The sequence below is a fragment of the Pseudomonas sp. GV105 genome, from assembly GCF_003058185.1.
Lineage (GTDB): Bacteria > Pseudomonadota > Gammaproteobacteria > Pseudomonadales > Pseudomonadaceae > Aquipseudomonas > Aquipseudomonas veronii.
On record NZ_QBUF01000013.1, the window covers coordinates 1 to 115,343 of the forward strand.

Consider the following 115,343-nt stretch of genomic DNA (forward strand, 5'->3'; position numbering starts at 1 on the left):
GCGACCGCATTTCTCCCTGAAATACAAAACGCCCGATGCGGTGCACCGGGCGTTTTGAGACTGAAATAGGTGTAAACCTATTTCAGGACTAGACATGGCTATAAACCCAAGGCCTGCGCAGAACCAAATGTGGGAGGGGGCTTGCCCCCGATGGCGGACTGTCAGTCAATGAACCTGGTGACTGACACACCGCCATCGGGAGCAAGCTCCCTCCCACAGGGTTGACCGCATGGGCTTAGAAGAGGTCGATCGGTGCCGCCTCATCCGCCGGCAGCGGGCTGCCCGGCGCCAAGCCATTGCCCAATTCGTTGATCGACGGCGGCGTGTCCTCGCTCTTGAACAGCTCGAAGTACGCATTCGGCGTGCTCGGCGATGCTGCGCGGCCACTGACCGGGTCGATCCGCAGGCTGAGGATGCCTTCCGGTTCCGGTTGGGTATGCAGCGGCTTGTCCTTCAAGGCGGCGCCCATGTAGCTCATCCAGATCGGCAGCGCGACGGTACCGCCGAACTCGCGGCGGCCGAGGCTTTCCGGCTGGTCGTAGCCGGTCCATACGGTGGTCACGTAGTCGGCGTTGTAGCCGGAGAACCAGGCGTCCTTGGATTCGTTGGTGGTACCGGTCTTGCCCGCGATGTCCGCGCGGCCCAGGGCCAGTGCACGGCGGCCGGTGCCTTTCTTGATCACGTCTTCCAGGATGCTGTTGAGGATGTAGGTGGTGCGGCCATCCACCACGCGTTCGGCCACTGCCGGCGCTTGCGGTTCAGGCGCGGCGCTCGGGTTCGCCGCCGGCGTGACGCCTGGGGTCGGCTCGATGGTGATACCGCCGTTGCTCGGTGCGGCCAGGCCATCGCTGGCGGCCACGCCGTTGACCACATCACCCGGCACCCGTGGCGGGTTGGCGGTGAACAGGGTGTCGCCATTGCGGCTTTCGATCTTGTCGATCAGGTACGGCGTGATCTTGTAGCCGCCGTTGGCAAACGTGCTCCAGCCGGTGGCGATTTCCATCGGCGTGAGGGTCGCCGTCCCCAGGGCCAGGGACAGGTTCGGCGGCAGGTCCGCCTTGTTGAAACCAAAGCGGGTGATGTAGTCGATGGTCTTGCCCACGCCCATCGCCTGCAGCAAGCGGATCGACACCAGGTTGCGCGACTTGTACAGCGCCTCGCGGATGCGGATCGGGCCGAGGAAGGTGTTGGTGTCGTTCTTCGGACGCCAGACCTTGTCCAGGTACTCGTCGACAAACACGATCGGTGCATCGTTGACCAGGCTGGCGGCGGTGTAGCCGTTGTCCAGGGCGGCACTGTAGACGAACGGCTTGAAGCTCGAACCCGGCTGGCGCTTGGCCTGGGTGGCACGGTTGTAGTTGCTCTGCTCGAACGCGAAGCCGCCGACCAGGGCACGGATCGCGCCGTTCTGCGGGTCGAGGGAGACCAGAGCGCCTTGGGCGACCGGCACCTGGCTGAATTTCAGGCTGTCGTCCTTCTGGCGTTGCACGCGGATCAAATCACCCACCTGCGCCACGTCCGACGGCTGCTTGGGCATCGGCCCCATGCTGTTGGTGTTCAGGAATGGGCGCGCCCATTTCATGCTGTCCCACGCCACATGCGCTTCGCCGGTGCGGGTCAGTACCTGCACGCCGTCCTTCTTCACCTGGGTGACGATGGCCGGTTCCAGGCCGCTGATCGTGCGCTGTTTGCCGAGTTCGGTGGTCCAGGCGCTCAGGGTCTTGCCCGGCAGGCGCGATTCGGGGCCGCGGTAGCCATGGCGCTGGTCGTAGGTGATCAGGCCTTCATGCACCGCGTTGTTGGCGATTTCCTGCAAGTCGCTCGGAACGGTCGTGGTCACACGGAAGCCTTCGGTGTAGGCCTCGCTGCCATAACGGCCGACCATCTCAGCCCGTGCCATCTCCGCGATATAAGGGGCGTTCACTTCCGGGGTCGGTACGTGGTAGCTGGCGTTCAGCGGCTCGGCCACTGCGCTTTCATAGGCGCTCTGGCTGATTTTGCCCAGCTTGTACATGCGCCCCAGAATCCAGTCGCGCCGCTCTTTGCTGCGTGCCGGGTTGGCCAACGGGTTGAAGCGCGAGGGTGCCTTGGGCAGGCCGGCAATCATGGCCATCTGCGCCAGGCTGGCGTCGCGAATCGACTTGCCGTAGTAGACCTGGGACGCGGCTTCGATGCCGTAGGCGCGGTTGCCCAGGTAGATTTTATTGACGTACAGCTCAAGGATCTCGTCCTTGGTCAGCTGTCGCTCGATCTGCAGTGCCAGCAGGATCTCGGTGGCTTTGCGTGAAAAGCTGCGTTCGCTGGTGAGGAAGAAGTTCTTCGCCACCTGCATGGTGATCGTGCTGCCGCCGGATTGAATGTGTCCGCTTTTTACCAATTGCGTGGCGGCCCGCACCAGGCTGCTGGGGTCGACGCCGTAGTGGTTGGCGAAATTATCGTCCTCGGCCGACAGCAGGGCGTTGATGAAATTGGGTGGAATATCCGCGAAACGAATCGGGGTACGGCGCATTTCGCCGAACTCCGCGATCAGTTTTTCATCGCTGCTGTAGACCCGCAAAGGAATCTGCAACTGGATGCTTCTCAGGGCCTCTACGGAGGGCAAACCCGGACTAAGGTAGAGGTAGGCGCCGCTGAGGACGAGCAGCAGCCCGCAAACGATGGCGACAATGGAGTACCCGAAAAACTTCAGCAGACGAATCAAGGCTTTTGGATTTCCAGAGAAAAGAATGGGTTAGGCGCCGGGGCATGCATGGCAAACGATGAATCGACCCTGGCTGCAGATAAAAAGCGGGAAAAAACGCTGGGCATTAAAGCATTTTCGGCTTGGGGCGTCATTCGCGCCTCGCAAACAAGGCGACCGAATGCACGCTGCCACGCGCCAATCAGGCGGTATGACAGGGAAAGTTTTAGGGAGTTTTATGGAAAAGGGATTTTTCAGGCGAAAAGTCGATACCGTCCTGGGTGTCGACATCCAGGACACCGGCATCCGGTTGATCGAACTCGGCCACTCGCCCGCCGGTTACAGCGTGCAAAGCTACGCCACACAGGCGCTACCGCCCCAGGCGGTAGTCGACAGCAGCGTGCTCGACCTCGACGGCGTGGGGCAGACGTTGTCCCAGGCATTGGCCCGCTCGCGCACCTCGGCCCGCCAAGCGGCCGTGGCTGTGGCGGGAGCTTCGGTGATTACCCGGGTGATCGAGTTGGACGCGGGGCTCAGTGAGGAAGAAATGACCTGGATGATCCAGATGGAGGCCGACCAGTACATCCCTTATCCGCTGGATGAGATGGCCCTGGATTTCCAGGTTCGCGGGCCATCGGCCCAGAACCTGGCGCGGGTTGATGTATTGCTCGCGGCGTGCCATAAGGCCCAGGTAGAGGCTCGGGTCGCGGTTTTGACCCTGGCTGGGCTGGTGCCGAAGGTGGTGGATGTGGAAGCATTTGCATTCGCACGCGCTTGCAGTCAGGATTTCGCCAGCTTCACGCCGGGCCATCGAGTCGATGGCGCACAATGGGCCGCGGATGCCCGCGGGATGGGAATTGCTTGCGGGTTGGCCCTGAGGAGTTTCGCTTGAAGACACTAATCAACCTTTTGCCCTGGCGCCAGGCGCTGGCGGAACGGCGGCGCAAATTCTTTCTGGGGTTGCTGCTGGCGTTTGCCTGCGTGGCGTTCGCAACCGTGTGGTTGGCCGATCAGGTGATCGACCGGGCGATTGATCGACAGGTGACGCGCAATAGCCACCTGGACAAGGACGCTGCCGTCCTCGACTCGCGCATCAAGACCATCGATGACCTGCAGGAACAAAGCCAGCAATTGGCGGAGCGCATGAAGGTCGTGCAGGACTTGAACGAAGCCCGCTCGGCCGGTGCCCAGCTCTTGGATCAGTTGGCCCGCGCGGTGCCAGACGGCGTGCATTTGCACGAGGTCGTGGCGAAGGGTGATACGGTCAGCATCCGTGGCAGCGCCGATTCCAGCCAGGACATCGCCCAACTGATGCGTCGCCTGCAAGCCTCCGAAGGCGCCCATGCCACTCGGCTGCAACATGTGCGGATGGAAGATGGCCAGGGCAGCAACGAGTTTCAATTGATGGTGCGCCAGGGAGAGTCCGCCGAGGCTCAACCGTGAGCCTGCCCAGGCTCGACTTTTCCGCTCTCACCCACAACGCTGCGAAATGGCCCTTGCCCGCCAAGGTCGTGCTCGGCTGCGCGCTCGCCGGCCTGGTGCTGTGGGTGGGCGATGGGACGTACCTGAGCCCCTCGCGGCAACGGTTGCAGGCGGTCGAGGCGCAGGGCGTCGTCTTGCAGCGACAGGTGGCCCAGAAGGCTGGCCTTGCCGCCAGCCTGGAGGCGCGCAGCCAGCAGCTTCAGGCGATGCAGGCGCGTTTTGCCGGGCTGATGCAGCAGTTGCCCGGTGCGTTCGGGGTACCCGCATTGCTCGAAGATATCGCCCGGCTGGGGGCGGTCAATGGGGTGCTCGTCGACGCTATCGTGGTGTTGGATGAGCAGCCCCGGCCACTCTATATCGAGCAGCCGTTACGCCTGGGCGTCACCGGGGCTTATCACGACCTGGCGATGTTTGTGAGCGCTTTGGGCGGCTTACCGCGCATCGTCACGGTGCATGATGTGGCGCTTCGGGCTGATGCGGCCGGGTTGCGCCTGGAGTTGGTGGCCAAGACCTATCGCAATCCGTCGTCGGGCGGTCAGTCGACCCCGGCCGTCGAGCCGGGGCCGCGCTTTGTCTATGACGCGCTGGCCTTGCGTGATCCGTTCCAGCCGCGCGCCTTGCAGGTCGGTCACGTACCCGGCCGGCCCGCGCTCGCACCGGACCTCGGGCGTGCCCGCGGTGCCCTGGAAGGTATCGCCGTCGACCAGTTCGAAATGGTCGGCACGCTGTCCCGAGGCGCGCAGACCTTCGCTCTGCTGCGTGCCGCTGCCAGCGTCCACAGGCTGGCGGTCGGCGATTACCTGGGGCCGGACCACGGTCGGGTCACGGCTATTGATGAGGGCCATGTGGAATTGCTCGAATTGTTTCCCGATGAACAGGGCGCGTGGCTGGAACGCCCGCGGACCCTCGTGCTGAACGTCAACTCATAACGGAATCAAACAATGAAAAGGACTTTCTCGTCCTTCGGTGTGGCGCTATGGATAGCGTTCACGGCACCGATGGCTGCTGCTGTGCCCAATCGTGTGGATCTGATCCAGCTGCCGCCTCCCGGCGGTGCGGCATCAGGTACCTATACCGGTGACAAGCTGAACCTCAACTTCCAGAACATCGAGCTGCGCGCCGTGTTGCAGCAGATTGCCGATGTGGCGGGCCTGAATCTGGTCGCCAGCGACGATGTGCAAGGTTCGATCACCCTGCGGCTTAAGGACGTGCCTTGGGACCAGGCGCTGGACCTGGTGTTGCAAAGCAAGGGGCTGGACCAGCGGATAAAGGCCGGGGTGCTGTTGGTGGCGCCCGCCGACGAGTTGGCCGCGCGCGAGCTGCTGACGCTGGAGTCGCGCAAGCAGATGGCTGAACTGGCGCCATTGCGGCGCGAACTGTTGCAGGTCAATTACGCCAAGGCTGCGGACCTGGCCAAGTTGTTCCAATCGGTGACCGGCCTGGAAGGCGCCACCGACGAACGCGGCTCGGTGGCGGTGGATGACCGCACCAACAACATCATCGCCTACCAGACCGGCGAACGCCTGGAAGAGCTGCGACGCATCGTGGCGCAGCTGGATATTCCGGTGCGCCAGGTGATGATCGAGGCGCGGATTGTTGAGGCCAATGTCGACTACGACAAAAGCCTGGGCGTGCGCTGGGGAGGGCGGATCAATCGCGGCAACTGGGGCGCCGGCGGTGTCGAGAAACCTCCGGAGCCAGGCACCGAGCCTGTGGAAAACCCGTCCGGCTCGCCCTTTGTCGACTTGGGGGCGCTCACCAACACTTCTGGCCTGGGTGTCGCGTTTATCACCGACAACCTGCTGCTGGACCTGGAACTGACCGCGATGGAAAAAACCGGCAACGGCGAGATTGTCTCGCAGCCCAAGGTGGTCACGTCCGACAAGGAGCCCGCGCGCATCCTCAAGGGCACCGAGATTCCCTACCAGGAGTCCAGCTCCAGCGGCGCCACCTCGGTGTCGTTCAAGGAGGCTTCGCTGTCCCTGGAAGTCACCCCGCAAATCACCCCCGACGACCGCGTGATCATGGAGGTCAAAGTCACCAAGGATGAGCCGGATTACCTGAACAAGCTCAACGACGTACCGCCGATCAAGAAAAACGAGGTCAACGCCAAGGTGCTGGTCAGGGACGGCGAGACCATCGTCATCGGCGGAGTTTTCTCCAATACCCAAAGCAAAGTGCTAGATAAAGTGCCATTTTTGGGCGATGTGCCGTATCTTGGCCGCCTTTTCCGGCGCGATGTGCTGGCAGAAAAAAAATCCGAGCTGCTGGTATTCCTGACTCCGCGTATTATGAATAACCAGGCGATTGCTGTGAGTCGTTGATTCTGTGCGAAATTTGATTCTTGTAGGACCGATGGGGGCTGGAAAAAGCACCATCGGCCGTTTGCTGGCCAAAGAGCTGCGCCTGCCATTCAAAGACTCCGATAAGGAAATTGAAGTGCGCTCGGGTGCCAATATCCCGTGGATCTTCGATAAGGAAGGCGAACTGGGCTTTCGTGACCGTGAGCAGGCGATGATTGCCGAGCTGTGCGCTTGCGATGGCGTGGTCCTGGCGACCGGCGGCGGTGCTGTGATGCGCGAGGAGAACCGCCGGGCATTGCATGCCGGTGGTCGGGTGGTCTATCTGCATGCGTCGGTCGAGCAGCAGGTGGGGCGCACCGCGCGTGATCGCAATCGCCCACTGCTGCGCACCGCCGACCCGGCGAAGACCCTGCGGGATCTGCTGGCGCTGCGCGATCCGCTGTATCGGGAAATCGCCGATCTGGTGGTGGAAACCGATGAGCGGCCACCTCGGATGGTGGTGCTCGACATTCTCGAGCGCCTGCAACGGCTGCCACCCCGTTAAAGCCAGGCCCGAAATGCGCTATTCTCGGCGGCGCGTCATCACCCTGTGGGGTGTGGCGTAGAGCCATCAGGCGACGTCGGATCACGACGTTGCCGGTCGTTAATACATCTTCAACGCGGGGACACATGCAGACACTTAAGGTCGATCTAGGCGAGCGCAGCTACCCGATCCATATTGGCGAAGGTCTGCTCGACCAGCCCGAGTTGCTCGCACCGCATATTGCCGGGCGGCAAGTGGCGATCATCTCCAACGAAACGGTCGCGCCGCTGTATCTTGAGCGTCTGAGCCGCAGCCTGGCGGCGTACTCGGTGATCTCCGTGGTGCTGCCCGACGGCGAAGCCCACAAGAACTGGGAAACCCTGCAACTGATCTTCGATGGCCTGCTGACCGCACGCCATGACCGGCGCACCACCGTGGTCGCCCTCGGTGGCGGCGTGATTGGTGACATGGCCGGTTTTGCGGCCGCCTGTTACCAGCGCGGCGTGGATTTCATCCAGGTGCCGACCACCTTGCTGTCCCAGGTCGATTCGTCGGTGGGCGGCAAGACCGGCATCAACCATCCGCTGGGCAAAAACATGGTGGGCGCGTTCTACCAGCCCCAGGCTGTGCTGATCGACACCGCGACCCTCAACACCTTGCCCCCGCGCGAGCTGTCGGCGGGCCTGGCGGAAGTCATCAAGTACGGGCTGATCTGCGACGAGCCGTTCCTGACCTGGCTGGAAGAACATGTCGACGCCCTGCGCGCGCTGGACCAGGTGGCGCTGACCGAAGCGATCTCCCGTTCCTGTGCGGCCAAGGCGCTGGTGGTGAATGCCGACGAACGGGAGTCCGGTGTACGGGCCACCTTGAACCTGGGCCACACCTTCGGCCATGCGATCGAAACGCACATGGGCTATGGTGTGTGGTTGCATGGGGAAGCCGTAGCGGCTGGCACAGTGATGGCATTGGAGATGTCGCAACGCCTGGGCTGGATCAGCGCCCAGGAGCGGGATCGGGGCATCCGCCTGTTCCAGCGCGCCGGGTTGCCGGTGATCCCGCCCGAGGAGATGAGCGAGGCGGATTTCCTCGAACATATGGCGATAGACAAGAAAGTGATCGACGGTCGACTGCGACTGGTGCTGCTGCGCCGCATGGGCGAAGCGGTGGTGACCGACGATTATCCGAAAGAGATTCTACAGGCCACGCTGGGAGCGGATTACCGCGCCCTGGCCCAGCTTAAAGGTTAATAAGAGCCCGATGACTAGTTTGCATGCCGACGAGGCGTTCCTCGGCCATTACCAGTTAAGCCACGACCCCTTCGCTCCACGGGTGCCTGGTTTCAAATTCTTCCCTGCGCAGCGCAAGCCGGTGCTCGGGCAGTTGCATCACCTGGCGCGCTACAGCCAGTTGTTGCTGGTCGTCACCGGCCCGCTGGGCAGCGGCAAGACCTTGCTGCGCCAGGCGCTGGTCGCCAGCACCAACAAGCAATCGGTGCAAAGCGTAGTGGTGTCGGCGCGTGGCGCCGGCGATGCGGCGGGCGTGCTGCGTCAGGTGGCCCAGGCCCTGGACGTTGCCAGCGCCGAGCCGAATGCGATTCTCAAGCAAGTGGTGCAACTGGGCCTGACCGGCCAGGAAGTCTACCTGCTGGTGGACGACGCCGAGCAGCTTGACGAGTCGGCCCTCGAAGCGCTGCTGGCGCTGGCGGCGGGTACGCCGGAAGGTCGTCCGCATGTGTTCCTGTTCGGTGAATCGTCCCTGATCGCCGCTCTGGAGCAGATCAGCGGTGAGCAGGAGCTGTTCCACGTCATCGAATTGCAGCCGTATGAAGAGGAAGAAACCCGCGAATATCTGGCACAACGCCTCGAAGGCGCCGGGCAGGGCATCGAACTTTTCTCCGCTCAGCAGATCTCTGATATTCACGAAAGCTCCGACGGCTGGCCTGGCACCATCAACCAGGTTGCCCGCGATGCGATGATTGAAGCCATGATTGCCAGCCGCTCTGCGGTCAAGCGTCCAAAGATGGGGTTCACTATGCCTAAAAAGCACGTATTGGCTATTTCCGCCGTTGTCGTGGTCGCTGTCGCCGCCGCCTGGTTGATCCCAGGTCGCAGCAAGGCACCGACGCCTGCCGGCGCGCCAACCGAACAGGCGCAGTTACCACTGGGTAAACCCACGCCGAATGTCGAGTTCGCCAACTCCGGCCAACCGACCAACCTGCCGATGGTCGGCCAGCCCGTCATGCGCGGCCCGCTCGCCGAAGCGGCCGGCGGTATCTCCGAAGGCGACGACGGCGTGCCAGTGGAAGGCTCCAGCAGCACACCGCCGACCGTGACCACCACCGCGCCGCCAGTGGGCGTGCCTGCCGGTCAACCGGCGGCAAAACCAACGCCTGTGCCTGTACCTGCGCCTACGGTCGCGACCGCCAAACCGGCGCCTGTCGCCAAGCCGGTCGCGCCAGCGCCTGTCGCCAAGCCGGCTCCGGCCCCGGCCGCCAAACCGGCGGAAAAACCGGTGACTGTCGCCAAGGCCGGCGCCACCGGCAGCAGCTGGTACACCAGCCAGCCCAGCGGTAACTTCGTGGTGCAGATCCTCGGCACCAGCTCCGAAGCCAATGCTCAAGCCTTCGTCAAAGAGCAGGGCGGCGAGTACCGTTATTTCAAGAAGGTGCTCAACGGCAAGCCGCTTTACGTGATCACTTACGGCAGCTTCTCCAGCCGTGCCGCCGCCGATACCGCTATCAAAGCCTTGCCAGCGAAGGTTCAGGCTGGTAAACCTTGGCCTCGCACTGTTGCCAGCGTTCAACAAGAACTGGCAGCAACTCGCTGAAGATTCGGCGGCCTTACCCAGGCCGCCCTCCCGGCACCTCAAAAAAAACCGCAAGTGCGTGCAGCCCTCAAGGCCGCGCGCATTGTGGTGTCTGCGTCACAGTGGCTTTTGAGTCGTAGCGGTCAAAATTAAAAAAGTTTTGACTAGCACAGCATATCGCTTTAAACCTTTCATAAATGCGACATAGATTTGCGACATCTCGTCGCTAAATTTGTGAGCGTCTGTGTCGGTGTGTACAATGACCTCCCTTTTGCCCCTGCAAAGCCGGCGAACGTTCGGCGTGGAAGGTAACTGGTTGAATTGAAAAGAAATTTGCCTCGATATAAGAGGCAGCCTGGTGAGAAAGTGTCTATGAAAGCAGGTCTGTACCAACCCGATGAATTCAAGGATAACTGCGGTTTCGGCCTGATTGCCCATATGCAGGGCGAGCCCAGTCATACCCTTTTGCAAACGGCCATCGAGGCCCTGACCTGCATGACCCACCGCGGTGGGATCAACGCCGACGGCAAGACCGGTGACGGTTGTGGCTTGCTCATTCAAAAGCCCGACTTGTTCCTGCGCGCCATCGCCAAACAGCATTTCGCGGTCGAGCTGCCCAAGCAGTACGCCGTGGGCATGGTGTTTTTCAACCAGGACCCGGTCAAAGCCGAAGCCGCTCGCGAGAACATGAACCGCGAAATCCTCGCGGCCGGCCTGCAACTCGTCGGCTGGCGCAAAGTGCCGATCGACACCAGTGTGCTCGGCCGCCTGGCCCTGGAGCGCCTGCCGCAGATCGAACAGGTGTTCATCGCGGGCGACGGCCTGAGCGACCAGGACATGGCGATCAAGCTGTTCACCTCGCGTCGTCGCTCGTCCGTGTCGAATGCCGCCGACACCGACCACTACATCTGCAGCTTTTCGCACAAGACCATCATTTATAAAGGCCTGATGATGCCGGCGGACTTGACCGCCTTCTATCCGGACCTGAGCGATGAGCGCCTGCAAACCGCGATCTGCGTGTTCCACCAGCGCTTCTCCACCAACACCCTGCCGAAATGGCCGCTGGCCCAGCCATTCCGCTTCCTCGCCCACAACGGCGAGATCAACACCATCACCGGCAACCGCAACTGGGCCGTGGCCCGTCGCACCAAGTTCGCCAACGATTTGATGGACCTGGAAGAGCTCGGCCCGCTGGTCAACCGCGTCGGCTCCGACTCCTCCAGCATGGACAACATGCTCGAACTGATGGTCACCGGCGGCATCGACCTGTTCCGTGGCGTGCGGATGATCATTCCGCCTGCGTGGCAGAACGTCGAGACCATGGACCCCGATCTGCGGGCGTTCTATGAGTACAACTCGATGCACATGGAACCGTGGGACGGCCCGGCCGGCGTGGTCATGACCGACGGCCGCTACGCGGTGTGCCTGCTCGACCGTAACGGTCTGCGCCCGGCGCGTTGGGTGACCACCACCAACGGTTTCATCACCCTCGCGTCGGAAATCGGCGTGTGGAACTACCAGCCGGAAGATGTGATCGCCAAAGGCCGCGTCGGTCCTGGCCAGATCCTCGCCGTGGACACCGAAACCGGGCAGATCCTCGACACCGATGCGATCGACAACCGCTTGAAGTCCCGTCACCCATACAAGCAATGGCTGCGCAAGAATGCCCTGCGCATCCAGGCGACCATGGAAGACAACGACCACGGTTCGGCGTTCTACGACATCGACCAGCTCAAGCAGTACATGAAGATGTACCAGGTCACGTTCGAAGAGCGCGACCAGGTGCTGCGTCCGCTCGGCGAGCAAGGCTACGAGGCGGTCGGCTCGATGGGCGACGACACGCCGATGGCCGTGCTGTCCCAGCGCGTTCGCACGCCATACGACTATTTCCGCCAGCAGTTCGCCCAGGTGACCAACCCACCGATCGACCCGCTGCGTGAAGCCATCGTGATGTCCCTGGAAGTGTGTCTCGGCGCCGAGCGCAACATCTTCCAGGAATCGCCTGAGCACGCCTCCCGTGTGATCCTCAGCTCGCCGGTCATTTCCCCGGCCAAGTGGCGTTCGCTGATGACCCTGGAGCGTCCGGGCTTCGACCGCCAGATCATCGACCTGAACTACGACGAGAGCCTCGGCCTTGAAGCCGCGGTGCGCAATGTCGCGGACCAGGCCGAAGAAGCCGTGCGCGCCGGGCGTACCCAGATCGTGCTGACCGACCGTCACATCGCACCGGGCAAGCTGCCGATCCACGCCTCCCTGGCCACCGGCGCGGTCCATCACCGCCTGACCGAAAAAGGCCTGCGCTGCGACTCCAACATCCTCGTGGAAACCGCCACCGCCCGCGACCCGCATCACTTCGCGGTGCTGATCGGTTTCGGCGCCTCGGCGGTGTACCCGTTCCTCGCCTACGAAGTGCTCGGTGACCTGATCCGTACCGGTGAAGTGCTGGGCGACCTCTACGAGGTGTTCAAGAACTACCGCAAAGGCATCACCAAGGGCCTGCTGAAGATCCTGTCGAAGATGGGCATCTCCACCGTCACTTCCTACCGTGGCGCGCAGTTGTTCGAGGCTATTGGCCTGTCGGAAGAAGTCTGCGAGCTGAGCTTCCGTGGCGTACCGAGCCGCATCAAGGGTGCGCGTTTCGTCGACATCGAAGCCGAGCAGAAAGCCCTGGCGGCCGAAGCCTGGAGTGCGCGCAAGCCGATCCAGCAAGGCGGCCTGCTCAAGTTCGTACACGGTGGCGAGTATCACGCCTACAACCCGGACGTGGTCAGCACCCTGCAAGCCGCCGTGCAGCAGGGCGACTACGCCAAGTTCAAGGAATACACCGCGCTGGTGGATAACCGCCCGGTGTCGATGATCCGCGACCTGTTCAAGGTGAAAACCCTGGATACGCCGCTGGCCCTCAGCGAAATCGAACCGCTCGAATCGGTCCTCAAGCGCTTCGACTCCGCCGGTATTTCCCTGGGCGCCTTGTCGCCCGAGGCGCACGAAGCCCTGGCCGAAGCCATGAACCGCCTGGGTGCGCGTTCCAACTCCGGCGAAGGCGGCGAAGACCCGGCGCGCTATGGCACCATCAAGAGCTCGAAAATCAAGCAAGTGGCGACTGGCCGTTTCGGTGTAACCCCGGAATACCTGGTCAACGCCGAAGTGCTGCAGATCAAAGTCGCCCAGGGCGCCAAGCCCGGTGAAGGCGGCCAGCTGCCAGGCGGCAAGGTCAACGGTCTGATCGCCAAGCTGCGTTATGCGGTGCCGGGCGTGACCCTGATCTCGCCACCGCCGCACCACGACATCTACTCGATCGAAGACTTGTCGCAGCTGATTTTCGACCTCAAACAAGTCAACCCGCAGGCCCTGGTTTCGGTGAAACTGGTCGCCGAAGCCGGCGTGGGCACCATCGCCGCCGGTGTGGCCAAGGCCTATGCCGACCTGATCACCATCTCCGGCTACGACGGCGGCACCGGCGCTTCGCCGCTGACCTCGATCAAGTACGCCGGCGCTCCGTGGGAGCTGGGCCTGGCCGAGACGCACCAGACCCTGCGCGGCAACGACCTGCGCGGCAAAGTCCGGGTGCAAACCGACGGCGGCCTGAAAACCGGCCTCGACGTGATCAAGGCCGCAATCCTCGGCGCCGAAAGCTTCGGCTTCGGCACCGCGCCGATGATCGCCCTGGGCTGCAAATACCTGCGCATCTGCCACCTGAACAACTGCGCCACCGGCGTCGCCACTCAGAACGAGAAGCTGCGCAAGGATCACTACATCGGCACCGTCGACATGGTGGTGAATTTCTTCACCTACGTCGCCGAAGAAACCCGTGAGTGGCTGGCCAAGCTGGGCGTGCGCTCCCTCGAAGAGCTGATCGGCCGCACCGATCTGCTGGACATCCTCGAAGGCCAGACCGCCAAGCAACAACACCTGGACCTGACGCCGCTGTTGGGCAGCGATCACATCCCGGCCGACAAGCCGCAATTCTGCCAGGTGGACCGCAACCCACCGTTCGACAAGGGCCTGCTGGCCGAGAAGATGGTCGAGATGGCCGCTTCGTCGATCAACGACGCCAGCGGCGGCGAATTCAGCCTGGACATTTGCAACTGCGACCGTTCCATCGGCGCACGCATCTCCGGCGAAATCGCGCGCAAGCACGGCAACCAGGGCATGGCCAAGGCGCCGATCACCTTCCGCTTCACGGGCACCGCGGGCCAGAGCTTCGGCGTATGGAACGCCGGTGGCCTGCACATGTACCTGGAAGGTGACGCCAACGACTACGTGGGCAAGGGCATGACCGGCGGCAAGCTGGTGATCGTTCCGCCTAAAGGCAGCGTCTACAAGACCCAGGACAGTGCCATCATCGGCAACACCTGCTTGTACGGCGCCACCGGCGGCAAGCTGTTCGCCGCGGGGACCGCTGGTGAGCGTTTCGCCGTGCGTAACTCCGGTGCCCACACCGTGGTGGAAGGCACTGGCGATCACTGCTGCGAGTACATGACCGGGGGCTTTGTCGCGGTACTGGGCAAGACCGGTTACAACTTCGGTTCGGGCATGACCGGCGGTTTCGCCTACGTGCTCGACCAGGACAACACCTTCGTCGACCGGGTCAACCACGAGTTGGTCGAGATCCAGCGGATCAGCGGCGAAGCGATGGAATCCCACCGTAACCACTTGCAGCACGTGCTGGACGAGTACGTCGAGGAAACCGGCAGCGAATGGGGTCGTAACCTCGCCGAGAACCTTGATGATTTCCTGCGTCGTTTCTGGCTGGTCAAGCCCAAGGCTGCCAACCTGAAATCGTTGCTTTCCAGCATCCGTGCCAACCCGCAGTGATATGCGCCTGAAGAGTTTGATGAGGTTTTAACATGGCTGAACGTCTGAATAACGACTTCCAGTTCATCGATGTCGGGCGCAAAGATCCGAAGAAGAAACTGTTGCGTCAACGCAAGAAAGAGTTCGTGGAAATCTACGAACCCTTCAAACCCCAGCAGTCGGCCGACCAGGCCCACCGCTGCCTGGGGTGCGGTAACCCGTATTGCGAATGGAAGTGTCCGGTACACAACTTCATTCCCAACTGGCTGAAACTGGTGGCCGAGGGCAACATCCTCGCCGCCGCCGAGCTGTCGCACCAGACCAACACCCTGCCGGAAGTCTGCGGCCGGGTGTGCCCGCAGGACCGTCTGTGCGAGGGTGCCTGCACCCTCAACGACGGTTTTGGCGCGGTGACCATCGGTTCGGTGGAGAAGTACATCACTGACACCGCCTTCGCCATGGGCTGGCGCCCGGACATGTCCAAGGTCAAGCCGAACGGCAAGCGCGTCGCGATCATCGGCGCGGGCCCGGCGGGCCTGGGCTGTGCCGACGTGCTGGTGCGTGGCGGCGTGACCCCGGTGGTGTTCGACAAGAACCCGGAAATCGGCGGCCTGCTGACCTTCGGCATCCCCGAGTTCAAGCTGGAAAAAACCGTGCTGAGCAATCGTCGTGAAGTGTTCACTGGCATGGGCATCGAGTTCCGCCTGAACACCGAAGTCGGCAAAGACGTGACCATGGAACAACTGCTCGCCGAATACGATGCGGTGTTCATGGGCATGGGCACCTACACCTACATGAAGGGCGGCTTTGCCGGCGAGGACCTGCCGGGCGTGTACGACGCGCTCGACTTCCTGATCGCCAACGTCAACCGCAACCTGGGCTTTGAAAAGTCGCCGGAAGACTTCATCGACATGAAAGGCAAGAAGGTCGTGGTGCTGGGCGGTGGCGACACCGCGATGGACTGCAACCGCACCTCGATCCGCCAGGGCGCCAAGTCGGTGACCTGTGCGTATCGTCGTGACGAAGCGAACATGCCGGGCTCGCGCAAAGAGGTGAAGAACGCCAAGGAAGAAGGCGTGAAATTCCTCTACAACCGCCAGCCGATCGCGATTGTCGGTGAAGACCGCGTCGAAGGCGTGAAGGTGGTCGAGACCCGTCTCGGCGAACCGGACGCCCGTGGCCGTCGCAGCCCCGAGCCGATCCCGGGTTCCGAAGAGATCATCCCGGCCGACGCCGTGGTCATCGCCTTCGGCTTCCGCCCAAGCCCGGCGCCGTGGTTCGAGCAGTTCCAGATCCAGACCGACAGCCAGGGCCGCGTCGTCGCCCCGGAACAAGGCCAGTACAAGCACCAGACCAGCAACCCGAAGATCTTCGCCGGTGGCGACATGGTGCGCGGCTCTGACCTGGTAGTGACGGCGATCTTCGAAGGCCGCAACGCCGCCGAAGGTATCCTGGACTACCTGCAGGTCTGACCCCGATCCCGAGTTGAAATGGGATCAATATGTGGGAGGGGGCTTGCCCCCGATAGCGGTAGTCCAGTTAAAGATACTGAGACTGACACACTGCAATCGGGGGCAAGCCCCCTCCCACATTCGGTTTTGATGTGCCCAAGAGATTGTCGTAAATCAACCCGATAGATAAAAGGCACGGCTCATCCCGTGCCTTTTGCGTCGCGCTCTGAGAAAATGCCCGTACTTTTTTTGCGGATGCCGACATGACTGCCCTCAAGAACGACCGTTTCCTTCGTGCCCTGCTCAAGCAGCCCGTAGACGTCACCCCTGTGTGGATGATGCGTCAAGCCGGTCGCTACCTGCCGGAATACCGCGCCAGCCGCGCCCAGGCCGGCGACTTCATGAGCCTGTGCATGAACCCGGAGTTCGCCTGCGAAGTCACCCTGCAGCCGTTGGACCGCTACCCGGAGCTGGATGCGGCCATCCTCTTTTCCGATATCCTCACCATTCCTGACGCCATGGGCCAAGGCCTGTACTTCGAGACCGGCGAAGGCCCGCGTTTCAAGAAAGTCATCAGCACCCTGGCCGACATCGAAGCGCTGCCGATCCCGGACCCGCACAAAGACCTCGGTTACGTGATGGACGCCGTCAGCACCATCCGCCGCGAGCTCAATGGCCGCGTGCCGCTGATCGGCTTCTCCGGCAGCCCCTGGACCCTGGCCACCTACATGGTCGAAGGCGGTTCGTCGAAAGACTTCCGCAAGACCAAGGCCATGCTCTACGACAACCCGCAGGCCATGCACCTGCTGCTGGACAAGCTGGCGCAGTCGGTCACCTCGTACCTCAACGGCCAAATCATGGCCGGCGCGCAAGCGGTGCAGATCTTCGACACCTGGGGCGGCAACCTGTCGGCGGCGGCGTACCAGGAGTTCTCCCTGGCCTACATGCGCAAGATCGTCAGCGGCCTGATCCGCGAACACGAAGGCCGTAAAGTGCCGGTGATCCTGTTCACCAAGGGCGGCGGCCTGTGGCTGGAAAGCATCGCCGATGCCGGCGCGGATGCCCTGGGCCTGGACTGGACCTGCGACATCGGCGACGCCCGCCGTCGCGTCGGCAACCAGGTTGCCCTGCAAGGCAACATGGACCCGACGGTGCTGTACGCCAAGCCAGAAGCCATCTGCACCGAAGTCGGGCGCATCCTGGCCAGCTACGGCAAGGGCAGCGGGCATGTGTTCAACCTGGGTCACGGCATTACGCCGGAAGTGAACCCGGAACATGCCGGCGCGTTCTTGCGCGCGGTGCATGAGTTGTCGGCGCAGTATCACGAGTAACCAGCGTCCCCGCCTGAATCGAGCCCCCGTCTGCCCGGCAGGCGGGGGCTCGTTGCGCTTCAGCTCTTGTTAAGTCCTGCCTTGGTAGTCTGTGGTCTTTAGGACTTCTCCTACGGCTGCCGTTGTCCGCCCAAGAAAAAATCCTGCCCAACTTTTCCACTCGCCAGTGATTGGCGTCCGTTGTCAGGTGATCGCTGGATGAATACCGCTGACTATTCAACGTGCCAGAAACTGCTGCATTGGGTTTCGGCCGTCATCATCGTGTGGGCGCTATTGTCAGGTTCTGTCGTGGCGATATTCGCCGTGCCGGCCTCGGTCAAAGCGTGGGTGTTTTTTTTCAATGTGTCATTGACCACCCTGTACATCCCGGTGTTTGTCGTGCGGGTTTATTGCTCCTTTACCCACGGCCTGGATTTTTCCGTCAGGCGTTCACCGCGGGAATACCTGGCGCTATGGGTGCATAAGGCCATGTATGTGGTGTTGGCAATAGTGCTGGCAACAGGGGTACTGATGATGGATCGCCCGATCAACCTCTTTAACCTGGTCTCCTTCGCACCGTTTCACAGTGACCCGGCCAGCATCGTCTGGTACTCCCGCGTGCATGTGCTGTCCTGCGTGGCCTTGTTGCTGATGCTGGTGATGCACATCGGTGCCGTGGTTATGCACGAGCGCCGGGGCAAGCGGGTGATGGTGCGGATGTCGTTCTAGGGCGCTGCGCCTCAAGCCGAGGCCAGCGGCGGCAATTTCGCCAACTTCAACGCCACCAGCAACGCGCCGAGCAACAGCGCGACGATAAACCCGCCAATCCCGTTCCACCCGGCCAAATGCCAGAAGAACCCCCCCGTGGTGCCGGCGACGCTTGACCCCGCGTAGTAGCAGAACAGGTACAGCGACGACGCTTGCCCCTTGGCTTTCACCGCGCGACGGCCGATCCAGCTGCTGGCCACCGAGTGCGCGCCGAAGAAACCGAAGGTGAACACCAGCATGCCGGGTATCACCAGCCACAGCGGAGTGAACAGGGTCAGGCCGATGCCGCCAAGCATCGACACGATGGTGGCCCACAGCACACGGCGGCGGCCGAGGCGGTCGGCCAGCGCGCCGATTTTCGCCGAGCTGTAGATGCCCGAGAGGTACACCAGCGACAGCAGGCCGACCACGGCCTGGCTCAGGTCATACGGGTCGGCCAGCAGGCGATAGCCGATGTAGTTGAACATCGTTACGAACGCGCCCATCAGCAGGAAGGCTTCGAGGAACAACCACGGCAGGCCCGCGTCCTTGAAGTGCATGACGAAGCCGTCCACCAGGCTGCGCGGCTTGAGGCTGCTGGCGCGAAAGTTGCGCGATTCGGGGAGGATTTTCCAGAACACCGTCGCGGCGATCAGGGCCAGGGCGCCGATGATCAGCACGGCGGTGTGCCAGCTGACGAAGTCGATCAATACGCCGATGATCAGGCGCCCGCTCATGCCGCCGATGGCGTTACCGCCGATGTACAGGCCCATGGCCAGGCCGATGTGCTGCGGGTGGATCTCTTCGCTCAGGTAGGTCATCGCCACGGCGGCCAGGCCACTCAGGGACAGCCCCAGCAGCGCGCGCATCAGCAGAATCCCTTCCCAGCTCGGCATCAGGCCGCTGGCGATGGTGGACAGGGCGGCACAGAACAACGCGGCGACCATCACCGGCTTGCGCCCCAGGGTGTCGGAAATCGGCCCGGTGATCAGCAGGCCCAGGGCGAGCATCGCCGTGGACACCGACAGCACCAGGCTGCTTTGCGCCGCGTTGATGGAAAATTCGTGGGACAACGCCGGCATCATCGGCTGCACGCAATACAGCAGGGCAAACGTCGCGAAGCCGCCGCAGAACAGCGCCAGCACGGTCCGCATGAACATCGGTGTACCTTTTTCGATGTACGTGTCAGTGAGCTGCTCCACCCTCTTATCCAGGGCGGTCGGCGGGACTTCTTGAGCGAATGGAGCGACAGCAGATTTCACGGGGACCTCGGGGAGGAAAAGCCTGCCAGGACCGGCAATGCAAAAAAGAATATAGCTGCCTAATGATTCTTTCCAATATATTGTTCGACCTGTTTGATAGCTTTAACGACCTAATGAGGCTGCTATGGAATTACGTCACCTGCGGTACTTCATCGCCGTCGCCGAAGAGCTGCATTTTGGCCGGGCCGCGCAGGTGCTGGGCATCTCGCAACCGCCTCTGAGCCAGCAGATCCAGGCGCTGGAGCACGAGGTGGGGGCGCGTTTGTTCGAGCGGACCAACCGTCGGGTCGAACTGAGCGAAGCCGGGCGCTTGTTCCTGCACGAGGCGCGACTGGTGCTGGCGCAAGTCGATAAGGCCGCGGATGTGGCACGCCGGGCGCAGTTGGGTGAGCTGGGCGAACTGAAGATCGGCTTCACGTCGTCGGCGCCGTTCAATTCGAGCATCCCCCAGGCGATCTTTGCGTTTCGCCAGGCGTTCCCGGCGGTCCACCTGAGTTTGCAGGAAATGAGCAGCACCGAGGTAGCCGAGTCGCTGGTGGATGAGTCGATCCAGGTCGGCTTGATGCGGCCGCTGCCGTTGCCGGACTCGCTGAGTGTGGTGGAGTTGATGCGCGAACCTCTGGTGGCGGTGCTCAACGCCGATCATCCCTTGGTGCAAGGCAGCGAGCGGGGCTTGCACCTGGCGCAGTTGGCCGAGGAGCCGTTCGTGTTTTTCCCGCGCAGCTACGGCAGCGGTCTCTACGCGCAACTGCTCAACCTGGCCCGCGACGCCGGCTTCAGCCCGCGCTTTGCCCAGGAAGCCGGGGAGGCGATGACGATCATCGGGTTGGTCGCGGCGGGGTTGGGCGTGTCGGTGCTGCCGGCGTCCTACCAGCGCATCCGCATCGATGGCGTGGTCTATCGCACGCTGCTCGACCAGGAGGCGGTGACGGCGGTGTGGCTGGTGCAGCGCAAGGGCGCGCAAACGCCGATGGCGCAGGCGTTCGTGGAGTTGTTGACGCGTAAGGCGGCGGTTCGCAGCGCGCTTGGGGTGCGGTGAGTTCAGCTGTGTTTTGCCAGCGCTTGCAGAGCCAGGCAGGACGCGGCGATGACAAACCCACCGGTTTGTGAAGAGGGCGCGGAACGGCGCCCTTTGTCGTTTCCGGGGTTACTGCATCCCCGCTGAACGCAACCCCGCCATGATGTCCCGATCCAGCATGCTCACCCAACGGTTGTAGTTGCGATGGATCTTGCCGTCCTTGTAGCCCAGGTCGCGGCTGTCGCGGTAAGTGATGGCGTAGCTGTTGCGGGTGTAGCGGATGTCGATGGCTGCGTAGAACTGATTGCGCACGGTGATCTCAGCCTGCACCAGTTGCGGGCTCAGGCGTTGCACGGTCCATTCGCGTTTTTGCAGGGCGGTGACGATCACCTGTTTGACTTGTTCTTCGCTGACCTGGGCACCCGCCGGCAAGTCGTGCTGGGTGTTGAGCACCGGTTTGCTGGTGCAACCGGCGCCGGTCAGCAGGGCCAGGGTGATCAGGGTGGCGCGTAGCAAGGAAGACATTCCGTTTTCTCCAGTCGATGTAAAAAGTCAGGACCAGCGGCGGAAGATCAACGAGGTGTTGACGCCGCCGAAGGCAAAATTGTTGTTCATCACGTAGTCGTGGTGCATCTCGCGAAACTCACCTTGCAGGTAATCCAGCTCGCCGCACTGCGGGTCGACGGAATCCAGGTTGAAGGTGTGTACGTACTGGTCGCGGTTCATCATCTCGATGCTGAACCACGACTCCAGCGCCCCGCACGCGCCCAGGGTGTGGCCGAGGAAGCTCTTCTGCGAGCTGATGGGCATGCGGCTGCCGAACAGGCTGTTGGTGGCCAGGGTTTCGGCGATGTCGCCCTGGTCGGTGGCGGTGCCATGGCCGTTCACGTAGCCGATGACCGAGGGCTCGAGCCCGGCGTCTTCCAGGGCCAGCTCCATGGCGCGGCGCATGGTTTTCTGTTCCGGGCGCGTGGTGTGCTGGCCGTCGGCGTTGCTGCCGAAACCGACAATTTCGGCGTGGATATGCGCGCCACGGGCCAGGGCGTGTTCCAGTTCTTCGAGCACCAGCATGCCGCCGCCTTCGCCGATCACCAGGCCGTCGCGGCCGCTGTCGTAGGGGCGCGGGCTGGTCTGTGGCGCATCGTTCTTCAGGCTGGTGGCGTAGAGCGCGTCAAACACCATGGCTTCGGTGGGGCACAGCTCTTCGGCGCCGCCGGCGAGCATCAGCGGCAGGCGTCCGAACTTGATCGCCTCATAGGCATAACCGATGCCCTGGCTGCCGCTGGTGCAAGCGCTGGACGTGGGAATCAAGCGCCCGGTGAGGCCAAAGAAGATGCTGATATTCGCCGCCGTGGTGTGGGGCATCATGCGGACATAGGAGTTGGCGTTCAGCCCCTCGGCCACCGAGTTGAGCAGCATGTTGCCGAACGCCTTGATCTCGTCGGTGCTGCCGGTGGACGAGCCGCAGGCCACGCCCATGCGCCCGTCCTTGATCGACTCGTCACCGAGCAAGCCGGCGTCTTTCAGCGCCTGCTCCGCCGCCCACACCGCCAGGCGCGATACGCGGCCCATGCTGCGCAGTTGCTTGCGGGTCCAGTGCGCGGGCACGACGAAGTCGTCGATCGGCCCGGCCAGGCGCGTGTTCAATTCGCTGAAACGGTCCCACTCGTCCATGCGCCGGATGCCGCTGCGGTTGGCGCGAAAGTTGGCGGCGATGGTGTTCCAGTCGCTGCCCAGGGAGGTGATGCCGGCCATGCCGGTTACGACCACGCGCTTCATCAACACAGACCTCCGTTCACGGCCAAGACCTGGCGGGTGATATAGCCGGCTTCGGCCGACATCAGGAAATTCACCGCGCCGGCCACTTCTTCCGGCGTGCCCATGCGCTGCGCCGGGATCATTTTCATCAGCTCTTCGACCGGCACGTTTTCATCGAGCATCGCGGTGTCGATCAGGCCCGGTGCGACGCAGTTGACGGTGATCTTGCGCTTGCCCAGCTCGATGGCCAGGGCCTTGGCCGCGCCGATCAGGCCGGCCTTGGAGGCGCTGTAGTTGACCTGGCCGCGATTGCCGATCAGCCCGGACACCGAGGTGATGCACACGATACGCCCGGCGGCGCGACGGCGGATCATCGGCATCATCACCGGGTGCAGCACGTTGTAGAAACCGTCGAGGTTGGTACGCATCACCACGTCCCAGTCGTCTTCCGACAAGGCCGGGAACGCGCCGTCGCGGGTCAGGCCGGCGTTGAGCACCACGCCGTAATACGCGCCGTGTTGTTCCACGTCGGCTTCGAGGATTGCCTTGCACTCGGCCCGCTCGGAAACGTCGAATTGCAGCACCCGCGCCTTGCGGCCCAGGGCTTCGATCTCGACCTGCACCGCGTCGGCTTCTGCTCGACCGCTGCGGCAATGCAACACGATGTCGTGCCCGGCCTGCGCCAGGCGCAGGGCAATGGCGCGGCCGATGCCACGGCTGGAGCCGGTGACCAGTACGGATTCAGTCATGGCGTTTCGTCCTTCGATTCATCTAAATAGGTGGCCGCCTGGGGCGGTCGAAATACGTTCAAGCGGGCGCTGGCGTGGATACCGTCGCCGGTCAGGTGGCATTCGAACACACCCATGCCGTTGTCGTCTTCCAGGGAGCGCAGGCCGTGGATGGTCAACTCGGCACCGGCCGGGAAGTGCTCCACGTTGCACTCGAACTTACGCGTGCCCAACAGGAAGCCCAGCTCCACCGCCTGGCCGTTCTGGCGCGCGCGGCAACCGGCATAGGCGGCGACGCTTTGCGCCATCAGCTCGATGCCGACCCAGGCCGGCAGGCTGCCGTCGGGGCGGTTGAACAAGCCACCGGGCTTGACGGTGAGGCGGGTGTGAATCTGCTCTTCGTCGAACGACAGCACCTGGTCGATCAGGATCATGTCGCCCGCGTGGGGCAGCAGTGCGGCGAGTGGCCAATCGATCATGGGGCCTCTGCGATAATCAGGCTGACATTATTGCCGCCGAAGGCAAACGAGTTGCTCATCAGGCAGCGTTTTTTCAAGGTGTCACCTCGGCGTGCCCACTGCAAGGCGGGCAGCGCCGGGTCGGCCTGGCCGTCCCATACGTGGGGCGGCAGCCGGCCGTGGGCCAGGCTCAGCCAGCAGAACGCCGCTTCCAGCGCGCCGGCCGCGCCCAGGGTGTGGCCGCTCATCGGTTTGGTCGAAGAACAGGCCACGCCGTCGGGGAACAGGTTGGCGACGGCCAGGCTTTCCATGGCGTCGTTGTGTTGGGTGGCGGTGCCGTGCAGGTTCAGGTAGCCGATCTGCTCCGGCTTCAAGCGCGCGCTGGCCAGGGCCTTGCGCATCGCCAGCAACGCGCCTTTGCCAGTGGGCTCCGGCGCGGAAATATGGTGTGCATCGCAACTCGCGCCACTGCCTAGCAGCGCGATGGGGGCGGGCTCGCGAGTCATCAAAAACAACACCGCCGCTTCGCCGATGTTGATGCCGTTGCGGTTCACCGAAAACGGGTTGCAACGCTCGCTCGAGACCGCCTCCAGCGCGGTAAAGCCGTTAAGCGTCAGCTTGCACAGGCTGTCGACGCCGCCGCAGATCACCGCATCGCACAGGCCCAGCTCCAGCAGGCGCCGGGCACTCATCAACGCGCGGGCGCTGGAGGTGCAGGCGGTGGAAATCACATAGGCCGGGCCGCTCAGTTGCAGCCAGTCGGCGAGGAAGTTCGCCGGGGCGCTGAGTTCCTGTTGCTGGTAGTCGTAGTCGTCGGGGAACCGATGATCGCTCAGGTAACGGGCAATGCCGCGACTGGCTTCGTCGATGCCCGAGGTGCTGGTGCCGAGCACAATGCCGACCCGCGCCGCGCCGTAGCGTTGGATCGCCTGGCGGATCTCGCTGTCGATCTGCAACGCGGCTTCGAGCAGCAACTGGTTATTGCGGCTGCTTTGCTGGCCCAGCTCGGGCGGGATGGTCGCCAGTGCGCCCGGTACGCCGGCAACCGGCAACACGCACTCCGGCACCCAGTCGCTTTCGGCGCGCATGCCGGAGCAGTCGCCGGCAAACAGGCTGCGGCTGACGTCGGCCTGGCCGCGCCCGAGAGCGCAGATCACGCCGAGGGCATTCAGATACGCGGTCATCGCGCCATTCCCAGCGGAGTGATGCGATAGCTCAGCGGTTGCCCGCGCATGTTCACGCGGAACACCTCGGATGACTGATAGACGATTTGCCAATGGCCCGGCAGGGTGCGTGTCAGGTCCATCGCTTGGGCGTTCGGGTACAGCGCGCGGAGGTCATCCGCCGAAGTCAGTGCAAACAGCAACGCGGCGAACAGCTCGCGCGCCTGGGGATTGGGCGGCAGCAACCCGTCGGCCTGCCACTGGCCGTCGATCAGCTTCTGTCGGGCCTGAGGGATGCCCAGCGGGTCCATCATCGACCAGCGGATCGCGTTGCCTTCGCGCTGGATCACCAGCAACCAGTCCTGGCTCTGGCCGTCCGCCAGGCGCTGCACGTGCAGTTGCATCGGCAGGGCCAGGGCCGGGTTTTTTGCCGGCAAGGGCGGTTGGCTGGCGCAGGCGCTCAGCAGCAACAGGCAGCCGATCAGCAGCGCACGCATCATGGTGCCGCGCTCGCCAGGGGTTTGCGTGCCACGCAGTTGACCAGGGTTTCTTCGCGCTGGCCCACCGGCGGAGCCTGGCGCAGGCCCCAGCGTTCCAGCAGGCCGAAATCGCTGGCCCGGCTCCACCACAGGTATGGGTAGGAGACGTTCTGCGCGCCGAATTCAAAGCCCTGCTCGTGCAGCATCTGCAGGTACTCTTCGGCGCTTTTCTGCACCTGCATGGGGTGGCGGAACAGCCAGCGAATCACCCAGGTGTCGATATAGGCTTCGGTGGACTCGGCAAACAGCAGATAGCCGCCGGGCTTGAGGACCCGGTAGAACTCTTTCAATGCGCGGTGCTGCTCAACCAGATGATGGAAGGTCTGGTGGCAGAACAGGATATCGACGCTGGCGTCGGCGACGTCGAGGGTGGCGCAGTCGCTGCCGATCAGCTCGACCTCCAGCCCTTGGTGCGCGGCTTCCGCCTTGCTCAGCTCAAGGCTGTGCGGGTCGGCATCCAGCCCGATCAGGCGGGACGGCGCAAACACTTGCTGCAACAGCTTGAAGGATTTGCCCTGGCCGCAGCCGGCGTCCAGCAGTACCGGCGCCACCGGCAGCGGTTCGCTGAACAGGCTGCGCAGGTCGTTGATCGCCACGCGCAACACATGGTGCTGCCAGGTGTGGCTGCGCAGGAACCAGAAGCCGAACTTGGTTTCTTCGACGTAGTTCTTACTCAAGTACTGACTGCTCACACGGCATCCCCTGCACAAATTTCCGACAACATCCGTAACCGCCGCTTGGGCTCGCTGACAAACGGGTTGCGCTCGTCCCAGGCGTAGCCGGCGAGGATCGAACTGATCATCCGGCGAATCTCCGGCGAGCTGCCAGCGTGAAAAATAACATCCTGGAACGTCCCGGCGTACCAGCCTTCGACGTAGCAGCGGAAGGTGTCGACGCCGCGCTTCAACGGCTCGGCAAACTCGCGCTGCCAGTCCACGGTTTCGCCGTTGAGCTGACGATGCAGCACGCCCGCGGCCATGCTCGCCGAACGCATGGCGATGGTCACGCCGGAGGAGAACACCGGGTCGAGGAATTCTGCGGCATTGCCCAGCAGCGCGAAGCCCGGGCCGTGCAAGGTTTTGACGTTGGCCGAGTAGCCGCCGATGGTACGCGCGGGGGTGTCCCACACGGCGTTCTGCAGCACGCTGCTGAGGCTTGGGGTTTCGTCGATGAACCCGCGCAGGCACGCGTCCAGGTCGTTGTCGCGGCCGGCAAAATGTTCCTTGGCCGCCACTACGCCCACGGAGCAACGGCCGTTGCTGAACGGGATGGTCCAGAACCAGATGTCGCGCTGGGTCGGGTGGGTCGTCACGAGGATCTTGGTGCGGTCGAAGCCTGGGTGTTCGATGCGGTCCTCGACATGGCTGAACACCGCCTGGCGCAACGGGAAATCCGACGGCGCTTCCAGGTCCAGCAGGCGCGGCAGGACGCGGCCGTAGCCGCTGGCGTCGAGCACGAACTTGGCTTTGATGTGGTACTCGCTGCCGTTCTCCCGGCGCACATGCAGGTAGTGGGTTTCACCGCTGAAATCCACGCCGACGATGGTTTCGCCGTAACGGATGTCGACGCCTTGCAGCGCCGCCTGATCGGCCAGCAACTTGTCGAACTCGCCGCGCTGCACCTGGAAGGTGGTCGGCTTGCCGTGGCTGAACGTATCGCCGAAATCAAACGCACTGTAGCGCTCGCCCCAGGCGAATGCGGCACCGGTTTTCACCTGGAAACCCGCGGCCTGCACGGCGTCGAGCATGCCGGCCTCTTCGATAAAGTCGATGCAGTGCGACAGCAGGCTTTCACCGATCGAAAAACGTGGGAAATGCTGGCGCTCGATAATCAATACATCATGCCCTTTACGCTTTAACAGCGCTGCAGCGATGGCACCGGACGGGCCGGCACCGATCACCACCACCTGGCGACGTTCCATTTCAACTATGGGCACGAGGGCTCCTTGCCGCTTTGGCGATAATCACATTCATGAGGCGTGCTTCTGTCGGCCGGCCCAGGGCGCCAGCATAAAGCTGAAGGCCAGGCCCAGGCTGACCGACAGGCCGAAATTACTCACCGCGGGTGTACTCGACAGCGCCAGCAGGCCGAACGACAACCAGGTCGTCAGTGCCGCCAGCAGTGTTCCTAATAGGCTGACCGCAGGCCCGCCGATCTGTTCACGCATCAGGATCGCGTAGTCGACGCTGATGGCGGTGACCAGCAGCAGGCCGAACAGGCTGAACAGCGTCAGCGGCTGGCCCAGCCAACCGAGGCTGGCCAGGCTGCACAGCGCGGCCAGCAACGGCAGAGCGACGATGCGCAGCGCGCCGCCAAAGCCGAAGGGCACGATCAGCAACAGCACGATCAGCCCGCACGACATCAACTTCAATTCAGCCGCGCTGATCTGCGTGGCGGCGAACACCCGGTTCAACTCCCCCAGGCGATCCACCAGTTGCACCCCCGGCAAATCCGCGGCCTGCACCTGCAGCAGCGCCGGGTCGCTCAAGCCTTGCAGGCTGATCATGGCTGCCACACCGCCGTCGACCGGGCCCAGCCACAGCGTGCGCCAGGGTTCGGCCAGCGGCCCGAGCAGTGCAGCGTCGATGTCTTGGGTGGGCAGCGCTTGCAGTTGAGCGACTTCGGCTTGCAGCGCGCCGACGGGCACGCCGAGGTCGAGCAGCGGTTGCCAGTGCGCGGGAAGTGCATTCAGCGCCTCGCGCAGCTGTTGTTGCTCGGCGGGCAGGTTGACCAGTTGGTTCAGCGCCAGATAACCCTGGAGCTTGTCCATATTCACCAGCTGTTCCAGGCGCTGGCCCAGGGCGGCCTGGCGTTCCAGCAACTGCTGCTGATTGTCGGCGCGCACCAGGAAGAACTGGCTGGTGGGTTGGAACCCGGTGATCCGCGCCACGGCCTGGGCTTCCTGCAGTAATTGCGGCGGGGCGCCGATCCACTGGCGCAGATCGTTTTTACTGTTCAACTGCCACAAGCCGCCGGCGCAAAACAGCAGCACCCACACCAGCAGCACCGCGCTCGGCACGCGCTTGATCAACCCGGAACGCATCAGCCACAGGCGCTCGGCGATGTGCAACGGCCATTGCGCCGGGCGCAGGTCGACACCCTTGAGCAGCGCCGGCAACAGGCACACGGCCGACAGGTACGCACCGACCAGGCCGGCAGCGGAGAATACGGCGATCTGGGTCAGCGCCGGGAACGGCGTCCAGGCCAGCGCCAGGTAACCGATGCAACTGGTCGCCAGGCTCAGGCTCAGGCCCGGCAGGGTCAGGCGCAACGCCGGCCAACTGCGCCACGGCTGCAGGCTCCAGCTTTTCGACAAATAGTGCAGCGGGTAGTCCACCGCCACGCCGATCAGGCTGGAACCGAGCACCAGCGTCATCACATGCATATGCCCGAACAGCGCCACACAGGCCACCGCGCCGAACAGCATGCCCACCAGCACCGGCACGAAGGCCAGCAGCACGCGCCAGCGGCGGAACGCCAGGAGCAACAGCAGCAGAATGCCGAGGGTGGCGCCGCCGCCGACCCAGGTGATTTCGCGGCTGGCTTGCTGTTGCCCGCTGGCAGCGTAGAGCAAACCGCTGGCCGCGAGCAGTTGCGCGCCGTGCTCGGTGGCCTGGGCGCGACTGGCCTGGAGCAGGTCCGCGACCTGCAGCGGCAGTTTCATATCGAAGGCATTGCCGGTGGTGCGCGCACGCAACAGCACCCAGCTCTTGCCGTCGGCATCGGCGATCAATGCGCCGCTGCCGATATCCAATTGCACCGCGCCGCTCTGCGGCTGGCTGTTCTGAATGCGTCCGGTCAGGCCCAGCCAGTCGTCCTGGCTCGGCACCAGGCTGAACCCGGTGAACGGGTCGAACAGCGCTTGCACGCGCTGCTGGATGAAGGCGTCGGGGTGGTCGATCAGTTGCTCGCGGTCCTTGGCCGCGAGCATCGACAAACGCCCGCGCAACAATTGCGCGCGCAGTGCCGGCAGGTCGGCTTGCAGGTTCCATTGGACCTTTTCAAACAGGCCGCTGGCTTGCCAGCGCGCGCCCAGTTGCTCGGCCACGTTGACCGCTTGCTGGCGGTCGGCGTGCCCCACGAGGACCAGGATTTCGCGGTTCAACGGTTCCTGCATGCGCTGTTCGGCTTGCAGTTCGAGGGCGTCCGGCGTGTTGCCCGGCACCAGTTCCATCAGGTTGGCCGACAACGGCGCGCCATGGCGCCATTGCCAGCCGGCCAGGGTCAGCACGGCCACCAGCAGGGTCAGGAACAGGCGCGGCAATAAACGCTCACTGGGCAAAGTCGTGTTGCTCCGCATCGCTCAGGGGAAGGTCGGCGCTGCTGTCCTGCATGCGCAGCACGGTGCTGTCGCCCTGGGTTTCCAGCAGTTCGATGCTGTGGACCAGCGTGCCGCCGTCGATATTGATCTGCTTGAACACTTGCTTGAGCAGCAGCGAGCGCGGGGTCAGCGTCAACTGCCACTGCTCGGCTTCGCCCTGCAGTTGCAGGTCGAAGTCACGCTGCAAGCCGCTGCTGTCGCCCTGCAGCACGGCGAGGAACAGGCGGTTCTGCTCGGCCCCGGCGCTCTTGTTCGGCAGCGTCTGCCAGCCATTGGCGTCACGCCGCGCAATGCCTTGGGTACTGATGCGGTAATCCTGTTGCAGCGGGGTTTTGAGCAGCCACAGCAGGCCGTGGTCTTTGGCCAGGACGAAGGTGCCTTTGCTGACCAAGGGCTGCGGCAGGGCGCGCAGGTGTTTTTCCTGGATGAAGCTGCCGTGGATCACGCTGGGTTTGGCCAACTGATCACCCAGTTGCTGTAAGTCGAACCCATGGGCCGCCGCCGAAAAACCAAACAACGCGAACACTGTAGGAGCGAGCTTGCTCGCGAAAAACCTGAGGGCACCGCGGGGTGTCAGGTGGCCAGCATTATCGTTGACGATCTTCGCGAGCAAGCTCGCTCCTACGAGGGTCAGCATTTCAGGGCCTTTTCGACGGCGTGGGTGAAGACGGTGGGTGAGGCCAGTTGCATCTCGCGGCTGGCGATGCCCACCGCCACTTGCACGGTCATGGCGCGGGTCAAACGCTCGCCGCTGGCGAGATCGGTGATCAGGTAATTGACCTTCAAACGGTTCTCCCACTCCACCAGGCTGGCGCGCACGTTGAGCGTCTGGCCGAAGGTGGCGCCGCGCACATAGCGCAGTTGCATGTCGATCACCGGCCAGGCGTAGCCCGACTCGAGCATCGCTGCGTAGTTATGGCCGATCTTGTCGAGCAGGGCGCAGCGGGCGATTTCCAGGTACTTCACGTAGTGCCCGTGCCAGACCACGTTCATGGTGTCGATGTCGAAAAACGGCACGAGGATTTCCGTGTCGCAATGCAGTACGCCCGGGCTACGCATGCAGCCTCCAGTGTTGCTCGGCGATGCGTTGCAGGCACAGGCGCAGCTCGCCTTCGAGGGCGCGGTCTTCGATCACCGGCGGGAAGTCCTTGGCCAGTTCGCTGTGCATCGCTGCCAACGCCGGCGGCAACGGGCGCGCCTCGGCGGCCTGGGCGCGCAGCCACACGCCCTGGTTGGCGGCGAGCAGGGTGGCGGCGGCGACCTGTTCGGTCAGCTCCAGCACACGGATCGCATCGCGGGCGGCGATGGTGCCCATGCTCACTTTGTCCTGGTTGTGGCACTCGGTGGAGCGTGAAAACACGCTGGCCGGCATGGTGTTCTTCAGCGCTTCGGCGGTCCAGGCGCTGGTGCCGATCTGCACCGCCTTGAAGCCGTGGTTGATCATCGCGCGGTCGGCCGGGGCGCCGGACAGGTTGCTCGGCAGGCCGTGGTTGTAACGCACGTCCACCAGCAGGGCGAGCTGGCGGTCGAGCAGGTCGGCGACGTTGGCCACCAGGGTCTTGAGGCTGTCCATGGCGAAGGCGATGTGCCCGCCGTAGAAGTGCCCGCCGTGCAGCACGCGCTCTTCTTCAGCGTCGATGATCGGGTTGTCGTTGGCGCTGTTGAGTTCGATCTCGATGAACGAGCGCAGCCAGTTCAGGCTGTCGGCCAGCACGCCGAGAACGTGGGGCGCGCAACGCAGCGAGTAGCGGTCCTGCAAACGGTGCAGCGGCGCAGTCGGCGCATCGATGGCCAGGTCTTGGCGCAACCACGCGGCGACTTGCATCTGCCCCGGGTGCGGCTTGGCGGCGAACAGGCGCTCGTCGAAGTGTTCCGGGTTGCCTTGCAGCGCCACCACGTTCAGCGCGGTGATGCGCGTGGCCAATTGCAGCAGGTAATCGGCGCGGGCGAAGGCCAGGCAGGCGAGGCCGGTCATCACGGCGGTGCCGTTCATCAGTGCGAGGGCTTCCTTGGGCCGCAGGACCAGCGGCGCCCAGCCCAGTTCGCGGTGGACGTCGATGGCCTGGCGGCGTTCGCCACGGAACAGCACGTCGCGTTCGCCGGAGAGCGTCGCGGCCACGTAGGACAGCGGCGTCAGGTCGCCGCTGGCGCCCACCGAGCCTTCTTCCGGGATCAGCGGCAGTACGTCGTGTTCGAGGAACGCGTGCAGGCGTTCGAGCAGTTCCACGCGCACCCCGGACACGCCGTGGCACAGCGACTGCAAACGCGCCGCGAGCACGGCGCGGGTGGCTTGCGCGTCGAGCAACTTGCCCAGGCCGCAACCGTGGAAGGTGTACAGGTGCCGCGGCAGGGCTTCGACGTGCTGCAACGGCACCGCCACCACGCACGAGTCGCCATAGCCGGTGGTCACGCCGTAGATCACGCCTTCCTTGTCCAGCAGCGAGTCGAGGAACTGCGCGCCCTTGGCGATGCGCTGGCGATACGCGGCATCATCCTGCAAGTGCGTGGGCGCCTGACGATTGGCCAGGGCCAATACGTCTTCAATGCGCAAAGCGCGTTCGCCAAACGTTACCGGCTCAAGATGCGTCGTCATCGGTCTTCCAGAAAGGGTAAAAGTTGAACCATTGTTGGGGCGCTTCCAGGCAGAACTGGCCCAGGCGTGCGGCGTAGCGTGCGGTCCACAGGGTGATGACCTGTTCGCGGGTGCTGCGTTTCCATTCGATCAGTTGGGCAAACGGTTCGATGCTCAGGCGATAGCGGCCCTGGTGCTTGAGGCACATCAGCAGGTTGACCGGGCATTTCAGCAGGCCGGCCAGCAGCCACGGGCCCTGGGGGAAGGCGGCGTCATGGCCGAGGAAGTCCACGCGCACCGTGCGCCCGCCGTGCAGTGGCACGCGGTCGCCGGCAATCGCCAGCCATTCGCCGTCGTCCAGGCGCTGGCTGAGCAGCAGCATGGTCGCCGGGTCCAGCTCGCTGACCTGGATCAGGCGCAAATGGGTCGCGCCGGCTTCGCCCAGCAGGCGGTTGAAGCGTTCGGCGTGCTTGGTGTGGACCAGCACGTTCATGGTGACTTTTTCGCCGATCTCCGCGAGCGCGCGGCACACTTCGAGGTTGCCCAGGTGCGCGCCCACCAGCATCTGCCCGCGCTCGCCGCGCAGTTGCCCACGCAATTGCGCCGGGTCGTGGATTTCGATCTGCTCGATGCGCAGCTTGCCGTTCCACACGTCGAGCTTGTCCAGCAGCGCATCGGCAAATGCCATGAACTGGCCGAAGACTTTGCGCAGGGTCGGGCGCAGCTCATCGCGGCCGCTCCATTGCGCCAGACGCTGCTGGTATTGCCAGGTGCTCTGGCGCGCGGTGCGGCCGAACAGGAAGAAGTACAGCACGATGCCGTACAGCAGCGGGCTCAACAGCCGGCGCCCGAGCAGCCTGGCGGCGACTGCGGTGAGTTTCATCAGCCAGAAACTGCCACGCTCTTCGCGGTCGGCCCAGTGTTTGCTGCTGTCGCTCATGCCTGCCACCGTCGCCACAGAATCATCGGTGCGCGCACCAACATGCCGAAGAACAGCCGGGTGTGCATGGCCGAGATACGCACGTTGTCGCGAAACAGGCGGAAGTGCGACAGGCCGTCGGCGGGGTAATGCACCTTTGTCGGCAGCCAGCGCATCGGCTGGTTGCGCCAGGCCAGGCGCACCAGGATGTCCGAGTCGAAATCCATGTGGGTGCCGATGTAGGCCGAGTCCATCAGCGCCAGGGTCGGCCCCAGCGGGTACACGCGAAAGCCGCACATCGAATCGCGAATCTGCAGCGACAGGGTGTTGATCCACACCCACACGTGGGTCAGGTAGCGTGCGTACAGGCGGCCCTTGGGCACGCTGTCGTCGTATTCGGGGTAGCCGCAGATCACCGCCGTGGGGTGTCGGCGCGAGGTGTCGATGAAGCTCTCGACTTCGCGTAGGTCATGTTGGCCGTCGGCGTCCACTTGCAGGGCATGGGTGAAGCCCAGGCGCGCCGCTTCGCGAAAGCCGGCCATCACCGCGCTGCCCTTGCCTTGGTTGTTCGGCAGGGTGAGCAGGCTGACGTTGTCGAGGGTTGCCAATTGCGCCAGCACCGCCGCGCACGCCGGGCTGCTGCCATCGTCCACCAACAGGCATGGCAGGCCGCTGTCGAGCAGGCTGTGGACCACGGCCGGCACGGCGGTTTCATGGTTGTAGACCGGGATCAGGGCGCAGGGGTTATGCATGCGCAGGCTCCAGTTGAATCCGGCCACTGGAGCAGGCTGCGACGCCGCTGCGGTAGGCGAAATACAGCTTGCTGCGTTGCGGGTCGAAGCGCAGGTGCAGTTCGACGTGGTCGCCGGGGCGCACCAGTTGCTGGAACTTGAGCACTTCCATGCCGGCAAAGGTCGCCGGCAGGTCGAGCAGTTGCTGGCCGAGGTTGAACGCCCACTCGACCTGCACCACGCCCGGCAGCACCGGCGTCACCGGGAAGTGGCCGCTGAAGTAGGCCAGGTCCGGCGGGATGCTCAGTTGCAAGGTCCATTCGCCATCGGCTTCGACTTGCTCCAGCACCTCAGGGGCTTTCGGCCGGGGCGCCAGCAGCAGCGCTTCGATCTCGGCCTGGGGCAGCTTGCCTTGGCTGTTCAGCGGCAACTGTCGCAGTAAACGCCAGCGACGCGGCAAGGCCAGGGCTTCGCAGTGTTGGCTCAAGTGTTGGCGCAGGGTTTGCGTGACGGTACGCCGGCCCTGGTTGCGCAGGGCATGCAGGCCGTCGGCGCTCAGCACCACGAGAGCGCCGAGGCTGGCGCGGTTTTCCTGGACCACGCCCAGGCGCGTTTCGGCGACCCAGGGGTGCGCCATCAGGGCCTGTTCGAGCATGGGCAGGGAGATACGTTTTTCTTCCAGTTTGACGATGCGATCCAGGCGCCCGAGCAGCTCGAAGCGGCCGTCGGCATGCAGGCGGGCGGCGTCGGCGGTCTGTTCGATATGCCCGGCGGGCAGGTACGGCGAGGCAATACGCAGGGCACCGTCGGCGTCCTGGCTCAGTTCTACCCCGGCGAACGGCTGCCACGGCTGCGCGCCTTGGCGCCAGGCAATGCCGCCGGTTTCCGAGCTGCCGAGGATTTCCGTCGGCCATTGTTGCAAGCGTTCGTACAGGCTGGCGGCTGCGTCGATGGGCAGGGCGCCGCCGGAGGAGAACACCCGCGACACTCGGCTCAGGGCCGGCCAGTCGAGGTTGTCGCCCATCCGCTTGAGCAGCGCCGGGCTGGCGACCCAGGCGAACCGTGGGTGCTCGCGGCTGGCGCGCTGCAAATCCTCCGGGAAGGCCAACTGGCGGCGCACGAAGCTGCGGCCGGCGCACAACGGCCACAGCACGCGGAACAACAGGCCGTAGATGTGTTGGGTGGCGACGCTGCCGATGATGCAGGCGTCGTTGAGGTCCGCGCCCCACAGCGTTTCCAGGGCCTGCACCTCGTTGGCCAGCTGGCGCAGGGTCTTGTCGATGCGCTTGGGTTCGCCGCTGGAGCCGGAGGTACACAGGCTCAATTGGCACGCATCCAGGTCGAGGGCGGCCGGGCTCAACGGCGCCTGATACAACGCGTCCAGGTCCGCGGCGTCGGTCAGCCAGGTGTCGACGGCGTCGGCCCAGCGTTGGCGAGTCTGCGGTTGCAGGTCGGCGGGCAGCAACACGCCGACCCCGGCGCGCCAGGCCCCCAGCAGGGCGATCGCCAGCAGGCCGGCGTCTTCCAGATGCACCGCCACGCGCTGGATACCGCGCGCGTGCAGGCCTGCCGCCAGGCGCAGGGATTGCTCCCACAGCTGGGCGTGATTCATCGCAGGCTCGGTGGTGACCAAGCGCTGTTCCAACGGCTCAAGCAGCAGGTGCTCAAGTTTCAACCCATTCATACGCGGCCTCGAACCCTTTGTCGTACCAGCCATTCCACGGCAAACAACAGCCCCATCAGCCCGTAGGCGATCAGGCCGTTGTACAACGTCCACCAGCTCAGCGGCGCCCACAGGGTGAGGGCGGCGGCCAGCAGGCCATTACACAGAAAAAACACGCTCCACACCACGGTGACCTGGCGCGTATACACAATGGCTTTCGGCGGCAGTTGCGGGTCGGTCATGCGTGCCAGGCGCTCGACCATCGGCGGGCCGTATTTCAGGCTCAGGCCGAACAGCGCCAACATGAACGCGCTGACCAGGCTCGGGTACCAGCGCAGCAGGTGCGGGTTGTCGAACCAGGCCAGGGCCAAGCAGAACAGGATGATCGCCACCGCCATCCAGCGGCTGCCGGGGCGCCGCGCACCCGTGAGCGCACGCAGCAACCACAGGCTGCCGAGCAGCAGGCCGAATTGCCACGGTGCAAAGTGCTCGGTGCCGTAATACACCGCGAAAGGGTACAGCAACCCCGCCAGCAACAGGCCAAGGCCGATCAGCCGGCTCATGCGGCCGGTTGGACCAGACGGTACACCGCCTCAACCACGTCGTTCACGGTACGCACAGCCTTGAACTCTTCGGCGGCGATTTTTTTGCCGGTCTGGCGTTTGATGTGGTCGATCAGGTCCACGGCGTCGATGCTGTCGATTTCCAGGTCCTGGTACAGGTTGGCTTCGAGGGTGATGCGTTCAGGTTCCAGTTCAAACAGTTCCACCAAGGCAGCGCGCAGGGTGTTGAAAATATCGTCACGAGTTTGCATGGTACGGTCTCAAGCTGCCTGTTTGGCCGTGACGAACGCCGCAAGGCTGGCCACGTTGGTGAAGTGATTGCGGGTGTCCTTGGCGTCGGCATCGATCTTGAAGCCGTACTTTTTCTGGATCGCCAGGCCCAGTTCCAGGGCGTCGACTGAGTCCAGGCCCAGGCCTTCGCCGAACAGGGTTTGGTCGCTGTTGATGTCGTCGACGCTGATGTCTTCCAGGCCCAGGGCCTCGATGATCAGCGTCTTTATGTCGTGCTCAAGGCTGTTTGAGTTGCTCATCTTCGGCGAGCTCCTTAATAAAATAGTGATGCAGGTAATCGTTGAGCTTGCGTGAGGCCTGGGGCGCGGGGCCGAGTGCGGCGAACGCTTGTGGTTCTATATCGGCACCCACCCGTAAACTGAAGTGAAAGCGGCGTTTGGGAATGCGATACCAGGGTTCGGCCTTGGTCAGGGTGGTCGGGCTGACCTTGATTACCACGGGGGTGATGATTGTCGCACCACGCAACGCAATCGCGGCGCCGCCGCGATGAAAGGCAGGCGCCGCACCGGGTGTGGTGCGGGTGCCTTCTGGAAAGATGATCAGGGTCTGACCTTCGCGCAGCGCATCGGCGGCGGCGTCGAGCATGTCCGCGCTGCCGTCATTGCTGATGTAGCCGGCATCGCGCACCGGCCCACGGGTGAACGGGTTTTGAAACAGGCTCTGCTTGACCACGCAGTTGGTCTGGCGCATCAGGCCGATCAGGAACACCACGTCGATCAGTGACGGGTGGTTGGCGACGATCATCTGGCCGGGGCGCCCGAGTTTGTCGGCACCGTCGACGCTGAACGTGAGAATGCCCAGGCGCTGCATCCACCGAATGAACAACCAGAACAGGCGACTGATGGTATGCCGCGCGCGCCGTTGGTGCTGGCTGGCAGTCCCCGGCAGGCAATTGAGCAACGGAAACACCAGTAAGCGCAGGCACAGCCCGCCGACGCCAAACAGCGCGAAGCTGGCGGCGGTGGCGAACAGGCGCCAGTAGTAGGCGTCCCGTGGCTTGTCGTTCAGGGCTTGCGTTGCCAGTTCCATACGCGGTTCTTCCAGGCGTGTTGGCAGGCGCCCTGTTCGGTCAACAGGGTGCGTAGCAGGTTCAGGGCATGAGGCCACTGGGTGTGAGTGTGTTGGACCGTGCCGGTGCGCAGTTCCAGTTGCCACTCGTCGCCCGGCGTCAGTAACAGGCCGAGGGCGTAGGGGAAGGGCACGTCGTGGATCCAGTTGGCGTAGGCCTCGGGGGGCTGTTCCTCGCTGATCACCAGCAATACCGCCGGGGCGCCTTCGTTGAGCAGGGCCGCTGCTTCGAGCATGCCGTGTTCCAGGCCATCGCCGGCGGCGGCGAGGGCGGTCATTTCGCTGGTTTCATTGCGCAGGATCGACCACAGGCCAATCACCGCGTTATGCACCGACAGGCTGAACTGGGTCGGCGACAGCGGCTGATCGTTGGCCAGGTCGCTGAGGATGTCGAGGGTGCGCGGGGTTTCGCCGTGGCGGGAAACGAACACCAGCGGCAGGTCTTGCAGGCCCTCGGCCAGCGGCCAGCCCACGCTGAAAGCCATGCGCGCCAGACGGCTCAGGCGGCGGCGCTGCATGGCCGGTAAAAACGAGACGTCGGGGGAGGCTTCGCTGGCGGGCAACAACACTGGCGCCTGGCACCAGGCGCGCCAGTCGTCCGCACTTTCGAGGCCCGGAGCCCAGGCGCGCCATTGGCTGATATTGAAATTGATCACTGAGAAGATATCCCGCCCCTGCGGGCTTCCATGCGCGGCCACTGGCCCCGAATACCGGGACAGGGAGCAGCAGCCGAATGGCGCGCATTATCCCGGTGCTGTGGGGTTCTAGCAAACTTTGGTAAATATTTGTTCACGGCCGATTACAATTTGCTGGGGAAGATTTACAGATTGTCCTTTACTGAGAACCGAGCTGGATTGTCGGACTGTTCCTTTTCATTTGTACGTTAGATGCTAGCCCGGACCATTAATGCAGCAGTGCATGGATGAACGAGGTAGCTAACCGGCGCTTTTGCCCTCTACACTCGGGCATTCATTGGTACACGGAGGTTTTTCCATGCGGCGCGTGGTGTTCAATCAAAAAGGCGGGGTTGGCAAGTCCAGCATCGCCTGCAACCTGGCGGCGGTCAGCGCCAGTGAAGGTTACCGAACCCTGTTGGTGGACCTCGATGCACAAGCCAACTCTACTCAGTACCTCACCGGGCTGACCGGCGACGATATACCGATGGGTATTGCCGAGTTCTTCAAGCAAACCCTGTCTTCGGGGCCGTTCGCCAAGAAAAACCGGGTGGATATCTACGAAACGCCCTTCGACAACCTTCACGTGATCACCGCCACCGCTGAGCTGGCGGACTTGCAGCCCAAGCTCGAAGCCAAGCACAAAATCAACAAGCTGCGAAAGCTGCTGGATGAACTGAGCGAAGACTACGACCGGATTTACCTGGATACCCCGCCAGCGTTGAATTTTTATGCGGTTTCGGCGCTGATTGCTGCTGATCGTGTGTTGATCCCCTTCGATTGCGACAGTTTCTCGCGCCAGGCGTTGTATGGCCTGCTGGCGGAAATCGAAGAATTGAAGGAAGACCACAACGAAGGCCTGGAAGTCGAAGGCATTGTGGTCAACCAGTTCCAGGCGCGGGCGAGCTTGCCGCAGCAGATGCTCGATGAGTTGATTGCCGAAGGCTTGCCGGTGCTGCCGGTGTACCTGGCGAGTTCGGTACGCATGCGTGAGTCGCACCAGCAGAACAAACCGCTGATCCACCTGGACCCACGGCACAAGCTGACGCAGCAGTTTGTGGAGTTGCATAACCTGCTGGAAAACGCCTGACCTAAAGCACCACACTGGCCTGCGTTGTGCTCAAGGTCGAGTTACACCCCTTGGCTACGCAACCAGCTCATCAACTGCGGTAACGGAAACGCCCCACTCTGACGCGCCACTTCGCGGCCGTTCTTGAACAGAATCAAGCTGGGAATCGAGCGAATCCCCAACTGCGCCGACAACTGCTGATTGGCCTCGCTGTCCAGCTTGGCCAACCGGCACTTGCCTTCCAACTGCGCAGCGGCCTGCTCGAAGATGGGTGCGAACGACTTGCACGGCCCACACCAATCGGCCCACACATCCACCAGCAACGGCAGGTCGCCCTTGATCTGGCTGGCGTAGTCGCCCTGTTTCAGTTCAAAAGGTTTGTTCAGCAGCACCGGCTGCTTGCAGCGCCCGCACTTCGGCGCATCGCCCAGGCGTTCGCCGGGGATGCGATTGAGGCCGTTGCAGTGCGGGCAGGGAATGACGAGAGGGTTGGACATGGTGGCGCTCCTTTGAGACTGGCCAATAGATCCTATTTGGAGTCAGGTCTGGGGTTTATCAAGGCGTGGGAGCGGTGACTCATCCGTTCACAGTTTCTGCCATGTCGATGTGAAGCCGCTTATCTAGGCTGTTGGAGCGCGTTCTGTTTCCCGCCATCTGTCTGTTTGCGGTTATAGCAAATTGCGATAGTTTGAGTTCGGGTTTAACCTTCATAGCAAGATGCGATAAGGATGTTGCATGCGAGTGATTAGTGAGAAAAGGATCTGGGAAGCAAAGGAAAAGTGGCCGCGCTCAGCGAGTGCTTTGGATGAGTGGTACCGACGGATAAAGCGCAATAGCCCAGGAGATTTCGCGTCAATGAAAGGCATTTTTCCTGCGACGGATAAAGTCGGGCAGTTCCATGTGTTCGACATCGGTGGCAATAAACTGAGGTTAATTGCTTTCGTGCGGTACCCAGCACAACGAATTTACATCAAGCATCTGCTCGATCACCGCGAATACGAACAAGACAAGTGGAAGGAGACAATCAGATGAGCGCACTCATTCAGCTCGCCGCTGAACATTGGCAATTTGTTTCACCATTACTGCGCAAGCCAAAAAACGAGGCGGATTACGATGCACTGGTTGCTGCCCTCGACGAGTTGCTGGATTTGGTCGGGGAGGACGAATCAAATCCGCTTATGAGTTTGGTGGATATTCTCAGTGACTGGATCGAAGCCTACGATCACGAGCATCGTCCGATGCCCATCGTCAGTGGTGTTGACGTGTTGCGCGCGATGATGCGCGAACACGGCTTGAATCAAAGTGATCTGCCAGGCTTAGGCAAACAGTCAGTCGTTTCCGAGATTCTGAGCGGTAAGCGTAAGCTCAATCTGCGACAGATTAAATGGTTGGCCGAACGCTTTGGGGTTTCCGTGGAGACGTTCATCTAGCCGACTCTACGAAGAACAACTGATCTCCAAATGCTTGCCCCAATCCGGCGGCCGCTGCGCGTACTGCTCCATCCCGGCCTGCTCCTCGAACGGTTTGCGCAACACCTCATGCAGCCGCCGCACTTCGCTGTAATCCCCAGACTCGGCGGCGGTGATAGCGTTCTGTGCGAGGTAGTTGCGCAGGATGTACAGCGGGTTGACCGCATGCATCCGTGCTCGGCGCTGTTCTTCGCTGTACTCGCCATCACGCGCCACGCGGGCCTTGTACGCATCGGCCCAGGCATCGAAGCCGTTCCTGTCGACAAACTCGTCGCGCAACCGCGCCACTGCGAGCGCCGCCGGTTCATCGCCCAGGCGGCGGAAGAACAGCGTGTAGTCCACGCCGCTGTTCTGCATCAATTGCAGCAGGCGCTCCAGCAGTTTCTGGTCATCGTCTTCGGCGCTGGTCAGCCCCAGCCGGCGGCGCATCAGGTCCAGGTAGTGCGCCTGGTACAGCGGCAGGTACAGGCCGAGGGTTTCCTTCAAGGCGTCGACGCTGATAAACGGTGTGAGCGCCTGCGCCAGCGCGCTGAGGTTCCACTGCCCGATCGGCACTTGATTGCTGAAGGAGTAGCGCCCTTCATGATCGGAATGGTTGCAGACGAAGTGCGCGTCAAAATCGTCGAGAAACGCAAACGGCCCGAAATCGAAGGTGATGCCGAGGATCGACATGTTGTCGGTGTTCATCACCCCATGGCAGAAGCCATAGGCCTGCCATTTGGCGATCAGTGCGGCGTTGCGTTCGACGACTTCGCGGAACATCGCCAGGTACGGTTCGGGCTGTTCCCGGCACTCGGGGAAGTGCAGCTTCAACACGTGCTCGGCCAGTGCCGCCTGCTGCTCGGTCTTCTGGGTGTAGTAGAAGTATTCGAAATGACCGAAGCGCACATGGCTACGGGCCAGGCGCAACACCATCGCCCCGCGTTCCTGCTTCTCGCGCCAAACCGGCGTGCTCGAGCCGATCACACACAGCGCCCGGCTGCTAGGGATGTTCAATGCATGCAGGGCTTCTGATGCCAGAAACTCCCGAATCGAAGAGCGCAGCACGGCGCGGCCATCGCCCATCCGCGAGTACGGCGTCTGCCCGGCGCCCTTGAGGTGCAAGTCCCAGTGTTCGCCGGCGCGGTTATACACCTCGCCGAGCAGCAAGCCACGGCCATCGCCCAACTGCGGGTTGTAGGAGCCGAACTGATGCCCGGAATACACCATCGCCCGCGGTTCGGCTTCGGCCCACAGCTTGTGGCCGCCGAACAGTTCGGCGAACACCGGCGTTTCGGCCACGGCCGGGTCGAGGTCGAGCAGGGCCATGGCGGCGTCGCTCGCCACGACCAGGCGCGGTTCGTCGAGGGGCTCGGGCAGGACGTGGGTTGAGAACGCGTCGCCCAGGCGTGCGAAGCGATTGTCGAAGGTCAGTTCGTCGAGGGCTTTCACCGGCCATCTCCAGCAGAATGTCCGAGCATTCTGCTGGGGATAGGCGTTTTAGTCGAGCTTGGAGGGTGGCGGCTCGGGGGCGTCCACCACTTTGCCCAGCGGCGGTTCCGGTGCGTCGTGCGTCTCGGCCGGGTTGGCGATGGTGCGTTTTTCGTCTTCTACCGGCACCAGCTTGTACTCCTGGCCGTGCAGGTTCTTCAGGTAAACCTCCATCTGCCGGAACGAGATGTTGATGTGGTTGTTCTTGAACTCGCGGTTGATAAAACGGTTCACCTCGTCGATCACCGGGTTGCGGTCACCGAGGTCGCGCACGTGCATGCGCAGTTCGTGGTCGAGGGTGCTTTCGCCGAAGTTGAGGAAGTACACGTGGGGTTCGGGTTCTTTCAGCACCCGCGGGTTTTCGCGCGCGGCCTGGAGCAACAGGGCTTTCACCAGGTCGAGGTCGGAGCCGTAGTCCACGCCGAGCTTGAGGGTGACCCGAGTGATGGTGTCGGTCAGCGACCAGTTGATCAGTTGCCCGGTGATGAACGTCTTGTTCGGGACAATGATGTCCTTGCGGTCGAAGTCGGTGATGGTGGTGGCGCGGATGCGGATCTTGCTCACCGTGCCCGACAGGTTGCCGATGGTGATGGTGTCGCCGATCCGCACCGGGCGCTCGAACAGGATCATGATGCCGGAGATAAAGTTGGCGAAGATCTCCTGCATACCGAAGCCCAGGCCCACCGACAGCGCCGCCACCAGCCATTGCAACTTGTCCCAGCTCACGCCGAGGGTCGATAGGGTCGCCACAAACCCCACGCCGGCAATCACGTAGGACAGCAACGTGGTGGTGGCGTAGGCGCTGCCCTGGGCCAGGTCCAGCTTGGACAGCACCAGCACTTCCAGCAAGCCGGGCAGGTTGCGCGCCAGGGCGAAGGTGATGCCGATGATGATCAGCGCGCCGAGCATGTCGCCGATGCTGATCGGCACCATGCTGATATTGGCCCCGGTGCCGCTGGTGTATTCGTAGAGGGTGACGTTGTCGAGGTAGGAGAACACCGAGATCAGGTCCGACCACACCCAGTACAGCGCCGCGATGAAGCCGCCGAGCAGGGCCAGGCGGATCAGGCGCATGGATTGTTCGTTGACCTGTTCGATGTCCAGGGTCGGCTCTTCGATCACCGCTTCGCCTTCGCCGGCTTCCTTGGCGGCCTGGCGTTTTGCCAATGCCCGCGAATAGGCCAGGCGCCGGGCGGCGACGCCCAGGCCGCGGGCGAATGTGGCTTCGATCACCAGCCAGAACATCAACAGGTACAGGGTGTTGATCAACCGGTCGCTGAGCTTCAGCGCGGTGTAGTAATAGCCGAAGCACACGGCGATAAACAGTGCGATGGGCAGCGCGGTAAACAACAGACCCGCGGTTTTGCGGAACAGTGAGGCTTTCTCGTGGGTCGTGCTGTGCAACAGCAGGCGACCCAGCAGCCAGGCCATCAGCGCATAGCAGGTCAGTACCACGCCGATGCCCAGCACGTCGTCGGCCAGGGCTGCCGGCTGGTGCTCGGCAATGGCCACCACGGCCACCAGCGCCAGCACCACCAGTCCGAGCTTGCGTACCCAGCCTTGCAGGAATGCGACCTGCGGTCGTTCCCAGCGGAAGTGCAATTCGGCGACGCCGCCTGGCGCGAGGATTCGGTAGGCGGTGTAGAACACCAACCACGCCTGGGCGATCTGCAACAGCGCGGCACCCAGGTTGGCGTTTTGCCCGCGGGCGTCGATCTGCAACGCATAACCGCATAACGCCAGGCCCAAGGCCACGGGCATGGCCAGCAGGATATTCACCAGGATCGCCTGGGGCGTGTGCCATTGGCTGTCACGCTTGAAGTGGCCGATGTCCATGTGCACCTTTTTCAGCCGCGCGTACAAGGCATTGCGCCGCCACAACAGTGCGCCAATCAACAGCAGCAACGGCAGGAACAGCAGCGGGCGCTGGGTCAGGCCGTCGTACAGTTCGCTGACGCTGGAGGCCCAGGGCAGGGAGGTGACTTGCTTGCTCAGGTGGTCCGGGACGGTTTCCAGCCACTCGGTGTCCAGCGGCTTGTTGCTGGGAATCCAGAACATCTGCTCATCGAGGGTCGCACGCAGGGTGGTGGCGGTGCTCAGCAGTTGTTTCTGGTTCAGTTGCAGGGTGATCGATTCATTGAGCAGCGCGCTCAGCTCGCGGCTCAGGCGCTCGAGCAGGTCGCTGCGGGTGATCGCCAGTTCCAGCAGAGTGCGCCGCAATTGCGGGGTGACCTCATCCGGCGGCTGGTTGGCCAGCAGGTTATCCACATAGGTGCTGGGCGAGCTGATCAGTTCGCGCTGCTGGTTGACCTCGAACTGGTACAGGCGAATGTTGGCGATGTCGTCGGCGAGGTTGCGGTCGACCGTGAGGCGCGGCAAGGCCTGTTTCTGTTTGTACAGAATCTTCGACAGCAGCAGGCTGCCCTTGAGCACGTTGATCTGTTCGTCCAGCGCCGAGTCGCTCTGGGTCACGGTGTCCAGTTGCTGCTTGGTCTGCAGGTTCTTCTGGGTCAGGTCGTTGAGGCGGTCGGTGCTTTTGAGCAGGTAGTCGGACAGCTTCAGGTTGGCCGCGCTTTCCGTGGCCAACAGGCTGCTGCTGCCGGCTTTCTGCGCTTCGATGGACTGTTGGGTCACCGTCTGTTGGGACTGGGCCAGGCGTTTCTGGTTGATCAGGGTTTGCAGGTCCTGGATCTCTTGTTCCAGGCGCGCGGTTTTTTCCACCACCAGGTCATGCTGGCTGTTGCCCAGGTCTTGCAGTTGGCTGTTGCCGGCCAGTTCCTGGCGGCGCAGTGGGATCAGGGCATTGAGCGACGCCAGTTCGGCGTTCAACTGGTTGCGTTGGTCGGCGCTGAGGGTTTTGCCATTGTCCTTGCCGGCCTTGAGGGTCGCGTTGATCTGCTGGATGCGCGTCTGGCTGCTGCTGATTTCGGTCTGCGCGCGCTCGGGGCGGGTCTGGGCGGCGATGGTCAGGCTGTTGGCGTCGGCCAGGTCTTTTTGCAGGTCGCCTTGCTGGGTGGTGCGCTGCACCAGCAGTTGTTCCAGTTGCGGCACCGGCAAGGTGGCGTAGCGCTGGGCCACCGGGACGACTTTGGTGGCCTTGAGCCGGGTCAGTTCGCGCTGGTTTTCGCTGGTCTGGCGCGGGGCGTCTTGCAACTGGCGCTTGAGATCGACCAGGCGCTGCTCGTAATCCTGCTTGTTGCCCAGGTGAGTCAGCGTCTGCTGCAGGATCGCCTGCAGCGCCTTCATGTCGGCGTCGGGCAGCTTGCGGTCGGGCAGCTTGTCCAGGGTTTGCTGGATAGCGTCGGCGCTGGGCGGGTCGGCGGCGTATACGCTGCCGACACAAAGGGTCAGGCCCAGCAGGGCAGTGGCGAGAAAAGTGCGCAGGGTTGGCATAGAGACCGGTCGAGCAAGGTGAAGAATCGGGGCAGTATTGCCCCGCAGTTTAGAGGAAGAGTCCGGGGCCCGGGCGACTTCCTTCGGGGAATCTGACGCCGACTTTGCCAATCTTGTTCCCGTCCATGACTGCGACGGTCCAGATCGTGTTGTTCCACTCCACCTGGTCGCCGACCACCGGCGCGCCGCCGACTTTCTGGGTGATGAAGTGGCTCAGTGGCATGTCCGGGTCGATGCCTTCGAGCTGCAGGCCGTACAGCGCCGAGACTGCGCCCAGTTGGGCGTCGCCTTCGAGGATGAAGTCGCCGAAGAAGCGCAAATCCAAGCCGCGTTGCGGCGCCTGGCTGAACAGTTTGCCCAGGGCCGGCAGGTTGTGTTCGTGACCGATCACGCAGAGCAGATCGTCGGCTTCCAGCACCGTACTACCCGACGGATGGAGCAGTTGCTGGCCACGGAACAGTGCAGCGATACGCGTGCCTTCGGGCATTTTCAGCTCGCGCAGGGCTGCGCCGATGCACCACTTTTCCGCGCCCAGGCGGTAGACGAACAGCTCCCACTCACTGGTGACGTGAACTTCCAGGGCGGCGCGGGAAATCGGCGCCGGCTCCGGTGGCACGGTCACTTTCAGCAGCTTGGCCACCCACGGCAGGCTGGTGCCTTGCACCAGCAGCGAGACCAGCACGATAAAGAACGCCAGGTTGAAGTACAGCTGTGCATGGGGCAGGCCGGCCATCAGCGGGAACACCGCAAGAATGATCGGCACCGCGCCGCGCAGGCCGACCCAGGCGATAAAGGCTTTTTCGCGGCCGTGGAACGCCTTGAACGGCAGCAGGCCGACCATCACCGACAGCGGCCGCGCAAACAGGATCATCCACAGCGCCAGGCCCAGGGCGGGTAGCGCAATCGGCAGCAGGTCGTGGGGCGTGACCAGCAGGCCCAGCACCAGGAACATGCCGATCTGGGCGAGCCAGGCCATGCCGTCGAGCATATGCAAAATGCCATGACGGCTGCGCACCGGGCGGTTGCCGATCACCAGGCCGCACAGGTACACGGCGAGGAAGCCGCTGCCGTGCAGGGCGTTGGTCAGGGCGAAGACGAACAGGCCGCCGGCGATCACCAGGATCGGGTACAGGCCGTTGGCCAGGTTGATGCGGTTGACCATCTGCAGCATCAGCCAGCCGCCGCCCAGGCCGATGAGGCCGCCGATGCCGAACTCGCGCACCAGGTGCAACAGCAGGTTCCAGTGCAGGCCGGTCTGGCCGCTGGCGAGCATGTCGATCAGGGTGACGGTGAGGAACACTGCCATCGGGTCGTTGCTGCCGGATTCGATTTCCAGGCTGGCGGAGACCCGTTCGTTGAGCCCCTTGCCGCCGAGCAGCGAGAACACCGCGGCGGCGTCGGTGGAGCCGACAATCGCGCCGATCAGCAAGCCTTGAATGATGTTGAGGTCAAACAGCCAGGCCGCGGCCATGCCAGTGAGGCCGGTGGTAATCAACACCCCCACCGTGGCCAGCGACAACGCCGGCCAGAGTGCCACGCGAAAACTCGCCACCCGGGTGCGCAAGCCGCCGTCGAGCAGGATCACGGCCAGGGCGAGGTTGCCCACCAGGTAGGCGGTCGGGTAGTTATCGAAGATGATGCCGCCGCCGTCGACGCCGGCGACCATGCCCACGGCCAGGATGATCACCAGGATCGGAATGCCCAGGCGGGACGAAAGAGAACTCACCAGAATGCTCGCACTCACCAGCAACGCGCCGATCAAGAACAGGCTGTTGATGGTGGTCGCATTCAAAGGCAGTACTCCATGGGCAAAATAAGACGGACGCATTCTGACCATGCAGTCTGCGTGCCAGCGATTCTAACCTGTTGAATTGCCGCGCTGTCAAAAAGGTTTTAGCGGCGGGCGCCGATCTAAATGTGGGAGGGGGCTTGCCCCCGATTGCGGTGGGTCAGCTGTAGATAAGCTAGCTGACAAATCGCAATCGGGGGCAAGTCGAATCGTCGCACCGCCCCTCCCACATTCTTAGAGGCGAAACCGCCCGACCATCCCGTTCAAATCCACCGCCAGGCGCGACAACTCGCTGCTCGCGGCACTGGTCTGGCCGGCGCCGGTTGCCGATTGCACCGACAGATCACGAATGTTCACCAGGTTGCGGTCCACTTCCCGTGCCACCTGCGCCTGTTCCTCCGCCGCGCTGGCGATCACCAGGTTGCGTTCATTGATCTCGACAATCGCCGTGTTGATCGTATCCAGCGACATCCCCGCGCCTTTGGCGATGTTCAGCGTCGATTCCGCGCGCTCGGTGCTGTTGCGCATCGAATCCACGGCATGCTCGGTGCCGGCCTGGATACTGCCGATCATCCGTTCGATCTCGCTGGTCGACTGCTGGGTGCGATGCGCCAGCGCACGCACTTCGTCGGCCACTACGGCAAAGCCACGGCCGGCTTCCCCGGCGCGTGCGGCTTCAATCGCCGCGTTCAGGGCCAGCAGGTTGGTCTGGTCGGCGAGACCGCGAATCACGTCGAGCACCTTGCCGATGTCGCGCGACTCATTGGCCAGGTCGCCGATCAGCGTCGCGGTGGCTTGCACGTCGCCGCTCATGCGCTCGATGGCGCTGACGGTTTCCTGCACCAGGTCGCGGCCGTCACCGGCGGAGGTGGTGGCGTTGCGCGAGGCCTCGGAGGTGCTCACCGCATTGCGCGCGACTTCCTCGACGGCGCTGGTCATCTCGTTGACCGCGGTGGCGGCCTGTTCGATTTCGTTGTTTTGTTGGGTCAGGCCACGGGCGCTTTCGTCGGTCACGGCGTTAAGCTCTTCGGCGGCAGAAGCCAACTGAGTGGCCGAGCCGGCGATGCGTTGCAGGGTGTCGCGCAGCTTGTCCTGCATCTTGGCCATGGCAGCCAGCAGGCGGCCGGCTTCGTCGTGGCCATCGACCTTGATCGGGCGTGTCAGGTTGCCTTCGGCGATTTCTTCAGCCGCGTCCAGGGCCTGGGCGATCGGCAGGGTGATACTGCGGGTCAGCAGCCAGGCGAACAACAGGGTCAGCGTCGTGGCGATGACCAGCAGCCCAACCACCAGGTCGAAGGCCAGGTTGTATTGGTCTTTGGCCTGCTGATTGGTGGTCAGGGCCATCTTGTTGTTGATGTCCGCCAGGCGCGCCAGCACGGCGTTGGTCTGCTCGGCGTTGCTCAGCAACTCGCTGTTGAGCAACTCGCGCAGCTCGTCGACCTGATTGGCCCGCGACATGCTCTTCATGCGCTCTTCGATCTGATGGTACTGGGCTAGCAGGCGCACGTATTCGTCGTAGGCCGCGCGTTCTTCGCTGCTGTCGATGAGTTTTTCGTAGATGCCCTGGGCGGTCCGAATCTGCTGGTTGCGCTGTTCGATGGTTTCCAGGGTTTTTTGCTGCACGTCTGGCCCGCGGTTGGTCAGCAAGCGGTATGACAGCACCCGCAGGCGCAATGTCAGTTGGGTGAACTCATCGAGGGCGCGAATACTCGGGACGCTGGACAGCGTGATGTCTTCTGCCGCCGCGCGGATTTTGCTCATTTGGTTCAGGGCGAACACACCGAGAAACAACATGAGTGCACCAATCAACGCGAAGCCTAGGAACGCGCGCGGCGCGATATTCATATTACGAAGAGACATGCGGGAGTCCTGGGAAGAAGCGCGATCCATGCGGCTATGAGACAGGGTGAGTATTACCTATCGGCAGTACGACTAAAGTCTAAAGTGGCGTGTGTTTTTATCGCATCTGACGAGGGGCCGGGCCGATTCAGGAACCAGATGGGGGAAATGCAGTCACTAAGGCTCGAAAGTGCGGCCCGGCCCTTAACAATCGGGCTGCGCGCCGGGGATAACCCTGGCATCCGAGGTGAATTTTCTTTATCGTCACCGCCCTTTTAAAAAGCCCAGGAAATCAAAATGTTAGAAGCATCCCTCAGCCAGCTGGAACAACTGGTCAGCGACCTGGTACAGCAGAATCAAGACCTGTTGGGCACCAATGAATCCCTCAAGGCGCAATTGGCCCGCGCCAAGGATGAGAACGACAGCCTGCAATTGAACCTGATGGAACAGGAAGAAAAGAACGGCGCCACCGCTGCGCGTATCCAGGCGTTGGTTGAGCGTGTGAGCGCAGGGCCTGTCAGCGCATGAACGAAGGGATAAAGGTCGTTTCGATTCTCGGAGAGGATTACTCGATCAAGGCTCCGGCCGGGGAAGATCAAACCCTGATGCACGCCGTGACCCTGCTCAAGGCCTCCCTGGCCACCACCAAGAAAAAGTACCCGACCCTGATCGGTGACAAGCTATTGGTACTGGCCGCGCTGAACCTGTGCGCCGAGCAGATCGAAATGCAACAGCGTCACCAGCAGGAACTCGACCGTTACCAAGAGCAAGTCAGCGCCACGGTCGAGGTGATTTCCAAGGCTATCGGACAGCCTTAGAACCACTCATCCTGCATGCCGAGGCACGTATCGTCGCGGGCCTCCAGTATTGCCAGTTCATGATGGCAGCCCGGTACTTCCCAGGTCAGGAAGTAGCGGGCCGCCTGGAGCTTGCCTTTATAGAACGCGGTGTCCGCCGCATTGCCCTTGGCCAGGCCTTCTTCGGCGCGAATCGCCTGCTCCAGCCAGCGCCAGCCAATCACTGTGTGCCCGAACACCTTCAGGTACAGCGCCGAATTCGCCAGGCTGCTGTTGACCTTGCCTTGGGCGAGATCCGTCAGCAGGCCGATCGTCACGCTTTGCAGGCGCGCCACCAACTGTTCCAGCGGTTCTCTCATGGCCTTCAGCGATGGATATTGCTGCGCCCGTGCGCCTGTTTCGGCGATCAACCGAATCAGTTGCTTCAGGCCCGCGCCGCCGTTCTGCGCGAGCTTGCGCCCCAGCAGGTCGAGGGACTGGATACCGTGGGTGCCTTCATGGATCGGGTTGAGGCGGTTGTCGCGGTAATACTGTTCCACCGGGTATTCGCGGGTGTAGCCGTGGCCGCCGAGGATCTGGATCGCCAGCTCGTTGGCCTTGAGGCAGAACTCCGAGGGCCAGGATTTGACGATCGGCGTCAGCAGGTCGAGCAGTTCGTGAGCGCGCTTGCGTTCGACGTCGGTTGCCAGGGTGGTGGTGTCGTCGAACAGGCGCGCGGCAAACAGGCCGAGGTCGAAGGCGCCTTCGACGTAGGCTTTCTGGGTCAGCAACATGCGCTTGATATCGGCGTGCTGGATGATCGACACCGGCGCGGTACTCGGGTCTTTGCTGTCCGGCAGGCGGCCTTGCGGGCGTTCGCGGGCGTATTCCAGGGAATACAGGTAGCCGGCGTAACCGAGCATCACCGCGCCCATGCCGACGCCGATGCGCGCTTCGTTCATCATCTGGAACATGCAGCTCAGGCCCTGGTGCGGTTTGCCCACCAGATAGCCGACACAGTGCCCGTTATCGCCGAAATTCAGCGCCGTGGACGTGGTGCCGCGCCAACCCATCTTGTGAAACAGCCCGGCCAGCAGCACATCGTTGCGCTCACCCAGGCTGCCATCGTCGTTGACCAGGAATTTGGGCACGATAAACAGCGAAATGCCCTTCACCCCGGCCGGCGCGTCCGGCAGTTTGGCCAGCACCATATGCACGATGTTTTCCGACAGCGGGTGGTCGCCGCCGGAGATAAAGATCTTGTTGCCCTTGAGCCGATAGCTGCCGTCCGCCGCAGGCTCTGCGCGGGTACGAATGTCCGACAGCGACGAGCCGGCATGCGGCTCGGTCAGGGCCATGGTGCCGAAGAAGCGGCCCTCGATCATCGGCTGCAGGAAGCGTTGCTTCTGCTCCTCGGTGCCGAAACTTTCGATCAGGTTGGCGGCGCCCATGGTCAGGAACGGGTAGGACGTTGACGCCGCGTTGGCCGCCTGGAAGTGCGCGAAGCAGGCCTGGGACAGCAATGTCGGCAACTGCATGCCGCCGGCTTCGAAACTGCGCGCGGCATTGAGGAAGCCGGCTTCCAGGAAGGCGTCCACGGCCGGTTTGACTTCCGGGATCAGGATGGCCTTGCCGTCCTCGTAGCGCGGTTCGTTTTCGTCGTTTTTGCGGTTATGCGGTGCGAAGTACTTTTCGGCAATGGTGCGGGCGGTACTGATGGCCGCGTCGAAGGTTTCGCGATTATGTTCGGCAAACCGCTCGCGCTGGGTCAGGCCCTCGGCATCGAGGACTTCGTACAGCTCGAAAGCCAGATTGCGGGAACTGAGGAGCGTCTCGGACATGGCGGCTTACCTGTGTGGGAAGGAGCCTGAGTCTAAGTGCGCGAATAGAGGCTGGATAGCAAGATTGATCTGGGTGATGGAGGGGCAGAACGCGGACGAGGAATTGAAATACAGCCAAAATGTGGGAGGGGGCAAGCCCCTCCCACATTTTTTACCGCGTTCCGGCAGTTAGCCGATGGTCATCAGGCTGGCGTTACCGCCCGCCGCTGCGGTGTTGACGCTCAGCGCACGCTCGATCACCAGGCGCTCCAGGGCAATTGCCGTCTCGCCTTGGGACAAACCATGTACCCCGACAATCGCCCCGCCACGCTGGGCCACTTGCTGGCAAACCGCGCGCAGTTGATCGGAATCGCCGTGATGCAGGACTGCGTCGAACAGCACATCGTCCTTGGTCCAGTCGGCCACGCGCTTGATCTTCGCCTGAATCTCTTTCGGCAGGCGTGGGAACAAGGCTTTGGTCAGCTCGGTTTCCGGCCATACCGCCGAACCGCCGACGGCCAATACCGCCGCCAGTTGGGTCAGTAGGTCACCTTCTACTTCTGCCAGGCACAGTACGTGCTCACGGGGCAGGATGGCGTAGCTGTTGCGCTCGCCGGTCGGGCCGGCCAACAGGCGGGTGATACCGCTTTGCGATTGCGTGGCGAACCGGCTGCACAGGGCGCTCAGGTCGCTGAGCGTGTGGCTGTCGGCCCAGGCTTTCAAAGCGGTCAGCGGTTGGCTCATGGCGTCGCGCAAGCGCACATCCGGTGCGGACAATGCATCGCCGCGAACGAAGGACTGCTCGATCGCATCGGTAGGACGCGTCGACAGCAGGCGGTACAGGTACAGCGGACCACCGGCTTTCGGGCCGGTGCCCGACAAACCTTCGCCGCCAAACGGCTGCACGCCGACCACCGCCCCGACAATGTTGCGGTTGACGTAGACGTTGCCGGCATGAACGTTGTCGATCACCTTGGCGATGGTCTCGTCGATGCGCGTGTGTACGCCCAGGGTCAGGCCGTAGCCGGAAGCGTTGATCTGGCCGATCAACTGGTCGATCTCCTTGCGCTTGTAGCGCACCACGTGCAGCACCGGGCCGAAGATCTCCCGTTGCAGCTCGTCGAAGCTTTCCAGCTCGATCAGGGTGGGCATCACGAAGGTGCCGCGCTTGATCTCTTCGCCGTCGGCGATCGCCACTTGGTACACCGCGCGGCCTTTGTCGCGCATGGCCTGGATGTGTTTCTCGATGCCAGCCTTGGCTTCGGCGTCGATCACCGGGCCGATATCCACCGACAGGCGCTCCGGGTTGCCCAAACGGCATTCAGCCATGGCGCCCTTGAGCATTTCGATGACGCGGTCTGCAGAATCTTCCTGCAGGCACAGTACACGCAGGGCCGAGCAACGCTGGCCGGCGCTGTCGAAGGCCGACGACACCACGTCGATGACCACTTGTTCGGTCAGGGCCGAGGAGTCGACGATCATCGCGTTCTGGCCACCGGTTTCGGCGATCAGCGGGATCGGTCGGCCCTGTGCATCCAGGCGTCCGGCGACATTGCGTTGCAGCAGGCGCGCGACTTCGGTGGAACCGGTGAACATCACGCCTTTGACGCGATCATCGCCGACCAGGCGCGCACCAACGGTTTCGCCCTGGCCCGGCAGCAGTTGCAGCACGCCTTCCGGAATACCGGCTTCGAGCAGGATACGTACCGCTTGTGCGGCCACCAGCGGGGTTTGCTCGGCAGGCTTGGCCAATACCGGGTTGCCGGCGGCCAGTGCGGCGGCGACTTGCCCACTGAAAATCGCCAGCGGGAAGTTCCACGGGCTGATGCAGACCACCGGGCCCAATGGGCGGTGGGCGTCGTTGGTGAAATCGTGACGCGCCTGCACCGCGTAGTAACGCAGGAAATCCACAGCTTCGCGCACTTCGGCGATGGCGTTGGCGAAGGTCTTGCCGGCTTCGCGGGCCAGCAGGCCCATCAGCGGCTGGATCTCGCCTTCCATCAGGTCGGCGGCGCGTTCAAGGATCGCGGCGCGCTCGGCGGGCGGGGTCGCCTGCCAGATCGGGCCGGCGTTGATGGCGCACTGGATCGCGTTGTCGACGTCATCGACGGTGGCTTCCTGTACGTGGCCGACCACATCACGCAGGTCGGACGGGTTCAGCACCGGCGCAGCGGCTTCATTGCTGGTGGCGCAACCCAGCATCGGCGCGGCTTTCCAGTGGTTGTGCGCGGTGGCCAGCAAGGCGCAAGACAGCGACGCCAAGCGGTGTTCGTTGGCCAGGTCGATACCGGCCGAGTTGGCGCGGTCGCTGCCGTACAGGTCACGCGGCAGTGGAATACGCGGGTGCGGCAGGCCGAAGCCGCCTTCCAGCGTCGCCATTTGCTCGATGCTGGCCACTGGATCGGCCACCAGCTCCTGGATCGAGATGGACTGGTCGGCAATGCGGTTGACGAACGAGGTGTTGGCGCCGTTTTCCAACAGGCGACGCACCAGGTAGGCCAGCAGGGTTTCGTGGGTGCCGACCGGGGCGTACACGCGGCACGGACGGTTCAGCTTGCCCTCGGCCACTTTGCCGACGACCTGTTCGTAGAGCGGTTCGCCCATGCCGTGCAGGCATTGGAACTCGTACTGGCCGGGGTAATAGTTCTGACCGGCGATATGGTAGATAGCCGACAGGGTGTGGGCGTTATGCGTGGCGAACTGCGGGTAGATGACTTCCGGCACCGACAGCAGTTTGCGTGCGCAGGCAATGTAGGACACGTCGGTATAAACCTTGCGGGTGTAGACCGGGTAGCCTTCCAGGCCTTCGACCTGGGCGCGCTTGATTTCGCTGTCCCAGTACGCGCCTTTTACCAGGCGGATCATCAGGCGGTGGCGGCTGCGGCGCGCCAGGTCGATGACGTAGTCGATCACATACGGGCAGCGCTTCTGGTAGGCCTGGATCACGAAACCGATGCCGTTCCAGCCGCTCAGTTGCGGCTCGAAGCACAGGCGTTCGAGCAGGTCCAGGGACAGTTCCAGGCGGTCGGCTTCTTCGGCATCGATGTTCAGGCCGATGTCGTATTGCTTGGCCAGCAGGGTCAGGGACAGCAAGCGCGGGTACAGCTCGTCCATCACCCGTTCGTACTGGGCACGGCTGTAACGTGGGTGCAGGGCCGACAGCTTGATGGAAATGCCCGGGCCTTCATAAATCCCACGGCCGTTCGAGGCTTTGCCGATGGAATGAATGGCTTGTTCGTAAGAGGCGAGGTACTTCTGTGCATCGTGTTCGGTGAGTGCGGCTTCACCGAGCATGTCGTAGGAATAGCGGAAACCCTTGGCTTCGAACTTGCTCGCATTGGCCAGGGCTTCGGCGATGGTTTCGCCGGTGACGAACTGCTCGCCCATCAGGCGCATGGCCATGTCGACGCCCTTGCGGATCATCGGCTCGCCGCTCTTGCCGATGATGCGGCTCAGGGATGAGGTCAGGCCCGCTTCGTTGTGGGTGGCGACCAGTTTGCCGGTCAGCAGCAGGCCCCAGGTGGCCGCGTTGACGAACAGCGACGGGCTGTTGCCCAGGTGCGGTTGCCAGTTGCCGGTGCTGATCTTGTCGCGGATCAGTGCGTCGCGGGTGCCTTTGTCGGGGATGCGCAGCAGCGCTTCGGCCAGGCACATCAGTGCCACGCCTTCCTGGGACGACAGGGAGAATTCCTGCAGCAAACCCTGGACGATGCCGGCACGGCCGCCGGCGCTCTTCTGATTGCGCAGTTTTTCTGCAATCGACGCGGCCAGCTTATTCGTGGCTTCGGCCATCTGGGCCGGCAGGCGAGCCTGTTCGATCAGCATCGGCACCACTTCCGGCTCCGGGCGGCGGTAAGCGGCGGTGATCGAGGCGCGCAGTACGGATTGCGGCAGGATGCTCTCGGCGAACTCGAGGAAGCACTGATGGGCGTGGTCGGCCTGGACCTCGCCGGCGTCGTCGGCCTCCTTGCTGCTCAAGCCATTGAGCTCGGTCAGGGTTGCACCACCCTCGAGTTTCTCCAGGTAATTGAAAATCGCCTGCTTGATCAGCCAGTGCGGCGTGCGATCAATGGAGGTCGCGGCCGCCTTCAGGCGCTCGCGGGTCGGGTCGTCGAGTTTGACCCCAAGGGTGGTTGTAGCCATTTTCTTATCCTCATGGGTGCCACTACCGAGTGGCATCAGCTGGCGGCAAGATTAGCTTCGGTCTGGAAGAGGTGCAACCGGGTGCAACCCTTTTTATGCATGAATTTTTCGCCGTTCCATCGGGAAAAAATCGACACTCGACCGAATCCGCTGCACTTTGGTGCATTTGCTTCTGAGATCGGCTGTTCTTGCTCCGAAAAGGAGCAAAAACGCGGTGTTTTCTGTAAAACACATCGAGGTGCAACTTATTCGCGAGAAACTGGTTGCACCTTATTTGCTTTGTTGAATAGCATTCGCGGCCAAGGTGCAACCACCCGTATGGTGTGGTTCATCGGCTGACGGCTTTCCTGGGGAAACGTCAGTCATAAATGCGCGCGATGCAGCTACGTTTACTCACTGGATCAGTGGGTGGCCGTCTGACAGACCGCCGCTACATAAAAACAAAGCCAGGGCGTCACTTCTATGAGCGTTAGTAATCCAACCCTGATCACGTTCGTGATCTACATCGCAGCAATGGTGCTGATCGGCTTCATGGCCTATCGCTCCACCAACAACCTTTCCGATTACATCCTGGGCGGTCGCAGCCTCGGTAGCGTGGTGACTGCCTTGTCAGCCGGTGCTTCCGACATGAGCGGCTGGTTGTTGATGGGCCTGCCGGGCGCGATCTACATGTCCGGCCTGTCGGAAAGCTGGATCGCCATCGGCCTGATCGTCGGTGCGTACCTCAACTGGCTGTTCGTGGCCGGTCGCCTGCGCGTGCAGACCGAGCACAACGGCGACGCCCTGACGCTGCCGGATTACTTTTCCAGCCGTTTCGAAGATAAAAGCGGCCTGCTGCGGATCATCTCCGCAGTAGTGATCCTGGTGTTCTTCACCATCTATTGCGCTTCCGGCATCGTGGCCGGTGCCCGTCTGTTCGAAAGCACCTTCGGCATGTCCTACGAGACTGCGCTGTGGGCCGGCGCGGCGGCGACGATTGCCTACACCTTCGTCGGTGGTTTCCTGGCCGTGAGCTGGACCGACACCGTACAAGCCACCCTGATGATCTTCGCGCTGATCCTGACGCCGATCATCGTGCTGCTGGCCACCGGCGGTATCGATACCACGTTCCTGGCGATCGAAGCGAAGAACCCCGACAACTTCAACATGCTGAAAAACACCAGCTTCATCGGCATCATCTCGCTGATGGGCTGGGGCCTGGGTTACTTCGGCCAGCCGCACATCCTCGCGCGCTTCATGGCGGCGGATTCGGTGAAGTCGATCGCCAAGGCGCGTCGCATCTCCATGACCTGGATGATCCTGTGCCTGGGCGGCACCGTGGCCGTGGGCTTCTTCGGCATCGCCTACTTCTCGGCGCACCCGGAAGTGGCCGGCCCCGTGACCGAGAACCACGAGCGCGTGTTTATCGAGCTGGCCAAGCTGCTGTTCAACCCATGGATTGCTGGCGTTCTGCTGTCGGCGATTCTGGCGGCGGTCATGAGCACTTTGAGCTGCCAATTGCTGGTGTGCTCCAGCGCCCTGACCGAGGACTTCTACAAGACCTTCCTGCGCAAGAACGCTTCCCAGGTTGAGCTGGTGTGGGTCGGCCGCGCCATGGTGCTGCTGGTGGCCGTGATCGCCATCGGCCTGGCCGCCAACCCGAATAACCGCGTATTGGGCCTGGTGAGCTACGCCTGGGCCGGCTTCGGCGCCGCGTTCGGCCCTGTGGTACTGATCTCGGTGATCTGGAAGCAGATGACCCGCAACGGCGCACTGGCTGGCATTCTGGTCGGCGCGATCACCGTGATCGTGTGGAAGCATTTCGAATTGCTGGGCCTGTACGAAATCATCCCAGGCTTCATCTTCGCCAGCCTGGCGATCTACATCGTCAGCAAGCTGGGCGCGCCGACTGCGGGTATGGTTGAGCGCTTTGATGCTGCCGAGAAAGACTACAACCTCAACAAATAAAACCTCGGGCGTTATGCGCCTGATGTGTTGAAGAAAACGGCTCGCTATCTTTTGGATAGCGGGCCGTTTTTCCTTCTGGTGCTTAAGCAAAGTAGATAGCGACCAAACAAAATCTGGCCCCTGCAATCGGGTGCTTATACGTTCAATTGATCACGGAAATGAAAGATCATCGCGCCTGCAACTCCGACTAGTCCGATCAGGGCTGTCCCGTGAAGAGCAAGTTTTAGGCAGCTCGGAAACGCCTCCACCTGCTGTAAATCAACGACGCCACGTTTTGCATTCCATCGCGGCAGAGCGATTGCCACGTAGACCACGCATAGCCTGCCCAATCTTCCACGTAAGGAGTTGCTCAAAAGATGTTTGTACGTGCTCAAGAGGCTGCACTGATCCAAATAGCGCTCCATCACCTCTAATTTCCGATAGGCCAGAAATAGATCGAGAATAACCGCTATGAGCATTGCGGCCGCTGACCCAAGTGCTATTTGGTCTTTCGTGGGGAGATTGAGGAAGTACTCAATATTCATACAGAACCTCTCCAGCCGTAGCGCCAATTTCACCACCCCAGTGCCCGAAAACAGCGCCTCCGACTCCGCCGGCTATCAAAAGACAGCTCAAGGCGAATGGCCCGGTTGTAGGAGCCATTACGGCGACACACAAGCCCATTCCGATCTGACCTCCAAGGATTCCTCCTGCTACACCGAAGGTCAATTTACCTGCCTCTACATACTTCGCTTTCCTGCATTGCTCCTCTCTTCCAGTGGAACACGCCTCCTTGATCTCCAACGCCGTTGCAGTCGTACTCAACGCGATGCCCAGCGGCGTGCCTTTTTTCAGCAGTTTTGCCGTCTTCGAAACCCGCGCAATCGTTTCGCTGTACTTCTTTATCTCTCCGCTGTGCAAATAACTCTTGGTCGAGATCCCTAGCATTTTCTTGATCGAACCTTCATTGGGCTGAGGCATTAGCGACTCCCCAATCATGGTGATCGGTTCGAAGGGAGGTCATTGCTTGCCATGGAAACAGTCCTTTTTGAATGAGCATGGCTGCGCAATTTAAATAGCGATTCGAGCGGTGTCGTGGTTTTGGCGGGGGATTTTTCGGTGGTTTTTTGCTTTTGGGAAAAGGGCTACTGAGTTGCGCCAGGTTTCCGACAGCGGCGTGAATGTTCACTGCCTTTACGCCGACGACCTTGCGGCACAAGGTCGCCTGCTTCACGCGCCATGCAGATGTTAGCCATGGCGCGCGGGTCGCTTATCTGGCCTCAGGCGTGTGTTGCAGCCAGCGCCTGTTGCAGATCCTCGATCAAGTCTTCAATCGCCTCGATCCCCACCGAGAGGCGAATCATCTCCGGCTTCACGCCGGCCTTGGCCTGTTCCTGCTCGTTCATCTGGCGATGGGTGGTGGACGCCGGGTGGCAGGCCAGGGATTTGGCGTCGCCGATGTTCACCAGGCGTTTGAAGATTTGCAGGGCGTCGTAGAAGCGTACACCGGCTTCGTAACCGCCCTTCAGACCAAACGACAGGATCGCCGACGGTTTGCCCTGCATGTATTTCTGCGCCAGCGCGTGGTGCGGATGATCGGGCAGCCCGGCGTAGCTGACCCACTCGACTTCGGCGTGATCTTGCAGGAACTGCGCGACCTTCAAGGCATTCTCGGTGTGGCGTTCCATGCGCAGGGCCAGGGTTTCCAGGCCTTGCAGCAGCAGGAAGGCGTTCATCGGCGCCAGTGCTGCGCCGGTGTTGCGCAGCGGTACGGTGCGGGCGCGTGCGATGAAGGCGGCGGGGCCGAATTTTTCGGTGTAGACCACGCCGTGGTAAGCCGGTTCGGGCTGGTTGAGGCCGGGGAATTTTTCCGCGTATTTCGCCCACGGGAACGTGCCGCTGTCGACAATCACGCCGCCCAGGGAGTTGCCATGGCCGCCAACGTATTTGGTCACCGAATGCACCACGATATCGGCACCGAACTGGATCGGTTTGCACAGGATCGGCGTGGCCACGGTGTTGTCCACCATCAGCGGTACGCCACGGGCGTGGGCCACGTCGGCGAGGGCTTGCAGGTCGATGATGTTGCCCGCCGGGTTGCCGATGCTCTCGCAGTAGACCAGTTTGGTGTTGTCGTCGATCAGTTCGGCGATGGCGGCGGCGGAATCGTCGCGGGCGAAGCGCACATCGACGCCAAAGCTCGGCAGCAGGTGGGCGAACAGGGTGTAGGTGCCGCCATAGAGCTGCGGCGTGGTGACGATGTTGTCACCGGCGCGGGTCAGGGTCTGGATCGCATAGTGGATCGCTGCGCTGCCGGCGGACACGGCCAGCGCGGCGATACCGCCTTCGAGCGCGGCCATGCGTTGCTCCAGCACATCGTTGGTCGGGTTCATGATCCGCGTGTAGATATTGCCGGGTACGTCCAGGTTGAACAGGTCGGCGCCGTGCTGGGCGTTATCGAATTCGAAGGCGACGTTCTGGTAGATCGGCACCGCGACGGCCTTGGTGGTCGGGTCGGACTTGAAGCCGTGGTGCAGGGCGATGGTGGCGTCTTTCATGGTTATTGTTGACCTCCTTGGTTTTAAGGGCGCCCCCGGGCAGGGTGGGAGCTGGCTTGGCTGCGATGGCATCATCGCGGAGTGCAGGTAATACCGCGTCGCTTGTGTCGCGGGCAAGCCCGCACATGCTGTAAGGATTAGATTGTTTTCACAAGGACGCCTGTCTTTGCGGCATAAGCACCGCCCGGCATGCGGCCCTGCACCTTTGCCCGTGTAGCAGGTAAACTTCGCCCCCTGCGCAGGAGCAACCATGAATTATCGTCACGCCTTTCACGCCGGCAACCACGCCGATGTCTTCAAACACCTGACCTTGACCCGCCTCATCGCCTTGATGTCGCGCAAGGAGCAGCCGTTCGCCTACCTCGATACCCATGCCGGGATCGGTCTGTACGACCTGCAGGGCGATCAGGCCAACCGTACCGGTGAATACCTGGAAGGCATCGCCCGTCTGTGGGGCAAGAGCGATCTGCCGCCATTGACCGCCGACTACATGCGCGTGCTGCACGAGATGAACCCGGATGGCCAGTTGCGCTACTACCCCGGTTCGCCGGAACTGGCACGCCGCCTGACCCGCCCCCAGGACCGCGTGCTGCTCAATGAAAAGCACCCGGAAGACGGCGTGCTGCTCAAGGACAACATGAAGGGCGATCGTCGCGTCAAGGTTCACCTGGGCGAAGGCTGGCATGTGCCACGCGCGTTGCTGCCGGTGCCGGAAAAGCGTGCGCTGATGCTGATCGACCCGCCGTTTGAACAGCTCGACGAAATGCAGCGCTGCGCGGCGTCGCTCAAAGAGGCGGTCGGCCGCATGCGCCAGACGGTCGCAGCGATCTGGTACCCGGTGAAGGACCAGCGCATGTTGCGCCGTTTCTACCAGGACCTGGCCGGCACCGGTGCGCCGAAGCTGCTGCGCGTCGAATTGCTGGTGCATCCGTTGGACACGCCCAACACCCTGACCGGCTCGGGCCTGGCGATTGCCAACCCGCCGTGGGGCTTGGAAGAGGAGTTGCGTGAGCTGCTGCCGTGGCTGTCCAAGCAACTGGGCCAGACCCAGGGCGGGTGGCAGATGGATTGGCTGATTGCTGAGTAACCGAGTCTGGCGCAGGCCCATGTGGGAGGGGGCTTGCCCCCGATAACGGTGTGTCAGTCCATACATCTGTACCTGAGACATTGCTATCGGGGGCAAGTCGAACCGTCGCACCGCCCCTCCCACATTTTTTTAGATCGGGCAGGTCACGCCTGTACCGCCAATCCCGCAATAGCCCTGCGGATTCTTCGCCAGGTACTGCTGGTGATACGCCTCGGCGAAGTACACCGTCGGGGCCTCGTCGATTTCCGTGGTGATGGGCCCCAGGCCAGCCTTGGTCAGCTCTTGCTGATACGCCTGCGCACTGGCCTGCGCCGCCGCCAATTGCTCCGGCGTGGTGGCGTAGATCACTGAACGGTACTGGCTGCCGATGTCGTTGCCCTGGCGCATGCCCTGGGTCGGGTTGTGCAGTTCCCAGAACATCTTCAGCAAGTCTTCGTATTTCACCTTGGCCTGGTCATACACCACCAGCACCACTTCGCTATGGCCGGTCAGGCCCGAGCAGACTTCTTCGTAAGTCGGGTTCGGCGTGTAGCCGCCGGCATAACCGACCACGGTGCTGACCACGCCATCGCGCTGCCAGAATTTGCGTTCTGCGCCCCAGAAGCAGCCCAGGCCGAAGATCGCGAAGCCGACGTCGTCGAGGAACGGGCCGAGCAGCGGGTTGCCGTTGACGAAGTGCGTCTCCGGCAGCGTCATCGGGGTTTCGCGGCCAGGCAAAGCTTGTTCTGCAGTAGGAAGCACGTTTTTGTTCACCAGAATTTCCGAGCGCAAGACCATGATCAGTCCTCTCGTCAGGTTGAGTTAACAGTAAAGAATCAGACAGCCAGTGTGCCCGAGTGTTACAGCGCTGTCAGGCGATTGGCCCGCGAGGGTAGCGTTTAAGCTTCTCGAGCAGCTCTGAACCGGGGATGGGCCGGTCGAACAGATAGCCCTGGCCGACGTCGCAACGGTGCCGACGCAGGAACGCCAACTGCTCGGCGGTCTCGATGCCTTCGGCCACGACCTTGAGCTTGAGGTTGTGGGCCATGGCGATCACGGCGGAGGTGATTTCCATGTCGTCCTGGTTGTCCGGGATTTCGTGGATAAAGCTGCGATCGATCTTGATGATGTCGATCGGGAATTTTTTCAAGTAGCTCAGCGACGAGTAACCGGTGCCGAAATCGTCCATGGCCAGGGTCAGGCCCAGGCTTTTCAACTGGTCCAGTTGCAGGCGGGTATCCTCGGTGGCCTCCAGCAGCAGGCCTTCGGTCAACTCAAGTTCGAGCAGGTTGGCCGGCAGTTCTTCTTCCTTGAGGATCGAGGCAATCGAGGCCACCAGGTCCGGGTCGGAGAACTGTTTGGGCGACAGGTTGATCGCCACCTGCAGGTTGCCCAGGCCGGCGGCGCTCAGTTGCTTGCTCATGCGGCAGGCCTGGCGGGCGATCCATTTGCCGATGGGGATGATCAGGCCGGTTTCTTCGGCCACGCTGATGAACTGGTCGGGGCGGATCATGCCCTTTTCCGGGTGGTTCCAGCGCAGCAGCGCCTCCATGCCCAACAAGCGGCCACTGCGCAGGCACAGCTTGGGCTGGTAGAACACGTCCAGCTCGTTCTGGGTCAGGGCGCGGCGCAGGTTGTTTTCCACGAACAGTTTGTAGCTGGCCTCGGCGTTCAACGCTTCGGTAAACACTTGTACCTGGTGTTTGCCGTTGGCTTTGGCCTTGTGCAGGGCCAAGCCGGCGTTGCGCATCAGGGTTTGCGGGTCGCGGCCATGCAGCGGCGCGCAGGCCAGGCCCACGGAGCCGGTGACGCTGATCAATTGGTTGTCGACGAACATCGGCTTGTCGAGGGTCGCCAGCAGTTGGCTGGCAACGAGCTGGCCGCTCTCCAGGTCGGTGTCGTCGAGCAATACCGCAAATTCGTTACTGGCAAAGCGCGCCAGGCTGCCACCGGCGCTGAGGCTGTTGCGCAGGCGCCGGGCCAGGCTGATCAGCAGCTTGTCGCCGGTCTGGTGGCCGAGGCTGTCGTTGATCCGCTTGAAGTTGTCGATGTCCACCAGCAACAGACAGATCGGGCTGTCGCTGTCGCGGGCAAAGCGTTCGTCGAGGTTGCGGATAAACGCCGGACGGTTGCCCAGGTTGGTCAGGTTGTCGGTATAGGCCAGGCGCTCGATGCGCTGCTGGGCCAGCTTGGTCTGGGTGATGTCTTCGTAGATGCCGATATAGTGGGTCAGCTCGCGATTGTCGCCATAGACCTTGGAGATCGACAGCTGGCCCCAATAGGGTTCCAGGTTCTTGCGTCGGCTCTTGAACTCGCCCTGCCAGCTGTTGCTCTTGGCCAGGCTCGACGGCGCGTCGAACAGCAATTCGCTGAGGTTTTCCAGCGCGGGCAATTGCGCCAGGCGATGGCCGTGGACCTCTTCGGTACTGTACTGGGTGATCGCGGTAAAACTGGGGTTGACGTACTCCACCACGCCATCGCAATTGACCAGCAGGAAGGCGTTGGCGCTTTGTTCCACCGCGCGCTGAAACAGGTGCAGGGCGCTGGTGGCGGTACGACGGTTGTGATTGTTGATCACTTGCGCGAACTGATCCGCCAGCTCGCCGGCAAAGGCGATCTCGTCGGACTGCCAGACGCGTGTGCAGCCGCTTTGTTCCAGGCACAGCACACCCACGACCTGGCCATCGACACGGATGCTCGCGTCGAGCATTGCATACACGTCGTTGGCCTGCAGCGATTCGGCCATTTCGCGGGTGCGTGGGTCGCGCATGACATTGGTAGCATCGATCGCCCGGCTGGTCTGCAGGGCTTCGAGATAGTCCGGAAAGCCACTGGCATCAATCGGCTCGGGCAAGTGGTGGCGCTGATCGGCGCGCTGGTACGCCGAAATCGGTACCAGGCGCTGGCCTTCGAGGTTCCAGATGCTGGCGCAATCGATCTGGTAGATATCGCAGGCGCTGCGGGTAATCAGCTCGGCGGCTTCCTGCAGCGAATTATTCGTGGTGTAGCGCTGGCGTGCGAGCAGCAGGATCAGCTCTTGCTGGGCGCGTACCCGTTCCAGGTGCAGCAACTGTTCCTGTTGCGCGCGCTGGTTGAGTTCCAGGGCGATCTGCAGGCGGCTGTTCTGGCTTTCCAGGTCGGCTGTCGGCGCTGTCGACGGGATCTCGCTGAACAGGCCGTCGACCACCATCAGGTAGCCCCGCAGCAGGTGGCGATTGTGTTGTTTGTAGGCTTCGCCCAGTTCCAGCAGGCTTAGAGGGCCGTCGTTGGTGTGCAGGGTGTAGCGCACCAGGTAATGAGGGCTCTCGGCCAGTTGCTGCTGGATGGCATCGTGCAGTTGATAGCGCGCCTGTGGCTCCATCAGGCTGGCGTAGGGCGAGCCGATCAGCGCGCACAGTTCAACCGCCGGCAGGCCGAATTGGCGCTCGCAATTGGGGTCTAGGTAGAGCAGGGCCCAGCTTGCCTCATTCAGCCGCTCGAAACGCAGCATACCGAGGCGCGAAGGCACCGGTAATTGCGTCACTACCTCGGCCGCCGTCCGGGCGACATCGGGTTGGCTTTTCATGGGGAAGCTCACTTGAAAAAACGCACTCGGCGCCGGGCTCACGCCCTCTTTACTGTTGCCTGCAGCAAGGTTGCATCATGCAGCCCAGGCTGACAAGAGAGGATGAAGGCTAAGTGCTATAAGGGTTATATCGGCTACGCGGTCGATTTCTGCAATCGGGGTGATAGGTGGTGTACAACCCTGTTTTTACTGTCCAAGAAACGCGCAAAAAAAGCCCCGCCAAGTGGCGGGGTTGAGGTACGAGCGTGGCGCTCGGAAATCGATGCAATCGGGCCTCCCTCGTGCAAGGGAGGCCCGTCGCGGCTTACAGCAAGATGGTGCGGATATCGTTCAGCAGTTGGCTCAGGCGCTGGGTGAAGCGTGCCGCTGCGGCGCCGTTGATCACGCGGTGATCGTAGGACAGCGACAGTGGCAGCATCAGCTTCGGCTGGAAGGCTTTACCGTCCCATACCGGCTGGATGGTCGCCTTGGAAACGCCCAGGATCGCCACTTCCGGCGCATTGACGATTGGCGTGAAGCCAGTGCCGCCAATGTGACCGAGGCTGGAGATGGTGAAGCATGCGCCCTGCATGTCGTCCGCGGTGAGCTTCTTGTCGCGGGCCTTGGCAGCCAGCGCAGCGGCTTCGGCAGCCAGTTGCAGCAGGCTCTTCTGGTCGACGTTCTTGATGACCGGTACCAGCAGGCCATCCGGGGTGTCGACGGCAAAGCCGATGTGAACGTACTTCTTGCGAATGATCGCCTTGCCGCTTGGCGCCAGCGAACTGTTGAAGTCCGGCAGCTCCTTGAGCAGGTGCGCGCAGGCCTTGAGCAACAGTGGCAGCACGGTCAGTTTCACGCCGGCCTTCTCGGCCACGGCTTTCTGCGCAACGCGGAAAGCTTCCAGGTCGGTGATGTCGGCCTGGTCGAACTGGGTCACGTGCGGGATGTTCAGCCAGCTGCGGTGCAGGCTCGACGCGCCGATTTGCATCAGGCGGGTCATCTGCACTTCTTCGGTTTCGCCGAAGCGGCTGAAGTCCACGACCGGGATCGGCGGAATGCCCGCACCACCGGTAGCATTGCCGGCAGCCGGGGCTTCCTTGGCTTTCTGCATCATGGATTTGACGTAAACCTGTACGTCTTCCTTGAGCACGCGACCGTGCGGGCCGGTGGCCGTGACGGCGTTCAGCTCGACGCCGAACTCGCGGGCCAGTTGGCGCACGGCAGGGCCGGCGTGAACCTTGGCACCGCTTCGTGCCGGTGCCGCCGCCGGGGCCGGTGCGGCCTCGGCTTTTTCGGCAGGCGCTGGAGCTGGAGCCGCGGCGACCGGTGCGGCTTCAGCCTTGGCAGCCGGCGCAGCGGCCGGTGCCGGGGCAGCAGCCGACGCAGCGCCTTGGACTTTCAGCTTGAGGATGAAGTCGCCAGTGCCGACTTCGTCTTCCAGCTTGACCGCGATGCTTTCCACCACGCCGGCAGCCGGCGAAGGGATTTCCATGGAGGCCTTGTCGGACTCCAGGGTGATCAGCGACTGGTCGGCTTCGACGGTGTCGCCGACCTTGACCAGCAGTTCGATGATCTTGGCCTTGCCCGACGAGCCGATGTCCGGGACATGAATGTCCTGGATGGTGGCTGCGGCCGGTGCGGCAGCCGGGGCCGCAGGGGCCTCGGCAGCAGCAGGTTTTTCAGCCGGCGCTGGCGCCGGTGCTGCCGCAGCAGCTGGAGCAGGGGCCGCAGCGGCGGCGCCCTCGATTTCCAGCTCCAGCAGTTCGTCGCCTTCTTTCAGGCGATCGCCCAGCTTCACTTTCAGGCTCTTGACCACGCCGGCCTTGGGAGCAGGGATTTCCATGCTCGCCTTGTCCGATTCCAGGGTCAGGATGCTTTGGTCGGCTTCGACGGTGTCGCCGACCTTCACAAACAGCTCGATTACTTCACCTTCACCGCTGCCGATGTCAGGTACGCGAATGAGTTCGCTCACAAAAAGTCTCCTCAGCAGTCCAGTGGGTTGCGTTTTTCCGGGTTGATCCCGAACTTGACGATGGCGTCAGCCACCACCTTGGGTTCGATCTCACCGCGGTCAGCCAAGGCTTCCAGGGCTGCCAACACCACGAAGTGACGGTCGACTTCGAAGAAGTGACGCAGCTTCTTGCGGCTGTCACTGCGGCCGAAACCGTCGGTGCCCAGGACTTTGAATTCCTTGGACGGGACCCACTGGCGAATTTGTTCAGCAAACAGTTTCATGTAGTCGGTGGATGCGATCACCGGACCTTTACGGCCAGTCAGGCATTCTTCGACGTAGCTCAGCTCAGGCTTCTGACCTGGGTGCAGGCGGTTGTTGCGTTCTACGGCCAGGCCGTCGCGACGCAGTTCGTTGAAGCTGGTCACGCTCCACACGTCGGCGCCGACGTTGAATTCGTCACGCAGGATCTTCGCCGCTTCACGCACTTCGCGCAGGATGGTGCCGGAGCCCATCAGTTGCACGTGATGCGCTGCTTCCTTGGTGTCTTCTTCGAGCAGGTACATGCCCTTGATGATGCCTTCCTCGACACCGGCCGGCATGGCAGGTTGCTGGTAGGACTCGTTCATCACGGTGATGTAGTAGAAAACGTCCTGCTGCTCCTGGGTCATCTTCTTCATGCCGTCCTGGATGATCACCGCCAGCTCATAGCCGTAGGTTGGATCAAAGGTGCGGCAGTTCGGAATGGTGGCCGCCAGGATGTGGCTGTGACCGTCTTCGTGTTGCAGGCCTTCGCCGTTCAGCGTGGTGCGGCCGGCGGTGCCGCCGATCAGGAAACCACGGGTACGGCTGTCGCCTGCTGCCCAGGCCAGGTCGCCGATACGCTGGAAGCCGAACATCGAGTAGAAGATGTAGAACGGCAGCATCGGCTGGTTGTGGCAGGAGTACGACGTACCGGCAGCGATGAAGGAGCTCATGGCGCCCGCTTCGTTGATGCCTTCTTCGAGGATCTGGCCCTTCTTGTCTTCCTTGTAGAACATCACCTGGTCTTTATCGACTGGCTCGTAGAGCTGGCCGACGGAGGAGTAGATGCCCAACTGACGGAACATGCCTTCCATACCGAAGGTACGGGCTTCGTCCGGGATGATCGGCACGATGCGCGAACCGACTTCCTTATCCTTGACCAGCTGCGCGAGGATCCGCACGAAGGCCATGGTGGTGGAGATTTCACGGTCGCCCGAGCCGTCGAGGATGGCCTTGAGGGTATCCAGTGCCGGTGTTGGGATGTTGACGCTCTTGGCACGGCGCTGTGGCACGAAACCGCCCAGTGCGGCACGACGCTCGCTCAGGTAACGGGCTTCGGCGCTGTTCGGCTCTGGCTTGAAGAACGGCAGGTTTTCCAGCTCTTCGTCCTTGACCGGGATGTCGAAGCGGTCGCGGAACAGCTTCAGGCTGCCGACGTCGACTTTCTTGGTGTTGTGCGCTGTGTTCTTCGCTTCGCCGGCACCGGTGCCATAACCCTTGATGGTCTTGGCCAGGATGACGGTCGGTTGTTCTTTGTGGTTGACCGCTTCGTGGTACGCCGCGTAGACCTTGTACGGGTCGTGGCCGCCACGGTTGAGTTTCCAGATCTCGTCGTCGGACAGGTCGGCAACCATCGCCTTGAGTTCAGGCGTGTTGAAGAAGTGTTCACGCACGAACGCGCCGTCTTTGGCCTTGTAGTTCTGGTACTCGCCGTCGATGACTTCGTCCATGCGACGTTGCAGGATACCGTCGACGTCCTTGGCCAGCAGTGGGTCCCAGAAACGGCCCCAGATGACTTTGGTCACGTTCCACTGAGCACCGCGGAACACGCCTTCGAGTTCCTGGATGATCTTGCCGTTGCCGCGAACCGGGCCGTCGAGGCGCTGCAGGTTGCAGTTGATGACGAAGATCAGGTTGTCCAGCTTCTCGCGGCCGGCCAGGGAGATGGCACCCAGGGATTCCGGCTCGTCGCACTCGCCGTCGCCCAGGAAGCACCAGACTTTCTGCTTGCCTTCGGGGATGAAACCACGGGCTTCCATGTACTTCATGAAGCGCGCCTGGTAGATCGCCTGGATCGGGCCCAGACCCATGGAAACGGTCGGGAACTGCCAGAAATCAGGCATCAGCCAAGGGTGCGGGTAGGACGACAGGCCCTGACCGTCGACTTCCTGGCGGAAGTTGTTCATCTGTTCTTCGCTGATGCGACCTTCCATGAACGCACGGGCGTAGACGCCTGGCGAGGTGTGGCCCTGGAAGTAGATCAGGTCGCCGCCGTGTTCGTCGGTCGGGGCCTGGAAGAAGTAGTTGAAGCCGATGTCATAGAGCGTTGCGCTGGAAGCGAAGCTGGAGATGTGACCGCCCAGGTCAGAATCTTTCAAGTTCGTACGCATTACCATCGCCATGGCGTTCCAACGTACCAGCGAGCGAATGCGGCGTTCCATGAACAGGTCGCCAGGCATGCGTGCTTCGTGGGTAACAGGGATGGTATTGCGATATGGCGTGGTGATGGCGTAGGGCAGTTGCGAGCCGCTGCGGGTCGCGAGTTCGCCCATACGGGTCATCAGATAGTGAGCACGGTCTTCGCCTTCTTTGTCGAGAACCGATTCCAGGGCGTCCAGCCATTCCTGGGTTTCGACGGGATCGAGGTCTTGCATGGCTTGCTCCAGGGCGGAAAGGCTACCAGAATCGGTTGCCTGAAGTTTGCGACTGGCCTTGTGGGCAGACGACATAAATTCTTGGATGGCCGGAGGTTGCTCCGGCGTCCTGTAGTTTTACTACAAATCGTCGGCCATTTCAGCCTTTCGAATGTATATACGAGTAGTAAAACTACACAAGACTGAGCGGATTGCTCGGTCCGTTAGGTGAGCATAATCGTTATTGTTGATCTTTTGCGAAGAAGAAAAGGTAGAAATTTAATGTTACCTGCCAAAATTTATGAATTTTCAGCTATTTCTAACTTTTGTTCGACAGTCATTCATCGCGCCTGCCTCCTGCGTTCACCGCAACAAGCCCTTTACGCGCCGTTCAAGGATAGACCATGAGCCTTCCAACGCTGGCCGAGCTGCCGGCCGTTCTCTTGCCGTTCGCCATTCGGGCCGAACAGTCATTCCGTGACGCAGTGGCCGCGCTGGACGACGATCATGGCCTTTCTGAATGGACGCCGCAACGCTGGGCCGATTTCGCGCGGGTGTGCGCGGCCAGTGATTTCGTGATTGAACAGAGTGTTCGTGACCCGTTGATGTTGCTCGAACTGGTCGCCTGGGGCGAGTTGGACCGTGGCTTTGCGCCGGGCGAGCTGTGCGGGCAGATTGCCGGTGCCGTGCAACAGGCTGAAACAGAAGATGAGTTGGGCCGCGTGCTGCGCCGCCAGCGTACCCGCCAGCAAGTCCGCATCATCTGGCGCGACCTGACCCGCCAGGCGGATCTGGTGCAAACCTGTCGCGACCTCTCCGACATGGCCGACGCCAGCATCGACCAGGCCTACCAGTGGCTGTACCAGCGCCATTGCGCGCAGTTCGGCACGCCGACCGGGCGCCGCAGCGGTGAGCCGCAGCAGATGGTGATCCTCGGCATGGGCAAGCTCGGCGCGGTGGAGCTGAACCTGTCATCCGACATCGACTTGATCTTCGCCTACCCCGAAGGCGGCGAGACGGTGGGGGTGAAGCGCGCCCTGGATAACCAGGAGTTCTTCATTCGCCTGGGGCAAAAACTGATCAAGGCCCTCGACCCGATGACCGTCGACGGTTTTGTCTTCCGTGTCGACATGCGCCTGCGGCCTTACGGTTCGTCGGGCGCACTGGTGCTCAGCTTCAATGCGTTGGAACAGTATTACCAGGACCAGGGCCGCGACTGGGAGCGCTACGCCATGATCAAGGCGCGCGTGGTGGCCGGCGATCAGGTGGCCGGTGCGCAACTGCTCGACATGCTGCGACCGTTCGTCTACCGCCGCTATTTGGACTTCTCCGCCATCGAAGCGCTGCGCACCATGAAGCAGTTGATCCAGCAGGAAGTGCGGCGCAAGGGCATGGCCGACAACATCAAGCTCGGTTCGGGCGGCATCCGCGAAGTGGAATTTATCGCCCAGGCGTTCCAGCTGATCCATGGCGGGCGCGACCTCAGCCTGCAGCAACGGCCGTTGCTCAAGGTGCTGGGCACCCTGGAAGGCCAGGGCTACCTGCCGCCGGCGGTGATCGCCGAGTTGCGCGATGGCTACGAATTCCTGCGTTACACCGAGCATGCGATCCAGGCGATTGCCGACCGCCAGACCCAGATGCTGCCGGACAGCCCCGAAGACCAGGCGCGCATTGCCTTTATGCTCGGCTTCGCCGATTGGGCCGCGTTCCATGAGCGCCTGATGTACTGGCGTGGGCGGGTAGACTGGCACTTCCGCCAGGTGATCGCTGATCCGGATGAAGAAGACGGCGAAGAAAGCGAACTGGTCGTCGGTGGGGAATGGTTGCCACTGTGGGAAGAGTCCCAGGACGAAGACGCCGCCTGCCGCCAACTGGCCGAAGGTGGCTTCACTGACGCGCCCAAAGCGCTCAAAGCCTTGGCCGGCCTGCGCGGCAGCCCGCAATTGCGCGCCATGCAGCGCCTCGGTCGCGAGCGCCTGGATGCGTTTATCCCGCGTCTGCTGGCGCAGGCCGTCGAGCACGCCAACCCGGACCTGGTGCTGGAGCGCGTCTTGCCGCTGGTGGAAGCCGTCGCCCGCCGGTCCGCCTACCTGGTGTTGCTCACGGAAAACCCTGACGCCCTGCGGCGCCTGTTGACCTTGTGCGCTGCCAGCCCGTGGATCGCCGAACAGATCACCCGCTTCCCGCTGCTGCTCGACGAATTGCTCAACGAAGGCCGCTTGTTCAAGCCGCCGTTGGCGCCGGAACTCGCCGCCGAACTGCGCGAACGCCTTACGCGTATCCCCGAAGACGACCTTGAGCAGCAGATGGAAGCGCTGCGGCACTTCAAGCTGGCTCACCGCTTGCGCGTGGCCGCCTCGGAAATCGCCGGCAGCCTGCCGCTGATGAAAGTCAGCGACTACCTGACCTGGCTCGCCGAAGCCATCCTCGAACAAGTGCTGGCCCTGGCCTGGCGCCAGACCGTCGCCCGCCACGGCGCGCCGCAGCGGTTGGATGGCAGCGTGTGCGATCCTGGATTCATCATTGTCGGTTATGGGAAAGTCGGCGGCATCGAATTGGGGCATGGTTCGGACCTGGACCTGGTGTTTATCCATGACGGCGACCCGCAGGCCGAAACCGATGGCGCCAAGCCGATCGACGGCGCGCAGTTTTTCACGCGCCTGGGCCAGCGGATCATTCACTTGCTGACCACGCAGACCAACTCGGGGCAATTGTATGAAGTGGACATGCGCCTGCGGCCGTCGGGCGCATCCGGTTTGCTGGTGAGTTCCCTCGGCGCCTTCGCGCGCTATCAGGAAAACGAAGCCTGGACCTGGGAACATCAGGCCCTGATCCGCGCGCGGGTGTTGGTGGGCAGCCAGGACGTGGGCCGCGCCTTCGAACAGGTGCGGGCCAAGGTGTTGGGCCGTGAACGCGACTTGACGAAGCTGCGCCAGGAGGTCAGCGAGATGCGCGCCAAGATGCGCGATAACCTCGGGACCCGGGCCACGGCGGCCGGTACCGGCGCGAATGCCTTCGAACCGACGGTGGCGTTCGACCTCAAGCAGGACGCCGGAGGTATCGTCGATATTGAATTTATGGTGCAATACGCCGCTTTGGCATGGTCTGCGCAACATCCATCGTTGCTGCGCTACACCGACAATATCCGCATTCTGGAGGGCCTGGAGCAGGTCGGGCTGATGCCCGCCGCCGATGCCCATTTACTGCGCGAGGTATATAAGGCCTACCGTTCCGCGGCGCACCGCCAGGCTTTGCAGAACGAAGCCGGTACGGTGGCCGGGGATCAGTTCGCCGACGAACGGCGCCAGGTGATGCGAATCTGGCAGGCGCTGGGGTTAAGCTGACACTCGATTAAATGAGCGACGCCAATCTAATGTGGAAACCGGCTTCATGTGGGAGCAGGCTTGCTCGTGATGCAGGCGCTGCGGTCTGTCTAGCGGACCGCGGTGATGCTATCGCGAGCGAGCCCGCTGCCACACAAAGTGCGATCTACAGTAATCATCGAGGCGGGGAGGCGTAAGCCTCCCCGCATCGTTTGTGGAAACTACATGAATATTCTGATCGTTGGGCCCAGCTGGGTCGGTGACATGGTGATGGCGCAGACACTGTTCCAGTGCCTCAAACAACGTCATCCCGACTGCCAAATCGACGTGCTCGCCCCTGAGTGGAGCCGGCCGATCCTTGAGCGCATGCCGCAAGTGCGCCAGGCTTTGAGCTTCCCGCTCGGCCATGGCGCCCTCGAACTGGCGACCCGCCGTCGCATCGGCAAATCCCTGGCCGGGCAGTACGACCAGGCGATCTTGCTGCCCAACTCGATGAAATCGGCGCTGGTGCCGTTTTTCGCCGGCATCCCCAAGCGCACCGGTTGGCGCGGCGAGTTTCGCTACGGTCTGCTCAACGACGTGCGCAAGCTCGACAAGGCGCGCTACCCGCTGATGATCGAACGCTTCATGGCCCTGGCCTACGCGCCGGGTGCCGAGTTGCCGACGCCGTATCCGCGCCCGAGCCTGCAGATCGACCCGATCACCCGCGACGCGGCCCTGGCCAAGTTCAGCCTGGCCCTTGATCGTCCGGTGCTCGCGCTGTGTCCCGGTGCCGAGTTTGGCGAGTCCAAGCGCTGGCCGTCGGAGCATTACGCCAAAGTCGCGGAGACGAAGATCCGCGAAGGCTGGCAGGTGTGGCTGTTCGGCTCGAAGAACGATCATGCGGTGGGTGAAGACATCCGCCAGCGCCTGATCCCCGGCCTGCGCGAAGAAGCGGTGAACCTCAGTGGCGACACCTCGCTGGCCGAGGCCATCGACTTGCTGTCCTGCGCGGATGCGGTGGTGTCCAACGACTCCGGGCTGATGCACGTCGCGGCGGCGCTGAACCGCCCGCTGGTCGCGGTGTACGGCTCGACCTCCCCAGGGTTTACCCCGCCGTTGGCCGACAAGGTCGAAGTGGTACGCCTGGGCCTGGAATGCAGCCCGTGTTTTGACCGCACCTGCCGTTTCGGCCACTACAACTGCCTGCGCCAGTTGTTGCCGCAACCGGTCAACGAAGCCTTGCAGCGGTTGCAGGGCTCTGTGGTCGAGGTTCACTGAGTTGCGGGTACTGGTAATCAAGACCTCATCCCTGGGCGACGTGATTCATGCGTTGCCGGCACTGACCGATGCGGCGCGGGCGATCCCGGGCATTCGATTCGACTGGGTGGTGGAAGAAGGCTTTGCCGAGATCCCCACCTGGCACCCGGCGGTGGACAAGGTGATCCCGGTGGCGATTCGCCGCTGGCGCAAGAACCTCTGGCAAACCTTCAAAAGTGGCGAATGGCGGCGCTTCAAGCAGCGTATCCAGTCAACCAAATACGACCTGGTGATCGACGCCCAGGGCCTGCTCAAAAGCGCCTGGCTGACCCGCTACGTGCGTGCCCCGGTGGCCGGTTTCGACAAGAACTCCGCCCGTGAGCCGATCGCGGCGCATTTTTATTCACGGCGCCTGGCCGTAGCCCGTGGGCAGCACGCGGTGGAGCGCTTGCGTCAACTGTTCGCCGTGGCCCTCGGTTATGACTTGCCCAAGGCCTTGGGCGACTACGGCCTGAGTGTCGACAAGCTGCTCGGCCTGCCGCCGAAAAAGCCGTTTGTGTTGTTGCTGCACGGCACCACCTGGGACACCAAGCACTGGCCCGAAGCCTACTGGCGCGAGCTGGCCGAGCGCATGGGCCGCCTGGGCGTGGACGTGAAGTTGCCATGGGGCAATGCCGCCGAAAAGGCCCGCGCCGAACGCCTGGCCCTGGGCCTGGACAACGCCGAGGTGCTGCCCAAACTGAACCTGGCCGGCGTCGCCCGCGTGCTCGCCGGCGCCCGCGCCTGCGTTGCGGTGGACACCGGCCTCGGGCACCTGGCTGCAGCCCTGGACGTGCCGACCATTTCGCTGTTCGGCCCCACCAACCCCGGCCTGACCGGCGCCTACGGCAAGAGCCAGATTCACCTGGCCAGCGACTTCCCGTGTGCGCCCTGCCTGCTGAAACAGTGTACCTATCAACCCACGGCCGACGATCTGCGTCGGTTCGACATCAAGCGCGAATCGCCCCTGTGCTTCACGCGGCTGAACCCTGAGCGTGTGGCGAGCCGGCTGAGCACGTTGTTACTGGCCGAGGAGATGCACTGATGCAACTGGCGTTTGTTCTGTACAAGTATTTTCCGTTCGGTGGCTTGCAGCGCGACTTCATGCGTATCGCCCTGGAGTGCCAGCAGCGCGGTCATCAGATCCGTGTCTACACCCTGATCTGGGAAGGCGATGTACCGCCCGGTTTCGAAGTGCTGGTGGCGCCGGTCAAGGCGCTGTTCAACCATCGCCGCAACGAAAAACTCTACGCCTGGATTCAGGCCGACCTGGCCAAGCGCCCGGTGGACCGCGTGGTCGGGTTCAATAAAATGCCCGGGCTGGACCTGTACTTCGCCGCCGATGGCGTGTTTGAAGACAAGGCACAAACCCTGCGCAACCCGATGTACCGCTGGTTCGGCCGCTACAAACACTTTGCCGAGTACGAGCGCGCCGTCTTCGAACAGAGCGCCAAGACCCAGATCATGGTGCTCTCGGCCCATCAGCAGGAATTGTTCACGCGTTACTACGGCACCCAGGCGCAGCGCTTTCATTTGCTGCCGCCGGGCATCGCCCGTGACCGGCGCGCGCCGCCGAATGCCGCGCAGATCCGCGCACAGTTTCGCGATGAGTTCGGCCTGGCCGAGGACGATTTGCTGTTGGTGCAGATCGGTTCCGGCTTCAAGACCAAGGGCGTCGACCGCAGCCTCAAGGCCGTGGCCGCATTGCCGTCGGCGCTGAAGAAACGTACCCGGCTGTTTGTAATCGGCCAGGACGACCCCAAAGTATTCCAATTACAGAGCGCCGCACTGGGCCTGGGCGAGCAAGTGCATTTCTTCAAGGGGCGCAGCGATATTCCGCGCTTTCTGCTGGGGGCCGACCTGTTGATCCACCCGGCCTACAACGAAGCGGCCGGCATGGTGCTGATCGAGGCGGTTGTCGCCGGCCTGCCGGTGCTGGTGAGCAAGGTCTGCGGTTATGCCTTCTATATCGACAAGGCCGGCAATGGCCGGGTGTTGGACGAGCCGTTCGAACAGGCTCAACTCAATCAATACCTGGTCGATATGCTCGACGATCCACAAGCGCGCGCGACCATGAGTCGCAATGGTCTGGCCTTCGCCGAGACGGCCGACCTCTATAGCATGCCGCAGTACGCTGCGGACCTGATCCTGGCGGAGCCGAACCGATGAAGTTGATGCTTGCCGAACCGTTCAAGACCCTTTGGGCCGGACGCGATGCGTTCGCCGAAGTCGAGAAGCTGGACGGCCTGGTGTACCGCGAACTCGATGCCCGTCGTACCTTGCGTACAGAGGTCGAGGGGCGCGGTTATTTCGTGAAGATTCACCGTGGTATCGGCTGGGCCGAAATCCTCAAGAACCTGATCACCGCGAAGTTGCCGGTATTGGGCGCCGGCCAGGAATGGCGGGCGATCCAGCGCTTGCAGCAAGTCGGCGTGCCGACCATGACCGCCGTGGCTTATGGCGAAAAGGGCAGCAACCCGGCCGACCAGCATTCGTTTATCGTCACCGAAGAGCTGGCGCCCACCGTCAGCCTCGAAGACCTGAGCATGGACTGGCTCAAGCAACCGCCATCGCCAGTCATCAAGCATGCGCTGATCGCCGAAGTGGCGCGCATGACCGGCATGATGCACCGCGCCGGGGTCAACCATCGCGACTGCTATATCTGCCATTTCCTGCTGCACACGGACAAGCCGCTGGTGGCCGACGATTTCAAGTTGTCGGTGATCGATCTGCACCGTGCGCAGGTGCGCTCGAAGATCCCGCTGCGCTGGCGCAACAAGGACCTGGCGGCGCTGTATTTTTCGGCGCTGGATATCGGCCTGACCCAGCGTGACAAGCTGCGTTTTCTCAAGGGCTACTTCCAACAGCCGTTGCGCCAGATTCTCGCCGAAGAGGCCGCACTGCTGCAGTGGCTGGAGCACAAGGCGGCCAAGCTCTACGCGCGCAAACAACGTTACGGGGATGCGCTCTGATGGCGGGTTGGAACCTGGAACCCGCATACGCCGGCCTCGCGGATGATTTTGGAAGCCTTGAAGCGGTGTTCGCCCTGCAAGGCGAGCGGCTGACCCGCGACCCGCTGTCGGAAGTGATCCGGGTGGCGCGCGGCGGGGTCAATTACTACGTCAAGCGCTACGTCGGTGCCGGCAAGGGCCTGCGCCGCTACCTGGGCAAGCCGCGGGTGAAGTCCGAGTGGCAGAACCTCAAGCGTTTCGCCAAGTGGGGCATTCCCACCGCCGACGTGGTCGCCTGGGGCCTGGAGCGCAATGGCCTGGCCTACGCCCGGGGCGCGCTGATCACCCGTGAGTTGCCCAAGACCGAAGACTTGTCGGTGCTGGCCGAGCGCAGCGACGTGCGCCTCAAAGACCCCAAATGGGTCGATGCGGTCAGCCGCCAGCTCGCCGAATACACGCGTACCATGCACGATCATCACTTCACCCATAACGACTTGAAGTGGCGCAACCTGCTGATCGACGACCAGCACACCCTGTACCTGATCGATTGCCCCAACGGCGATTTCTGGCGCGGGTTCTGGCTCAAATACCGCATCACCAAAGACCTGGCCTGCCTGGACAAGGTGGCCAAGTATCACCTGTCGGCCACCCAGCGCCTGCGCTTCTACTTGCAATACCGCCAGCGCGCGCACCTGAGTGCGTCGGACAAACAGCGAATTCGCCATGTGGTGAAGTTTTTCGAGGGACGCGAATGAGTGATTTCCTGGCGGCCGAAGACCGCGCTCTGCTGGAGCGCAACGGTCTGGCCAGTTTCGATGCCCTGTGGGCCAAGCAACTGGACGCGGTGGACGAGCCGAACACCAGCCGTGGCGGCTGGAGCAGCGTGTTCCGCCTGGAGCTCGACGGCCACGGTTACTACCTCAAGCGCCAGAGCAACTACCTCACGCGCAGCTTGCACCGACCGTTTGGCGAGCCGAGTTTTTCCCGCGAGTTTCGTAACATCAGCCGTTATCGCGCGTTGGGTATCCCGGCCTTGCAGGCGGCGTTCTACGGTGAGCGCAAAGTCGCTGGCGAGCACCGCGCGATGCTGTTGACCCGCGCCCTGGACGGCTGGAATGACCTGGACTCGTTGCTCGAACAGTGGCCGCAACTGAGCGACGCCCAGCACCGTGCGATCCTGTTGGCCTGCGGCCAATTGGCGCGCCGTCTGCACGGCGTGGGACAGGTCCACGGGTGTTTTTACCCCAAGCATATTTTCCTGCAGGCCACCGGCGACGGTTATGCCGCGCAGTTGATCGACCTGGAGAAAACCCGCCCGCTGCTGTTTGGCTGGCGTGACCGGGTCAAGGACCTGGAGCCGCTGTTGCGCCGTGCGCCGCAGTGGTCGGATGCGCAAACGCATCACCTGCTGGCGGCGTATCTGGAACAACCTGAAGACAGCCCGCTGGTCGCCACCTGGCAGCAGCGCCTGACCGCTCGCCGCAGCCACAAGGAGCACCGTTGATGCGTTTATCCGCGCTGAAACAGGCCGGCCGCAGCCCAAACCTGCCGCTGACCATCGAACTGGCGGACGCCGCAGGCCCTGGTCAATTGCAATTGCTCAGCCTGTTGCGCGTGTTGCCGGGCCAGCGCTATGTAGGTGCCGGTGTCTGGCGCGGTCGCGCGGTGTTGGCCAAGTTGTTGGTGGGCAGCAAGGCGGCGCGGCATTTTCAGCGTGAGCTCAACGGCGTGCGCCTGCTGGCCGAACAGGGCCTGACCACGCCGCTGCTGCTGGCCGACGGTTTGCAGGAAGGCGAGGGCGGTTGGCTGCTGTTTGAGTTTATCGACGGCGCCGAAAGCCTGGCCGATGCCTGGCAAGCGGTCGAAGGCCTGCCGCCGTTGGCCGATGAGCAGACCGCTGTGCTCGCCGAAGCGCTGGACGCGATTGCCCGCATGCACGCCAAGGGCCTGTGGCAGGAAGACCTGCACCTGGATAACCTGCTGCGCCAGGGCGGCAAGCTGTACCTGATCGATGGTGCCGGGATCTGCGTGGAACAGGCGGGCCAGCCGCTGTCGCGCAACCGGGTGCTGGAAAACCTCGGGGTGTTTTTCGCCCAGTTGCCGAAAAACCTCGCGCCGTTTACCGAAGAGTTGCTGGTGTATTACCTGCTGAGCAACGGCGAGCATGCGTTACCGCTCGAAGCCCTGGAGAAGCAGGTGCGCAAGGTCAGCGCCTGGCGCCTGAAGGACTTCCTCGACAAGGTCGGCCGCGAATGCACGCTGTTCAGCGTGGTGCGCGGCGCGTTTGGCTTGCGGGCGATCCGTCGCGAGGAGGAGCGCGCGATGCTGCCGGTGCTGGAGCAGGCCGATGCCTTGCTCGACCAGGGGCATTTGTACAAGACCGGCGGTGCGGCCAGCGTGGCCAAGGTCGAAGTGGCCGGCCGGCCGCTGGTGATCAAACGCTACAACATCAAGGGCTTCGCCCATTGGCTCAAGCGTTTCTGGCGCCCGAGCCGCGCCTGGCATTCCTGGCGCGAAGGCAATCGCCTGGCGTTCCTCGGCATTGCCACACCCAAGCCGCTGGCCGTGCTGGAAAAGCGCTTTTTCTGGCTGCGCAGCCGCGCTTACCTGGTCACTGAATACCTGCCGGGGCCGGACATCATCGAGCGCTTCGCACCGTATGTGGAGCAGGGCGACGCGCCTGAAAACGAACTGCTGGCGCTGGACCACCTGTTCGCCGAGCTGATACGCGAGCGCATCAGCCATGGCGATTTCAAGGGCCATAACCTGTTCTGGCACGAAGGCCGCTGGGCCTTGATCGACCTGGATGCGATGCGCCAGCACCGCTCCGACGCCAGCTTCGCCACGGCGTTTGCCAAGGACCGCGCACGCTTCATGCGTAATTGGCCGCAAGGCAGTGCGCTGTATCAGGTCATCGATCAGCGTTTGCCGAAGGAAGTCGGCGGCGCCGGCTGACGGTCGAGCGGGGTTTTCAGGTAGGACGCGGTCAAGTGTGGGGGCGGGCTTGCAGGGGCCTGTCCCCCAGCAGCCAGTTGGCCTGCACGAACTGCTCGAATCTGGCAATTATGTATCATTTTATACAATGCCCGGTTGCGAGGCTGTCTTGATACGGGTTGCGGGCTTTAAGTAAGTTAGAAGTTGAAACGGATTCGGCGGATAGCGCGAAGTGTGCTGGCTTATATCAGACTTGTCCTAGAGCAATTTATTGGGGCAAGGTATTTGTTTGGTTGTATTGTACTTCTTGTTTTAAACGGATACATGTGTGGCGCATGTTGCGGGTTGAGCATTCTTTTGTCGTTCTATAAATTTGTTCTACAGCCGATGAGGTTGTTCAATTATTTATAGGAGGTTTTTATGTCGTCTATCAATGCTAACTCAAACGTGGCTGCTGATTATCAGAGGTACGAAAATAATAACTTTAATGAGAAGGGGCAAAACAATCCGCTGGATCAGGCGGCCGGGGAAGATGCTGAGTATTTGGGTGCGCAAAATCAGCCGATTGATCATGAGATTCAATCCGACGGTAATGGTGGTTTCTATCAGCCAGGTACGGGCAGGGGGCAGCCGGGTAATGGTGAACCGGGGTTAGGAAGCATCAACGTTGGAGCGGGGCATCAAATTGACTTTGATGGTGCGGAGCCTCCGCGGTCGCTGCACTATTAAGGCGCCCGTGGGCGTGTAACGTCGAAAAGAATGCTGCTGCATGGGTATGCGCAGCATTCATGTCGTCTCGTTGTTATTGCGTTTTTTGGGTAATGGGTTTTATGCCGTTGATCATGTTGATAGTTGCAGGTGCGGTTTAAAGGAAGGGTTGGTTTGAACGTTAACCAAGCGTATTAATTTGCCCGTCAGTGCTCTTTGCTCCGGTGTGTTCGCGGCGCGAAGCAACTAATCCTGTATTGTCTTATCGGAACTTTCTCACATGACGTATCGGTGTGCCGGTGTAGGCTATCTTCGCTGGCGATGTTAGTGTGGTCGACCCTCTATGCTGAACGGTGTCGTTCATGATCCGTATGTACCCTGTGTTGCTTGCTGCTCTCCTGGCAATCTCCGGTTGCGGGACCATCAACACCGTCTTTCGCCCGGACGCTGTCGCCAGCCAGAACCTCAAGGAGTCGCGCAGCTACTGCGAAAATATCCCGCGCATCTACAGTGGGGTGATCTACGGGTTTTGTACGCTCAATGCTGAGCCCGCCCCAGAAAAAAGCCTGAATGACCGAGCCCTGTCGGACCACGAGAACAATGCTTTCCCGATCATCGCCATCGAGTTCATCGGCTCTGGCGTGCTAGACACCCTGGTCCTGCCCTACACGATCTACCGTCAGAACAAGGACGGCAGCATCGAGATCTTCCGCTGAACCTCCTCGACGCTCGCCGCTAACAGCTTCCTCCTGCTTTTGAGCTATAATCCCGCCCTTTAGCTGTTTCTCGCCCAGGCGAGAGGCACACTTTTTTCAGGCGTAACGCGCCTGCATGCAGACTAAAAGAGGCTAGACCCCTGTGGCATTGACGATTCTTGGCCTGTCCGGCGCCCTTAGCCATGATCCTTCCGCAGCCCTGTATATCGACGGCAAGCTGATCGCGGCCGCCGAAGAAGAACGCTTCGTGCGCGACAAGCATGCAAAGCACCGCATGCCCTACGAATCGGCGAAATTCTGCCTGGAACAGGCCGGCATCAAGCCCTCCGACGTTGATGTGGTCGCGATCCCGTTCGCCCCGATCAGCCTGTTCGGCGAAGCGCGCTGGCACTATGCCAAGCGTTACTGGTACGCCCCGGACCGCGCTCTCGATGCGATCCTGATGGGCAACCGGCGCTACAAGCGCTACCGCAACAAGATCGTCTGGTGCCTGGAACAGCTGGGCTTCGATCCGAAGAAAATCAAGATCGAGCCGGTTGAACACCACTTGGCCCACGCCTCCAGTGCCTACCACTGCTCCGGCTTCAAGGAGAAAACCGCGATCCTGGGGATCGACGGCAAGGGTGAGTACGCCACCACGTTCTTCGGCTACGGCGAAAACGGCAAGATCCACAAGATCAAGGAATTCTACGATCCGGACTCCCTCGGCGGCCTGTACGGCGCGGTCACCGAGTTTCTCGGTTTCGAGATGCTCGACGGCGAGTTCAAGGTCATGGGCATGGCGCCTTATGGCGATGCCAGCAAGTACGATTTCTCGCGCCTGGCCTCCTTTGAAAACGGCGAGCTGGTGATCAACACCGACTATGCCAACGTCATCGGCCTGCGTCGTTATAAAGAGAAGGGCAAGGGTTTCTACTTCTCGCCCAAACTGATCGAGTGGCTGGGGCCCAAGCGCGAAGGCGACATCGCCGACGAGCCGTACATCCACTACGCGGCCAGCATGCAGGCGCTGTTCGAGAAGCTGTCCCTGCAGATGATCGACTACTACCTGGGCGACATCCTCAAGGAAACCGGCAAGCTGGCCTTCGCCGGCGGCTGTGCGCTGAACGTCAAGCTGAACCAGAAGATCATTGCCCGTGACGACGTGAAAGAGCTGTTCGTGCAACCGGCGTCCGGCGATGCCGGCACCGCCGTGGGCGCCGCCGCTTACGTGTCCAACGCCCATGGTGTGCCGGTGGAGAAGATGGAACACGTCTACCTCGGCCCGTCCTACAGCAACGAAGACGTGATCGCCGCTTGCGCCAAGCACCCGAGCAAGCCGGACTGGCGCAAGATCGACAGCATGCCTAAACGCATCGCCAAGATCATGGTCGACGGCAACCCGGTGGCCTGGTTCCAGGGGCGCATGGAGTTTGGCCCGCGTGCCTTGGGCGGTCGTTCGATCATTGGCTGCCCGAGCGCTACCGGCGTGGCGGACCGCATCAACCATCAGATCAAGTTCCGCGAGCGCTGGAGGCCTTTCTGCCCGTCGATGCTCGACACCGTGGCCCCGCTGATGATCAAGGTCGATCACCCGGCGCCGTTCATGACCTTCACCTTTGAAGTGTCGGAAGAGTGGAAAACCCGCGTGCCGGAAGTGGTCCATGAGGACGGCACGTCCCGCGCCCAGGTGCTCAAGCGCGAATACAACCCGCGCTACTACGACATGATGAAAGAGCTCGAAGTGCTGACCGGCAACGGCGTGTCCCTGAACACTTCGCTCAACCGTCGTGGCGAAGCGATGATCTGCTCGCCGACCGATGCGCTGAACATGTTCTTCGGTTCCGACCTGCAGTACCTGATCATGGAAGACATCCTGGTGGTCAAGGACGGCGTGGACCCTTATGACGCTGTGGTTTAAATGCTGAATCGCTTCCAGGGTTGGCGTGAACGCGGCTGGGTACCTGTCGAGGCCGAGGTCTACGCCCAGGCCTGGCAGCGGTTTGGCGGCAGCGTGGCGACGCATCCGCTGATCGTCGAACGGTTGGCGGACCTGGCGCAGATTCCGGTGCGCTACCTGGGCTGGGAGCAGGACGGCGAGCTCAAGGGCGCGATTGCCACCTGGGGGCGCGACCTGGCCTTGTCCAAGGACGTGCTCAAGCGGCGCGGCAAGAAAGGCGTGTTCGATCTGGGCAATGCCGAAATCATCCTGCCGATCGCCGCCGACGCGCAGTTGCCGGTACGCCACCGTGGGCGCTACCTGTCGGCGTTGAACGAGGGGCGCGTCAGCACCCTCAAGCTCCAGGCCGAGCAGTTGGCCATGGCGCGCACCCCGGAAGACCTATCGAAGAAGTTTCGCTACAACCAGCGCCGCGAATTGCGGTTGCTCGAAGAAGCCGGCGGCGTGGTGCGGGCGGTGAGTGAGTTTTCCAGCGGTGAGCTGGCGGCGATCTACTGCGACCTGTTCCAGCGCCGCTGGGGCTTCCCGGCCACCGGCGCCGAGCATCTGGCGCAGGTGCTGGGCTTGCTCAAGGAGTTCCTGGTGGGCTCGGTACTGTTTCTCAACGATGCGCCGATTGCCGTGCAACTGGTGTATCGCGTCGAGGCGCCCGAGTGGGTCAGCATCGAATACGTCAACGGCGGTGTCGACCCCCAGACTCGTGAATTCAGCCCCGGCAGCGTGTTGAGTTTCCTCAATACGCAAAGCGCCTGGGAACAGGCGCGGGCCGTGGATAAACCGCTGCGCTTTTCCTTCGGGCGCGCCGACCGTGAATACAAGGAGCGCTGGTGCAACCCGGTGCCGGTGTTCAGCCTATGAGCCGCAAGCAGCAACTGCTCAAGCGTCATCGGCGCACCAAGCGCATCGCGCTGCTGATTGGCTTGCTGGTGCTGATCGCGGCCGGTGTGCTCGTGGCCTGGTGGCTGCCGTTGATTCTGGCGGTGGTGCTGTGGGCGGCCCATGAAGCCTGGTTTGCCGATCATCTGTTCTATTCGCCCAACGAGGATTATGCCTACGCATTCCCTCACGGCAGTGAAGTGCCAGGCCTGCGCCTGGACGCGGGGCGGCTGTTGCTGGACGCGCCGCTGGCGGCGGACGACACCCTGATCGTCGGTATCGAGCTGCGCAGCTCGTGGCTCGGGCGTTTCATCGACCCGGCGGTGGAACTGCTGGGCCTGCAAACGCCGGACCGGCAGGTGTTCGAGCGCGGCGTCGGCGGGCGCCGTTACCTCAACCTGACCGGCGCCGCCGACGCATTGGCCGCCGGCAAACTGCGGGTGCGCGGGCGTTTTTGCCGGATCAACGGCCAGCCGACGCTGTGGCGTTTCCGTCAGCCGGATTATCGCCAGCAACGTGTGATGGTGATTGCGCCCCATGCCGACGACGCCGAACTGGCGGCCTTCAGCCTGTACAGCCAGGCGGCCGAAAGTTGGATCGTCACGTTGACCGCCGGTGAAATCGAAGCCGAGCATTATCAACAGATGGGCCTGCCCAAGGCGCAAGCGGCGCAACTCAAAGGGCGCCTGCGGGCCTGGGACAGCATTGCCGTGCCGCGCTGGGCCGGCGTTCCCGAAGCACAGTGCGTGCAATTGGGCTACTTCTGCATGCAGTTGGCGGCCATGCAGGCCGCGCCGGACCAGGCTCAAGCCTCCCGCGAGGCGCAATTGAGCGATACGCGGCTGTTTCGTCAGTTCAATGCCTTTGCGCTGCCCGGCGACGTGGACGGCGCGCCGACCTGGCACAACCTGATCGCCGACCTGCGCGCGCTGCTGCTCAAGGCGCGACCGCAGGTGATCGTGCTGCCGACGCCGTTGCTCGACCCGCACGCCGACCATATCTGCGCTCACGCGGCGATACTGGAAGCCCTGGAAGGCCTGGCGTGGCAGCCCGACACATTGCTCGGCTACGCCAATCACTTGCATGATAACGACCGCTGGCCCATGGGCGACTCGGGCGCCGGCGTGGCCCTGCCGCCGCGTTTCGACACCGCGGACGAACTGGTCCCCTGCAGTTTCACGCTCGCCTTGAGTCAGCAGCAGGACAAGGCCATGGCCCTGGGCATGATGCACGACCTGCAACCGCGCGCGCCGTTCAAGCGCCGTGTGCGTCGCTGGTTGCAACAGGTGCTGGCCGGGCGTAGCCCATCGCCATACGGAGAGAACGAATTCTTCCGCAAGGCTGTGCGTCGGCATGAATTGCTGTGGGTCCTGAAACAGGACTGAGACCTTATTTACGGCAGACCGCATCCGTTTGCCGCACCATTTTTTGCCGGGCTGCGCGCCCGCAGCCAGATCGCTGCATGGAGAGTTATGAAGCCTCGTTTCAAGGTTTTGCAGTTACAGCCGGACTACAACGTCAAGACCAATGACTTCGCCGACCTGGGTGAGCAGATCGTCAAATCGTTGCCGGTTGAACGCTTCGAGGTGACATCGGGGTATCTCAGTGGCCGCCCGTTACCGGGCCAGCCGCTGAGCGTGGCCGAGCACTCCCACTATTTCGAACTGCCGGAGAAGTCCCTCAAGGGCATCCGCTTTGGCGCCATGTGGCAGATCTACAAGTATTGCCGCGAGCAGAAGTTCGATGTGGTCATCTGCAACCGCTTCAAGTCGGTGAACATGATGCTGTCCCTCAACCGCTGGTTGAACATCCCGCTGTGCATCGGCATCTCCCATGGTTTCGGCGAGTACGCCCGTGGCTACCGCCGGCGTCAGACCCAGCGCTGGGTGAGCCCGGCGTGGCGCTTCGTCGGCGTGTCGGAGGCGGTGCAGGAGTACCTGGTGGCGCTCAATTGCGGGTTCACCCGTGAAAACACCACCTATGTCACCAACGCCATCGACATCCCGCAGGCAGAAGCCTTGCAGTTGCCGCGCGATGAAGCACGCAAAGCCCTGGGCTTGCCGCTGGACGCGCGGATGATCGGCGCCCTGGGCCGCCTGGTGCCGATCAAGGGCCACACGCATCTGCTGCAGGCGTTTGCCACGCTCAAGGACAAATACCCGCAGGCACAGGTGGGGATCATCGGTTCCGGCCGCGCCGAAGCCGACCTGCGTGCCGACATCGAGCGCCTCGGCCTGACCGGTCGCGCGCACCTGTTGGGGTTCCGTGAAGACGGCATGAAGTACGTGCGCGGTTTCGATATCTGGACCATGCCGTCGCTGTTCGAAGGCCTGGGCCTGGCGCTGCTGGAAGGCATGAGCGGGCATTTGCCGGTGATCGCCTCCAACGGCCCGGCGATGCTGCCGCTGGTGCAGGGCGCGGGCGGGCTGTCTCACGATCCGGGCAACGTCGAGCAACTGGCCGCGGCGCTGGATACCTACCTGGCACTGAGCGATGAGCAATTGCGTGCCAAAGGGGAGGAGGTGTTCCGTTACCTGGTAGCCAACCACACCCTGGACGAGTTCAAGCACAAGTACCTGACCCTGATTGAAACCGGTTTGCGTGAAGTAGGTAGAGCATGAATCAGCCACAACCCCTGGTCTCGGTGATCATCGCGTCCTACAACCATGGCCCGTACATCGAGCAGAGCATCCTCAGCGTGCTGGGGCAGACCTACGCGAACATCGAACTGTTGGTGGTCGACGATGGCTCCAAGGACGACAGCGTCGAGCGCATCCGGCGCTTGCAGGCCGAACACGGCTTTGATTTCCAGGTCCAGCAGAACCAGGGGCTGACCAATACGCTCAACGGCGCGATCGCCCGGGCCAAAGGCACGCTGATCGCGCCGTTCGGTTCCGACGACATCATGTTGCCCGAGCGCATTGCGGCCCAGGTCGCCTATATGGAAGGCAAGCCCAAGGTCGGCATCTGCGCGGGCAACATTGAGTTGATCGATGGCGATGGCCAGCCCTATCCCGACAAGAAGCAGCACCGGGACCTGCCGTTTCGCAGCCTGGACTTCGATGACCTGTTCCTGGACCGCAAGCCGTTCCCACCAGCACCGACCCTGTTGATCCGCCGCGAAGCGCTGGAGCAGGTGGGGGGCTTCGATCCGCTGATTCCGCTGGAAGACTTGCTGATCGAATTGAAGATCACCCACGCCGGCTACACCATCGACGTGTTGAACATGGTCATGGCGCGCTATCGCCAGCACGCCACCAACACGTACAAGAACCATCGCTACATGATTCAGAACATCCTCAAGACTTATGGATTGTTCAGCGAACACCCGTCGTATGACGCGGTGCGCTACAACTTCCTCAACTCGATGTTCCTCAAGACCGCCGACCGTGACCGGCCGTTGGCGCGGGAGATCCTCAAGCAGATCCCGTTGAAGTTCTGGGGGCGCAAGACCCTGCGCGGGCTGGTGCGGTTGTACCTGGCGCCCCTCAGAAGCTGAGGCGGCGGTGGCAGTGAAAAAGGCGACTATCAGCAGTGATAGTCGCCTTTTTTATCAGGCGGCCGGGCTAGCCAGGCCCTGGACCTGCTCGCGGATTTTTGCCGTGGCTTTTGGGCTGGCGATGCTGGCGTAACCCTTGGCCAGTTGCTCGAAGTGCGCTTCGAACAGCCAGTTGCGGTCCTGCGGGTAACGTTGCATATGGCGCAGGTTGCGTTGGCGCAAGGCATTGCGCAGGGCCGACGGGAAGATGCGCAGGTCGGCGATATCGATCAGCGCGAACTCGCCGTCATCCATCAGCAGCACGTTGCCCAGGTGCAGCGAGCGGAAGTACACACCACGCTCATGCAATTGGGCCATGAATCGACCGAAGCGCTCGATCAGCGATTCGCGCAGGCTACTGTCCAGGCTTTGCAGGGCCTGGCGCAGGGTCAGGCCGGGCAGTGGCGAGTAGGTGACGGCACTGCTGGCGTCGCGCAGGCTGTACACGCCGAGGATCTGCGGGGTGGGAATGCCCAGGCTGCGTAATTGTTCGGCGTTGTTGGCAAACCGCTCGGAATAAGGGTTGAAGCTGCCCGAGGTGTACCAGCGGCGTGCGCGGAAGACCTTGAGGAAACTGCCGTCTTCCAGGCGCAGGACTTTCGGGCCCAGGCCGTCGGCTTCAATCACATGGGCGTCGTGGCACAGTTGATCGAAGGCCTCGGCCTTGAGGGTTTGCACCGGCATGCGCAGCAGGCTGTGGCGGCGCTGGGCGATGCTCAGGCCGGCGATGATCGCCAAAGGAATCCACAGCAGGAACCAGTGTTCCTTGGGCCGCGACAGGATGCCGCCGCCCTCGGTCAGGCCGGCGCCGATGCCGTAGGCCAGCAGGGAGGACGCAAGGATGAACAGCGGTTGCGCCCGCTCTTTGAGGCTTTTGTACAGGCCCCAGCCGAGCATGAAGATCCACGGGATAAAGCCGATGATGCCGACGTAATACAGCACGCCCAGGGCAAAGCTATGGGGTTCGCGCAGTTCCAAGCCGTCGGCCAGGGTCAGGTACAGCTCGGAGTCGTAGCTGTGGCCGATCCATGGGTGTTCGGCGATGCGCTGCAGCGACATGCTCCACAATTCGAGGCGGAACGAGCTACCGCGGTTGGTGATCAGTTCAGGGTAGAACAGCAAGAGCGCCGCGGCGCCCAGGACCAAGCCCGCAATCATCAAGACCGAGCGGCGGTTGCGGCTGACAAAACTCATCCACAGGATGGCCAGGGTCAGTGCCACCAGCGGCGTGCGGGAACCGGTGGCCAGCACCGCGAGGGTCATGATTGCCAGGGCCGGTACGCTGAACCACAGCACCTGAAAGCGCTGGCTGGTCATGCAGACATACAACCAGTAGACGCTGAAAAAACCGAACACGTGGGAGCTGAGCAGCGGGTTGTCGAGGGCGCCGCGGCCGCCGATCATGCGTATTTCAAGGCCCGGCTCAAACCCCTTGGCGAAGGCCACCAGGTCACACAGGGTCGCCACCAGTGCGATCACTGCCGCACTGAAGAACACGGGCTTGAACAGGTCGTTGCGGTAATGCAGCAAGAGCCCGCAGCCGGCAAACAACATGAACGTGTGCAGCGGTCGCTTGAACAGGTCGGTGTCGGGATGAAACTCCGGGCTCCAGAACAGGCTGGTCAGGGCCCAGGCGGAGAAGACCAGGAATGCGATGGCCAGCGGCTCACGCAGCAACTCCATGAATTCCCTGGGGCGCAGGCACAACAGCAACAAGGTCGGCGCGCTGAACAGGACGTAGTAGAACCTGTGCAGCACGTTGCGATTGGTGACGAAGAACAGCGAACTCAGCAGAAGCAACAAGCCAATGGGCAAAATCCATAGGACCAGGAAGTCGAAGACGCGATTTGAGCCATAGGTAAGACGCTTGCACTGCATACGGTAAAAGCCATTTCAGAAATAGAAAGCCGACCATCTTAAAGTAGTGGCTATATAATGTCGCCGGTTGGATTTCGCCGGCCCGCGGGTCATGTGGGGTGCAAGTACAACAGAGAAGCTGTGCTAAAGTCAGCCTCCTTTTTTAAAACGCCGCGTGATATGACCGACTCCAGTCCGAGCGCAAGCCCTTCGAGCTTGAAAATATACTTCCGCCTGCTCAGTTACGTCAGGCCCTATGCGGGTTTGTTCGCGCTGAGTATTGTCGGATTTCTGATTTTCGCGTCGACCCAGCCGATGCTGGGGTACATCCTCAAGTACTTTGTCGACGGCCTTTCGAACCCGCAAGCCGTGTTGTTCCCCAGCGTGCCGTTCCTGCGCGACCTGCAATTGCTGCAGGCCGTGCCGCTGCTGATCATCCTGATCGCCGCCTGGCAGGGCCTGGGTTCGTTCCTCGGTAACTACCTGCTGGCCAAGGTTTCCCTGGGCCTGGTCCACGACCTGCGGGTGCAACTGTTCAACAACCTGCTGACACTGCCCAACCGCTACTTCGACAATCACAACTCCGGGCACCTGATTTCCCGCATCACCTTCAACGTGACCATGGTCACGGGGGCGGCGACCGATGCGATCAAGGTGGTGATTCGCGAAGGCATGACCGTGATCTTCCTGTTCGCTTCGCTGCTGTTCATGAACTGGCGCCTGACGCTGGTGATGATCGCCATCCTGCCGTTGATTGCGGTGATGGTCAGCACGGCCAGCAAGAAATTCCGCAAACAGAGCAAGAAGATCCAGGTGGCCATGGGCGACGTGACCCACGTGGCGTCTGAAACCATCCAGGGTTACCGCGTCGTGCGCAGCTTCGGCGGCGAGATCTACGAGGAAAAACGCTTCCTCAAGGCCAGCCAGAGCAACACCAACAAGCAACTGCGCATGACCCGCACCGGGGCGATCTACACCCCGGCGCTGCAACTGGTGATCTACACCGCCATGGCCGTGCTGATGTTCCTGGTGCTTTACCTGCGCGGCGACGCATCGGCGGGCGACATGGTGGCCTACATCACTTTGGCCGGTCTGCTGCCTAAGCCGATCCGCCAGTTGTCGGAAGTCAGCTCGACCATCCAGAAGGGTGTGGCGGGCGCCGAGAGCATTTTCGAACAGCTGGACGAAGAGGCTGAAGTCGACAACGGCACGATCGAGCGCGACAAGGTCAGCGGCCATCTGGAAGTGCGTCACCTCAACTTCACCTATCCCGGCACCGAACGTCCTGTACTCAAGGACATCAGCTTTACCGCCGAGCCTGGGCAGATGATCGCCCTGGTGGGGCGCTCGGGCAGCGGCAAGTCGACCCTGGCCAGCCTGATCCCGCGTTTCTACCACCATGCAAGCGGTGAAATCCTGCTCGATGGCGTCGAGATCGAAGACTACAAACTGCTCAACCTGCGCAAGCACATCGCCCAGGTGACCCAGCACGTGACCCTGTTCAGCGACACGGTGACCAACAACATCGCCTACGGCGACCTGGCCGGCGCACCACGGGCCGACGTCGAAGCCGCCGCGATGGATGCCAACGCCAAGGACTTCATTGACCAGTTGCCTAAAGGCTTCGACACCCAGGTCGGCGAAAACGGCGTGCTGCTGTCCGGCGGTCAACGCCAGCGCCTGGCAATTGCCCGCGCCCTGCTCAAGAATGCGCCGCTGCTGATTCTCGACGAGGCCACCTCGGCCCTCGACACCGAGTCCGAGCGCCACATTCAGGCGGCGCTGGACAAGGTCATGCAAGGCCGCACGACCTTGGTGATCGCGCACCGCCTGTCCACCATCGAGAAGGCCGACCTGATCCTGGTGATGGACGACGGGCGTATTGTCGAGCGCGGCACCCACGGTCAATTGCTTGCACAGAACGGCTACTACGCCCGCCTGCATGCCATGGGCCTGGATGCCCCGGTGTCGGCGGATATCACCTGATACCCTTGGTGGGGCGGGCAATCCGCCTCACCAACGTTCCTGCAACATCTTCTGTCACACCCCCACAAGCCTTCTGTAACCCTGTGCTAATATCGCGCCCCTGTTCATTTTGTATGTGGGTTGCTCCATGAAGTTGTCCATGCCGCGATTCGATCAAGCCCCTGTCTTGGTGGTCGGCGATGTCATGCTCGACCGTTACTGGCATGGCGGAACCTCACGGATTTCCCCTGAGGCGCCGGTACCGGTAGTCAAGGTCGAGCAAATCGAAGACCGTCCAGGCGGCGCTGCCAACGTTGCCCTCAATATTGCCGCCCTCGGCGCCCCTGCCTCCCTGGTGGGCGTGACCGGCGACGACGAAGCCGCCGACAGCCTGGCCAACAGCCTGCGCGGTGCCGGCGTGCGCGCGCTGTTCCAGCGCATCGCCCATCAGCCGACCATCGTCAAGCTGCGGGTCATGAGCCGTCACCAGCAATTGCTGCGCATCGATTTCGAAGAACCCTTCGCCACCGACGCCCTGGCCCTCAGCGCGCAGGTCGATGAGTTGCTCGAAGGCATCAAGGTGCTGGTGTTGTCCGACTACGGCAAAGGCGCGCTGAAGAACCACCAGATGCTGATCCAGGCCGCCAAGGCCCGCAATATTCCGGTGCTGGCCGATCCCAAGGGCAAGGACTTCTCGATTTATCGCGGCGCCAGCCTGATCACGCCGAACCTCAGCGAGTTCGAAGCCATCGTCGGCGGTTGCGCCGATGAGCACGAATTGGTGAGCAAGGGCGCGACGCTGATGGCCGAACTGGACCTGGGCGCCTTGCTGGTGACCCGTGGCGAACACGGCATGACCTTGCTGCGCCCGGGCTATGCGGCGATGCACCTGCCGGCGCGTGCGCGTGAAGTGTTCGACGTCACCGGCGCCGGCGACACCGTGATTTCCACCCTGGCCGCCTCCATCGCGGCCGGCGAGGAATTGCCCCACGCCGTGGCCCTGGCCAACCTGGCAGCGGGCATCGTGGTCGGCAAGCTCGGCACCGCCGCGATCAGCGCGCCCGAACTGCGCCGTGCGATCCAGCGTTCCGAAGGCTCGGAGCGTGGGGTGTTGAGTCTCGAGCAATTGCTGCTGGCGATTGACGACGCGCGCGCCCACAACGAAAGCATTGTGTTCACCAATGGCTGTTTCGACATCCTGCATGCCGGTCATGTGACGTACCTGGAACAGGCGCGCGCCCAAGGCGATCGCCTGATCGTCGCGGTCAATGACGATGCGTCGGTCAGCCGCCTGAAAGGTCCGGGCCGCCCGATCAACAGTGTCGACCGACGCATGGCGGTCCTGGCCGGCCTGGGTGCGGTGGACTGGGTGATCAGCTTCCCCGAAGCCACCCCGGAAAACCTGCTGGCCCAGGTCAAGCCCGATGTGCTGGTCAAGGGCGGCGACTATTCCGTCGACCAGGTGGTCGGCGCCGACATCGTCAGCGCCTACGGCGGCAAGGTCAAAGTGCTGGGGTTGGTTGAGAACAGCTCGACGACCGCGATCGTGGAAAAAATCCGCAATCACGAATAAGGCTTGCGGCCGTAGGCGCGGGCCTGCTCGCTCCTACGGTCTGGCCTTCTTTGGCACGATCTTGCGCAACATCTGCCGGGCCTTGCCGGTCAGGCGCTTGAGCTTCGACTCTTTCTCCGGGACGGCCAGGCCTTGCTGCCTGAGCCAATCCTTCCAACGAATCCGCTCGTCGCGCACCACCCAGCCGTCCTGCTGGGCGAAGCTCTCCGCCAGGTACAAACCCCGCGTGCTCGCCGGGTACAGCTGATCTTTCTTGACCGTATACAGTTCGGCGAGCGGCTGCCCGTCCTTCAAGGGCATCAGGTACAGGTCCGGGCGCTGGCGGTCCAGGCGCGCGACCAGTTGATCGCCTTCGAGTCGCTCATCCACATGGAACAGGCTCAAGGATTTGGCTTCCTTGGGCACCTCCAGGCGCAAGTCATAAATCAATTGCAGCGAGGCCGTAGGCAAGTGGACGTAGGCCCGTGGGCGCTCGATCAGTTGCGTGGTCGCGCATCGCACCGGGCGGGCCGCGCCGGACAAGGGGCTCAAGCGAAACGGCAAGGCTTCGCGGTAGTGCAGCGCGGCGGAGTAGGGCGCCGGCAGCCAGGTGTCGTTGAAGCGCCCGCTGAGCCAGCCTTCGGGCGTCTCCAGCAGGCACTCTTCGGCGATTTCCTGGATGGCGGTGTGCAGCGGCAGGTTCAGCTCATGGGCGGGGACGTAGCCGGAAATCAGCTTGAGCACCACGTCGCCACGGTCCTGGCGGCGTTGGCGCACCAGCACCCAGTAATCCTTGTTTTGCCAATGCAGGGTCAAACGCACCGACACGCCGAGGTTGGCCAGCTCGAGGGCGAAACGCTCCGGGTCTGTCACTTCTACCGGCTTGCGCCGTTGTAGGGTCTGGGCGAAGTTGAGCGGCATGCCGACGCTCTGGTAGCTCAGGCCTTCGGGGGTGGCTTCGACATGCAGTGGCAGAGTCTTGAAGTTGCTGGGGTTTTTTCTTATGAGCGTTCGCGACATGTCGGCTCCTTCTTACGTCGGGGCGGCCGCGTCGGCGGCATCAGAGTTGACGAATGACCTGGGCAGCGGTCGCCACGTTGTGAGCCAGGTGCAGCGGATTAATGGTCCCGACAATAGCACTGGCGACACCCGTTTGCGCAAACAACAACATGAAACTGGCACGTATGGGGTCCATTCCCGGTTCCAGGCAGACGTGGCCGCTGGCGAGGGCTTTTTTCACCAGGATGCCTTTGCCATGGGCGGCCGCATAATCAATGACGGCTTTCTCGGCCTGTTCGTTCAGATTGTAGGTGACCATTGCGCAATCGCCCTGTTCCAGAGCCTTCACGCCGCCTTCGACGGTTTTGCCGGAGAAGCCGAAACCGCGGATTTTGCCTTCTCGTTTCAAGTCTGCGAGGGTCTGGTACACCTCGCAGTCGTTGAGAATGTGCAGGTCGTTGCCGTCGGAATGCACCAGCACCAGGTCGATAAAGTCGGTTTCCAGTCGTTTCAGGCTGCGTTCGATCGACATCCGGGTATGGGCCGCGCTGAAGTCGTGACGGGACACGCCGTTGTCGAATTCTTCGCCGACCTTGCTGACAATCACCCACTCGTTGCGCTGGCCCCGCAACAGCGGCCCCAGGCGTTCTTCGCTGCGGCCATAGGCCGGCGCGGTATCGATCAGGTTGATGCCCAACTGACGGGCCTGGCGCAGCAGCAGGCGCGCTTCGTCGTCATCGGGAATCTGGAAGCCGCTGGGGTATTTCACCCCTTGGTCGCGACCGAGCTTGACGGTGCCCAGGCCCAGCGGCGACACCAGCAGGCCGGTACTGCCCAGCGGGCGGTGCAGGTCGTGCAGGGTGGGCAGGCTCATGGCAACAGTTGCTCCCAGGCCGGTTGGCCGATGGCGGGTTTGGGCAGCTCGGGCAGCGGGGTGGCGGGGCCGGGTTGGATGCCATCGCGTTCGAGGGCGTGGAGCACCCGGTCGGCGAAGTCCGGTGCCAGGGCCAGCTTGGTCGGCCAGCCCACGAGCAGGCGGCCCTGTTCGGCGAGGAAGGCGTTGTCGGGGCGAGTCAGGCCCGATTGCAGCGGCTCGGCACGTTCGACGCGCAGGGTGGCCCATTCGGTGTGGCTCATGTCGATCCACGGCAGCAGAAGCGCCAACTCGTGCTGCGCGGTGGCGATCTGTTCCTGTGGCGTGCGTGCTACGCCGTCGGCCTCGGCGATGTCGCCGCCCATGTACCACACCCAGTTGCCATCGGCGGCCGGGTGCGTGGTCACGGTGAGGCGCGGTTTGGTGCCGCCGCCCAGGCAGTGGGCGTACAGCGGTTTCAGGCCTGGGCCTTTGGCGATGATCATGTGCAGCGCACGCTTTTGCATGGCCGGCTCGCTCAGGCCCAGAGCGGCGAGCAGATCGGCAGTGCCGCCGCCGGCGCTCAAGACGATGCGCTGGGCGCGGATCTCGCGGCCGTCGACTTTCAGACCGACCAATGCGTCGTTTTCCCGCAGCGGTTCGATGTGTTGTCCGGCGAGCAAACCATCGCCGGCCAACTGCGCCAGGCGTCCGATCAGGCTCGGCACGTCGACCACCAATTCCGACAGGCGATAGACCTTGCCCTTGAAGCGGCGGTCTTGCAGGGCTGGCGGCAGGGCGTCGCCCTTGACCTGATCGACGCGGCCGCGCACGGCCTTGCTGGCGAAGAAGCTGGTGAGGTTGCCGGCGAGCGTGCCAGGGGACCACAGGTAATGGGCTTCGGAGAGCAGGCGCACGCCGGTCAAGTCCAGTTCGCCGTGACCGGCCAGGGCCTCACGCCAGCGCCGCGGCATATCGGCAATCGCTTCGGAGGCGCCGGTGAGTGCACCGTGCAGCGCGTATTTCGCACCGCCATGAATGATGCCTTGGGACTTCACGCTTTGCCCGCCTCCCAGGGTGGCGTTTTCCACCACCACCGTGGAAAACCCCTGGCGGCGCAGGCGCGCATTCAGCCAGAGGCCGGCAACTCCGGCGCCGACAATCAGAACGTCGGTGGAAATAACGGATGGCATGGGCAACCTCAGTGTTCAAATCAAGGTGCCAAGTATACAGACTCAACGAATGGATCTTTGCGCGGGATCAATATTGACGCGTGAGGTCAGTGCCCCGCCGTTTTCGAGAACAGTTGAATCACCACCACACCCAACACAATCAAGCCCATCCCCAGCATTGCCGGCAGATCGAGCTTCTGCCCATAGATGAACAGCGCCGCGACGCTGACCATCACGATGCCCATCCCAGCCCACACGGCATACGCCACGCCGACCGGCACTGTACGCACCACCAGGGTCAGCATCCAGAACGCCACGCCGTAGCCGACGATCACCAGCAGCAGTGGGATCGGTGTGCTCCAGCCCTTGATGGCTTTCATGGAAACGGTGGCGATGACTTCCGAGCAGATGGCGATGGCCAGGTAGTAGTAGGCAGGGGTCATGGTGCGGTCCTCGGTGTGTAGCGCGCTGGATAAGGTCGGCATTCTAGAGGCTCGTCAGATGGGGTAAAGTCATTACCTATCCGAATTAAAGATGGGTTGTGCCATGAATGTGCAGTGGAACCTGGAACAGATGCGCCTGTTCGTCAGCGTCGCCGAGCAGCGTTCTTTTTCGGCGGTAGCGCGTCAGCAGCGCAAGGCTCAGTCGGCGGTCAGCAACGGGATCGCCTTGCTGGAAGCGGACCTGGGCGTCAGCCTGTTCGAACGAAGCAGCGGCCGCCAGCCGCGCTTGACTGAAGCCGGCACGGTGCTGCTCGAAGAGGCTCGGGAAGTGCTGCGCCAGTGCGAACGCCTCAATGGCCGCGCACTGTCGTTGGTGCGCGGCGAAGAAGCCTGCCTGCGCCTGGCCCAGGATGAAGCGATGCTGTACCAGCCGGTCCTCGACAGTCTCGACGCCCTGGCCGGCCAGTTTCCCAACCTCGAGGTGCAGCTTTCCAGCGCTGCCCAGGGCGATGTCGCACGCAAACTGGTGGAGCGCAGGGCCGACCTGGGCATGTTGTTCTATCACGATCAAATCCCCGAAGCGTTGGAGCGGCGGGTCGTCGGCAGTGTGGAAATGGTCACGGTGTGCGGGCGCCGCCATCCGCTGGCGGCGCAGCAAACCGTGGACTGCCAGGGGTTGGCGCAGTATCGCCAGTTGCTGATGTCGACCCAGACCAGCGTCTACCCCGGCAGCGAGGCCGCCAGCCCGCAGGTGTGGCGCGCCGACAGCTTCTACGTGCTGGCCGAATGGCTTATCCGTGGCCTGGGTTGGGCCTGGTTGCCCCGGCATGTGGTGCAATACCCCGCGTACCAGAACCAAATGGTCGAACTCGACAGCGAATGGACCCCGCCGGCCCTTGTGGTCGAGCTGGTGTGGCGCCGCGATGAACCCCTGGGCCCTGCCGCGCGCTTTCTCGCCGAACGTTTTGCCGAGTGCTTGCAGGCGATCGATTGAAAAAGCCGATAAACTCCGCCGCCATGAATAGAACTCTCTACAGCTGTCTGTTTTACCTGGCGCTGCCGTTGGTGGCTTTACGTCTATGGCTGCGTGCGCGCAAGGCGCCGGCCTACGCCAAGCGCGTGGGCGAGCGCTTTTCCTACGGCTTGCCGCGGATGCAACCGGGCGGGATCTGGGTGCATGCGGTGTCGGTGGGCGAAAGCATCGCCGCCGCGCCGATGATCCGTGGCCTGCTGGAGCGTTACCCGCAGTTGCCGATGACGGTCACCTGCATGACGCCCACCGGCTCCGAGCGTATCCAGGCATTGTTCGCCGATGAACCGCGCGTCCAGCATTGCTACTTGCCCTATGACTTGCCCTGCGCGGCCAAGCGTTTTCTCGACCGTGTCCAGCCCAAACTGGCCGTGATCATGGAGACCGAGCTGTGGCCCAACCACATCCACGCCTGCGCCCAGCGCGGGATTCCGGTGGCGCTGGCCAATGCACGCTTGTCGGCGCGTTCGGCCAAGGGCTACGCACGTTTTGCCAAACTGACGGCGCCGATGCTGGCAGAAATGAGTCTGATCGCCGTGCAGACCGAGACTGAGGCCGAGCGTTTCCGCAGCCTGGGGGCGCGTGCGGACACGGTGCAAGTGACCGGCTCGATCAAGTTCGACCTGACCATCGACCCGCAACTGCTGGCGCGCGCGGCCGCGTTGCGCGAACAGTGGGGCGCCGGCGAGCGCCCGGTGTGGATCGCCGCCAGTACCCACGAAGGCGAAGATGAGGTGGTGCTGGCGGCCCATCGCCAACTGCTCGCCAGCTATCCCAATGCGCTGCTGATTCTGGTGCCGCGTCATCAGGAACGCTTCGGCCCGATGTTTGAGCTGTGCGAGCGACAAGGGTTCGCCACGGTGCGTCGTTCCAGCGGCGAGCCGGTCACCGCGCACACCGCCGTGTTGCTCGGCGACACCATGGGCGAGTTGCTGTTTTTGTATGCCTTGGCCGACAGCGCGTTGGTGGGTGGCAGCCTGGTCGCGACCGGCGGGCACAACCCGCTGGAACCGGCGGCGTTGGGCAAGCCAGTGATCATGGGGCCGCACCGGTTCAACTTCCTCGAAATCAGCGCAATGCTGCGCGACGCCGGGGCGTTGCGTGAGGTGGATGATGCCGAAGGTTTGGCCGAGGCCGTGCGGCAGCTGTTCGAGCTACCGCAGGATGCCCAGCGGATGGCGCAGGCGGGGCTTAAGGTGATGCAGGCCAACCAGGGCGCTTTGAAGCGACTGTTGGATGGCCTTGATCGCCTGATAACTCACTGACGCAATACCGATCCAAATGTGGAAGGGAGCAAGCCCCTTCTCACATTGGTTCTGTGGTGCGATCAATAACCCGGGCGGGCCTTGAGCTGCTCGGCGGCGGCCTTGGCCAGGTCCGGCGGCAGGAAGTCGCGGTCCGGGTTGTAGTCGGCCTTGAGATAGCGCGTCAGGTCTTGCAGGTCCCCAGGGTTCAACGTGCCGGCTGCCTGCTTCAAGCGCAGGTTGTCGAGGATGTAGTCGTAGCGGCTGTTGTTGTAGTTGCGCACCGACGCATAGAGCTGGCGCTGGGCGTCGAGCACGTCGACGATATTGCGCGTACCCACCTGATAACCGATTTCCGTGGCTTCCACCGCGCTCTGGTTGGAGATGATCGACTGGCGGCGTGCCTGCACCTGCTCCACGTCGGTGTTGACCGCGCGGTGCAGGTTGCGCGTGTTTTCCACCACCTGGCGGCGCAGGCCTTCGCGTTGCTGCTCGGTCTGGCCCAGGCGCGAGTACGATTCGCGCACTTGCGAGCTGGTCAGGCCACCGCTGTACAGCGGGATATTCAGGCGCAGGCCAATGGTGCGTTGCGAGACATCGCCGCCATAAGGCGTGCCGAAGGCATTCGGGTTGCTGAAGCCGAGCGCGTCGTTATCGCCCTTTTCATACTGCGCCACGGCGTCCAGGGTCGGCGCATGCCCGGCCTTGCGCTGCTTGAGGGTTTCCTCGGCGGCGGTGACGGCGTAGTTGCTGGCGAGCAGGTTCAGGTTCTGGCGGCCGGCGGTTTCGACCCAGGCCTTGGCGTCGTTCGGCAGCGGCGGCAGCACCGGCAGTGTATGCACAATGCCCTGGATCGAATTGTATTGACGGTTGGTCAGCGCGATCAGTGCTTCGAAGGCGTCGTCCACCTGGCGTTGCGCGACGATCCGGTTGGCTCGCGCGGTGTCGTAGCTGGCCTGGGATTGCAGCACGTCGGTCTTGTCCGACAGGCCCACGTCGAAGCGCTCGTTGGACTGGTCCAGTTGGCGCTTGAAGGCGCTTTCTTCGGCCTTGGTGGAGGCCAGGTTGTCCTGGGCGCGCAGCACGGCGAAGTAGTTCTCGGCGCTTTGCAGGATCAGGTTCTGTTCGGTGGCTGAAAGTTGCAGCGCAGCCTGTTCGTTGACGGCTTCGGCGGCTTGCAGCTGGAACCAGCGGTCGGCGCGGAACAGCGGCTGGCTCAAGGTCGCGCGCCAGGAATGCGCGTCGCGGTTGGCGGTGGCGGCCGGGGTGTCGATCTGGGTGCGCGAATTGTTGATATCGGCACCGGCCGACAGGTTGGGCAGCAAACCGGCGCGGGCCTGGGGCACCACTTCTTTCTGCGCACCGTACTGGGCGCGGGCGGCGGCCAGGTCGGCGTTGTTGTCCACCGCTTCCTGGTAGACGCTGACCAGGTCGGTTCGGGCGGACAAGGGCGCTTCAGCTGCCCAGACCATTCCGTTGGTCGCACAAGACACGGCGAGAGCCAGTGAGAGTTTGCGCAGCATGAATTGATCCCTAGTTTTAATATTACGATGATAATTTAACGCCCAAGGCTACGGTTGGCCATTCCTGGCGTCAAGCGTCGGGGCAGTCACCGAGTGTAGTGGTGGTTACACGGCGCAACAATCCTGCAATTGCGCCATTCATCACGCTGAATGCTCCGTTATTGGCAATTTGCCCTCACCCTGTCTAGACTGGCCGGGTTCTTGTCGGGGTGCCTTGTTGGAAGGCTGAGATCGGTAAATACCGGATCCCGTTGAACCTGATCAGGTTAACGCCTGCGTAGGGAACAAGATTTCTCGTCACCCGGCGAGTCCTCTTGTGCTTTGTCCGGGATGTTGTTCGACCTTCGAACAACCCTCGAGTACCCAGCACAGCACTGCTTCCAGTGCGTCCATCCGCCACAGGTTCGCTCCGACAAAAATCCACCGCCTGGATAGTTGGAGAGCCCGTGATGAGTACAAAACCAAAAAATACCGTGCATTTGAGTGAATCGGCCAAGGTCGACTCCGGCTCCGTGCAACCGTTTACCCGCTCGCAGAAAATCTACGTGCAAGGCACCCGTCCGGACATCCGCGTGCCGATGCGTGAAATCAGCCTCGACGTCACCCCCACCGATTTCGGTGGTGAGATCAACGCCCCCGTGGTGGTCTACGACACCTCCGGCCCCTACACCGACCCCAACGTCATCATCGATGTGCGCAAGGGCCTGGGCGATGTGCGCTCGCCGTGGATCGAGTCGCGTGGCGACACCGAACGCCTGTCGGGCCTGAGCTCGCACTTCGGCCAGCAACGCCTGACCGATGCCGAACTGACTGCGCTGCGCTTCGCCCATGTGAAGAACCCGCGCCGCGCCAAGGCCGGTGCCAACGTCACGCAGATGCACTATGCGCGCAAAGGCATCATCACCGCCGAGATGGAATACGTCGCCATCCGCGAAAACATGAAGCTCGAAGAAGCCCGCGCCAGCGGCCTGCTCGACCAGCAACACGCCGGCTACAGCTTCGGCGCCAGCGTGCCGAAGATCATCACCCCGGAATTCGTGCGCGAAGAAATCGCCCGCGGCCGCGCGATTATCCCGGCCAACATCAACCACACCGAACTGGAACCGATGATCATCGGCCGTAACTTCCTGGTGAAGATCAACGGCAACATCGGCAACAGCGCCCTGGGCTCGTCCATCGAAGAAGAAGTGGCGAAACTGACCTGGGGCATTCGCTGGGGCTCGGACACGGTGATGGACCTGTCCACCGGCAAGCACATCCACGAAACCCGCGAGTGGATCATCCGCAACTCGCCGGTGCCGATCGGCACAGTGCCGATCTACCAGGCCCTGGAAAAAGTCGGCGGCGCCGCTGAAGACCTGACCTGGGAGCTGTTCCGCGACACCCTGATCGAACAGGCCGAGCAGGGCGTCGACTACTTCACCATCCACGCCGGCGTGCTGCTGCGCTACGTGCCGCTGACCGCCAAGCGCGTTACCGGCATCGTCTCCCGCGGCGGCTCGATCATGGCCAAGTGGTGCCTGGCGCACCACAAAGAGAACTTCACCTACACGCATTTCGACGAAATCTGCGAAATCATGAAGGCCTATGACGTCAGCTTCTCCTTAGGCGACGGTCTGCGCCCGGGTTCGATCGCCGACGCCAACGATGCCGCGCAATTCGGCGAGCTGGAAACCCTCGGCGAGCTGACCAAGATCGCCTGGAAGCACGACGTGCAAACCATGATCGAAGGCCCCGGCCATGTGCCGATGCAACTGATCAAGGAGAACATGGACAAGCAGCTCGAATGCTGCGACGAGGCGCCGTTCTACACCCTCGGCCCGCTGACCACCGACATCGCGCCGGGCTACGACCACATCACCTCCGGCATCGGTGCGGCGATGATCGGTTGGTTCGGTTGCGCCATGCTCTGCTACGTCACACCCAAGGAACACCTGGGCCTGCCGAACAAGGATGACGTGAAGACCGGGATCATCACTTACAAGATCGCCGCCCATGCAGCCGATCTCGCGAAAGGTCATCCGGGCGCGCAGATCCGCGATAACGCACTGAGCAAGGCACGCTTCGAGTTCCGTTGGGAAGACCAGTTCAACCTCGGCCTCGACCCGGACACCGCGCGTTCGTATCACGACGAAACCCTGCCGAAGGACTCGGCCAAGGTCGCGCATTTCTGCTCGATGTGCGGGCCGAAGTTCTGCTCGATGAAAATCACCCAGGAAGTGCGTGAGTACGCGGCCAACCAGCGCATCGATGCGGTGGATGTGGAGGTGGCCAAGGGCTTGGCCGAGCAGGCTGAGCGGTTCAAGCAGGAAGGCAGCCAGCTCTACAAGAAGGTCTGATCCGAGGTTGTAGGCGCTTTCAAGGGCCTTATCGGGGGCAAGCCCCCTCCCACATTTTGAATTGTGAACACATTCAAGTGTGGGAGGGGGCTTGCCCCCGATAACAATCTTTCAAACAACAAATGCCCCTCAGAGATTCCATCCTTGAGCATTCAACCCAGCACCTATTCCCCCGATATCGCGGTGTCTGCTGACAAACGCGTGTTCGGCACCCGCGATCTGTTTTCCCTGTGGTTCTCCCTCGGCATCGGCCTGATGGTCCTGCAAACCGGCGCGCTGCTCGCGCCCGGCCTGGGCCTGGCCGGTGGGTTGCTGGCGATTTTCCTCGGCACCCTGGTCGGCGTGCTGCTGCTCGCCGCTGTCGGCGTGATCGGCAGCGACACCGGGCTGTCCGCCATGGCCGCGCTCAAGCTCAGCCTCGGCGCCAAAGGCGCGAGCCTGCCGGCATTGTTGAACCTGCTGCAACTGATCGGTTGGGGCGCGTTTGAAATCATCGTCATGCGCGATGCCGCCAGCCTGTTGGGCGCGCGGGCCTTCAGCGACGCCAGCCTGTTGGCCAGCCCGATGCTGTGGACCCTGTTTTTCGGTGGCCTGGCGACCTTGCTGGCGGTCAGTGGCCCGCTGACGTTCGTGCGCCAGATCCTGCGTAAATGGGGCATCTGGCTGCTGCTCGCGGCCTGCCTGTGGTTGACCTGGAACCTGTTCGCCAAAGCCGATCTCGCCACGCTATGGGCCCAGGCCGGTGACGGTTCGATGCCCTTCGCGGTGGGGTTTGACATCGCCATCGCCATGCCGCTGTCGTGGCTGCCGCTGATCGCCGATTATTCGCGCTTCGGCAAACGCGCGAAAAGCGTGTTCGGCGGCACGGCGCTGGGCTTTTTTATCGGCAATTTCTGGCTGATGAGCCTGGGCGTGGCCTACACCCTGGCGTTTGCGCCGAGCGGTGAAGTCAACGCGCTGTTGCTGGCGCTGGCCGGCGCGGGGCTGGGGATTCCGTTGTTGCTGATCCTGTTGGATGAGTCGGAAAACGCCTTTGCCGATATTCACTCGGCGGCCGTCTCCAGCGGGATTCTGTTGCGCCTGAAGGTCGAGCACCTGGCCTTGGCCATCGGTGTGCTCTGCACGTTGATCGCCTGCTTTGCTCCGTTGGCGCAGTACCAGAACTTTCTGCTGTTGATCGGTTCGGTATTCGCGCCGCTGTTTGGCGTGGTGCTGGTCGATCATTTCATCCTGCGCCGCCGCGGCCAGGGCGCGCTTGCCACGCTACGCTGGACGGCGCTGCTGGCCTGGCTGGGCGGCATCGGCACCTACCACTTGCTGGCCAACCTGTATCCGGATATCGGCGCGACCCTGCCGGCACTGGCGCTGGCAGGGCTGTTGCAGTTCATCCTCGGGCGCGCCTTCAGCGGCGCGCGGGCACCAGCTCAGGCTTGATGATGCCTTCCAGGCGCGAGTAAGGAATCTGCAGCTCGATGTGGCCCAGGGCATACGGCGCGATCGTGGTGGTGGGGTACTTGAGGGTCACGCTGGCGGAGGTCAGCGCCACGTTCGGGGTTTTCTGGAACGGGTAGCGCTTGACGAACTCCGGCTCCAGGCTCAGGCGGGTGCTGATCAGCCAGCTGTTGTGCGCCACCTGAGCGGCCTTCCAGAATGCTTCTTCCTTGCCGGGCAGCAGCATGTCGCTCAGCGACAGGGCTTTTTGCTGCGGGCGCAAATAGTTGATGAAGGCGCGGCCCGGTTCGCCGTGGGTGGCGCCCTGGTCCAGGTAGCTGGACAGTTCGATGATCACCAAGCCGTCATGCTGCTCGCGTACCTTGGCCTGCAGGTACATGCTGTTGCGTGGCGCGGCGGTGCTCAGGAACTGCTCGCGGTACGTCGCCAGGCTCGAGGGCAACGGGTCGCTCGACCGGGTGCGGGTCATTTCCAGCAGGCGTTGTTCGATCAGTGCGTCGAGCTTGGGCTCCTTGGCAAAATGCACGGTGTCGATATTCACCAGCGGGCAATCGGCGTTGGCGCAGTCCGGCTTGCTTTGCTCGCTGGCGTCGCGGGTGGCTTCCAGCGGGGTGCTGTAGTTCGGTTGGAACAGGCTCTGGCAGGCGCCGAGCGTCAAGGCGATACACGCCACGGAGGCGATTTTTAAAAGTGACATGTAGGGTCTTCGTCCGTCGATAAGAGCGAAATTCGTGGAGCTTCGACTACCGGCATGGCAGTCAGTTCGCCACTAAGCTCATTAGAGTGAGTTTGACGCCCGCCGTCTATCCCGGCAACCGTAAAGGGGCTGCGCCAACGGGCGGGAGCGCGTTAGGATGGCGCCAATTGCACGGGCATAACGAGGAAGGATATGACGGACATCGCGAAATCGACGCCGAGCACGATCGAGATTGTTCAGCGCGACAATGCCTATCAGGGTTTCTACAAGCTCGATCGCGTGCAACTGCGCCACGAAAAATTCGACGGCGGCATGAGCCGGGTGATCAACCGCGAGGTCTTCGTGCGGCATGACGCCGTGTGCGTGCTGCCCTACGACCCGCAGCGCGATGAAGTGGTGCTGATCGAGCAGTTTCGCGTCGGCGCCATGGGCCGCGCCGCCAACCCGTGGCTGGTGGAAATGGTCGCCGGCCTGATCGACAAGGACGAACAACCGGAGGAGGTTGCACACCGCGAAGCCGAGGAGGAAGCTGGACTGACATTCTCCGCACTGTGGCCGATCACCCAATATTTCCCTTCGCCCGGCGGCAGTACCGAATTCGTCCACTTGTACCTGGGCCGTTGCGACAGCTCGGGCGCCGGTGGCGTTCATGGACTGGAAGAAGAGGCAGAAGATATCCGCGTCAGCACCTGGGCTTTCGAAGATGCCTTGCAAGCGGTGCGTGATGGTCGGATATCCAATGCGCCCAGCATTATTGCCTTGCAATGGCTAGCGCTCAATCGCGCGGAAGTGAGGGGGTTATGGCAGTAAAGGCACGGGAACGATACCGGGTTGACCTGATCGGGCTGCAAGCCGCCTGCGAGGCCAACTATGCGCGGCTGATGCGCCTGCTGCCGGACATGCGCCACACGCCCGAGGCACGGCGCATCGCCGTGACCCATGGCGACCAGATGCTCGGCGTGCTGACCCTGGAAGTCATCGTCAATTGCCCGTACACCACCACCCTGCGCGTGCGCCAGGAGCACAGCCTGCCATGGCTGCCGGTGCCGCAACTGGAAGTGCAGGTGTACCACGATGCGCGAATGGCCGAAGTCATCAGCGCCGAACATGCGCGACGCTTTCGCAGCATCTATCCTTACCCCAATGTGTTCATGCACCAGCCCGATGAGAAAGCACAGCTCAATGTGTTCCTCGGTGAATGGTTGAGTCACTGTCTGGCCCTGGGCCACGAGTTCGAAGTCGTGCGGTAGATGTGAACTGCATCTGCTTCCCTGGGTTTCCTCTTTGTGTCCTGCCCCAGCATAATCGCGCCATACGTCCATTCCTGTGATTGCCTTGGGAGAGCACCTTGCCCCGCGTACCCACCGTGACCCCCGATGCACCGGCATTGCTGGTGCAACTGTCCGACAGCCATCTGTTTGCCGAGGCCGACGCCACGCTGGTGGGCATGAACACCCGCGAGAGCTTGCAACGGGTGATCGGCCTGGTGCGCGAGCAGCAGCCCCGGATCGACTTGCTGCTGGCCACGGGGGACTTGTCCCAGGACGGTACGCTGGCGTCCTATCAGCACTTCAGGGAGATGACCGCACCCTTTGGCGTGCCGGCGCGCTGGATTCCCGGCAACCACGATGAGCCGCAGATCATGGCCCACGCCGCCCTGCACAGCGACCTGCTGGAACCGGTGGTCGACGTCGGCAATTGGCGCATTACCCTGCTCGACTCCGCCGTACCCGGTTCGGTGCCGGGTTATCTGCAGGACAGCCAGCTGCAACTGCTGGCTCAAGCCTTGAGCGAAGCGCCGCACCGCCATCATCTGGTGTGTTTCCACCATCATCCGGTGCCCGTCGGCTGTGCGTGGATGGAACCCATCGGCCTGCGCAACCCCGAGGCACTGTTTGCCGTGCTGGACCGTTTCCCTCAGGTCCGGGCCTTGCTCTGGGGGCATGTGCACCAGGAGATCGACCGCGAGCGCAACGGCGTGCGCCTGCTGGCGTCGCCGTCCACCTGCATCCAGTTCACGCCGGGCAGCGAGGACTTCAACGTCAGCACCGAGGCGCCGGGCTATCGCTGGCTGCGTCTGCATACCGACGGGCGGTTGGAGACCGGGGTGGAACGGGTCAAAGGCTTTGCCTTTACCGTGGATTACGCCAGCAACGGCTACTGAAGGTGGGAGGGGAAGACAGGGGACTCACCACTCCGATCCCTGTAAACTGCGCCTTTTTGGCGCAAGCACGGAGAGCCCGGCATGTCCGCTTCGATCCTGTATATCCACGGTTTCAACAGCGCGCCTGCGTCGAACAAGGCCAGCCAGTTGATCCGCGTGATGGACACCCTCGGCCTGGCCGACCAACTGCGCGTGCCGGCCCTGCATCACCACCCTCGCCAGGCGATTCCTCAATTGGAGGCGGCCATCGCAGAACTGGGGCGGCCGCTGCTGGTCGGCAGCTCGCTCGGCGGCTACTATGCAACCTGTCTTGCCGAGCGCCATGGCCTCAAGGCGCTGCTGGTCAACCCGGCGGTCAGCCCCCATCGGATGTTCGACGGTTACCTGGGCACCCAGAAGAACCTCTATACCGATGAAACCTGGGAACTGACCCACGATCACGTCACGGCGCTGGCCGAGCTGGAAGTCCCGGCGCCCCAGGATGCCGCGCGTTATCAGGTGTGGTTGCAGACCGGGGACGAAACCCTGGATTATCGCCTCGCCCAGCAGTATTACCGGGCCTGTGCCTTGCGCATCCAGGCCGGTGGCGACCACGGTTACCAGGGGTTTGCCCGGCAGTTGCCGGCGTTGTTGAGCTTTGCCGGCATTGGCGCGGATCAGTATCAATCCTTCGATTTCTCGGCACTGTAATTGCCTTGGAAACCGCAGGTCACTTTTTAATCGAACGACTCACGACGAGACCCCATGGCCACTCCCAGCGCTAGCTCTTATAACGCCGACGCCATCGAAGTCCTCTCGGGCCTCGACCCGGTGCGCAAACGCCCCGGCATGTACACCGACACCAGTCGGCCGAACCACCTTGCCCAGGAAGTCATCGACAACAGCGTCGACGAAGCCTTGGCCGGGCACGCCAAGTCGGTGCATGTCATTCTCCACGCTGACCACTCCCTGGAAGTGTCCGACGACGGTCGCGGCATGCCGGTGGACATTCACCCGGAAGAGGGGGTGTCGGGCGTCGAGTTGATCCTCACCAAGCTGCACGCCGGCGGCAAGTTCTCCAACAAGAACTACCAGTTCTCCGGTGGCTTGCACGGTGTCGGTATTTCCGTGGTCAACGCCCTGTCGACGTTGGTGCGGGTGCGGGTCAAGCGCGACGGCAACGAATACGAGATGACCTTCGCCGATGGCTACAAAGCCACCGACCTGCAGGTGATCGGCACCGTTGGCAAGCGCAACACCGGCACCAGCGTGTACTTCGCCCCGGACCCGAAATACTTCGATTCGCCGAAATTCTCCGTCAGCCGCCTCAAGCATGTGCTCAAGGCCAAGGCCGTGTTGTGCCCGGGCCTGCTGGTCACCTTTGAAGACAAAGGCAGCGGCGAAAAGGTCGAGTGGCACTACGAAGACGGCCTGCGCTCCTACCTGGAAGACGCCGTCAGCGATTTCGAACGCCTGCCCAACGAGCCGTTCTGCGGCAGCCTGGCCGGGAACAAAGAAGCCGTCGACTGGGCGCTGCTGTGGCTTCCCGAAGGCGGCGACAGCGTGCAGGAAAGCTACGTCAACCTGATCCCCACCGCCCAGGGCGGCACCCACGTCAACGGCTTGCGCCAGGGCCTGCTCGACGCCATGCGCGAGTTCTGCGAATACCGCAGCCTGCTGCCGCGCGGCGTGAAGCTGGCGCCGGAAGACGTGTGGGAGCGCATCGCGTTCGTGCTGTCGATGAAAATGCAGGAGCCGCAATTCTCCGGCCAGACCAAAGAGCGTTTGTCGTCCCGCGAGGCGGCGGCGTTTGTCTCCGGTGTGGTCAAGGATGCGTTCAGCCTGTGGCTCAACGAGCACCCGGAATTGGGCCTGGCCCTGGCGGAGCTGGCGATCAACAACGCCGGCCGTCGTCTCAAGGCCAGCAAGAAGGTCGAGCGCAAACGCATCACGGCGGGCCCGGCACTGCCGGGCAAGCTGGCCGATTGCGCCGGGCAGGACCCGATGCGCTCCGAGCTGTTCCTGGTGGAAGGTGACTCCGCTGGCGGTTCCGCCAAGCAAGCGCGGGACAAGGAATTCCAGGCGATCCTGCCGTTGCGCGGCAAGATCCTCAACACCTGGGAAGTCGACGGCAGCGAAGTCCTGGCCAGCCAGGAAGTGCACAATATTGCCGTGGCCATCGGCGTCGACCCCGGCGCGGCGGACATGAGCCAGTTGCGCTACGGCAAGATCTGCATCCTCGCCGACGCCGACTCCGACGGTCTGCACATCGCCACCTTGCTGTGCGCGCTGTTCGTGCAGCACTTCCGCCCGTTGGTGGACGCCGGTCACGTCTACGTCGCGATGCCGCCGCTGTACCGTATCGACCTGGGCAAGGAGATTTTCTACGCCCTCGACGAAGGCGAGCGCGATGGCATCCTCGACCGCCTGATCGCCGAGAAGAAACGCGGCAAGCCGCAGGTCACGCGATTCAAAGGCCTGGGTGAGATGAACCCGCCGCAACTGCGCGAAACCACCATGGACCCGAACACGCGGCGCCTGGTGCAGTTGACCCTGGACGACTTCGCTGCCACTTCGGAAATGATGGACATGCTGCTGGCGAAGAAACGCGCGCCGGACCGCAAGTCCTGGCTGGAGTCCAAGGGCAACCTCGCCGAGGTCCTGGGCTGATGCGTACAGGTTTCGCTCTGGCGATCCTGATGTTGAGCGGGTTGGCGGCCACCCAGGCGGTCGCCGCGCCCGTGGCTGAGCTCAAGCTGGTGTCCGAACACCCGGTGGACGGCATGCGCGGCGGTAACCTGTCGGGCCTGGCTTTGTGTGGCAACGCGTTGTGGACGGTTTCCGACCGCGACGACGACCAGATCTACCGCCTGGATATCAGCGCGCCGACCTGGCAGGCCGAAACGGTGAAGCTCGACGTGCCGCCCGTGCCTGACTCCGGCCTGCCCTGGGGGCTGCGTTCGCGCACCAAGGCGGCGTCGCTGATTCGCGGCGGCGACCTGGATTTTGAAGGCATCGGCTGCGATGCCGCGGGTAACCGCTACGTGGTCAGCGAAGCCCATGCGGCGGTGCTGAAAGTGCCGGCGAGCGGTGCGCCCGAGTGGTTGAAGATCGCCCCCGGCATGGTGCGTGAGGCCCGCGCCAGCGGCATGTTGCTGCATTTCAATGCGTTGTTCGAAGGCCTCGCGGTGAACCCCGAGGGCAATCAGATCTGGCTGGCGGCGGAGCGTGAACGGCGCGGGCTGATTTCCATCAAGCGCCAGCAAAGCGTGTGGGATTGCGCGGGCGCGTGCGTGCTGTTGAGCGAGGCCGGCCAGGAAGTGCAGCCGGCACAGTTTCCCAGTGCCAAGGCGGTGTCCAAGGACTTTTCCGACCTGGCGCTGTTCAACGGTAAGTTGTTTACCCTGGAGCGCAATGCGTTCCAGATTTGTCGGCGCGATGCGGTCACGGCCAAGGTCGAGCTGTGCTGGTCGTTCGCCGACGAGACCCTGACGCCCGAACGGCGCTACGCCCAGCCTTATGGCCTGGCCGAAGCCCTGGTGCTGGACGCAGACGGTGCCTGGTTGGGCATCGACAATAATTTCGGCGCCCGCGCCGATGGCGAAAAACGCCCGGTGGTCTATCGTTTCGCCGCCCCCGCCGGTGGCTGGAGCGCCCAGCCATGAGCCACCCCTGTTTTGAATTGACCCGGCGCCGCGGCATTTCCGCTGCGCCTTACCAAACAATGATGAGGCCCGCATGAGTGACATCCTCGCAGACAGCTTAGACGGCGTAGAACGCCGGTCGCTGGCTGACTTCACCGAAAATGCCTACCTCAACTACTCCATGTACGTGATCATGGACCGTGCCTTGCCGCATATCGGCGACGGCCTGAAGCCCGTACAACGGCGCATCATCTACGCCATGAGTGAGTTGGGCCTGGACGCTGATTCCAAGCACAAGAAGTCGGCGCGTACCGTCGGTGACGTGCTCGGTAAGTTCCACCCCCACGGCGACTCGGCCTGCTATGAAGCCATGGTGCTGATGGCCCAGCCGTTCAGCTACCGCTACACGCTGGTGGATGGCCAGGGGAACTGGGGTGCGCCGGATGATCCCAAGTCTTTCGCGGCCATGCGTTACACCGAGGCGCGCCTGTCGCGTTATTCGGAAGTGCTGCTCAGCGAACTGGGCCAGGGCACCGCGAACTGGGGCCCGAACTTCGACGGCACCCTCGACGAGCCCCTGGTGTTGCCGGCACGTTTGCCGAACATCCTGCTCAATGGCACCACCGGCATTGCCGTCGGCATGGCCACCGACGTACCGCCGCACAACCTGCGGGAAGTCGCCACGGCCTGCGTGCGCTTGCTCGATGAACCCAAAGCCACGGTCGAGCAGCTCTGCGAGCACATCCAGGGCCCGGATTACCCGACCGAAGCGGAAATCATCACGCCGCGTGCCGACCTGCTGAAAATGTACGAAACCGGCAAGGGCTCGGTGCGTATGCGCGCCGTGTACCACGTCGAAGACGGCGACATCATCGTCACCGCGTTGCCGCATCAGGTGTCCGGCGCCAAGGTGCTGGAACAGATCGCCGCGCTGATGCAGGCCAAACCGTCGAAATTGCCGCAGGTCGCTGACCTGCGCGACGAGTCCGACCACGAAAACCCGTGCCGCATCGTGATTATTCCGACCAACAGCCGGGTCGACCATGAAGTGCTGATGCAGCATCTGTTCGCCAGCACGGACTTGGAGTCCAGCTACCGGGTCAACATCAACATCATCGGCCTGGACGGCAAGCCGCAGCTGAAGAACCTGCGCAATCTGCTGGTGGAGTGGCTGGAGTTCCGCGTCCAGACCGTGCGTCGTCGCCTGCAGTTCCGCCTGGACAAGGTCGAGCGCCGCCTGCACCTGTTGGACGGCTTGCTGATTGCCTACCTCAACCTGGATGAAGTGATCCACATCATCCGTACCGCCGAGCACCCGAAAGCCGAGCTGATCGCGCGTTTCGAGCTGAGCGAGATCCAGGCCGACTACATCCTCGACACCCGCTTGCGTCAGTTGGCGCGACTGGAAGAAATGAAGCTGCGCGACGAACAGGACGCGTTGCTCAAGGAGCAAGCCAAGCTGCAAGCCCTGCTGGGCAGCGAAACCAAGCTCAAGAAGCTGGTGCGCAGCGAGCTGATCAAAGACGCCGAGACCTATGGCGACGACCGCCGTTCGCCGATCGTTGAGCGCGCCGAAGCGAAAGCGCTGACAGAAACCGAGCTGCTGCCAAACGAGAAAATTACTGTCGTTCTGTCGGAAAAGGGTTGGGTCCGTTCCGCCAAGGGGCATGATATCGATGCGACCGGCTTGTCGTACAAGGCTGGCGACGGCTTCAAGACCGCCGCCGCCGGGCGGTCCAACCAGTTTGCGGTGTTTATCGACTCCACCGGGCGCAGTTACTCGGTGCCGGCCCACACCTTGCCGTCTGCGCGCGGGCAGGGCGAGCCGTTGACCGGGCGCCTGACGCCGCCACCGGGGGCGAGTTTCGAATGCGTGCTGCTGCCGGACGACGACTCGCTGTATGTGATCGCCTCCGACGCGGGTTACGGCTTTGTGGTCAAGGGTGAAGACCTGCAGGCCAAGAACAAAGCCGGTAAAGCATTGTTGAGTCTGCCGAATAACGCCAAGGTGATCCTGCCGCGGCCGGTGGATGATCGCGAGGGTAATTGGCTGGCGTCGGTGACCACGGAAGGGCGTTTGCTGGTGTTCAAGATCAGCGACCTGCCGCAGTTGGGCAAAGGCAAAGGCAACAAGATCATTGGTATTCCCGGCGAGCGGGTGGCCAGTCGCGAAGAGTACGTGACAGACATCGCAGTGATCCCGGAAGGCTCTACCCTGGTGCTACAGGCCGGCAAGCGCACGTTGTCGCTGCGCCCTGACGACCTTGAGCACTACAAGGGCGAGCGTGGCCGACGCGGTAATAAACTGCCTCGTGGCTTCCAGCGCGTGGATGCTTTACTGGTGGAAACGCCGGTTTAGCGCGGATTAGAGCTCTTGATCTACGATTTAACGCGTAGATCGACGCTTTCGCGCTGGAGTCATGGCGCATATTCACGGATGATATGGCCTTTCCAGCGCCGGCGTGGCCGAGCGTGTTTAGGTTATTTTTAGTATTACATTGTGGTTTGCCTTGTGGCAGCCGCCTGGATGGGATGATGACTGCTCCACGCCTTCCTTTTATTTTTATGCTCGCTGGCCTTCTGGGGTTGGCGGGTTGCAGCACGCACCAGCCGGTGTCGCTGTACCAGCTGGACAGCGGAAGTCCCGCTCAGCCAGCTCAATCGGCCGGCATGGCCGTCTTGCTGGGCCCGGTCGTCGTCGCTGACTACCTGCAACGCGAAACATTGCTGCAACGTCAGAACGACGGCAGCCTGCAAGGTTCCACCGATGGTCGTTGGGCGGGTAGTTTGTCGTCCGACATCAATCAGTTGATGTTGCGCCAGGTGGCGGGTCAGTTGGACAGTCAGCGTGTGGTCCTGGCGCCCGCGCCCGCCGGTTTTTCCCCGGATGTGCAGGTGTTGCTGACCATTACCCGACTCGACTCCGGCACCTCGCAACCGGCGATCCTCGATGCGCAATGGCGCTTGATCGACCGCCGCGGCCAGGTGCGTGATAGCCGCATCGTGCATCTGCAGGAAGAGCATGCCGGCACCACGGCGTCCCAGGTCCAGGCCCAGGGCGTGCTGTTGCAGCATCTGGCGCAGCAGTTGTCGGTGGCCCTCAAGCCATTGGCCAACCAGCCACCAGTTGCCGAGGCGCCGCGCAAGCAAGCGCCGGTACAGGCCAAGCCGGCGGCTCCGGGGAAACCGAAAATGCCGATGGCTACGCCGATCCGCACGGATATGGAAGTGTTCAGGTTCTGATCTGAATGGCTCCAACCCAAAAGGCCCGCTTATTCAGCGGGCCTTTTTGTTTGTGCGCGATTTACTTGAGGCTTGTGGAGTCCAAATGTGGGAGGGGGCTTGCCCCCGATAGCGATGTGTCAGTTGCCGCCGTTTTGACTGACGCGCCGTCATCGGGGGCAAGCCCCCTCTCACATGTCAGTCAGGGCTTGGCACGGGACTCGTGCATCCGCGCCAATTGCCGCTCCAGCATCGACGGATACGGCTCCATCAAGCGCTCTACGCAACTGGCGCCCTCGGGGCTGGCAATCGGACGGATGCGCGCGCGTTGGCGGATCAGCGTGTCTTCGCTGATCTTGCGCTCCACCAGCAGCAGGTTGCGGCTGTGTTGGGACAGGGCCAAGGCGTCCTGTGCGATTTCGGTCAGCAGCAGGTCGATCTGGCTCATGCCGAACAGGTCGTCGCCAACGGTCAGGCCCAGTTGCAGTTGCAGCGTGATGCCGCTGTCGGCCACTTCGATCTGCAACTCATGGCCCAGGGCGCGCAGCAGTTCGCCGCAGCAGATGGCGTTGGTCAGGTAGTCTTCGCCGCTGTCTTCGCTGTGGAACAGCATCAGTGTGCTGCCATCGTTCAGGGTGTGCAGCTCGCTCTGGTAGAGCGAGGCGGCCTGGTCGAGGCAGTCGCGGTAGCGTTCCAGCAATTCCGTCAGGCGGGCGCGGGGCAGGCGGCGCAGTTGGTCCTGGGCACCCAGTTGCACGGCCAGGACCGCACTGTGTTGGGGTTCGGCGTTCTTTGCGGGCACGGGCTTCGGCGCGATGGCCGGGCTGCTGGCTGAGGTGTCGCGCAGGTCGGCGAACGGGTCTTCGTCGTCCAGCTCGTCTTCTTCGGCCTTGATTACATGGCGTGGCGCAGGCTTCAGGCCCGCGACCGGCGCGCTTTCGTCAAAGCCCGGGTCACGCAGGTTGCGCACTTCAAAGGCAGGTTCGTCGTAATCGCTGTCGTCGAACTCGGGCTCGGGCTCGGGTTCAACCTCGTGTACCACCGGTTCCGGGGCGAAGCTGGCGTGAAGCTGGCGCGCAAGGTCGCCGATCTCGTCCTGACGATCGGTGGCCGGGGTGTGCTCGTCGATATCCCGCAGCCAGATGCGCAGTTGCATCAACGGCGTGGAGATATGCCGCCCCAGGCGCAGGCTCAAGGCCAGGGCCAGCGCCAGCAGGATCGCGCTGAGGATGCCCATGCTTTGCAGGCTGATGGTCATCGGCTGCTGGAATTGCTGCATGTCCAGGCTGATGCGCAATTGGCCGGCTTTCACATCCTGAAACGTGATATTGCTCTGGTACAGGCCTTCGGCCTCTCCCAGCAGGCCGTTTTTCGGGCGTTGCCCGGCTTCGGCCATGATCCGGTTGTCCACGCTGTAGATGGCGGCGTGGGCCACCAGCGGGTTCTTGGTCAGGTTGTTGAGCAGCACGTTGAGGCTGAGGATGTCGTTGGACACCAGCAGCTCGGTCGCCGAGGTGGCGGTCTGGGTGGTCAAGCTCTCGCCCAGGGCATCGGCTTGTTCGTGCATGGCCTGTTTGAACTGCAAACCCATCACGCAGGCGTAGATCACCAGGGCCAGGGCGACCAGGATCACGTTATGGCTGGCGATG

92 protein-coding genes, 2 pseudogenes and 1 riboswitch (1 of these 95 running past the window's edge) are annotated in these 115,343 nt (G+C 62.6%); of the genes and pseudogenes, 49 read left to right on the forward strand and 45 right to left on the reverse strand.

The genetic code is table 11. From position 1 onward, the window contains the following. Positions 1-235: 235 nt before the first annotated feature. Positions 236-2,698: a penicillin-binding protein 1A gene (locus C8K66_RS23205; protein WP_371928163.1), complete on the reverse strand. Its 2,463-nt coding sequence runs from the start codon at positions 2,696-2,698 to the stop codon at positions 236-238. Positions 2,699-2,918: 220 nt separating this feature from the next. On the opposite strand from C8K66_RS23205, the gene pilM reads away from it, so the two are divergent. From pilM to C8K66_RS23265, 11 genes and pseudogenes are all read left to right on the forward strand, one after another. After that, the gene (pilM, locus tag C8K66_RS23210) at positions 2,919-3,572 is read left to right on the forward strand and encodes a type IV pilus biogenesis protein PilM (RefSeq protein WP_104904587.1); all 654 of its coding nucleotides are present in this window, start codon (positions 2,919-2,921) and stop codon (positions 3,570-3,572) included. Further along, the gene (locus tag C8K66_RS23215; protein WP_046384969.1) at positions 3,569-4,123 is read left to right on the forward strand and encodes a PilN domain-containing protein; all 555 of its coding nucleotides are present in this window, start codon (positions 3,569-3,571) and stop codon (positions 4,121-4,123) included. The genes pilM and C8K66_RS23215 overlap by 4 nt, the downstream gene beginning before the upstream one ends. Continuing rightward, positions 4,120-5,091, forward strand: a complete 972-nt coding sequence (locus tag C8K66_RS23220; RefSeq protein WP_057003634.1) for a pilus assembly protein PilP — start codon at positions 4,120-4,122, stop codon at positions 5,089-5,091. The genes C8K66_RS23215 and C8K66_RS23220 overlap by 4 nt, the downstream gene beginning before the upstream one ends. 141 nt (positions 5,092-5,232) lie before the next feature. Beyond that, positions 5,233-6,486: pseudogene (locus C8K66_RS23225) on the forward strand (type IV pilus secretin PilQ); the annotation flags it as partial. Between the two features lie 4 nt (positions 6,487-6,490). Beyond that, positions 6,491-7,009 (forward strand): shikimate kinase AroK, encoded by a 519-nt coding sequence (aroK, locus tag C8K66_RS23230; protein ID WP_026140392.1) that lies wholly within the window; start codon positions 6,491-6,493, stop codon positions 7,007-7,009. Positions 7,010-7,134: 125 nt separating this feature from the next. Next, a complete protein-coding gene (gene aroB / locus C8K66_RS23235) occupies positions 7,135-8,235 on the forward strand; it encodes a 3-dehydroquinate synthase (RefSeq protein ID WP_017849857.1) in 1,101 nt (366 codons plus the stop codon). A 10-nt stretch (positions 8,236-8,245) separates the two neighbouring features. Next, the gene (locus tag C8K66_RS23240; protein ID WP_057003635.1) at positions 8,246-9,814 is read left to right on the forward strand and encodes an SPOR domain-containing protein; all 1,569 of its coding nucleotides are present in this window, start codon (positions 8,246-8,248) and stop codon (positions 9,812-9,814) included. 351 nt (positions 9,815-10,165) lie between these two features. Further along, positions 10,166-14,611, forward strand: a complete 4,446-nt coding sequence (gene gltB, locus C8K66_RS23250; protein WP_046384965.1) for a glutamate synthase large subunit — start codon at positions 10,166-10,168, stop codon at positions 14,609-14,611. Between the two features lie 32 nt (positions 14,612-14,643). After that, a complete protein-coding gene (locus C8K66_RS23255) occupies positions 14,644-16,062 on the forward strand; it encodes an FAD-dependent oxidoreductase (RefSeq protein WP_017849854.1) in 1,419 nt (472 codons plus the stop codon). 242 nt (positions 16,063-16,304) lie between these two features. After that, complete coding sequence (hemE, locus tag C8K66_RS23260) at positions 16,305-17,372, forward strand: uroporphyrinogen decarboxylase (protein ID WP_017849853.1); 1,068 nt, start codon at positions 16,305-16,307, stop codon at positions 17,370-17,372. Between the two features lie 198 nt (positions 17,373-17,570). Then, positions 17,571-18,080: a cytochrome b/b6 domain-containing protein gene (locus tag C8K66_RS23265; RefSeq protein WP_108526043.1), complete on the forward strand. Its 510-nt coding sequence runs from the start codon at positions 17,571-17,573 to the stop codon at positions 18,078-18,080. Between the two features lie 11 nt (positions 18,081-18,091). On the opposite strand, the gene C8K66_RS23270 is transcribed toward C8K66_RS23265, so the two are convergent. Further along, positions 18,092-19,360: an MFS transporter gene (locus C8K66_RS23270; protein WP_108526045.1), complete on the reverse strand. Its 1,269-nt coding sequence runs from the start codon at positions 19,358-19,360 to the stop codon at positions 18,092-18,094. A 124-nt stretch (positions 19,361-19,484) separates the two neighbouring features. Here C8K66_RS23270 and C8K66_RS23275 point away from each other — a divergent pair, with 124 nt between their 5' ends. Next, positions 19,485-20,399, forward strand: a complete 915-nt coding sequence (locus tag C8K66_RS23275; protein WP_102617209.1) for a LysR family transcriptional regulator — start codon at positions 19,485-19,487, stop codon at positions 20,397-20,399. A 108-nt stretch (positions 20,400-20,507) separates the two neighbouring features. On the opposite strand, the gene C8K66_RS23280 is transcribed toward C8K66_RS23275, so the two are convergent. From C8K66_RS23280 to C8K66_RS23375, 20 genes are read right to left on the reverse strand one after another with little or no spacing between them, the layout of a single operon-like run. Continuing rightward, complete coding sequence (locus C8K66_RS23280) at positions 20,508-20,903, reverse strand: hypothetical protein (protein ID WP_017849849.1); 396 nt, start codon at positions 20,901-20,903, stop codon at positions 20,508-20,510. 27 nt (positions 20,904-20,930) lie between these two features. After that, positions 20,931-22,157 carry a beta-ketoacyl-ACP synthase gene (locus C8K66_RS23285; RefSeq protein ID WP_046384962.1) on the reverse strand — a complete coding sequence of 409 codons (1,227 nt, stop codon included), beginning with the start codon at positions 22,155-22,157 and terminating at the stop codon, positions 20,931-20,933. Beyond that, entirely contained in the window at positions 22,157-22,885 is a 729-nt protein-coding gene (gene fabG / locus C8K66_RS23290; RefSeq protein ID WP_057003639.1) for a 3-oxoacyl-ACP reductase FabG, read from the reverse strand. The genes C8K66_RS23285 and fabG overlap by 1 nt, the downstream gene beginning before the upstream one ends. Next, the gene (locus tag C8K66_RS23295) at positions 22,882-23,343 is read right to left on the reverse strand and encodes a hotdog family protein (RefSeq protein ID WP_017849846.1); all 462 of its coding nucleotides are present in this window, start codon (positions 23,341-23,343) and stop codon (positions 22,882-22,884) included. The genes fabG and C8K66_RS23295 overlap by 4 nt, the downstream gene beginning before the upstream one ends. Further along, a complete protein-coding gene (locus tag C8K66_RS23300; RefSeq protein ID WP_057003640.1) occupies positions 23,340-24,506 on the reverse strand; it encodes a beta-ketoacyl-[acyl-carrier-protein] synthase family protein in 1,167 nt (388 codons plus the stop codon). Before C8K66_RS23300 ends, C8K66_RS23295 begins: the two co-directional genes overlap by 4 nt. Then, on the reverse strand, positions 24,503-24,985 hold the full coding sequence (locus tag C8K66_RS23305) for a hypothetical protein (RefSeq protein ID WP_108526047.1): 483 nt from the start codon (positions 24,983-24,985) through the stop codon (positions 24,503-24,505). Before C8K66_RS23305 ends, C8K66_RS23300 begins: the two co-directional genes overlap by 4 nt. After that, positions 24,982-25,716, reverse strand: coding sequence for a class I SAM-dependent methyltransferase (locus C8K66_RS23310; RefSeq protein ID WP_108526049.1), 735 nt, complete (start codon positions 25,714-25,716; stop codon positions 24,982-24,984). The genes C8K66_RS23305 and C8K66_RS23310 overlap by 4 nt, the downstream gene beginning before the upstream one ends. After that, on the reverse strand, positions 25,713-26,960 hold the full coding sequence (locus tag C8K66_RS23315; protein ID WP_026140390.1) for an NAD(P)/FAD-dependent oxidoreductase: 1,248 nt from the start codon (positions 26,958-26,960) through the stop codon (positions 25,713-25,715). Before C8K66_RS23315 ends, C8K66_RS23310 begins: the two co-directional genes overlap by 4 nt. A gap of 33 nt (positions 26,961-26,993) precedes the next feature. Beyond that, the gene (locus tag C8K66_RS23320; RefSeq protein WP_108526051.1) at positions 26,994-29,324 is read right to left on the reverse strand and encodes an MMPL family transporter; all 2,331 of its coding nucleotides are present in this window, start codon (positions 29,322-29,324) and stop codon (positions 26,994-26,996) included. Continuing rightward, positions 29,296-29,982: an outer membrane lipoprotein carrier protein LolA gene (locus C8K66_RS23325; RefSeq protein WP_108526053.1), complete on the reverse strand. Its 687-nt coding sequence runs from the start codon at positions 29,980-29,982 to the stop codon at positions 29,296-29,298. The genes C8K66_RS23320 and C8K66_RS23325 overlap by 29 nt, the downstream gene beginning before the upstream one ends. Beyond that, positions 29,976-30,404, reverse strand: coding sequence for a thioesterase family protein (locus C8K66_RS23330; protein WP_108526055.1), 429 nt, complete (start codon positions 30,402-30,404; stop codon positions 29,976-29,978). The genes C8K66_RS23325 and C8K66_RS23330 overlap by 7 nt, the downstream gene beginning before the upstream one ends. Continuing rightward, positions 30,397-31,938 carry a histidine ammonia-lyase gene (gene hutH / locus C8K66_RS23335; RefSeq protein ID WP_108526057.1) on the reverse strand — a complete coding sequence of 514 codons (1,542 nt, stop codon included), beginning with the start codon at positions 31,936-31,938 and terminating at the stop codon, positions 30,397-30,399. Before hutH ends, C8K66_RS23330 begins: the two co-directional genes overlap by 8 nt. Continuing rightward, the gene (locus tag C8K66_RS23340) at positions 31,922-32,857 is read right to left on the reverse strand and encodes a glycosyl transferase (protein ID WP_108526059.1); all 936 of its coding nucleotides are present in this window, start codon (positions 32,855-32,857) and stop codon (positions 31,922-31,924) included. The genes hutH and C8K66_RS23340 overlap by 17 nt, the downstream gene beginning before the upstream one ends. Further along, a complete protein-coding gene (locus C8K66_RS23345; RefSeq protein WP_079442695.1) occupies positions 32,854-33,588 on the reverse strand; it encodes a glycosyltransferase family 2 protein in 735 nt (244 codons plus the stop codon). The genes C8K66_RS23340 and C8K66_RS23345 overlap by 4 nt, the downstream gene beginning before the upstream one ends. Beyond that, positions 33,581-35,251 carry an acyl-CoA synthetase family protein gene (locus C8K66_RS23350; protein WP_108526061.1) on the reverse strand — a complete coding sequence of 557 codons (1,671 nt, stop codon included), beginning with the start codon at positions 35,249-35,251 and terminating at the stop codon, positions 33,581-33,583. Before C8K66_RS23350 ends, C8K66_RS23345 begins: the two co-directional genes overlap by 8 nt. Continuing rightward, positions 35,248-35,793 carry a membrane protein gene (locus tag C8K66_RS23355; protein WP_017849834.1) on the reverse strand — a complete coding sequence of 182 codons (546 nt, stop codon included), beginning with the start codon at positions 35,791-35,793 and terminating at the stop codon, positions 35,248-35,250. Before C8K66_RS23355 ends, C8K66_RS23350 begins: the two co-directional genes overlap by 4 nt. Next, a complete protein-coding gene (locus tag C8K66_RS23360) occupies positions 35,790-36,044 on the reverse strand; it encodes an acyl carrier protein (protein WP_017849833.1) in 255 nt (84 codons plus the stop codon). The genes C8K66_RS23355 and C8K66_RS23360 overlap by 4 nt, the downstream gene beginning before the upstream one ends. 9 nt (positions 36,045-36,053) lie before the next feature. Next, positions 36,054-36,323 carry a phosphopantetheine-binding protein gene (locus C8K66_RS23365; protein WP_046384951.1) on the reverse strand — a complete coding sequence of 90 codons (270 nt, stop codon included), beginning with the start codon at positions 36,321-36,323 and terminating at the stop codon, positions 36,054-36,056. Further along, positions 36,301-37,113 carry a 1-acyl-sn-glycerol-3-phosphate acyltransferase gene (locus C8K66_RS23370; RefSeq protein ID WP_104904072.1) on the reverse strand — a complete coding sequence of 271 codons (813 nt, stop codon included), beginning with the start codon at positions 37,111-37,113 and terminating at the stop codon, positions 36,301-36,303. The genes C8K66_RS23365 and C8K66_RS23370 overlap by 23 nt, the downstream gene beginning before the upstream one ends. Further along, positions 37,089-37,808 (reverse strand): beta-ketoacyl synthase chain length factor, encoded by a 720-nt coding sequence (locus C8K66_RS23375; RefSeq protein ID WP_046384950.1) that lies wholly within the window; start codon positions 37,806-37,808, stop codon positions 37,089-37,091. Before C8K66_RS23375 ends, C8K66_RS23370 begins: the two co-directional genes overlap by 25 nt. Before the next feature lie 337 nt (positions 37,809-38,145). Between C8K66_RS23375 and C8K66_RS23380 the strand changes: the two genes are divergently transcribed. Beyond that, positions 38,146-38,916: a ParA family protein gene (locus tag C8K66_RS23380; RefSeq protein ID WP_017849829.1), complete on the forward strand. Its 771-nt coding sequence runs from the start codon at positions 38,146-38,148 to the stop codon at positions 38,914-38,916. Positions 38,917-38,957: 41 nt separating this feature from the next. Here the strand turns inward: C8K66_RS23380 and trxC are convergent, their stop codons facing one another. Beyond that, on the reverse strand, positions 38,958-39,392 hold the full coding sequence (trxC, locus tag C8K66_RS23385) for a thioredoxin TrxC (RefSeq protein ID WP_017849828.1): 435 nt from the start codon (positions 39,390-39,392) through the stop codon (positions 38,958-38,960). Between the two features lie 238 nt (positions 39,393-39,630). Between trxC and C8K66_RS23390 the strand changes: the two genes are divergently transcribed. Together C8K66_RS23390 and C8K66_RS23395 are read left to right on the forward strand one after the other, a co-directional pair. After that, positions 39,631-39,927: a type II toxin-antitoxin system HigB family toxin gene (locus tag C8K66_RS23390; protein WP_017849827.1), complete on the forward strand. Its 297-nt coding sequence runs from the start codon at positions 39,631-39,633 to the stop codon at positions 39,925-39,927. Continuing rightward, a complete protein-coding gene (locus C8K66_RS23395) occupies positions 39,924-40,325 on the forward strand; it encodes a type II toxin-antitoxin system HigA family antitoxin (protein WP_046384949.1) in 402 nt (133 codons plus the stop codon). Before C8K66_RS23390 ends, C8K66_RS23395 begins: the two co-directional genes overlap by 4 nt. A gap of 6 nt (positions 40,326-40,331) precedes the next feature. Here C8K66_RS23395 and selO read toward each other — a convergent pair whose 3' ends face one another. From selO to C8K66_RS31740, 5 genes and pseudogenes are all read right to left on the reverse strand, one after another. Next, complete coding sequence (gene selO / locus C8K66_RS23400; RefSeq protein ID WP_057003646.1) at positions 40,332-41,795, reverse strand: protein adenylyltransferase SelO; 1,464 nt, start codon at positions 41,793-41,795, stop codon at positions 40,332-40,334. Positions 41,796-41,843: 48 nt separating this feature from the next. Further along, the gene (gene mscK / locus C8K66_RS23405; protein WP_108526063.1) at positions 41,844-45,227 is read right to left on the reverse strand and encodes a mechanosensitive channel MscK; all 3,384 of its coding nucleotides are present in this window, start codon (positions 45,225-45,227) and stop codon (positions 41,844-41,846) included. Between the two features lie 49 nt (positions 45,228-45,276). Next, positions 45,277-47,019, reverse strand: a complete 1,743-nt coding sequence (locus tag C8K66_RS23410; protein ID WP_046384946.1) for a potassium/proton antiporter — start codon at positions 47,017-47,019, stop codon at positions 45,277-45,279. Between the two features lie 231 nt (positions 47,020-47,250). Further along, entirely contained in the window at positions 47,251-48,123 is an 873-nt protein-coding gene (locus C8K66_RS31735; RefSeq protein ID WP_371928164.1) for a methyl-accepting chemotaxis protein, read from the reverse strand. A gap of 30 nt (positions 48,124-48,153) precedes the next feature. Further along, positions 48,154-48,906: pseudogene (locus C8K66_RS31740) on the reverse strand (MCP four helix bundle domain-containing protein); the annotation flags it as partial. A gap of 246 nt (positions 48,907-49,152) precedes the next feature. Here C8K66_RS31740 and C8K66_RS23420 point away from each other — a divergent pair. Continuing rightward, positions 49,153-49,383, forward strand: a complete 231-nt coding sequence (locus tag C8K66_RS23420) for a hypothetical protein (protein WP_017849821.1) — start codon at positions 49,153-49,155, stop codon at positions 49,381-49,383. Further along, positions 49,380-49,673: a cell division protein ZapA gene (locus C8K66_RS23425; RefSeq protein ID WP_017849820.1), complete on the forward strand. Its 294-nt coding sequence runs from the start codon at positions 49,380-49,382 to the stop codon at positions 49,671-49,673. The genes C8K66_RS23420 and C8K66_RS23425 overlap by 4 nt, the downstream gene beginning before the upstream one ends. Here the strand turns inward: C8K66_RS23425 and C8K66_RS23430 are convergent. Both C8K66_RS23430 and putA read right to left on the reverse strand, forming a co-directional pair. Next, complete coding sequence (locus C8K66_RS23430; RefSeq protein WP_046384944.1) at positions 49,670-51,472, reverse strand: acyl-CoA dehydrogenase; 1,803 nt, start codon at positions 51,470-51,472, stop codon at positions 49,670-49,672. The two genes, C8K66_RS23425 and C8K66_RS23430, sit on opposite strands and share 4 nt — an antisense overlap. Positions 51,473-51,640: 168 nt before the next feature. Continuing rightward, a complete protein-coding gene (putA, locus tag C8K66_RS23435; protein WP_108526065.1) occupies positions 51,641-55,594 on the reverse strand; it encodes a trifunctional transcriptional regulator/proline dehydrogenase/L-glutamate gamma-semialdehyde dehydrogenase in 3,954 nt (1,317 codons plus the stop codon). A gap of 81 nt (positions 55,595-55,675) precedes the next feature. Between putA and C8K66_RS30655 the strand changes: the two genes are divergently transcribed. Together C8K66_RS30655 and putP are read left to right on the forward strand one after the other, a co-directional pair. Beyond that, on the forward strand, positions 55,676-55,933 hold the full coding sequence (locus C8K66_RS30655) for a hypothetical protein (RefSeq protein ID WP_132849954.1): 258 nt from the start codon (positions 55,676-55,678) through the stop codon (positions 55,931-55,933). Positions 55,934-56,056: 123 nt separating this feature from the next. Further along, positions 56,057-57,541 carry a sodium/proline symporter PutP gene (putP, locus tag C8K66_RS23440; RefSeq protein WP_046384943.1) on the forward strand — a complete coding sequence of 495 codons (1,485 nt, stop codon included), beginning with the start codon at positions 56,057-56,059 and terminating at the stop codon, positions 57,539-57,541. A 134-nt stretch (positions 57,542-57,675) separates the two neighbouring features. Here putP and C8K66_RS23445 read toward each other — a convergent pair whose 3' ends face one another. The 3 genes from C8K66_RS23445 to C8K66_RS23455 form a co-directional block, all read right to left on the reverse strand. Further along, complete coding sequence (locus tag C8K66_RS23445; protein ID WP_108526067.1) at positions 57,676-58,065, reverse strand: hypothetical protein; 390 nt, start codon at positions 58,063-58,065, stop codon at positions 57,676-57,678. Next, on the reverse strand, positions 58,055-58,501 hold the full coding sequence (locus tag C8K66_RS23450) for a hypothetical protein (protein WP_371928161.1): 447 nt from the start codon (positions 58,499-58,501) through the stop codon (positions 58,055-58,057). Before C8K66_RS23450 ends, C8K66_RS23445 begins: the two co-directional genes overlap by 11 nt. A 299-nt stretch (positions 58,502-58,800) precedes the next feature. Continuing rightward, positions 58,801-60,078 (reverse strand): O-acetylhomoserine aminocarboxypropyltransferase/cysteine synthase family protein, encoded by a 1,278-nt coding sequence (locus tag C8K66_RS23455; RefSeq protein ID WP_017849813.1) that lies wholly within the window; start codon positions 60,076-60,078, stop codon positions 58,801-58,803. A 250-nt stretch (positions 60,079-60,328) separates the two neighbouring features. Here C8K66_RS23455 and C8K66_RS23460 point away from each other — a divergent pair, with 250 nt between their 5' ends. Then, entirely contained in the window at positions 60,329-61,165 is an 837-nt protein-coding gene (locus tag C8K66_RS23460) for a 23S rRNA (adenine(2030)-N(6))-methyltransferase RlmJ (protein WP_017849812.1), read from the forward strand. A gap of 129 nt (positions 61,166-61,294) precedes the next feature. Here C8K66_RS23460 and msrA read toward each other — a convergent pair whose 3' ends face one another. The 4 genes from msrA to aceE form a co-directional block, all read right to left on the reverse strand. Further along, positions 61,295-61,942, reverse strand: coding sequence for a peptide-methionine (S)-S-oxide reductase MsrA (gene msrA, locus C8K66_RS23465; protein ID WP_017849811.1), 648 nt, complete (start codon positions 61,940-61,942; stop codon positions 61,295-61,297). 73 nt (positions 61,943-62,015) lie between these two features. Beyond that, positions 62,016-64,709 (reverse strand): bifunctional diguanylate cyclase/phosphodiesterase, encoded by a 2,694-nt coding sequence (locus tag C8K66_RS23470; protein WP_046384941.1) that lies wholly within the window; start codon positions 64,707-64,709, stop codon positions 62,016-62,018. A 304-nt stretch (positions 64,710-65,013) separates the two neighbouring features. After that, positions 65,014-66,660 carry a dihydrolipoyllysine-residue acetyltransferase gene (gene aceF / locus C8K66_RS23475; RefSeq protein WP_108526069.1) on the reverse strand — a complete coding sequence of 549 codons (1,647 nt, stop codon included), beginning with the start codon at positions 66,658-66,660 and terminating at the stop codon, positions 65,014-65,016. A gap of 11 nt (positions 66,661-66,671) precedes the next feature. Next, positions 66,672-69,317: a pyruvate dehydrogenase (acetyl-transferring), homodimeric type gene (aceE, locus tag C8K66_RS23480; RefSeq protein WP_046384939.1), complete on the reverse strand. Its 2,646-nt coding sequence runs from the start codon at positions 69,315-69,317 to the stop codon at positions 66,672-66,674. Between the two features lie 383 nt (positions 69,318-69,700). Between aceE and glnE the strand changes: the two genes are divergently transcribed. The 15 genes from glnE to C8K66_RS23555 all read left to right on the forward strand — a co-directional run bounded on the left by glnE (position 69,701) and on the right by C8K66_RS23555 (position 87,520). Beyond that, entirely contained in the window at positions 69,701-72,640 is a 2,940-nt protein-coding gene (glnE, locus tag C8K66_RS23485) for a bifunctional [glutamate--ammonia ligase]-adenylyl-L-tyrosine phosphorylase/[glutamate--ammonia-ligase] adenylyltransferase (RefSeq protein WP_057003653.1), read from the forward strand. A 204-nt stretch (positions 72,641-72,844) separates the two neighbouring features. Further along, entirely contained in the window at positions 72,845-73,879 is a 1,035-nt protein-coding gene (waaF, locus tag C8K66_RS23490) for a lipopolysaccharide heptosyltransferase II (RefSeq protein ID WP_108526071.1), read from the forward strand. Position 73,880: 1 nt separating this feature from the next. After that, complete coding sequence (gene waaC, locus C8K66_RS23495) at positions 73,881-74,942, forward strand: lipopolysaccharide heptosyltransferase I (RefSeq protein ID WP_108526073.1); 1,062 nt, start codon at positions 73,881-73,883, stop codon at positions 74,940-74,942. After that, positions 74,942-76,066 (forward strand): glycosyltransferase family 4 protein, encoded by a 1,125-nt coding sequence (locus C8K66_RS23500; RefSeq protein WP_046384935.1) that lies wholly within the window; start codon positions 74,942-74,944, stop codon positions 76,064-76,066. Before waaC ends, C8K66_RS23500 begins: the two co-directional genes overlap by 1 nt. Then, positions 76,063-76,869, forward strand: coding sequence for a lipopolysaccharide core heptose(I) kinase RfaP (gene rfaP, locus C8K66_RS23505; RefSeq protein ID WP_046384934.1), 807 nt, complete (start codon positions 76,063-76,065; stop codon positions 76,867-76,869). Before C8K66_RS23500 ends, rfaP begins: the two co-directional genes overlap by 4 nt. Next, positions 76,869-77,603: a lipopolysaccharide kinase InaA family protein gene (locus C8K66_RS23510; RefSeq protein ID WP_046384933.1), complete on the forward strand. Its 735-nt coding sequence runs from the start codon at positions 76,869-76,871 to the stop codon at positions 77,601-77,603. The genes rfaP and C8K66_RS23510 overlap by 1 nt, the downstream gene beginning before the upstream one ends. Further along, the gene (locus C8K66_RS23515) at positions 77,600-78,352 is read left to right on the forward strand and encodes a lipopolysaccharide kinase InaA family protein (RefSeq protein WP_108526076.1); all 753 of its coding nucleotides are present in this window, start codon (positions 77,600-77,602) and stop codon (positions 78,350-78,352) included. The genes C8K66_RS23510 and C8K66_RS23515 overlap by 4 nt, the downstream gene beginning before the upstream one ends. Beyond that, entirely contained in the window at positions 78,352-79,803 is a 1,452-nt protein-coding gene (locus C8K66_RS23520; RefSeq protein WP_108526078.1) for a lipopolysaccharide kinase InaA family protein, read from the forward strand. Before C8K66_RS23515 ends, C8K66_RS23520 begins: the two co-directional genes overlap by 1 nt. A gap of 399 nt (positions 79,804-80,202) precedes the next feature. Continuing rightward, entirely contained in the window at positions 80,203-80,511 is a 309-nt protein-coding gene (locus C8K66_RS23525) for a hypothetical protein (protein WP_046384930.1), read from the forward strand. A gap of 341 nt (positions 80,512-80,852) precedes the next feature. After that, positions 80,853-81,206, forward strand: coding sequence for a YceK/YidQ family lipoprotein (locus tag C8K66_RS23530; protein WP_057003658.1), 354 nt, complete (start codon positions 80,853-80,855; stop codon positions 81,204-81,206). 142 nt (positions 81,207-81,348) lie between these two features. Next, on the forward strand, positions 81,349-83,106 hold the full coding sequence (locus C8K66_RS23535; protein WP_108526080.1) for a carbamoyltransferase: 1,758 nt from the start codon (positions 81,349-81,351) through the stop codon (positions 83,104-83,106). Next, positions 83,107-84,003 (forward strand): antimicrobial resistance protein Mig-14, encoded by an 897-nt coding sequence (locus C8K66_RS23540; RefSeq protein ID WP_108526082.1) that lies wholly within the window; start codon positions 83,107-83,109, stop codon positions 84,001-84,003. It abuts the gene before it with no gap. Beyond that, positions 84,000-85,406: a PIG-L deacetylase family protein gene (locus C8K66_RS23545; RefSeq protein WP_079442709.1), complete on the forward strand. Its 1,407-nt coding sequence runs from the start codon at positions 84,000-84,002 to the stop codon at positions 85,404-85,406. Before C8K66_RS23540 ends, C8K66_RS23545 begins: the two co-directional genes overlap by 4 nt. Before the next feature lie 87 nt (positions 85,407-85,493). After that, positions 85,494-86,642: a glycosyltransferase family 4 protein gene (locus C8K66_RS23550; RefSeq protein WP_108526084.1), complete on the forward strand. Its 1,149-nt coding sequence runs from the start codon at positions 85,494-85,496 to the stop codon at positions 86,640-86,642. Next, positions 86,639-87,520: a glycosyltransferase gene (locus C8K66_RS23555; RefSeq protein ID WP_017849793.1), complete on the forward strand. Its 882-nt coding sequence runs from the start codon at positions 86,639-86,641 to the stop codon at positions 87,518-87,520. Before C8K66_RS23550 ends, C8K66_RS23555 begins: the two co-directional genes overlap by 4 nt. 54 nt (positions 87,521-87,574) lie before the next feature. Here C8K66_RS23555 and C8K66_RS23560 read toward each other — a convergent pair whose 3' ends face one another. Then, entirely contained in the window at positions 87,575-89,437 is a 1,863-nt protein-coding gene (locus tag C8K66_RS23560; RefSeq protein ID WP_108526086.1) for a bifunctional O-antigen ligase/aminoglycoside phosphotransferase family protein, read from the reverse strand. A 159-nt stretch (positions 89,438-89,596) separates the two neighbouring features. Here C8K66_RS23560 and msbA point away from each other — a divergent pair, with 159 nt between their 5' ends. Further along, on the forward strand, positions 89,597-91,402 hold the full coding sequence (msbA, locus tag C8K66_RS23565) for a lipid A export permease/ATP-binding protein MsbA (RefSeq protein ID WP_046384924.1): 1,806 nt from the start codon (positions 89,597-89,599) through the stop codon (positions 91,400-91,402). A gap of 127 nt (positions 91,403-91,529) precedes the next feature. Beyond that, entirely contained in the window at positions 91,530-92,954 is a 1,425-nt protein-coding gene (gene hldE / locus C8K66_RS23570; RefSeq protein WP_026140386.1) for a bifunctional D-glycero-beta-D-manno-heptose-7-phosphate kinase/D-glycero-beta-D-manno-heptose 1-phosphate adenylyltransferase HldE, read from the forward strand. Between the two features lie 33 nt (positions 92,955-92,987). On the opposite strand, the gene C8K66_RS23575 is transcribed toward hldE, so the two are convergent. From C8K66_RS23575 to C8K66_RS23590, 4 genes are all read right to left on the reverse strand, one after another. Beyond that, positions 92,988-93,953: a hypothetical protein gene (locus C8K66_RS23575; protein ID WP_017849789.1), complete on the reverse strand. Its 966-nt coding sequence runs from the start codon at positions 93,951-93,953 to the stop codon at positions 92,988-92,990. A 40-nt stretch (positions 93,954-93,993) separates the two neighbouring features. Further along, positions 93,994-94,806 (reverse strand): aldo/keto reductase, encoded by an 813-nt coding sequence (locus C8K66_RS23580; protein ID WP_017849788.1) that lies wholly within the window; start codon positions 94,804-94,806, stop codon positions 93,994-93,996. After that, positions 94,803-95,978: an FAD-binding oxidoreductase gene (locus C8K66_RS23585; protein WP_046384922.1), complete on the reverse strand. Its 1,176-nt coding sequence runs from the start codon at positions 95,976-95,978 to the stop codon at positions 94,803-94,805. Before C8K66_RS23585 ends, C8K66_RS23580 begins: the two co-directional genes overlap by 4 nt. A gap of 86 nt (positions 95,979-96,064) precedes the next feature. Beyond that, a complete protein-coding gene (locus tag C8K66_RS23590; RefSeq protein ID WP_026140385.1) occupies positions 96,065-96,400 on the reverse strand; it encodes a multidrug efflux SMR transporter in 336 nt (111 codons plus the stop codon). A gap of 103 nt (positions 96,401-96,503) precedes the next feature. On the opposite strand from C8K66_RS23590, the gene C8K66_RS23595 reads away from it, so the two are divergent. Both C8K66_RS23595 and waaA read left to right on the forward strand, forming a co-directional pair. Then, positions 96,504-97,394, forward strand: coding sequence for a LysR family transcriptional regulator (locus tag C8K66_RS23595; RefSeq protein ID WP_017849785.1), 891 nt, complete (start codon positions 96,504-96,506; stop codon positions 97,392-97,394). 23 nt (positions 97,395-97,417) lie between these two features. Further along, positions 97,418-98,695: a lipid IV(A) 3-deoxy-D-manno-octulosonic acid transferase gene (gene waaA / locus C8K66_RS23600; RefSeq protein WP_108526088.1), complete on the forward strand. Its 1,278-nt coding sequence runs from the start codon at positions 97,418-97,420 to the stop codon at positions 98,693-98,695. A gap of 62 nt (positions 98,696-98,757) precedes the next feature. On the opposite strand, the gene C8K66_RS23605 is transcribed toward waaA, so the two are convergent. Beyond that, positions 98,758-100,197, reverse strand: coding sequence for a TolC family outer membrane protein (locus C8K66_RS23605; RefSeq protein ID WP_046384920.1), 1,440 nt, complete (start codon positions 100,195-100,197; stop codon positions 98,758-98,760). A 195-nt stretch (positions 100,198-100,392) separates the two neighbouring features. Continuing rightward, positions 100,393-100,498, forward strand: a riboswitch (TPP riboswitch). 148 nt (positions 100,499-100,646) lie between these two features. Here C8K66_RS23605 and thiC point away from each other — a divergent pair. Together thiC and cytX are read left to right on the forward strand one after the other, a co-directional pair. After that, entirely contained in the window at positions 100,647-102,536 is a 1,890-nt protein-coding gene (gene thiC, locus C8K66_RS23610; protein WP_046384919.1) for a phosphomethylpyrimidine synthase ThiC, read from the forward strand. Positions 102,537-102,680: 144 nt separating this feature from the next. Beyond that, positions 102,681-103,970: a putative hydroxymethylpyrimidine transporter CytX gene (gene cytX, locus C8K66_RS23615; RefSeq protein ID WP_108526090.1), complete on the forward strand. Its 1,290-nt coding sequence runs from the start codon at positions 102,681-102,683 to the stop codon at positions 103,968-103,970. Here the strand turns inward: cytX and C8K66_RS23620 are convergent. Next, complete coding sequence (locus tag C8K66_RS23620) at positions 103,939-104,685, reverse strand: RsiV family protein (protein WP_108526092.1); 747 nt, start codon at positions 104,683-104,685, stop codon at positions 103,939-103,941. The two genes, cytX and C8K66_RS23620, sit on opposite strands and share 32 nt — an antisense overlap. 192 nt (positions 104,686-104,877) lie before the next feature. Between C8K66_RS23620 and C8K66_RS23625 the strand changes: the two genes are divergently transcribed. The 8 genes from C8K66_RS23625 to C8K66_RS23660 all read left to right on the forward strand — a co-directional run bounded on the left by C8K66_RS23625 (position 104,878) and on the right by C8K66_RS23660 (position 113,715). Next, positions 104,878-105,495: an NUDIX domain-containing protein gene (locus C8K66_RS23625; protein ID WP_017849779.1), complete on the forward strand. Its 618-nt coding sequence runs from the start codon at positions 104,878-104,880 to the stop codon at positions 105,493-105,495. After that, entirely contained in the window at positions 105,486-105,935 is a 450-nt protein-coding gene (locus tag C8K66_RS23630; RefSeq protein WP_003209507.1) for a DUF1249 domain-containing protein, read from the forward strand. Before C8K66_RS23625 ends, C8K66_RS23630 begins: the two co-directional genes overlap by 10 nt. Positions 105,936-106,033: 98 nt before the next feature. Beyond that, complete coding sequence (gene cpdA / locus C8K66_RS23635; RefSeq protein WP_108526094.1) at positions 106,034-106,849, forward strand: 3',5'-cyclic-AMP phosphodiesterase; 816 nt, start codon at positions 106,034-106,036, stop codon at positions 106,847-106,849. 81 nt (positions 106,850-106,930) lie between these two features. Then, positions 106,931-107,539: a YqiA/YcfP family alpha/beta fold hydrolase gene (locus tag C8K66_RS23640; protein WP_017849777.1), complete on the forward strand. Its 609-nt coding sequence runs from the start codon at positions 106,931-106,933 to the stop codon at positions 107,537-107,539. Between the two features lie 54 nt (positions 107,540-107,593). Next, positions 107,594-109,498, forward strand: coding sequence for a DNA topoisomerase IV subunit B (gene parE / locus C8K66_RS23645; protein ID WP_046384916.1), 1,905 nt, complete (start codon positions 107,594-107,596; stop codon positions 109,496-109,498). Then, the gene (locus tag C8K66_RS23650; protein ID WP_108526096.1) at positions 109,498-110,493 is read left to right on the forward strand and encodes an esterase-like activity of phytase family protein; all 996 of its coding nucleotides are present in this window, start codon (positions 109,498-109,500) and stop codon (positions 110,491-110,493) included. Before parE ends, C8K66_RS23650 begins: the two co-directional genes overlap by 1 nt. Positions 110,494-110,566: 73 nt before the next feature. Further along, a complete protein-coding gene (parC, locus tag C8K66_RS23655) occupies positions 110,567-112,831 on the forward strand; it encodes a DNA topoisomerase IV subunit A (protein ID WP_017849774.1) in 2,265 nt (754 codons plus the stop codon). A gap of 173 nt (positions 112,832-113,004) precedes the next feature. Further along, a complete protein-coding gene (locus C8K66_RS23660; protein WP_026140384.1) occupies positions 113,005-113,715 on the forward strand; it encodes a membrane integrity-associated transporter subunit PqiC in 711 nt (236 codons plus the stop codon). Positions 113,716-113,896: 181 nt separating this feature from the next. On the opposite strand, the gene C8K66_RS23665 is transcribed toward C8K66_RS23660, so the two are convergent. Next, positions 113,897-115,343, reverse strand: partial view of an AhpA/YtjB family protein gene (locus C8K66_RS23665; RefSeq protein ID WP_057003671.1) — the 3' portion only. 89 nt of this gene lie beyond the right edge of the window; the window shows 1,447 of its 1,536 coding nt (coding positions 90-1,536); its start codon lies beyond the right edge, outside the window — the gene reads right to left on this strand; its stop codon occupies positions 113,897-113,899.

Bases quoted from the DNA above. Each gene is read 5' to 3' on its own strand.
- pilM (WP_104904587.1), top strand. From the start codon at position 2,919: ATGGAAAAGGGATTTTTCAGGCGAAAAGTCGATACCGTCCTGGGTGTC.
- aroB (WP_017849857.1), top strand. From the start codon at position 7,135: ATGCAGACACTTAAGGTCGATCTAGGCGAGCGCAGCTACCCGATCCAT.
- C8K66_RS23240 (WP_057003635.1), top strand. From the start codon at position 8,246: ATGACTAGTTTGCATGCCGACGAGGCGTTCCTCGGCCATTACCAGTTA.
- gltB (WP_046384965.1), top strand. From the start codon at position 10,166: ATGAAAGCAGGTCTGTACCAACCCGATGAATTCAAGGATAACTGCGGT.
- C8K66_RS23255 (WP_017849854.1), top strand. From the start codon at position 14,644: ATGGCTGAACGTCTGAATAACGACTTCCAGTTCATCGATGTCGGGCGC.
- hemE (WP_017849853.1), top strand. From the start codon at position 16,305: ATGACTGCCCTCAAGAACGACCGTTTCCTTCGTGCCCTGCTCAAGCAG.
- C8K66_RS23265 (WP_108526043.1), top strand. From the start codon at position 17,571: ATGAATACCGCTGACTATTCAACGTGCCAGAAACTGCTGCATTGGGTT.
- C8K66_RS23275 (WP_102617209.1), top strand. From the start codon at position 19,485: ATGGAATTACGTCACCTGCGGTACTTCATCGCCGTCGCCGAAGAGCTG.
- C8K66_RS23280 (WP_017849849.1), bottom strand. From the start codon at position 20,903: ATGTCTTCCTTGCTACGCGCCACCCTGATCACCCTGGCCCTGCTGACC.
- C8K66_RS23285 (WP_046384962.1), bottom strand. From the start codon at position 22,157: ATGAAGCGCGTGGTCGTAACCGGCATGGCCGGCATCACCTCCCTGGGC.
- fabG (WP_057003639.1), bottom strand. From the start codon at position 22,885: ATGACTGAATCCGTACTGGTCACCGGCTCCAGCCGTGGCATCGGCCGC.
- C8K66_RS23295 (WP_017849846.1), bottom strand. From the start codon at position 23,343: ATGATCGATTGGCCACTCGCCGCACTGCTGCCCCACGCGGGCGACATG.
- C8K66_RS23300 (WP_057003640.1), bottom strand. From the start codon at position 24,506: ATGACCGCGTATCTGAATGCCCTCGGCGTGATCTGCGCTCTCGGGCGC.
- C8K66_RS23305 (WP_108526047.1), bottom strand. From the start codon at position 24,985: ATGATGCGTGCGCTGCTGATCGGCTGCCTGTTGCTGCTGAGCGCCTGC.
- C8K66_RS23320 (WP_108526051.1), bottom strand. From the start codon at position 29,324: ATGCGGAGCAACACGACTTTGCCCAGTGAGCGTTTATTGCCGCGCCTG.
- C8K66_RS23325 (WP_108526053.1), bottom strand. From the start codon at position 29,982: ATGCTGACCCTCGTAGGAGCGAGCTTGCTCGCGAAGATCGTCAACGAT.
- C8K66_RS23330 (WP_108526055.1), bottom strand. From the start codon at position 30,404: ATGCGTAGCCCGGGCGTACTGCATTGCGACACGGAAATCCTCGTGCCG.
- hutH (WP_108526057.1), bottom strand. From the start codon at position 31,938: ATGACGACGCATCTTGAGCCGGTAACGTTTGGCGAACGCGCTTTGCGC.
- C8K66_RS23340 (WP_108526059.1), bottom strand. From the start codon at position 32,857: ATGAGCGACAGCAGCAAACACTGGGCCGACCGCGAAGAGCGTGGCAGT.
- C8K66_RS23345 (WP_079442695.1), bottom strand. From the start codon at position 33,588: ATGCATAACCCCTGCGCCCTGATCCCGGTCTACAACCATGAAACCGCC.
- C8K66_RS23350 (WP_108526061.1), bottom strand. From the start codon at position 35,251: ATGAATGGGTTGAAACTTGAGCACCTGCTGCTTGAGCCGTTGGAACAG.
- C8K66_RS23355 (WP_017849834.1), bottom strand. From the start codon at position 35,793: ATGAGCCGGCTGATCGGCCTTGGCCTGTTGCTGGCGGGGTTGCTGTAC.
- C8K66_RS23360 (WP_017849833.1), bottom strand. From the start codon at position 36,044: ATGCAAACTCGTGACGATATTTTCAACACCCTGCGCGCTGCCTTGGTG.
- C8K66_RS23365 (WP_046384951.1), bottom strand. From the start codon at position 36,323: ATGAGCAACTCAAACAGCCTTGAGCACGACATAAAGACGCTGATCATC.
- C8K66_RS23370 (WP_104904072.1), bottom strand. From the start codon at position 37,113: ATGGAACTGGCAACGCAAGCCCTGAACGACAAGCCACGGGACGCCTAC.
- C8K66_RS23380 (WP_017849829.1), top strand. From the start codon at position 38,146: ATGCGGCGCGTGGTGTTCAATCAAAAAGGCGGGGTTGGCAAGTCCAGC.
- trxC (WP_017849828.1), bottom strand. From the start codon at position 39,392: ATGTCCAACCCTCTCGTCATTCCCTGCCCGCACTGCAACGGCCTCAAT.
- C8K66_RS23390 (WP_017849827.1), top strand. From the start codon at position 39,631: ATGCGAGTGATTAGTGAGAAAAGGATCTGGGAAGCAAAGGAAAAGTGG.
- C8K66_RS23395 (WP_046384949.1), top strand. From the start codon at position 39,924: ATGAGCGCACTCATTCAGCTCGCCGCTGAACATTGGCAATTTGTTTCA.
- mscK (WP_108526063.1), bottom strand. From the start codon at position 45,227: ATGCCAACCCTGCGCACTTTTCTCGCCACTGCCCTGCTGGGCCTGACC.
- C8K66_RS31735 (WP_371928164.1), bottom strand. From the start codon at position 48,123: ATGGCCAAGATGCAGGACAAGCTGCGCGACACCCTGCAACGCATCGCC.
- C8K66_RS23420 (WP_017849821.1), top strand. From the start codon at position 49,153: ATGTTAGAAGCATCCCTCAGCCAGCTGGAACAACTGGTCAGCGACCTG.
- C8K66_RS23425 (WP_017849820.1), top strand. From the start codon at position 49,380: ATGAACGAAGGGATAAAGGTCGTTTCGATTCTCGGAGAGGATTACTCG.
- C8K66_RS23430 (WP_046384944.1), bottom strand. From the start codon at position 51,472: ATGTCCGAGACGCTCCTCAGTTCCCGCAATCTGGCTTTCGAGCTGTAC.
- putA (WP_108526065.1), bottom strand. From the start codon at position 55,594: ATGGCTACAACCACCCTTGGGGTCAAACTCGACGACCCGACCCGCGAG.
- putP (WP_046384943.1), top strand. From the start codon at position 56,057: ATGAGCGTTAGTAATCCAACCCTGATCACGTTCGTGATCTACATCGCA.
- C8K66_RS23445 (WP_108526067.1), bottom strand. From the start codon at position 58,065: ATGAATATTGAGTACTTCCTCAATCTCCCCACGAAAGACCAAATAGCA.
- C8K66_RS23450 (WP_371928161.1), bottom strand. From the start codon at position 58,501: ATGCCTCAGCCCAATGAAGGTTCGATCAAGAAAATGCTAGGGATCTCG.
- C8K66_RS23455 (WP_017849813.1), bottom strand. From the start codon at position 60,078: ATGAAAGACGCCACCATCGCCCTGCACCACGGCTTCAAGTCCGACCCG.
- C8K66_RS23460 (WP_017849812.1), top strand. From the start codon at position 60,329: ATGAATTATCGTCACGCCTTTCACGCCGGCAACCACGCCGATGTCTTC.
- msrA (WP_017849811.1), bottom strand. From the start codon at position 61,942: ATGGTCTTGCGCTCGGAAATTCTGGTGAACAAAAACGTGCTTCCTACT.
- C8K66_RS23470 (WP_046384941.1), bottom strand. From the start codon at position 64,709: ATGAAAAGCCAACCCGATGTCGCCCGGACGGCGGCCGAGGTAGTGACG.
- aceE (WP_046384939.1), bottom strand. From the start codon at position 69,317: ATGCAAGACCTCGATCCCGTCGAAACCCAGGAATGGCTGGACGCCCTG.
- glnE (WP_057003653.1), top strand. From the start codon at position 69,701: ATGAGCCTTCCAACGCTGGCCGAGCTGCCGGCCGTTCTCTTGCCGTTC.
- waaF (WP_108526071.1), top strand. From the start codon at position 72,845: ATGAATATTCTGATCGTTGGGCCCAGCTGGGTCGGTGACATGGTGATG.
- C8K66_RS23500 (WP_046384935.1), top strand. From the start codon at position 74,942: ATGCAACTGGCGTTTGTTCTGTACAAGTATTTTCCGTTCGGTGGCTTG.
- rfaP (WP_046384934.1), top strand. From the start codon at position 76,063: ATGAAGTTGATGCTTGCCGAACCGTTCAAGACCCTTTGGGCCGGACGC.
- C8K66_RS23510 (WP_046384933.1), top strand. From the start codon at position 76,869: ATGGCGGGTTGGAACCTGGAACCCGCATACGCCGGCCTCGCGGATGAT.
- C8K66_RS23515 (WP_108526076.1), top strand. From the start codon at position 77,600: ATGAGTGATTTCCTGGCGGCCGAAGACCGCGCTCTGCTGGAGCGCAAC.
- C8K66_RS23520 (WP_108526078.1), top strand. From the start codon at position 78,352: ATGCGTTTATCCGCGCTGAAACAGGCCGGCCGCAGCCCAAACCTGCCG.
- C8K66_RS23525 (WP_046384930.1), top strand. From the start codon at position 80,203: ATGTCGTCTATCAATGCTAACTCAAACGTGGCTGCTGATTATCAGAGG.
- C8K66_RS23530 (WP_057003658.1), top strand. From the start codon at position 80,853: ATGATCCGTATGTACCCTGTGTTGCTTGCTGCTCTCCTGGCAATCTCC.
- C8K66_RS23540 (WP_108526082.1), top strand. From the start codon at position 83,107: ATGCTGAATCGCTTCCAGGGTTGGCGTGAACGCGGCTGGGTACCTGTC.
- C8K66_RS23545 (WP_079442709.1), top strand. From the start codon at position 84,000: ATGAGCCGCAAGCAGCAACTGCTCAAGCGTCATCGGCGCACCAAGCGC.
- C8K66_RS23550 (WP_108526084.1), top strand. From the start codon at position 85,494: ATGAAGCCTCGTTTCAAGGTTTTGCAGTTACAGCCGGACTACAACGTC.
- C8K66_RS23555 (WP_017849793.1), top strand. From the start codon at position 86,639: ATGAATCAGCCACAACCCCTGGTCTCGGTGATCATCGCGTCCTACAAC.
- C8K66_RS23560 (WP_108526086.1), bottom strand. From the start codon at position 89,437: ATGCAGTGCAAGCGTCTTACCTATGGCTCAAATCGCGTCTTCGACTTC.
- msbA (WP_046384924.1), top strand. From the start codon at position 89,597: ATGACCGACTCCAGTCCGAGCGCAAGCCCTTCGAGCTTGAAAATATAC.
- hldE (WP_026140386.1), top strand. From the start codon at position 91,530: ATGAAGTTGTCCATGCCGCGATTCGATCAAGCCCCTGTCTTGGTGGTC.
- C8K66_RS23575 (WP_017849789.1), bottom strand. From the start codon at position 93,953: ATGTCGCGAACGCTCATAAGAAAAAACCCCAGCAACTTCAAGACTCTG.
- C8K66_RS23580 (WP_017849788.1), bottom strand. From the start codon at position 94,806: ATGAGCCTGCCCACCCTGCACGACCTGCACCGCCCGCTGGGCAGTACC.
- C8K66_RS23585 (WP_046384922.1), bottom strand. From the start codon at position 95,978: ATGCCATCCGTTATTTCCACCGACGTTCTGATTGTCGGCGCCGGAGTT.
- C8K66_RS23590 (WP_026140385.1), bottom strand. From the start codon at position 96,400: ATGACCCCTGCCTACTACTACCTGGCCATCGCCATCTGCTCGGAAGTC.
- C8K66_RS23595 (WP_017849785.1), top strand. From the start codon at position 96,504: ATGAATGTGCAGTGGAACCTGGAACAGATGCGCCTGTTCGTCAGCGTC.
- waaA (WP_108526088.1), top strand. From the start codon at position 97,418: ATGAATAGAACTCTCTACAGCTGTCTGTTTTACCTGGCGCTGCCGTTG.
- C8K66_RS23605 (WP_046384920.1), bottom strand. From the start codon at position 100,197: ATGCTGCGCAAACTCTCACTGGCTCTCGCCGTGTCTTGTGCGACCAAC.
- thiC (WP_046384919.1), top strand. From the start codon at position 100,647: ATGAGTACAAAACCAAAAAATACCGTGCATTTGAGTGAATCGGCCAAG.
- C8K66_RS23620 (WP_108526092.1), bottom strand. From the start codon at position 104,685: ATGTCACTTTTAAAAATCGCCTCCGTGGCGTGTATCGCCTTGACGCTC.
- C8K66_RS23625 (WP_017849779.1), top strand. From the start codon at position 104,878: ATGACGGACATCGCGAAATCGACGCCGAGCACGATCGAGATTGTTCAG.
- C8K66_RS23630 (WP_003209507.1), top strand. From the start codon at position 105,486: ATGGCAGTAAAGGCACGGGAACGATACCGGGTTGACCTGATCGGGCTG.
- C8K66_RS23640 (WP_017849777.1), top strand. From the start codon at position 106,931: ATGTCCGCTTCGATCCTGTATATCCACGGTTTCAACAGCGCGCCTGCG.
- parE (WP_046384916.1), top strand. From the start codon at position 107,594: ATGGCCACTCCCAGCGCTAGCTCTTATAACGCCGACGCCATCGAAGTC.
- C8K66_RS23650 (WP_108526096.1), top strand. From the start codon at position 109,498: ATGCGTACAGGTTTCGCTCTGGCGATCCTGATGTTGAGCGGGTTGGCG.
- parC (WP_017849774.1), top strand. From the start codon at position 110,567: ATGAGTGACATCCTCGCAGACAGCTTAGACGGCGTAGAACGCCGGTCG.
- C8K66_RS23660 (WP_026140384.1), top strand. From the start codon at position 113,005: ATGATGACTGCTCCACGCCTTCCTTTTATTTTTATGCTCGCTGGCCTT.